Source organism: Burkholderia sp. LFS061 (genome assembly GCF_047978125.1).
Taxonomy (GTDB): domain Bacteria; phylum Pseudomonadota; class Gammaproteobacteria; order Burkholderiales; family Burkholderiaceae; genus Burkholderia; species Burkholderia pyrrocinia_C.
Genome location: NZ_JBFPFS010000021.1, coordinates 1 through 112,114 on the forward strand (window position 1 = coordinate 1; position 112,114 = coordinate 112,114).

The 112,114-nt window shown below is 66.5% G+C and carries 107 protein-coding genes, 1 tRNA gene, 3 pseudogenes and 1 riboswitch; of the genes and pseudogenes, 47 read left to right on the forward strand and 64 right to left on the reverse strand.

The annotated features are described in order from the left end of the window. Positions 1-245 precede the first annotated feature (245 nt). Entirely contained in the window at positions 246-1,043 is a 798-nt protein-coding gene (locus tag ACNQQL_RS19290) for a TniQ family protein (RefSeq protein WP_416392652.1), read from the forward strand. A gap of 306 nt (positions 1,044-1,349) precedes the next feature. Here ACNQQL_RS19290 and ACNQQL_RS19295 read toward each other — a convergent pair whose 3' ends face one another. The 6 genes from ACNQQL_RS19295 to ACNQQL_RS19320 form a co-directional block, all read right to left on the reverse strand. Next, on the reverse strand, positions 1,350-1,949 hold the full coding sequence (locus ACNQQL_RS19295; protein WP_347065182.1) for an HAD family hydrolase: 600 nt from the start codon (positions 1,947-1,949) through the stop codon (positions 1,350-1,352). A 24-nt stretch (positions 1,950-1,973) separates the two neighbouring features. Continuing rightward, positions 1,974-4,736, reverse strand: coding sequence for an ATP-dependent DNA helicase (locus tag ACNQQL_RS19300; RefSeq protein ID WP_347065123.1), 2,763 nt, complete (start codon positions 4,734-4,736; stop codon positions 1,974-1,976). 1,100 nt (positions 4,737-5,836) lie between these two features. Further along, a complete protein-coding gene (locus tag ACNQQL_RS19305) occupies positions 5,837-6,838 on the reverse strand; it encodes a hypothetical protein (protein WP_347065124.1) in 1,002 nt (333 codons plus the stop codon). Positions 6,839-6,967: 129 nt separating this feature from the next. Further along, entirely contained in the window at positions 6,968-8,317 is a 1,350-nt protein-coding gene (locus ACNQQL_RS19310; RefSeq protein WP_347065125.1) for a hypothetical protein, read from the reverse strand. After that, positions 8,308-8,808 carry a hypothetical protein gene (locus ACNQQL_RS19315; protein ID WP_347065126.1) on the reverse strand — a complete coding sequence of 167 codons (501 nt, stop codon included), beginning with the start codon at positions 8,806-8,808 and terminating at the stop codon, positions 8,308-8,310. Before ACNQQL_RS19315 ends, ACNQQL_RS19310 begins: the two co-directional genes overlap by 10 nt. Before the next feature lie 444 nt (positions 8,809-9,252). Then, entirely contained in the window at positions 9,253-9,804 is a 552-nt protein-coding gene (locus ACNQQL_RS19320; RefSeq protein ID WP_347065127.1) for a hypothetical protein, read from the reverse strand. A 193-nt stretch (positions 9,805-9,997) separates the two neighbouring features. Here ACNQQL_RS19320 and ACNQQL_RS19325 point away from each other — a divergent pair, with 193 nt between their 5' ends. After that, positions 9,998-10,849 (forward strand): helix-turn-helix transcriptional regulator, encoded by an 852-nt coding sequence (locus tag ACNQQL_RS19325; RefSeq protein WP_347065128.1) that lies wholly within the window; start codon positions 9,998-10,000, stop codon positions 10,847-10,849. A 469-nt stretch (positions 10,850-11,318) separates the two neighbouring features. On the opposite strand, the gene ACNQQL_RS19330 is transcribed toward ACNQQL_RS19325, so the two are convergent. The 9 genes and pseudogenes from ACNQQL_RS19330 to ACNQQL_RS19370 form a co-directional block, all read right to left on the reverse strand. Further along, positions 11,319-11,834 (reverse strand): SRPBCC family protein, encoded by a 516-nt coding sequence (locus ACNQQL_RS19330; RefSeq protein ID WP_034182873.1) that lies wholly within the window; start codon positions 11,832-11,834, stop codon positions 11,319-11,321. A gap of 44 nt (positions 11,835-11,878) precedes the next feature. Beyond that, positions 11,879-12,511, reverse strand: coding sequence for a DUF1571 domain-containing protein (locus ACNQQL_RS19335; RefSeq protein ID WP_347065129.1), 633 nt, complete (start codon positions 12,509-12,511; stop codon positions 11,879-11,881). Further along, on the reverse strand, positions 12,508-12,939 hold the full coding sequence (locus tag ACNQQL_RS19340; protein WP_310138499.1) for a quinol oxidase: 432 nt from the start codon (positions 12,937-12,939) through the stop codon (positions 12,508-12,510). The genes ACNQQL_RS19335 and ACNQQL_RS19340 overlap by 4 nt, the downstream gene beginning before the upstream one ends. A 34-nt stretch (positions 12,940-12,973) precedes the next feature. Beyond that, a complete protein-coding gene (locus ACNQQL_RS19345; protein ID WP_072436196.1) occupies positions 12,974-13,756 on the reverse strand; it encodes an anti-sigma factor family protein in 783 nt (260 codons plus the stop codon). After that, entirely contained in the window at positions 13,753-14,268 is a 516-nt protein-coding gene (locus tag ACNQQL_RS19350) for a sigma-70 family RNA polymerase sigma factor (RefSeq protein WP_072436428.1), read from the reverse strand. The genes ACNQQL_RS19345 and ACNQQL_RS19350 overlap by 4 nt, the downstream gene beginning before the upstream one ends. 25 nt (positions 14,269-14,293) lie before the next feature. Beyond that, positions 14,294-14,653: a hypothetical protein gene (locus ACNQQL_RS19355; RefSeq protein ID WP_347065130.1), complete on the reverse strand. Its 360-nt coding sequence runs from the start codon at positions 14,651-14,653 to the stop codon at positions 14,294-14,296. Between the two features lie 312 nt (positions 14,654-14,965). Then, positions 14,966-17,209 (reverse strand): hypothetical protein, encoded by a 2,244-nt coding sequence (locus ACNQQL_RS19360; RefSeq protein WP_347065131.1) that lies wholly within the window; start codon positions 17,207-17,209, stop codon positions 14,966-14,968. Positions 17,210-17,738: 529 nt separating this feature from the next. Next, a pseudogene (locus ACNQQL_RS19365) lies at positions 17,739-18,972 on the reverse strand (NAD(P)/FAD-dependent oxidoreductase). Between the two features lie 67 nt (positions 18,973-19,039). Then, a complete protein-coding gene (locus ACNQQL_RS19370) occupies positions 19,040-19,819 on the reverse strand; it encodes an ABC transporter substrate-binding protein (protein WP_204425898.1) in 780 nt (259 codons plus the stop codon). A gap of 382 nt (positions 19,820-20,201) precedes the next feature. Here ACNQQL_RS19370 and ACNQQL_RS19375 point away from each other — a divergent pair, with 382 nt between their 5' ends. The 5 genes from ACNQQL_RS19375 to ACNQQL_RS19395 all read left to right on the forward strand — a co-directional run bounded on the left by ACNQQL_RS19375 (position 20,202) and on the right by ACNQQL_RS19395 (position 25,583). Continuing rightward, a complete protein-coding gene (locus ACNQQL_RS19375) occupies positions 20,202-21,176 on the forward strand; it encodes an ornithine cyclodeaminase family protein (RefSeq protein WP_347065132.1) in 975 nt (324 codons plus the stop codon). Beyond that, entirely contained in the window at positions 21,173-21,967 is a 795-nt protein-coding gene (locus ACNQQL_RS19380; RefSeq protein WP_347065133.1) for a helix-turn-helix transcriptional regulator, read from the forward strand. The genes ACNQQL_RS19375 and ACNQQL_RS19380 overlap by 4 nt, the downstream gene beginning before the upstream one ends. A 214-nt stretch (positions 21,968-22,181) precedes the next feature. Continuing rightward, the gene (locus ACNQQL_RS19385) at positions 22,182-22,913 is read left to right on the forward strand and encodes a DsbA family oxidoreductase (protein WP_347065134.1); all 732 of its coding nucleotides are present in this window, start codon (positions 22,182-22,184) and stop codon (positions 22,911-22,913) included. A 136-nt stretch (positions 22,914-23,049) separates the two neighbouring features. Then, a complete protein-coding gene (locus tag ACNQQL_RS19390; protein WP_347065135.1) occupies positions 23,050-24,489 on the forward strand; it encodes a DHA2 family efflux MFS transporter permease subunit in 1,440 nt (479 codons plus the stop codon). 305 nt (positions 24,490-24,794) lie between these two features. Further along, positions 24,795-25,583 carry a sulfite exporter TauE/SafE family protein gene (locus tag ACNQQL_RS19395; protein ID WP_034183419.1) on the forward strand — a complete coding sequence of 263 codons (789 nt, stop codon included), beginning with the start codon at positions 24,795-24,797 and terminating at the stop codon, positions 25,581-25,583. Positions 25,584-25,703: 120 nt separating this feature from the next. Here ACNQQL_RS19395 and ACNQQL_RS19400 read toward each other — a convergent pair whose 3' ends face one another. The 5 genes from ACNQQL_RS19400 to ACNQQL_RS19420 all read right to left on the reverse strand — a co-directional run bounded on the left by ACNQQL_RS19400 (position 25,704) and on the right by ACNQQL_RS19420 (position 32,033). Then, positions 25,704-26,141 (reverse strand): hypothetical protein, encoded by a 438-nt coding sequence (locus tag ACNQQL_RS19400; protein WP_347065136.1) that lies wholly within the window; start codon positions 26,139-26,141, stop codon positions 25,704-25,706. Further along, entirely contained in the window at positions 26,141-26,698 is a 558-nt protein-coding gene (locus ACNQQL_RS19405; protein ID WP_072436430.1) for a nucleotidyltransferase domain-containing protein, read from the reverse strand. Before ACNQQL_RS19405 ends, ACNQQL_RS19400 begins: the two co-directional genes overlap by 1 nt. Before the next feature lie 287 nt (positions 26,699-26,985). Then, complete coding sequence (locus tag ACNQQL_RS19410; protein WP_347065137.1) at positions 26,986-28,824, reverse strand: S10 family peptidase; 1,839 nt, start codon at positions 28,822-28,824, stop codon at positions 26,986-26,988. A 614-nt stretch (positions 28,825-29,438) separates the two neighbouring features. Beyond that, entirely contained in the window at positions 29,439-31,529 is a 2,091-nt protein-coding gene (locus ACNQQL_RS19415) for a D-(-)-3-hydroxybutyrate oligomer hydrolase (protein WP_347065138.1), read from the reverse strand. 138 nt (positions 31,530-31,667) lie between these two features. Next, the gene (locus ACNQQL_RS19420; RefSeq protein ID WP_072436208.1) at positions 31,668-32,033 is read right to left on the reverse strand and encodes a BON domain-containing protein; all 366 of its coding nucleotides are present in this window, start codon (positions 32,031-32,033) and stop codon (positions 31,668-31,670) included. Between the two features lie 430 nt (positions 32,034-32,463). On the opposite strand from ACNQQL_RS19420, the gene ACNQQL_RS19425 reads away from it, so the two are divergent. From ACNQQL_RS19425 to ACNQQL_RS19435, 3 genes are all read left to right on the forward strand, one after another. Beyond that, complete coding sequence (locus tag ACNQQL_RS19425; RefSeq protein WP_347065139.1) at positions 32,464-33,909, forward strand: TAXI family TRAP transporter solute-binding subunit; 1,446 nt, start codon at positions 32,464-32,466, stop codon at positions 33,907-33,909. An 84-nt stretch (positions 33,910-33,993) separates the two neighbouring features. Further along, positions 33,994-34,632: a DsbA family protein gene (locus ACNQQL_RS19430; RefSeq protein WP_072436210.1), complete on the forward strand. Its 639-nt coding sequence runs from the start codon at positions 33,994-33,996 to the stop codon at positions 34,630-34,632. A 68-nt stretch (positions 34,633-34,700) separates the two neighbouring features. Next, positions 34,701-35,648, forward strand: a complete 948-nt coding sequence (locus tag ACNQQL_RS19435; protein WP_034182857.1) for a LysR family transcriptional regulator — start codon at positions 34,701-34,703, stop codon at positions 35,646-35,648. 16 nt (positions 35,649-35,664) lie between these two features. Here ACNQQL_RS19435 and ACNQQL_RS19440 read toward each other — a convergent pair whose 3' ends face one another. From ACNQQL_RS19440 to xdhA, 4 genes are all read right to left on the reverse strand, one after another. Continuing rightward, on the reverse strand, positions 35,665-36,066 hold the full coding sequence (locus ACNQQL_RS19440) for a nuclear transport factor 2 family protein (RefSeq protein WP_111017722.1): 402 nt from the start codon (positions 36,064-36,066) through the stop codon (positions 35,665-35,667). Between the two features lie 88 nt (positions 36,067-36,154). Further along, complete coding sequence (gene xdhC, locus ACNQQL_RS19445; RefSeq protein WP_347065140.1) at positions 36,155-36,772, reverse strand: xanthine dehydrogenase accessory protein XdhC; 618 nt, start codon at positions 36,770-36,772, stop codon at positions 36,155-36,157. Position 36,773: 1 nt separating this feature from the next. Continuing rightward, the gene (gene xdhB, locus ACNQQL_RS19450) at positions 36,774-39,128 is read right to left on the reverse strand and encodes a xanthine dehydrogenase molybdopterin binding subunit (RefSeq protein ID WP_347065141.1); all 2,355 of its coding nucleotides are present in this window, start codon (positions 39,126-39,128) and stop codon (positions 36,774-36,776) included. Positions 39,129-39,146: 18 nt separating this feature from the next. After that, the gene (gene xdhA / locus ACNQQL_RS19455; RefSeq protein WP_347065142.1) at positions 39,147-40,706 is read right to left on the reverse strand and encodes a xanthine dehydrogenase small subunit; all 1,560 of its coding nucleotides are present in this window, start codon (positions 40,704-40,706) and stop codon (positions 39,147-39,149) included. A gap of 337 nt (positions 40,707-41,043) precedes the next feature. On the opposite strand from xdhA, the gene ACNQQL_RS19460 reads away from it, so the two are divergent. Beyond that, positions 41,044-42,258 (forward strand): MFS transporter, encoded by a 1,215-nt coding sequence (locus tag ACNQQL_RS19460; protein WP_217588206.1) that lies wholly within the window; start codon positions 41,044-41,046, stop codon positions 42,256-42,258. Positions 42,259-42,370: 112 nt separating this feature from the next. Here ACNQQL_RS19460 and ACNQQL_RS19465 read toward each other — a convergent pair whose 3' ends face one another. Continuing rightward, positions 42,371-43,261, reverse strand: a complete 891-nt coding sequence (locus tag ACNQQL_RS19465; protein ID WP_347065143.1) for a DMT family transporter — start codon at positions 43,259-43,261, stop codon at positions 42,371-42,373. A 136-nt stretch (positions 43,262-43,397) separates the two neighbouring features. On the opposite strand from ACNQQL_RS19465, the gene ACNQQL_RS19470 reads away from it, so the two are divergent. Beyond that, complete coding sequence (locus ACNQQL_RS19470) at positions 43,398-44,333, forward strand: AraC family transcriptional regulator (protein ID WP_243565229.1); 936 nt, start codon at positions 43,398-43,400, stop codon at positions 44,331-44,333. 61 nt (positions 44,334-44,394) lie between these two features. Here ACNQQL_RS19470 and ACNQQL_RS19475 read toward each other — a convergent pair whose 3' ends face one another. The 3 genes from ACNQQL_RS19475 to ACNQQL_RS19485 form a co-directional block, all read right to left on the reverse strand. Beyond that, positions 44,395-45,606: a pyridoxal-phosphate-dependent aminotransferase family protein gene (locus ACNQQL_RS19475; RefSeq protein ID WP_152861871.1), complete on the reverse strand. Its 1,212-nt coding sequence runs from the start codon at positions 45,604-45,606 to the stop codon at positions 44,395-44,397. Beyond that, positions 45,528-45,983, reverse strand: coding sequence for a hypothetical protein (locus ACNQQL_RS19480; protein ID WP_347065144.1), 456 nt, complete (start codon positions 45,981-45,983; stop codon positions 45,528-45,530). Before ACNQQL_RS19480 ends, ACNQQL_RS19475 begins: the two co-directional genes overlap by 79 nt. 160 nt (positions 45,984-46,143) lie before the next feature. Beyond that, positions 46,144-46,353, reverse strand: a complete 210-nt coding sequence (locus ACNQQL_RS19485) for a hypothetical protein (RefSeq protein ID WP_347065145.1) — start codon at positions 46,351-46,353, stop codon at positions 46,144-46,146. Between ACNQQL_RS19485 and ACNQQL_RS19490 the strand changes: the two genes are divergently transcribed. The 5 genes from ACNQQL_RS19490 to ACNQQL_RS19510 all read left to right on the forward strand — a co-directional run bounded on the left by ACNQQL_RS19490 (position 46,352) and on the right by ACNQQL_RS19510 (position 52,002). After that, positions 46,352-47,335 carry a LysR family transcriptional regulator gene (locus ACNQQL_RS19490; protein ID WP_347065146.1) on the forward strand — a complete coding sequence of 328 codons (984 nt, stop codon included), beginning with the start codon at positions 46,352-46,354 and terminating at the stop codon, positions 47,333-47,335. The genes ACNQQL_RS19485 and ACNQQL_RS19490 overlap by 2 nt on opposite strands. Positions 47,336-47,365: 30 nt before the next feature. Continuing rightward, a complete protein-coding gene (locus ACNQQL_RS19495) occupies positions 47,366-48,364 on the forward strand; it encodes a 2-hydroxyacid dehydrogenase (RefSeq protein ID WP_072436220.1) in 999 nt (332 codons plus the stop codon). 181 nt (positions 48,365-48,545) lie between these two features. After that, complete coding sequence (gene bluB / locus ACNQQL_RS19500) at positions 48,546-49,337, forward strand: 5,6-dimethylbenzimidazole synthase (protein ID WP_347065147.1); 792 nt, start codon at positions 48,546-48,548, stop codon at positions 49,335-49,337. Between the two features lie 243 nt (positions 49,338-49,580). Then, complete coding sequence (locus ACNQQL_RS19505; protein WP_072436222.1) at positions 49,581-50,750, forward strand: MFS transporter; 1,170 nt, start codon at positions 49,581-49,583, stop codon at positions 50,748-50,750. 91 nt (positions 50,751-50,841) lie between these two features. Next, positions 50,842-52,002, forward strand: coding sequence for an MFS transporter (locus ACNQQL_RS19510; RefSeq protein WP_347065148.1), 1,161 nt, complete (start codon positions 50,842-50,844; stop codon positions 52,000-52,002). A 91-nt stretch (positions 52,003-52,093) separates the two neighbouring features. Here the strand turns inward: ACNQQL_RS19510 and fahA are convergent, their stop codons facing one another. From fahA to ACNQQL_RS19535, 5 genes are read right to left on the reverse strand one after another with little or no spacing between them, the layout of a single operon-like run. Beyond that, positions 52,094-53,398 carry a fumarylacetoacetase gene (gene fahA / locus ACNQQL_RS19515; RefSeq protein WP_347065149.1) on the reverse strand — a complete coding sequence of 435 codons (1,305 nt, stop codon included), beginning with the start codon at positions 53,396-53,398 and terminating at the stop codon, positions 52,094-52,096. Further along, positions 53,395-54,729, reverse strand: coding sequence for a homogentisate 1,2-dioxygenase (gene hmgA / locus ACNQQL_RS19520; protein ID WP_072436225.1), 1,335 nt, complete (start codon positions 54,727-54,729; stop codon positions 53,395-53,397). The genes fahA and hmgA overlap by 4 nt, the downstream gene beginning before the upstream one ends. A gap of 15 nt (positions 54,730-54,744) precedes the next feature. Beyond that, positions 54,745-56,106, reverse strand: a complete 1,362-nt coding sequence (locus ACNQQL_RS19525; protein ID WP_347065150.1) for an MFS transporter — start codon at positions 56,104-56,106, stop codon at positions 54,745-54,747. Further along, the gene (locus ACNQQL_RS19530; protein WP_072436227.1) at positions 56,103-56,333 is read right to left on the reverse strand and encodes a DUF2783 domain-containing protein; all 231 of its coding nucleotides are present in this window, start codon (positions 56,331-56,333) and stop codon (positions 56,103-56,105) included. The genes ACNQQL_RS19525 and ACNQQL_RS19530 overlap by 4 nt, the downstream gene beginning before the upstream one ends. Positions 56,334-56,373: 40 nt before the next feature. Next, entirely contained in the window at positions 56,374-58,035 is a 1,662-nt protein-coding gene (locus ACNQQL_RS19535) for an FAD-dependent oxidoreductase (protein WP_347065151.1), read from the reverse strand. 352 nt (positions 58,036-58,387) lie between these two features. On the opposite strand from ACNQQL_RS19535, the gene ACNQQL_RS19540 reads away from it, so the two are divergent. Further along, complete coding sequence (locus tag ACNQQL_RS19540; RefSeq protein ID WP_072436229.1) at positions 58,388-59,191, forward strand: EAL domain-containing protein; 804 nt, start codon at positions 58,388-58,390, stop codon at positions 59,189-59,191. Between the two features lie 141 nt (positions 59,192-59,332). Here the strand turns inward: ACNQQL_RS19540 and ACNQQL_RS19545 are convergent, their stop codons facing one another. Continuing rightward, positions 59,333-59,743 carry a GFA family protein gene (locus ACNQQL_RS19545; RefSeq protein ID WP_347065152.1) on the reverse strand — a complete coding sequence of 137 codons (411 nt, stop codon included), beginning with the start codon at positions 59,741-59,743 and terminating at the stop codon, positions 59,333-59,335. Between the two features lie 149 nt (positions 59,744-59,892). Beyond that, positions 59,893-60,684 (reverse strand): IclR family transcriptional regulator, encoded by a 792-nt coding sequence (locus tag ACNQQL_RS19550; RefSeq protein ID WP_072436231.1) that lies wholly within the window; start codon positions 60,682-60,684, stop codon positions 59,893-59,895. Positions 60,685-60,845: 161 nt separating this feature from the next. Here ACNQQL_RS19550 and ACNQQL_RS19555 point away from each other — a divergent pair, with 161 nt between their 5' ends. Continuing rightward, on the forward strand, positions 60,846-62,033 hold the full coding sequence (locus ACNQQL_RS19555) for an acyl-CoA dehydrogenase (protein ID WP_347065153.1): 1,188 nt from the start codon (positions 60,846-60,848) through the stop codon (positions 62,031-62,033). Positions 62,034-62,183: 150 nt separating this feature from the next. On the opposite strand, the gene ACNQQL_RS19560 is transcribed toward ACNQQL_RS19555, so the two are convergent. After that, entirely contained in the window at positions 62,184-62,822 is a 639-nt protein-coding gene (locus tag ACNQQL_RS19560; protein ID WP_034182833.1) for a peroxiredoxin, read from the reverse strand. A gap of 317 nt (positions 62,823-63,139) precedes the next feature. On the opposite strand from ACNQQL_RS19560, the gene ACNQQL_RS19565 reads away from it, so the two are divergent. The 3 genes from ACNQQL_RS19565 to ACNQQL_RS19575 all read left to right on the forward strand — a co-directional run bounded on the left by ACNQQL_RS19565 (position 63,140) and on the right by ACNQQL_RS19575 (position 64,442). Beyond that, complete coding sequence (locus tag ACNQQL_RS19565) at positions 63,140-63,442, forward strand: DUF883 family protein (RefSeq protein WP_026044969.1); 303 nt, start codon at positions 63,140-63,142, stop codon at positions 63,440-63,442. Positions 63,443-63,565: 123 nt separating this feature from the next. Continuing rightward, positions 63,566-63,955: a phage holin family protein gene (locus ACNQQL_RS19570; RefSeq protein WP_034182832.1), complete on the forward strand. Its 390-nt coding sequence runs from the start codon at positions 63,566-63,568 to the stop codon at positions 63,953-63,955. Positions 63,956-63,998: 43 nt separating this feature from the next. Continuing rightward, positions 63,999-64,442 carry a DUF3318 domain-containing protein gene (locus tag ACNQQL_RS19575; RefSeq protein WP_072436234.1) on the forward strand — a complete coding sequence of 148 codons (444 nt, stop codon included), beginning with the start codon at positions 63,999-64,001 and terminating at the stop codon, positions 64,440-64,442. Positions 64,443-64,496: 54 nt separating this feature from the next. On the opposite strand, the gene ACNQQL_RS19580 is transcribed toward ACNQQL_RS19575, so the two are convergent. From ACNQQL_RS19580 to glyA, 7 genes are all read right to left on the reverse strand, one after another. Next, on the reverse strand, positions 64,497-64,943 hold the full coding sequence (locus tag ACNQQL_RS19580) for a type IV pilin protein (RefSeq protein ID WP_072436235.1): 447 nt from the start codon (positions 64,941-64,943) through the stop codon (positions 64,497-64,499). Continuing rightward, complete coding sequence (locus tag ACNQQL_RS19585) at positions 64,940-65,413, reverse strand: hypothetical protein (protein WP_416392658.1); 474 nt, start codon at positions 65,411-65,413, stop codon at positions 64,940-64,942. Before ACNQQL_RS19585 ends, ACNQQL_RS19580 begins: the two co-directional genes overlap by 4 nt. A gap of 191 nt (positions 65,414-65,604) precedes the next feature. Next, a complete protein-coding gene (locus ACNQQL_RS19590; RefSeq protein ID WP_347065154.1) occupies positions 65,605-66,438 on the reverse strand; it encodes a PilW family protein in 834 nt (277 codons plus the stop codon). Then, complete coding sequence (locus ACNQQL_RS19595; protein WP_416392660.1) at positions 66,428-66,829, reverse strand: type IV pilus modification PilV family protein; 402 nt, start codon at positions 66,827-66,829, stop codon at positions 66,428-66,430. Before ACNQQL_RS19595 ends, ACNQQL_RS19590 begins: the two co-directional genes overlap by 11 nt. A gap of 5 nt (positions 66,830-66,834) precedes the next feature. Beyond that, positions 66,835-67,398, reverse strand: coding sequence for a GspH/FimT family pseudopilin (locus tag ACNQQL_RS19600; protein ID WP_347065156.1), 564 nt, complete (start codon positions 67,396-67,398; stop codon positions 66,835-66,837). A gap of 153 nt (positions 67,399-67,551) precedes the next feature. Continuing rightward, entirely contained in the window at positions 67,552-68,031 is a 480-nt protein-coding gene (gene nrdR / locus ACNQQL_RS19605) for a transcriptional regulator NrdR (RefSeq protein ID WP_006476792.1), read from the reverse strand. Between the two features lie 6 nt (positions 68,032-68,037). Further along, a complete protein-coding gene (gene glyA / locus ACNQQL_RS19610; protein ID WP_347065157.1) occupies positions 68,038-69,285 on the reverse strand; it encodes a serine hydroxymethyltransferase in 1,248 nt (415 codons plus the stop codon). Positions 69,286-69,422: 137 nt separating this feature from the next. After that, a riboswitch (ZMP/ZTP riboswitch) is annotated at positions 69,423-69,523 on the reverse strand. A 180-nt stretch (positions 69,524-69,703) separates the two neighbouring features. Between glyA and ACNQQL_RS19615 the strand changes: the two genes are divergently transcribed. The 9 genes from ACNQQL_RS19615 to ACNQQL_RS19655 all read left to right on the forward strand — a co-directional run bounded on the left by ACNQQL_RS19615 (position 69,704) and on the right by ACNQQL_RS19655 (position 76,265). Continuing rightward, on the forward strand, positions 69,704-70,450 hold the full coding sequence (locus ACNQQL_RS19615; RefSeq protein WP_347065158.1) for an SDR family NAD(P)-dependent oxidoreductase: 747 nt from the start codon (positions 69,704-69,706) through the stop codon (positions 70,448-70,450). 107 nt (positions 70,451-70,557) lie between these two features. Next, positions 70,558-71,043: a tol-pal system-associated acyl-CoA thioesterase gene (ybgC, locus tag ACNQQL_RS19620; protein WP_072436240.1), complete on the forward strand. Its 486-nt coding sequence runs from the start codon at positions 70,558-70,560 to the stop codon at positions 71,041-71,043. A 130-nt stretch (positions 71,044-71,173) separates the two neighbouring features. Next, positions 71,174-71,851, forward strand: coding sequence for a protein TolQ (tolQ, locus tag ACNQQL_RS19625; RefSeq protein ID WP_034182824.1), 678 nt, complete (start codon positions 71,174-71,176; stop codon positions 71,849-71,851). Positions 71,852-71,861: 10 nt separating this feature from the next. Next, positions 71,862-72,311, forward strand: coding sequence for a protein TolR (tolR, locus tag ACNQQL_RS19630; RefSeq protein ID WP_072436241.1), 450 nt, complete (start codon positions 71,862-71,864; stop codon positions 72,309-72,311). Next, positions 72,308-73,357 (forward strand): cell envelope integrity protein TolA, encoded by a 1,050-nt coding sequence (gene tolA, locus ACNQQL_RS19635; protein WP_347065159.1) that lies wholly within the window; start codon positions 72,308-72,310, stop codon positions 73,355-73,357. The genes tolR and tolA overlap by 4 nt, the downstream gene beginning before the upstream one ends. Before the next feature lie 111 nt (positions 73,358-73,468). After that, a complete protein-coding gene (tolB, locus tag ACNQQL_RS19640; RefSeq protein ID WP_034182821.1) occupies positions 73,469-74,764 on the forward strand; it encodes a Tol-Pal system beta propeller repeat protein TolB in 1,296 nt (431 codons plus the stop codon). A gap of 17 nt (positions 74,765-74,781) precedes the next feature. Next, positions 74,782-75,291, forward strand: coding sequence for a peptidoglycan-associated lipoprotein Pal (pal, locus tag ACNQQL_RS19645; RefSeq protein WP_034182820.1), 510 nt, complete (start codon positions 74,782-74,784; stop codon positions 75,289-75,291). A gap of 19 nt (positions 75,292-75,310) precedes the next feature. Beyond that, on the forward strand, positions 75,311-76,060 hold the full coding sequence (ybgF, locus tag ACNQQL_RS19650) for a tol-pal system protein YbgF (protein WP_175962490.1): 750 nt from the start codon (positions 75,311-75,313) through the stop codon (positions 76,058-76,060). Between the two features lie 128 nt (positions 76,061-76,188). Further along, positions 76,189-76,265: transfer RNA gene (locus ACNQQL_RS19655), tRNA-Lys, on the forward strand. A gap of 174 nt (positions 76,266-76,439) precedes the next feature. On the opposite strand, the gene ACNQQL_RS19660 is transcribed toward ACNQQL_RS19655, so the two are convergent. The 8 genes from ACNQQL_RS19660 to ACNQQL_RS19695 form a co-directional block, all read right to left on the reverse strand. Continuing rightward, a complete protein-coding gene (locus ACNQQL_RS19660; protein WP_347065160.1) occupies positions 76,440-77,387 on the reverse strand; it encodes a fatty acid desaturase family protein in 948 nt (315 codons plus the stop codon). Beyond that, on the reverse strand, positions 77,384-78,007 hold the full coding sequence (locus ACNQQL_RS19665; protein ID WP_347065161.1) for a phosphatase PAP2 family protein: 624 nt from the start codon (positions 78,005-78,007) through the stop codon (positions 77,384-77,386). Before ACNQQL_RS19665 ends, ACNQQL_RS19660 begins: the two co-directional genes overlap by 4 nt. After that, complete coding sequence (locus ACNQQL_RS19670) at positions 78,004-79,161, reverse strand: hypothetical protein (RefSeq protein WP_347065162.1); 1,158 nt, start codon at positions 79,159-79,161, stop codon at positions 78,004-78,006. Before ACNQQL_RS19670 ends, ACNQQL_RS19665 begins: the two co-directional genes overlap by 4 nt. After that, positions 79,158-79,907, reverse strand: coding sequence for a hypothetical protein (locus ACNQQL_RS19675; protein ID WP_347065163.1), 750 nt, complete (start codon positions 79,905-79,907; stop codon positions 79,158-79,160). The genes ACNQQL_RS19670 and ACNQQL_RS19675 overlap by 4 nt, the downstream gene beginning before the upstream one ends. Next, positions 79,904-80,854, reverse strand: a complete 951-nt coding sequence (locus tag ACNQQL_RS19680) for a hypothetical protein (protein WP_347065164.1) — start codon at positions 80,852-80,854, stop codon at positions 79,904-79,906. The genes ACNQQL_RS19675 and ACNQQL_RS19680 overlap by 4 nt, the downstream gene beginning before the upstream one ends. 127 nt (positions 80,855-80,981) lie before the next feature. Next, complete coding sequence (locus ACNQQL_RS19685; RefSeq protein WP_347065165.1) at positions 80,982-82,043, reverse strand: glycosyltransferase family 2 protein; 1,062 nt, start codon at positions 82,041-82,043, stop codon at positions 80,982-80,984. A 139-nt stretch (positions 82,044-82,182) separates the two neighbouring features. Then, positions 82,183-82,620 (reverse strand): inner membrane protein YiaA, encoded by a 438-nt coding sequence (gene yiaA, locus ACNQQL_RS19690; RefSeq protein ID WP_347065166.1) that lies wholly within the window; start codon positions 82,618-82,620, stop codon positions 82,183-82,185. A gap of 103 nt (positions 82,621-82,723) precedes the next feature. Beyond that, positions 82,724-83,671: an AraC family transcriptional regulator gene (locus ACNQQL_RS19695; RefSeq protein WP_347065167.1), complete on the reverse strand. Its 948-nt coding sequence runs from the start codon at positions 83,669-83,671 to the stop codon at positions 82,724-82,726. Positions 83,672-83,800: 129 nt separating this feature from the next. Between ACNQQL_RS19695 and ACNQQL_RS19700 the strand changes: the two genes are divergently transcribed. From ACNQQL_RS19700 to ACNQQL_RS19710, 3 genes are all read left to right on the forward strand, one after another. Then, positions 83,801-84,130: a carboxymuconolactone decarboxylase family protein gene (locus ACNQQL_RS19700; RefSeq protein WP_072436251.1), complete on the forward strand. Its 330-nt coding sequence runs from the start codon at positions 83,801-83,803 to the stop codon at positions 84,128-84,130. A 234-nt stretch (positions 84,131-84,364) separates the two neighbouring features. Further along, positions 84,365-85,198 (forward strand): class II glutamine amidotransferase, encoded by an 834-nt coding sequence (locus ACNQQL_RS19705; RefSeq protein ID WP_347065168.1) that lies wholly within the window; start codon positions 84,365-84,367, stop codon positions 85,196-85,198. A gap of 213 nt (positions 85,199-85,411) precedes the next feature. Next, the gene (locus ACNQQL_RS19710) at positions 85,412-86,224 is read left to right on the forward strand and encodes a mechanosensitive ion channel family protein (protein WP_204425864.1); all 813 of its coding nucleotides are present in this window, start codon (positions 85,412-85,414) and stop codon (positions 86,222-86,224) included. Between the two features lie 78 nt (positions 86,225-86,302). Here the strand turns inward: ACNQQL_RS19710 and ACNQQL_RS19715 are convergent, their stop codons facing one another. Next, positions 86,303-86,986, reverse strand: coding sequence for a DedA family protein (locus ACNQQL_RS19715; protein WP_347065169.1), 684 nt, complete (start codon positions 86,984-86,986; stop codon positions 86,303-86,305). A gap of 181 nt (positions 86,987-87,167) precedes the next feature. Between ACNQQL_RS19715 and mutL the strand changes: the two genes are divergently transcribed. Next, positions 87,168-89,150 (forward strand): DNA mismatch repair endonuclease MutL, encoded by a 1,983-nt coding sequence (mutL, locus tag ACNQQL_RS19720; RefSeq protein ID WP_347065170.1) that lies wholly within the window; start codon positions 87,168-87,170, stop codon positions 89,148-89,150. Next, on the forward strand, positions 89,147-90,121 hold the full coding sequence (gene miaA / locus ACNQQL_RS19725) for a tRNA (adenosine(37)-N6)-dimethylallyltransferase MiaA (RefSeq protein WP_347065171.1): 975 nt from the start codon (positions 89,147-89,149) through the stop codon (positions 90,119-90,121). Before mutL ends, miaA begins: the two co-directional genes overlap by 4 nt. Before the next feature lie 21 nt (positions 90,122-90,142). Here the strand turns inward: miaA and tetR are convergent, their stop codons facing one another. Beyond that, positions 90,143-90,775: a tetracycline resistance transcriptional repressor TetR gene (gene tetR, locus ACNQQL_RS19730; protein ID WP_347065172.1), complete on the reverse strand. Its 633-nt coding sequence runs from the start codon at positions 90,773-90,775 to the stop codon at positions 90,143-90,145. 62 nt (positions 90,776-90,837) lie between these two features. Between tetR and tet(64) the strand changes: the two genes are divergently transcribed. Next, the gene (tet(64), locus tag ACNQQL_RS19735) at positions 90,838-92,031 is read left to right on the forward strand and encodes a tetracycline efflux MFS transporter Tet(64) (protein WP_347065173.1); all 1,194 of its coding nucleotides are present in this window, start codon (positions 90,838-90,840) and stop codon (positions 92,029-92,031) included. A 33-nt stretch (positions 92,032-92,064) separates the two neighbouring features. Here the strand turns inward: tet(64) and ACNQQL_RS19740 are convergent, their stop codons facing one another. Next, entirely contained in the window at positions 92,065-92,460 is a 396-nt protein-coding gene (locus tag ACNQQL_RS19740; protein WP_034183413.1) for a YybH family protein, read from the reverse strand. Between the two features lie 102 nt (positions 92,461-92,562). After that, the gene (purM, locus tag ACNQQL_RS19745) at positions 92,563-93,618 is read right to left on the reverse strand and encodes a phosphoribosylformylglycinamidine cyclo-ligase (RefSeq protein WP_347065174.1); all 1,056 of its coding nucleotides are present in this window, start codon (positions 93,616-93,618) and stop codon (positions 92,563-92,565) included. A 241-nt stretch (positions 93,619-93,859) separates the two neighbouring features. Here purM and hda point away from each other — a divergent pair, with 241 nt between their 5' ends. Genes hda through panB form a run of 6 tightly spaced genes read left to right on the forward strand, consistent with a single transcriptional unit; the run spans position 93,860 to position 98,953 of the window. Continuing rightward, positions 93,860-94,600, forward strand: coding sequence for a DnaA regulatory inactivator Hda (gene hda, locus ACNQQL_RS19750; protein ID WP_279388899.1), 741 nt, complete (start codon positions 93,860-93,862; stop codon positions 94,598-94,600). Between the two features lie 11 nt (positions 94,601-94,611). Continuing rightward, complete coding sequence (locus ACNQQL_RS19755; RefSeq protein ID WP_347065175.1) at positions 94,612-95,289, forward strand: HAD family hydrolase; 678 nt, start codon at positions 94,612-94,614, stop codon at positions 95,287-95,289. Between the two features lie 5 nt (positions 95,290-95,294). Continuing rightward, on the forward strand, positions 95,295-96,833 hold the full coding sequence (pcnB, locus tag ACNQQL_RS19760) for a polynucleotide adenylyltransferase PcnB (protein ID WP_347065176.1): 1,539 nt from the start codon (positions 95,295-95,297) through the stop codon (positions 96,831-96,833). 35 nt (positions 96,834-96,868) lie between these two features. Next, positions 96,869-97,411 carry a 2-amino-4-hydroxy-6-hydroxymethyldihydropteridine diphosphokinase gene (folK, locus tag ACNQQL_RS19765; protein ID WP_204425859.1) on the forward strand — a complete coding sequence of 181 codons (543 nt, stop codon included), beginning with the start codon at positions 96,869-96,871 and terminating at the stop codon, positions 97,409-97,411. Continuing rightward, positions 97,408-98,094, forward strand: a complete 687-nt coding sequence (locus ACNQQL_RS19770; RefSeq protein ID WP_072436264.1) for a deoxynucleoside kinase — start codon at positions 97,408-97,410, stop codon at positions 98,092-98,094. Before folK ends, ACNQQL_RS19770 begins: the two co-directional genes overlap by 4 nt. A gap of 43 nt (positions 98,095-98,137) precedes the next feature. Further along, entirely contained in the window at positions 98,138-98,953 is an 816-nt protein-coding gene (gene panB / locus ACNQQL_RS19775) for a 3-methyl-2-oxobutanoate hydroxymethyltransferase (protein WP_072436265.1), read from the forward strand. Positions 98,954-99,106: 153 nt separating this feature from the next. On the opposite strand, the gene ACNQQL_RS19780 is transcribed toward panB, so the two are convergent. After that, on the reverse strand, positions 99,107-101,011 hold the full coding sequence (locus ACNQQL_RS19780; protein ID WP_347065177.1) for a bifunctional anthranilate synthase component I family protein/class IV aminotransferase: 1,905 nt from the start codon (positions 101,009-101,011) through the stop codon (positions 99,107-99,109). A gap of 4 nt (positions 101,012-101,015) precedes the next feature. Beyond that, a pseudogene (locus tag ACNQQL_RS19785) lies at positions 101,016-101,771 on the reverse strand (molecular chaperone DnaJ); the annotation flags it as partial. Here ACNQQL_RS19785 and ACNQQL_RS19790 point away from each other — a divergent pair. Beyond that, positions 101,770-102,378, forward strand: coding sequence for an acyl-homoserine-lactone synthase (locus tag ACNQQL_RS19790; RefSeq protein WP_131949441.1), 609 nt, complete (start codon positions 101,770-101,772; stop codon positions 102,376-102,378). The pseudogene ACNQQL_RS19785 and the gene ACNQQL_RS19790 sit on opposite strands and share 2 nt — an antisense overlap. Here ACNQQL_RS19790 and ACNQQL_RS19795 read toward each other — a convergent pair. From ACNQQL_RS19795 to grpE, 4 genes and pseudogenes are all read right to left on the reverse strand, one after another. Further along, positions 102,366-102,761, reverse strand: a pseudogene (locus ACNQQL_RS19795) (DnaJ domain-containing protein); the annotation flags it as partial. The gene ACNQQL_RS19790 and the pseudogene ACNQQL_RS19795 overlap by 13 nt on opposite strands. A gap of 266 nt (positions 102,762-103,027) precedes the next feature. Then, positions 103,028-104,980, reverse strand: a complete 1,953-nt coding sequence (gene dnaK / locus ACNQQL_RS19800) for a molecular chaperone DnaK (protein ID WP_072436268.1) — start codon at positions 104,978-104,980, stop codon at positions 103,028-103,030. Positions 104,981-105,126: 146 nt separating this feature from the next. Next, a complete protein-coding gene (locus ACNQQL_RS19805) occupies positions 105,127-105,567 on the reverse strand; it encodes a thioredoxin family protein (protein WP_347065178.1) in 441 nt (146 codons plus the stop codon). Positions 105,568-105,577: 10 nt separating this feature from the next. Next, positions 105,578-106,123: a nucleotide exchange factor GrpE gene (gene grpE / locus ACNQQL_RS19810; protein WP_034182793.1), complete on the reverse strand. Its 546-nt coding sequence runs from the start codon at positions 106,121-106,123 to the stop codon at positions 105,578-105,580. A 354-nt stretch (positions 106,124-106,477) separates the two neighbouring features. Here grpE and ACNQQL_RS19815 point away from each other — a divergent pair, with 354 nt between their 5' ends. Continuing rightward, a complete protein-coding gene (locus ACNQQL_RS19815; RefSeq protein ID WP_175962470.1) occupies positions 106,478-106,639 on the forward strand; it encodes a hypothetical protein in 162 nt (53 codons plus the stop codon). Here the strand turns inward: ACNQQL_RS19815 and ACNQQL_RS19820 are convergent. The 3 genes from ACNQQL_RS19820 to hrcA form a co-directional block, all read right to left on the reverse strand. Beyond that, positions 106,611-107,018, reverse strand: coding sequence for an RNA-binding S4 domain-containing protein (locus ACNQQL_RS19820; RefSeq protein ID WP_072436270.1), 408 nt, complete (start codon positions 107,016-107,018; stop codon positions 106,611-106,613). The two genes, ACNQQL_RS19815 and ACNQQL_RS19820, sit on opposite strands and share 29 nt — an antisense overlap. Positions 107,019-107,185: 167 nt before the next feature. Continuing rightward, on the reverse strand, positions 107,186-108,250 hold the full coding sequence (hemH, locus tag ACNQQL_RS19825) for a ferrochelatase (RefSeq protein ID WP_347065179.1): 1,065 nt from the start codon (positions 108,248-108,250) through the stop codon (positions 107,186-107,188). A gap of 135 nt (positions 108,251-108,385) precedes the next feature. Beyond that, positions 108,386-109,408, reverse strand: coding sequence for a heat-inducible transcriptional repressor HrcA (gene hrcA / locus ACNQQL_RS19830; RefSeq protein ID WP_011544637.1), 1,023 nt, complete (start codon positions 109,406-109,408; stop codon positions 108,386-108,388). Between the two features lie 131 nt (positions 109,409-109,539). Between hrcA and ACNQQL_RS19835 the strand changes: the two genes are divergently transcribed. Together ACNQQL_RS19835 and recN are read left to right on the forward strand one after the other, a co-directional pair. After that, positions 109,540-110,445: an NAD kinase gene (locus ACNQQL_RS19835; protein WP_347065180.1), complete on the forward strand. Its 906-nt coding sequence runs from the start codon at positions 109,540-109,542 to the stop codon at positions 110,443-110,445. A 19-nt stretch (positions 110,446-110,464) separates the two neighbouring features. Beyond that, positions 110,465-112,114 (forward strand): DNA repair protein RecN, encoded by a 1,650-nt coding sequence (recN, locus tag ACNQQL_RS19840; protein ID WP_034182789.1) that lies wholly within the window; start codon positions 110,465-110,467, stop codon positions 112,112-112,114.

Genomic DNA, 112,114 nt, shown 5'->3' on the forward strand with positions numbered 1-112,114 from the left:
AGGACGTCCTCACACGCTTGCCGACCCACAAGGCCAGCGACATCGACGCGCTGCTGCCGCATCACTGGCAGCCTCTCTTGAGCACCGCCTAAACTCGCTCGTCAAGACGGGATGGCTGGCCGCTTACCGTTAGCAGAACGCAGACTGATTTCGTCGATTGTCGAGAAGATATCGTCACGGTCCACGAGCACTCGCAAGCCTCATCGCGAGGCACCCGTACAACTGTCTCTATTCGAGAAGTAAGTATGCCGAAGACCTCCAACTCTTTATTGCTCGCGCCAGATCCCATCTCAGGAGAGTCGCCTTCGTCATGGCTTCAGCGATTGAGCCTGATGCATGCCGTCGGCACTCGGACGCTCCTGCGCTCCATGGGGATTCGGCATGTAGGAGATCCCGATGTCGACCTTACTCCAAGTGTGTATTCCACCCTGGTACAGGGAACAAATGTCTCTGAAGCCCGCGTTGACCATCTTGCAGGGATTTATCAGCACGTAAGCGAGAAGCGGTACCGCGGCATCCTGTTACGCGACGATCAGGGTCAGCCTGCGTACAGGTTTTGCCCACAATGTCTCGCCGGGGACGAAGTTCCTTTCCTGCGAGTTAGCTGGAGGTTTTCCGACTGGAAGATCTGCCCGGAACATCACATTCGAATGTGCTATCGATGCGCCACATGCCGGTCGCCATTGCCGGCCCTCCGTCCACCACGGCGCTTTTACGTGTCCGACCTGAGAGGCTGCTCGAATTGTGCTGCCGACCTTACTTTGCATCCAGCAGACCGCATAGAAAATGAGGAAACCGCAGCCTTAACGAAAACACAACGGGCTCTTGCAAGCGCCTTCCTGCTTGGCCGCTGCTTCATCAAGGGGAACCCCGACGAACTCCCTCTACATTACTTGGTGACGCTGATGGGCTTAGGTCATGTTGAAGCACACGGAAGGGTTAAATCGCGAAGCGCACCGCAATTTCGATTTTTCGCCAAAAAGCGTGACCGGAGGAATCTAGTATTTTCCTGCGATCCGAGCATGGGCCTGCCGGTTCGGTGAACGGCCGCTTCTCGTAGCGCAATAGGTTACGCAAAATACATCGCCCGAGGTGCTCGGAACAATCTTTGAACGTAGCGACGACATCGCCAGGCGCGAAACTTGGCGCTAGCTACCATGACTGCAGGGCGCATCTTAATCCCTGTAGCAACATCTGCGTCGAATCCACCACCGGTGACGGTGACGTGCGCGCGTGAATTGATGATATGCCAAGCGGGCAAGCCAATTGCGTAACTAGTCCGGTCGTCGATCCTCTTCGAGAGTCGCACAAGAGCTGCGACACCGTCGCGTCGCACCACTTGTCGCTGACTATATAGCTAGCATGCTCGTCAATTGTCGCAAAGTTCTAATGGTCGGCACCGCACGCCTCGATACTCCGGCCCTATCAAGATGAATTGCTCGCATGCCAAAATTCGTTGCACCAACGTAGTCGGTGGAAAACGTATCGCCCACCATCATGGCGTCAGCGGGAGAGACGCCCATCTTGTCGCAGATCCACGCGAAAATGTGCGGATCGGGCTTGAGATATCCGAGCTCACACGACCATGCACAATGCACGCGGAACGGAAGCGCGCACAACAGTGCTTCCGCGTAAGGTTGTGCCAAGTTCGACACGATACCGATCTTTATGCCTGCGGCATTCAGCTTCATCAAGCACTCCTGTGCGTCCGAAAAAAACCGAATACTCTCAAGTTCGACTGCCAACTCCGCATCCAGAGAGTTAAGATCAACCAACCCAGACGCGAATTCCGCAGCCGCGGCACCTAGCCCCATCGGTCGAGTCATCACAGCGTGAAGGACATCTCGAGGTCTCCTACTCGCACGTGCAAGCTTGACGAACGGCTGCTTCTTCGCCTGAAGTTCACAGATAGTTCCAAATGCGTCAAAGATGACCGCGCCAATAGACATTTGCGACACCGCCCCTTCTCGTGACTAGCTCTTATTGACGGCCGCAGAACAAAGGTTGCAATAGTCACAAGCTCCGCAAACCTTCTTGCCGGGCTTTGGCGGCAACTGATTTCTCCGCAGCGCGGTGGCAGCCCCGAGCACGTCCCGTTTCACGTCGTCGATGAAATCTCCATCGACTGACCGACGTTTTTGTCGCTGATTGTCGAGCTCGTAAATCTCCACATAGTCGGCAGGTCGCCCGGTAAGCTCCTTATAACCTAGTGCATAAATGTGGAGCTGCGTCTCTGTAACCGCTTCCGCCTGAGCTCGATCGTTCGACTTCAGATCCACGATAGTAACTTCATCAGTATCCATCCTCCGAACCAGATCGATTCTTCCAGCCACTGAAACACCATCGCCAAGAGCAATCTCTATCGCCTTCTCAGAAAACTCCAAATTATTGAACTCGGCCGAATTCTTTCGAATATATGCGGCCACCACTTTCACATCAGCACTCTTCAACTTGTCCTTCAAATCCGGATAGGCGTATGGTGCCCGCAAGTGGCGCTCGATCAATTCTTCGGCTTCGCTGGAGTCTATGGTCTCTCCACGCAGCGCTCGTGCGTGAACTTCGGCCAAGGCGTCGTGCAGGGATTTACCATACCCCAAGGCCTCGTCGAGCGGCGCGTTGAATCCGTAGAGGATTCGCAGCTTGAATTGATAGGGGCACTCAAAAAAATACTTCACGTCCGAGAACGACAACGTGACGTTCGCTACCGATGCCTTAGGCGCTGGCGTCAGTCGCTGACGAGTAGAGTAATTCTGAACTCGCCGTTTCACATATTTCGATGCCAAGACCTCATTGTAGAAATCCGACGATACTTGCGCTGTGCGGTTACCCTCATGTGGTGCCCACGTCATGTGCAAATACTTCTGCGCGCGTGTCACCGCAACGTAGAAGAGTCGTCGCTCGTCGTCGGCGCCTCCCCGATAGCGAGCGGCGTTGGAAAATGCTTCAGAGGGCAGAAGATGCCAAGCGTTTCGCCCGCCACCACCCTTTGCCGGAAAGCGATTCTTTACCAACTGAGGGATAAATACTACCGGCCACTGAAGCCCTTTTGCCTGGTGCACGGTCATGATGCGGACAGCATCGGGACTAACAAAACCATTATCTTGCCATCCCTCGGGGTAAGCATTCTCAGCATGGAAGCGCAAAAATCCCGCAAAGCTTTTGTATTTCTCTACAGGATTTGAGTGAAAGTGAATGCTCTCGAAATCTGAAATAGCCTGGCTAAACTTTCCGAGGTTGTAGAAGACAATCTCACCGCGGCCATCTGGCACGTCTTCCTCTCGAAGTGCAGATTTTTCTATAAACGCTATGAATTGCCGCTGCAGGTTGTAGACCTTGAACTGCCCGATTTCTGCATCCTGCATGTCTACACGAGCCTGAGCTGCCGCAGCAATGGCGCTTTCGAGAGCATCCGCGGTAATTCCAACATCCGCGCGCTGCCAAGCAGCACGCAACTCGTCAACCTCTATCTCGCCCGCCAAAAAATAAAATAGCTGACGCGCTGCCTCCACCTCTTCCTTCTGAAACAGGTTGTCCATACCGGTGATGACGTATGGCACCCCCGCCGCACCCAACGCGGCTGTCACTGCAGGTGCATCACGTCTTACGGAGCGAAGCAACACTGCCATGTCAGACCATGAAATACCGCGTTCACTACTATTCTCACGAACGGCAACTCCCCGGAGTGCCCTGCAGGTCTGTGCGATGTATTCCGCCTCTTCCTCGGGTGAGTCGAACCCAAGCGCTACGATGTCACCATCTTCGTAAGACTGTGCGTGAGTAGCCTTCATTTCTTTCGGCAAGCGATGGTTGAGCTGACCGATGAATTCACGAGCTAGCGCTACCACACCTTCACTCGAGCGAAAATTCTCTTCAAGGCGCACTTGCGCCACATCGTTGTATCGACGATCAAATGTGAGAATGTTTTGTACTTCACTACCTCGCCATTGGTAGATCGTCTGATCGTCATCGCCCACCACACAAATGTCAGCGCCAAGTTGATGTAGTTTCGATACTATCGCCTCCTGAACTGGATTGACGTCCTGATACTCGTCGACGATCACATGCTTGACGCGGATTGCCAATCGCTCGCGTAACGCTCCGTTGTTCGTTAGTTCTGCCACGGCACGATTGAGGATCCCCGAGTAATCAAGATACCCTTTCTTGTCAGTCAGATCCTCGTACATCTGGAGATGCGACGCGACAGTATTTTCCTTGAGCAGGGTCGGGTTGCGTGGATGATCCTCGCGCAGGATCGCCAAAGCGGATACGTAGTTCCGAGTGTCGGTATAACGCTTGAGCGCTTTCCCGTCCAACGTCGTGCTTTGCGTGAGACCAGATGCCTTCGAGTGACGATCGACAAACAGTGCCTGCTGGACATCATTGAGAACCTCGTACTTCATGTACTGAGGCACCTCAGACTTAAGCAGTTCCAAACAATAGCCGTGGATGGTGCCGACGTACATATCAGCTAGGCCTGTAACGTCGCCAATTTGCTCGTGACAACGCGTATGTATGCGCTCCTTTAGTTCCGCTGCGGCCTTATCCGTAAACGTAAAAGCGATAATGTTCTCGGGATGGCAACCAGCGCCTCCCAGGGAAACCGGCTGCAGCAACTTTACAACTCGTTGAGCAACAACCTCCGTCTTACCTGAACCAGCGCAAGCAATTAGCTGCAAATTTCCACTCACGTGATCAATCGCAGCGATTTGGCTTTTCGTAAATTTTGAGCGATCCATTTATCCCCCGTAGGCCTAACTTGTACCTCTTATTATGCTACCCGGCATGTCACCAAAGAGCTAGCGTTTGCGAGCTAATCGCACGTTCAGTCGGCGCGCAGTCGCAGTGAACTAAGAATAGTCGAAACATCACTCATCGACCAATTGTCAGGTTCCCAGCGTAACAAACGCCCGTCGCATTAGCATTATGCGCGCCGAATCGATTACTGGCGCAGGCAAAGGCCGCGCATGAAATCATGACACGCCGGGCAGGTAAACAAATGGCGTCGAATACAACGATTTTTATAGAAATCGTCACAATTTCTTATGCAAACGAGCCACGAACGCTGAGAAATATCATCGAGTGGCAAAACAGCCTGCCGTCCAACGTGCCAGCCACCAAACCATGAGGGACAACCGCCAGCCGTCTAGGGGCACTCGACGGCGGGGCGTCCATCATCGACAATCTGTACTGATTTCGCTATCGATAGCCGACGACGAGATATAGCCAATAGTCGGCCAGGGGTGTGAGACACACTTGGTGGGCGGCAGATCCTTCGGCCTATACCAGCATCAAACAGGGGGTAGACCATGCTCGAATATCGTAAGACGATAACGCAAACCGTTTCGGCATGCACTTGTGATCGCTGCGGCCGACGTATGACCCCTGACTCCGCAGACTCCGAGTGGCAGGAACGAATGTCGGTTGCGTATCGTGGCGGCTTCGGCTCCATTTTTGGGGACGGATGCAAAATCAGTATCGATCTCTGCCAACACTGTGTCCGGGACACCTTGGGTGCATGGTTGCGGATTGAGTCTCCAAATTTCTAGCCACGAGCAGGTCAGTGTTTACCGCGCATCAGCCCAAGAGCAACCCGTTCACTGCCGAGGCCGGCGGAAATGCGCGGGAAGCAGGGGTTCAGTGACACGGCACTTTACATCTAGCGCGCGAAGTTTACCGCCATCAACGAAGGTGAGTCGGATGCAGGCGGAAAATTAAATTTGAAAAACCGCCTGCAAATTCTAGGCTGAGCTCCTGCGCTTATCCTACGGCAGACAGCGGAATCGCAACAGGCTCCGTTGATTATGTATACAACCAGCACAATTCCCAATAAGAGACATTACTCAAACACCATCCCTTCTTGCGGACCCAACGGACATAGCTCAACTACGTTATTAACCAACTTGATCACGAATCTGTGCACATCAGAAGGAGGCACCTGCTTCGAGAAGAACCGATAAATTTCACTCGGCTGCTCCATCTCCATGTGCATTGTTATGGTGTTTATTTTATACTTTTCTACCAAGCTCAGAAGACTATTCTTAAGCTCAGCCTCCTCATTTTTCTTATTTACCTTCTGAGATTCCGCACCAAAATATTTAATCAGACACTTCTCAATTATCTTACCCTCATCATCAACCTCGACCTGGTCAATCATCGAATTCGCCACCGCAAAATTCAAGCAAGACTGAGAATTTTTACCAACTGAAATTACTTTGAACAAGTTATAAAAGACAAAGAAATCGTTATCGTCGTTTGACACACGATAAAGCATGTCAGCAAACCCGCGATGAACGAGATTTAAGGGTCGATCCGAAGGATTTGCCGTGTACCCGACGTAGTGAACCTCCGTATTCACGCCGAGCTCAATACCGGAATTCAACAAGAAATCGTAGATAGGAATCGATATCTTATGAATTCGACTATACTCAATAGTAATAATCCTGTCCGTAACGCTGACCGACGGCTTGATTGCGCGCCCCGATTCGGCATCGATTATTGTTGTGGATAGTCGACGTAATTTCTTATCTCGCCCCATTTCCACGTAAAAAATCAATTTATCTCCGAACAGCGCATAACGCGGCTTCTTCTCAGTAGAGAATCGAACCTTCTTCCTGGACGCCAAGAAATATACAAATCTCTTGTCAAGCTGATTCTTGACAGTCTCTCGAAGGGCTTCGAGATATCCAGAAATAAATTTCTTTGAGTCAAAGCCTTCAGGAGGATTGACTATCATGTCATACCAGAATTGATCGCTTCGCAAAAGCTCGACAATCCAGTCTTTCTCTGACTGCTGGTAAGCAGGCTCATTCTTTATAAACTCAAACATCCCTCGTGACATTCCTTCTCCCGTATCGTTGGTGCCCGCAAAAATAAACCGCCCCGCAACTCTTTTTCAATACTCGCGCGTACAGACCTGCACACCGACCGTCACACGGAGCTACCGATTGGTCGACGAGGCAAAAATCGCTCATTGGTCAGCGTTGACTTCGAAATGGATGTTTGGCTTACCGGCATGGAGCGCTCCCCTAGCATCGACGCTCACCATTGGGGCGATTCGGCGCTTGCTCAATGAGGAAAGTTTGCCCACTTCGCTCGATGGGCACGTGCAACCAGAAGTTATTGCGATAACTCGAGCGATCGCCACAGCAGCAGCCAAGGCGCTGACATATGGCGCAGCTATGCTTGCCCCGGCAATTTCTGCCGCACCACAACGACCGATCTCGTGTAAGAGATCCTGATAAGCCTGGCCCTCCGGTATTTCGTCGGCAATCTTTGCGTCGCCTTGACCGGCGAAGTGTGCTCTTATCGATCGAGCACTATCGAAGATACTGATGCGGTAGCGGTCAAAGTCTGTCGCTGTCCGGCCAAGACCGGCGTCAACGATGCAATCGAACCCGACGCTTTCCAATTGTTTGCGCGGCTCGACTTTATCTACCCCGCAAAGTGCAACGCGCGGATCAGCGTAATCGAGTCGGTCTTCGGCAACCATCATGCGATCAATCCGCCTAACGTCGAAGCCTTTTGCCAACGCCCAATTCTCTGCGACCCTCGTCTTAAGAACACCATAGCTATCGTCATCGACGAGGACGGATGTGGCCCAGTTTTCTTCGCTGATTTTGTCGCGATCTTGTAGAACAAGAGAAACCGCATTTGGGTTTTCATACGGCAGCGCAGCCAGCGCCCAAAGGAATGCCTGGCCAAGGTTCCCTAGGCCAATTAGCCACAGAGCGCCCGGAAGAAAAACTTCGGGAAACCGTGGGGCGCCCTCATGCCCGTCGATCGTCGGCCAAAGATCAATTTCCGATCCGAGCTCAGCGCATCCCCGCTCGGCCTCAAAAGCCCAGCCAACACCGAGCGCACCGGCCGCAATCCCCACAAGCGGGTTATCGTTATGTTCACAGCCACGAGCCCCTGCCTCACTCGTACCAGCCCGCCATTTATCCCACCAAACGCTCACTGGCCGGCAATCTAGCGGCGCCTCCGCCGTCCCAACGATGATCGTGCGTGACGCAGCACCGTCAAAGTCGACGGCCCCGAGTTTTTCCGCAGCCTCGCCAAGACTGGATGCTCCCAATGGTAGTGCGCAATTGATCGGTTGCTCCATGTCACCGACCACCCGCACACCTCCGACAAAAGTGCGACGGCCCACCGACACTGCTGTCAAAACGGCTGCATGAGCCGCGGGCGACGCAGCATCCGGCCCAACGACCACTTCGAGCGTCAGGGCCTTTAGTCTTCTCTGCGCCTCGTCGAAAGTGATTTTTTCGCTGTCGACGAGGATCCTCGCAAGACGCGAAATATAGCGATCTAGCGCCATCTGGGCCACCATCCGACGTGAAATGGAGAAGGGCGCTCGAAGCTGCGATCACGCCAGCGACGTGATCCCAGGTATTGGTGAACGCCGATTGCGCCAGGGTGGATCGCGCTGGCCGCATAGTCGGGAAGAATAATTGCGATGTGGCCGATTTCCGCCACAATGGGATTGGCCTGATCGGATGGGCTTTGCTGAAATCCGCCAGGATGGACATGGACATCTGCGATGACGCTCCTTCCCGTTTTTCTGCAATGGGTCCAGAGATCGCCGAGTCGACGCCCGTCGATTTCGACAATACCTGTACGCAGCGCATTCGGGTCGATGTCATCGTAGAAGACAAACTCTTCGACGGTTCGCGCGCCACCGCTCGTGCCCAATAGAAATGCACCGCTCTCGCGCCGCCCACCTGCGCGCTGCTTCAATTCCGCGACGCCGGCATTCCAAACTCCGGAATCACAGAATATTTCAGGCCGCGGCCCGAGCGCGAATCGCACGAGCGTTGCTATTAAGGATGCCATATAGATCCTCGAAGACAAACGTCAGACGTCGATCGGGACGCCATGCAAGATGGGGGTATGCACTAGCGTTATTATTATGGGGGCCGGTCAATCGCTCCCAAGGCCGATAGACAGTGTCGGAGCTCCACTGTTGAAAACTGATTTGTACGCGGCGGCTCCCCTTCGGCCGCTGAGCTCCTGCCAGCGGCTGATTAGTTTTATGGTCCCAAATCTGGACCATCGGCGGCTGGCCGGGATAATTAGATAGCTCAGCCCGAAAGCCGTACTCGCTCGGCGTACCGTCGGGCTCAGTCGCAGAGATAACAAAATCGAGAGTTGGAAACTTGTATGTGAGGATCCGCCACCGGCCAGACTCGCATCCGGTGACAATTCCCCCGTCCTGAAGATCGGCCTCGACGCGGCCTGCGCTAGGATCTGTAATCACCGGAGGGCTCCGTTGGCGATATCACCACGAACAAGATCCAAAGCAAGGTGGTCCTGATGACCGGCAAGGTGCCCGATATGCTCGGCAGTCGGGAGCTCCTCTTTTTCGCCTTGGAGCACCAGCTCAAACTCGACCGCCATACTCGGGTCGATGCTGAAAGCCCTGATCGCCCAAGCAAGGACATCCTCGACAGTTGCGTGCCGCTTGAATTCGTGGCGATGCTCATGAGCTTGATAAAACACCGTCACCTCGACGACGCCGGAATGGTGAACGTGATGACGGCGCCGATGCGGATACTGCGCATCCACCAGCACAGCCTCGACCAGTACCCCGTCCTCGCCTTCGCGAACGAGCACCAAGTCTTCGGTCGCGCAACCGCGCTCCCTGGAAAAGACTTGGAGGATCGTCGTTATGCTTTCCCCCTTTCGAAGCTCCATGAGGCGCTCATCTGAGCGGCCGGCCTTCACCGGTACATGGTAGCTGTCAGGACCGAGCGCTTCTTCAGCCGAGCGATCGACGCCGGCTCCTTCGGTTTCTCTGGTACTCATCTTCAAACCTTTCGAATTTGTTTCGATGTTGCGTACCAGCCAAGACCCAGCCGATTCGCTCTCCGAACAGGCATAACCTGATCGATGTGATGAATGTATCGGATCATTTTGATGATGTCAACAGATCATAGAGATCCGTGTTGCGCATCATTGTGGAATGCGCCATGCTTCGTCTGATATCTAGGAGGCTTCTATGTCCAGTGCCCAAGACGAGCGACTCAGATTCATTGACTTCCGCCTGATGTTCCTTGGTGACGTCAGCCGGCAAGACCTAACCGACCGCTTTGGCATCTCCGAACCCGCGGCAACAAGGGACCTCACGCAATACCGGGAGCGATGCGTCGACAACATGGAGTACAGCCACACGCACCGAGCCTATCTGGCAAGCGGCAACTTCACGCCGCTATATCAACATGAGAGCGCCGAAGCATTGGTAATGATTGCGCACGGCCATCTCGCACTTCCCCGACAGGAAAGGAAATCCCTGCTTCGATGTGATCTCCCGATTCAGTTAGACCAGCCGGACCCACACGTGGTATCGACAATCACTCGGGCGATAAATCAGCAACGTGTCATTTCAATCGATTATCGATCGCACAGTAGCGGCGAGACACGCCGCCAGATCATTCCGTTCGCCTTGATTGACAACGGTCTCAGGTGGCACATACGAGCCTATGACCGGCGAAGAGAACGATTCTCGGACTTCGTCATCTCTCGGATCAGTAAGCCAACGGTTGATGAATCCGTCGTCCTTACGCACGAGCGCTGGGAACATGACATTCAGTGGAACCGGGTCGTTGAACTGGAACTCGTGCCACACCCCAAACGATCACACCCCGAAACAACTTTTTTTGAGTACGGTATGGTGGACGGCTTTACTCGGCTACGCGTCAGAGCGGCCGTAGCTGGATATTTCCTGCGCAGATGGAACGTTGACTGCTCTCCCGATCATCGGCTTGAGGGGAGCGAGTACCAACTGTGGCTAAGAAACAGGGAAACGCTATATGGCGTAGAAACACTAGAAATAGCGCCTGGCTACCTATGACTACCTGTGCCGCGTGGGATCCGAAGCGACGATTTCCGACTCGGCACAGTTGACCTAGCCGTCATCGACGCGGAATGTTCAAAGTTAAGTGAACCGGACGCCAGATAGTTCAAAGTTAAAGGAACCGGTAGTTCAACGCTCGCTGAGCAGCCCGCTTGGAAGGCCAAGCGGTGCCGTGGACATCGGTTCACCGTTGAATGAATCTCGACATGAACGGCGCGGGAGCGGGAAAATCACGCGAAAACAACAAAAAACCCTTTAGAAACAAAACCATGACGAACGCTGACCGGCCCGGCCGGCGGGCCCGAGGGGCCCGCGCATCCCATCCAGCCCCGTTTGGACACCGGGTAAGCACGGAGTTCCCGAAGCCGGCGACAGCGCATCAAAAAACCTGCACCGGCGCCGGTCCGGCATGCTGCAGCGCCGCCTTCGCGTACGCCGGACGGCCCTCAAGCGCCGTCGCACGCCGTCACGTATCGGCGCAGCCCGCGCCCGACAGCGGCCGGAACGTCCGGCCCTCCGTCTCGACCGCCGCGCCCAGCAGCCGCGCGAGGCCCTTCGCGCCTTCGCGCATCACGACGTCGTGATTCCATTTGAATAACGGGCGCGCGATCGGCTCCAGCCAGTTCATCCACTTCAGTTGCGTGCGGATGTGCCAGTCGTAGCGCACGACGGTGCACGCACCGTCGCCGGCAAACGACCAGCATCCGTCGCCTTCGATCGCGCCGCTCGCGCGGCCTTCGAGCGCATGCCCCGGCTCGACGCGCCTCACGCGCATGTCGAAGGTCAGCCGGTACGGCAGCGCGCCCTTCCACGTATACCGGTGCAGCGCACCGACGCCGCGCGCGTCGCCCGGCTCGATCTCGACCGTGCGCACGGCGCCCTTCCACCAGTCGGGCCAGCGGTCGACCTGGTAGATCGCGTCCCAGACCGCTGCGAGCGGGGCGTCCACGCGCCAGGTCGTCGAGAACCGGTATTCCGCCATGCAGCCTCCGGCATGCGCGTCAGGGGCATGAATCAGCGCACCGATCAGGGCGCGAAGAAGCGCTCGGGAAACGCGACGTCGATCTCGATATCGTCGAGCGTCACGGTTTCGAGCGGCACGTCGTCATCGTCCGCAAAGCTGACGACCTTCAGCGGAAAGCCGTCCTCGGCGTCCAGCCACAGCCGGTAGCGATGCACGCCGCCGACCGTATGCGCGGGCGCGCCCGTGACCGACACGCGCAGCGCGGTCCGGCCGCCGACGGCCTCCTCGCCTTCGGTCACCGTCGCGCCGCCCTGCTGCAGCGCATGAACGTTGCGCAGCAGTTCGCCGACGTCCGACCGGTCGACCCGGTGGCCGCTGCGGTCGCGCACGAGCGGATTGGACGGCGACAGCGTCAACGCGGGCGGCGCGTGCGCGCCGAACGGGCGCAGCCGCACCTTGCCGTCGCCGGGATCGTATGCAAGCACCGCGCCGTGATGAGGCGACACGAAATCCATCCGGACGAAGCCCGGTTTCAGGTACGCGTAGCGGATTTCGGCGTGTTCGCCCCCCCGCGCCGACGAGCGGATCGTCGCGCGGTACGAGCGGACGTGGTCGAAATGCGCCTGCGCGACGGTCACGGGATCGGCTGTCATGCTCGCTCCTATCAGGCTCGCGGCCAGCAACGCGGCGATCACGGCGCCGCCTCGACGTCGAGCACGCCCTCCATCCCGCGCTCGCGATGGCTCCTGAAAAACAGCAGCCGATGCGTGCAATAGTAGGCGAACCGGCCCGGCTGCGCCGGTGTGAAGCGAAAGGTCTTCGGCGTCGTGCCGAGTTCGGTGTGCACCGCGATGCCGGCCTGCGGCGCGTCGATCTCGAAACTGTGCGGCACCACGCCGGGCTCGGCCGACACGGTCAGCTCGACCGGCACATGCGCGCGCACGATCACGTGGTTCGGACGGAAGAAATAGCTGCCGCCTACGATCGTCACCCGCTGCACGCCGTCGGCGTCGACCGGCACGCGCACCGGCGCATCGCCGTCGGCACGCGCGAGCGTGGCGCCCGCGGCGAGTGCCGCGAGCACGGGCATCAGCACGAGTGCCTTCGTCATCGTCCTCTTCATCTTCATCGCTTGCTCCCTGCCGGCGCCGCGCACGTCATCCCTTCCACGCGTCGGTCGAGCCGCCTAGCGCGCCGCACGCTTCGATCGCGAGCTCGCGCAGGTGCCGTTCGTCTCCGCGGCCGGACAGCGCATAGCCCATGCCGCGATCCGACCAGAAATACGTATAGCGGCCGTCGGCCGACATCGCCCGCGGCGCGAGGTGCCGCGCGTCGTACGCGGTCATGTACAGCGTCACGCGCTTGCCGTCCGCCCGCTGGTACATGAACTGCGCGGCCGGCCCCGCGTCGCCGGGCAGCAAGCGGCCGCCCAGCAACACGTAGCCGTATTCGTCGAGCGACGGCGCGCGCACGGGCCGGCCGACGCGCGCCGACAGCCACGCGGCAAGGTGCGCGGGATCGCCCGCGCCGACCTCGACCGGATGCTCGCGATCGGCTGCGTACACCGCATACGCGACATCCGCGCGCGCGGCGAACGCCGGTTCGCTGCCGAACGCGGCCCAGCCCGCATGCAGCGCGACGCCGATCAGCAGCCCGGCCGCCAGCCCCGCGAACGCATACGCGATAGCGCGCCGGCGCGGCGCGCGGCGCTGCACGAACAGCGCGGGCGCGGCGCCCGGCAACGGAAACAGCGCCTGCAGCGCATCGCGCTGGGCGCGGTAATGCGCGAATCGTTCGGCTTCCTTCGGATCGGACTGCAGGCGCTCGAGCATCTCGCGCTGCTCGTGCCCGGACAGCTCGCCGTCCAGCAATGCGGACAGCAGTTGCGCCGACGCATCGTCGTCCCGCTCGTTCGAAGGCTTGCGCGATTCATCCATCATGTCTTCCCGATTACCCGTAACGCGGCCGTGCCGTGCGCCGACGGCTCGTCCGACAGCAGTGCGCGCATCTGCCCGCGCGCCCGCGCGAGCCGCGACATCACCGTTCCCACCGGCACGCCGAGCACCTGCGCGGCGTCGCGATAGCTCAACTCCTCGAGCGCGACCAGCAGCAGCACCTCGCGCTGTTCGACGGGCAGCCGGTACAGCGCGCGCTGCACGTCGCGCAGCACCAGCCCGCCGATCTCGCCGGACGGCGCGGCCATCGTCTGCCACGGCGCCGTCGCATCGTCGACCGCGATCTCGTGCCGCGCACGCAACTGGTCGATGAAGCGGTGCCGCAGCAGCGTCAGCAGCCACGCGCGCAGGTTGCCGCCGTCGCGCGGCGGCCGGTTCAGCGCGCGCTCGAGCGTGTCCTGCACGAGATCGTCCGCCCAGGCCCGGTCGCCCGTCAGCGCACGCGCATAACGCGTGAGATGGGGCAGCCACACCAGCAGGTCCGATTCGTAGCTCATCGATGCGTCGCGCGTCGCCGCGCCGTTACGGACGTGCAACGTGCCACATGCCGCCGATCCCGTCGCCGCCCGCGTCGCCGGCCTTGTGATCCATCTTCCAGCGATACAGCGGGTGTCCGTGGTACGCCCATTGCTTCTTGCCGTCGCTGCGCGTGACGAGGCTCCACGCGCCCGACGCCTTGTCGTACGCGTCGGCGATCGCGGGCGGCCAGTTGGCCGCGCACGCGCTGTCGCACGCGCTCTTACCGGGTGCGTCGCGATCGAACACGTATAGCGTCATGTGATCTTCGTCGACCAGTTTCCCGTTGCCGACCTGTGGCGGTTCCGCGGCCGCCGGCCGCACGATCGCCGCCATCAGCGCGGCGGCGAAAAGCATCCGTTTCATTCCCGTTCTCCTTTTGACATGGCATCGCGACACGGCGGCGCCGGACGGGACGATCGGCTTCGTCGAGACCATTATCCCGCCGGCCGGTCGTGCCGGGACTCGGTATGTAAACGGACGAAAGCGGCCGGTTATTCCATGCCGCCCTGCGACGATCGGCGGCGGCCCGGCATCGGCCATTCATACGACGAAAGAAAGCGGGAAACCCAAAAGACAACGCGGCATGACATCCTTGTCATGCCGCGTTGCGCAACCCATGTTGCACGGCCGTTTCGCACGGCGGCCGATACGGCGCCGCCGTGCGTTTCCGGCGCGTTATCTCGGCAGTGCGCCGGTCAGCGATTGCAGCAGCGTCGTCACCGGTGCGAGCGGGTTGTTCGGCGAGCCGTTGCCCGAATGCGGCGTCACCGACAGGCCCGGCGCGGAACCGAGCGCCGTGCCGACCGACGTGCCGGCCGCATTGACGACCGTCGCCGTCGAGTTGGCACCCGTCGTCAACAGCGAACCGACCGCGCCCGCCGTACCGCCGGCCGCGTTCGAGCCCGAACCGAGCAGGCTGCCGCCTGCCGCTGCCGTCGAACCGGCCGCGCCCGACAGCGCGCCGGCCGCCTGGCCGAGCGCCGCCGGACCGTTCGCGAGTGCGCCCGTCACCGAGCCGAGCGCACCGGTCATTGCGCCGGCCGGGTTGCTGCCGCCAGTCAGGCCGTTCACGAGGTTCGTGATCGGTGCGATCGGGCTGTTGCCCGCCGCGCTCGTCAGCGTGCCGACGACCTGGTTCACGACGCCTTGCACCGGCGCCAGTGGATTCGACCCGCCGAGGTTGCCGAGGGCACCCGTCACCGAGTTCAGCGCGCCCGTCAGCGCACCGGCCGGATTGCCGCTGCCGAGCGTACCGACGACCTGGTTGACGACACCCTGCACCGGCGCGAGCGGGCTCGTGCCGCCCAGCGCGCCGAGCGCGCCCGCGACGGAGCCGACTGCATTGCCGAGTGCGCCCGTGGCCGTGCCGACCGCATTGCTCAGCGTCGCAGCCGGATTGTTGCCGCCGAGCGTGCCGACGACCTGGTTCACGACGCCTTGCACCGGCGCCAGTGGATTCGACCCGCCGAGGTTGCCGAGTGCACCCGTCACCGAGCCGAGTGCACCGGTCAGTGCGCCGGCAGCGTTGCCGCCGGTCGGCAGCGCGTTCTGCAGGCCGTTGACGAGGTTCGTGATCGGCGTGATCGGGCTGCCGCCGCCTGCGCCGGACAGCGTGCCGACGACCTGGTTCACAACGCCCTGCACCGGCGCGAGCGGGTTCGAGCCGCCGAGGTTGCCGAGCGCACCCGTCACCGAGTTCAGCGCGTTCGTCAGTGCACCGGCCGGATTGTCGTTGCCGAGCGTACCGGCGAGCTGCGTGACGACGCCTTGCACCGGCGCGAGCGGGCTCCCCGCGCCGCCGACATTGCCGAGCGTGCCCGTGATCGTGTTGACCGCGTTGCTCAGCGCGCCGGCCGGGTTACCGCTGCCGAGCGTGCCCGTCACCTGGTCGACGACGCTCTGGATCGGTGCCAGCGGGTTCGAGCCGCCGCCGATACCGCCCAAGGCGCCCGTTGCGGTGCCGAGGGCGCCGGTCAATGCGCCTGCCGGATTGCCGCCACCGAGTGCGCCCGTCACCTGATTCACTACGCCTTGAACCGGCGCCAGCGGGTTCGCACCGCCGCCGACGTTGCCCAGTGCGCCCGTTACCGTACCGAGGGCGCCGGTCAGTGCGCCAGCCGGATTGCCGCCGCCGAGTGCGCCCGTCACCTGATTCACTACGCCTTGAACCGGCGCCAGTGGATTCGCACCGCCTCCGACGCCACCCAGCGCCCCCGTCACCGTGCCGAGAGCACCCGTCAGTGCGCCGGCCGGATTGCCGCCACTGAGTGCACCCGTCACCTGATTCACGACACCTTGAACCGGCGCCAGTGGATTCGCCCCTCCGCCGACGCCACCCAGCGCACCCGTCACCGTGCCGAGAGCACCCGTCAGTGCGCCGGCCGGATTGCCGCCACCGAGTGCACCCGTCACCTGATTCACGACACCTTGAACCGGCGCAAGCGGATTCGCACCGCCGCCGACGCTACCCAATGCGCCCGTTACCGTACCAACCGCATTGCTCAGCGTCCCTGTCGCCGTATTCAGCGCACCGGTCAACGCGCCCGCCGGGTTGCCGCCACTCAGCGCACCCGTCACCTGGTTCAGCACCCCTTGCACCGGCGCAAGCGGCTGCACCGTGCCGCCGCCACCGCCGAGTGCGCCCGTCACCGCCCCCACGGCGCCCGACAGCACCTGGCCGGGATCGCCGAACGACGTCTGGATCGCACCCGAGCCGCCCGCCGTCACGATGACCGAGCCCAGCGGCGACGTGCCCGTCGCAACCAGCCCGACCGACACGCTGTTCGTCGGCGGATTGACGATCACTTGCGGGATCGGCAACGAATCGAGGGCCCCCGCCATCGCGGAACCCGAAGCCAGTACCCCGAACACCGTCGCGACCGACAGCGCCACACCCGTCAGTTTAAAATTTTGTCCCATCCTTATTCACCCCATCTCGGTTGGCACTACGTTGATAAAGCATGGGGACGGATCGCACGAAGCGTGCCAATTCAAAAAAGCGGATTGATTCATCTGCCAATTACCTGGCAATAACGATTTTTTATGGATTTCAGGCGAAATACACGGGTCGCGGAGCCCGAATCGTCTGACGAAAAAGGCCCGCGGAGCGCGGATGTAACGTAACGTTTGCGAGCCGCGAAGTAACGTGTTCCGGTACATTCCGAGTAACGCCGGAACACCCGATCGAGCCGGTGCCCTGAATCGTCAGGGGCGGCTGCCCATTGCGCATTTCAGCAATATGAAAATGCATTGATAAATCGCGAATTTACTGATTTTATTTATTGCGCGATTTCTTTCTTGGCGATTACGCAGATCATTTCCGAATACCCGGTTTTCGATAATTCGGATAGCCGAATGAAAAATTGTTGCGGCCGCATCGCAGCCGGAGAACGCGATGCAGCGCGCGGGGCGGCGGCCCGGGCCGTCGCCGCATCGCCGCGATGCCGGCTCAGCCGAAGCGCGCCGGCCGGTACGGATGGGGATCGATATAGGTCGGCGCGCCCGTCATCATTTCGGCGAGCAGGCGCCCGGTCGCGGGGCCGAGCGTGAGCCCGTGGTGGCAATGGCCGAACGCGAACCACAGATGGCGATGGCGCGGCGCGGGCCCGATCACCGGACGCATGTCCGGCGTGCACGGCCGCATCCCGAGCCACGGCTCGGGATCGAGCCGCTCGCCGATGCCGAACGCGTCGCGCGCCAGCGGCTCGGCACGCGCGAGCTGCACGCCGGTCGGCGGCGCACCGCGCAGCGCGATCTCGACGCCGGTCGTGAGCCGCAGGCGGCCGCCTTCCATCGGCGCGACAACGAAGCCCGCCTCGGTATCGCATACCGGCACGTTCAGCGGCGTGCGCGTCGGCAGGTAGTGCATGTGGTAGCCGCGCTTCGCGCGCAACGGAATCCGGTAGCCGAGCGGCGCGAACACCTGATCGGACCATGGCCCGAGCGCGACCACGGCCGAGCGTGCGGAGATCGGCCCATGTTCGGTACTGACGCGCCAGCCGCCATCCACCTGCGCGAGCGTCTTCGCGTCGCCGAGCACGAACGTGCCGCCGTCGCGTTCGAACAGTCGCGCATAGGCCTTCGTCAGCCCGCCCGGGCTCGACACGGTCTTCGGGTCCTGCCAGTGGAAGGCACCGCAAAATGCGTCGCCGACACCGGGCTCGCGTTCGCGCAGCGCACGCGCGTCGAGCACGGTCATCCGCAGCCCGTGCGCGTCGGCCACGCGCTGCTGCGCGCGCGTTTCCGCGTCGAACAGCGCGGGCGAACGGAATGCCTCGATCCACCCGCCGTCGTGCACGAGCGGCTGCGCGTCGGTACGCGCGAGCAGCGCGTCGTGCTCGATAACGCTCGCCGCGACGAGCGGCAGCATGTCGCGCGCGGCGGCCGCGAGCCGCTGCGGCGACGATTCGCGCCAGAAGCGCGCGAGCCAGCCCGCATACGCGGGCAGCGCGCGGTAGTCCCAATAGAGATCGACCGAGCGGTTGCGCGCATAGCGCAGCAGCGTGCCGAGCCGGCGCGGAAACGCATACGGCACGACCGACGCGCGCTCGATCAGCCCGGCATTGCCGTGGCTCGTTTCCTCGCCGGGCGCGCGCCGGTCGACGAGCGCGACGCGCAGCCCGCGATCCTGCAGATGCAGCGCCGACGATGCCGGCCCCCAGAACGATGACGTCGAAATCCATGCTTCCCCGCCCAGCGTCGAGATTCGATGCGACGCGCGCCGGCACCGCGGCCGGCGCGCGGCCGTGCTTACTTCGCGACGATGTCGCGCTTGAAGTACTTCTGCGACAGCGCGCCCAGCGTGCCGTCCTTCTTCAGCGCGTCGAGCGCGCCGGCGATCTTCGCCTGCAGCGCCTTGTCGCCCTTGCGCAGCCCGAAGCCCGTGCCCTCGCCGAGCGTCGCCGGATCATTCAGCGGCTCGCCGACGATCTGGTAGTCGCGGCCGGCCGGCTTGTCGAGGAAACCGTCCTGCGCGGTCTGCGCTTCCTGCACGGCCGCGTCGAGACGTCCGGCGACGAGATCCGCATAGATCTGGTCCTGGTCCTGATACGACACGACAGCCACGCCCGCATTGGCCCAGTGCGCCTTCAGGAAATCCTCTTGCGACGAGCCCTGCAGCACGCCGACGTGCTTGCCGTGCAGGCTCGCGACGTCGGGCCGCAGCGGCGAGCCGCGTTTGGCGACCATCACGATCGGCACCACGTAGATCGCCGGCGTGAAGTCGATGCTCTGCTTGCGCTTCGCGGTGATGTTCATCGCCGAGTTGATCGCGTCGAACTTGCGCGCCTGCAGCGCCGGGATCAGGCCGTCGAACGAATTCTCGACCCACACGCATTTCATGTTCAGCTTCGCGCACACGGCGTTGCCGATGTCGACGTCGAAACCCTGCAGCTGGCCGGCCGGCGTCTTGCTCTCGAACGGCGGATAGGCGGCTTCGATCCCGAAGCGCAACGTGGCCTGTTCCGCGTGGGCCGTGACGGCCGTGCACGCAAGCGCCGCGGCGGCGCAGAGGGAAAGCTTCCAGTTCATGAGACGGTCCTTCTGTTCTCGATTGAGGCAATGAAGATCGGTCGCGTGGCGCCCGCGACGGGGCGCCGGATCGGCATTCGACACAGGCGGCCGCCACACGGCGACACATCGTGTCCTGCATGCGAAATATAGACTTAAAGTCCACTATGGACTATAGGGGATACGAGGATCGTGCGTCGTCGCGTCACGTCGAAATTGCATCGAGCACGCAAAACACCGTTGATTTTCCGGTGTTTTCTACAAAACCAACGACGACACAAAGTCTCGAAAAGAAAAATTCTCCAGATTTCGTGTGTCTATATTAGACTTTTCGTCCATCACGAACACCGCCGGACACCGTCTTTCGAGACATTCCTGTCCGGCCCCGACCGGAGATGTCCCCATGACGCAAACCGTCCCGCCCCTGCCGCTGACCGTCGACGAAGCCGCGGTGCGCGCGGCCCTGCCGTCGCTCGACGTACTCGGCACGCTGCGCCGCATGTTCGCGTCGCTCGCGTCGGCGCGCGCGGTGCAGCCGCCGCAGACCCTCACGCTGTTTCCCGGCAAGGCCGGCGACTTCATCACGTATCTCGGCGCGCTCGCCGACGAGCAGGTGTTCGGCGCGAAGCTGTCGCCGTACGTCGCGACGGGCGGCAAACCCGACGGGAGACCCATCGTCACCGCCTGGACCGCGCTGATGTCGATGCGCACCGGCCAGCCGCTGATGTGGTGCGACGCGGGGCGGCTGACCGTCGAACGCACGGCCGGCACGACGGCGCTCGCGGTCGACTGCCTCGCGCCCCGTGATGCGCGCCATCTGGCGATCGTCGGCGCGGGCGCGGTCGGCCTCGCGCACCTGCGGCACACGGCGGCATTGCGCGACTGGGAGACGATCCGCGTGTACTCGCCCGCGCTCGCCGGCGACTCGGCGCTGCAGGCGACGCTCGCCGGGCTCGACCCGCGCGCACGCGCGGCTGCGAGCGTCGAAGCCTGCGTGCGCGATGCGGACGTCGTGATGCTGTGCACGTCGTCGGGCACGCCCGTGCTCGGCGACGGGATGCTCACGCGCCCCGCGCTCGTCACGTCGATCAGCACGAACGTCGCACGTGCGCACGAGATCCCGCCCGCGTGGCTGCCCGACATGGACGTGTACTGCGACTACCGGCACACGACGCCCGCGAGCGCAGGCGAGATGCAGATCGCGGCGGCCGATCACGGCTGGGACGCCGAACGGATCGTCGGCGACCTGCCCGCGCTCGTCGCCGGCACCTGCGCGGCGCCGTCGCGCACGCGTCACGCGTTCTTCCGCTCGATCGGCCTCGGGCTCGAGGACATCGCGATCGCGTACGCGCTGTACACGCACCTGACGCGCGCATGAGCATCACGCGAGCGCGGGGCCGATACAATGGCGCAACCGCCGCGGCGGCCGCGCGCGGGCGCACGGGCATGCCGGCCACCGGCGCGCCGCCACGCCGGCCCGATGTGCCGCCCGGCCCCCGCCCACCCGAGATGGCGACACCGATGCGCAAGAAGAAATCCCCCGTCAAAGACCTGCTGCTCACCCGCTATGCGCCGATCGCCGACGGTATCGCCGCGCTGTTCTTCCCGTACGCGGAAGTCGTGATCCACGACCTGCACGACCAGACCGTGCTGTATCTCGCGAACAACCTGTCCAAGCGCGAGGTCGGCGACGATTCCGCGCTCGAGGAAATCGATCATTCGGCGCGCGAGCGCGTGATCGGCCCGTACGAGAAGCTGAACTGGGACGGCCGGCGGATGCGCTGCGTCAGCAACGTGCTGTTCGACGACGAAGGCCGTCCGGCCGGAATGATGTGCATCAACTTCAACATCGCGGTGTTCGACGAGGTGCGCGCGACGCTCGACCTGTTCATCAAGGGCGCGGGCGTCGTCGCGCAGCCGGACGAGCTGTTCCGCGACGACTGGCAGGAGCGCATCAACACGTTCCTGCACGGCTGGCTGCGCGAGCGACAGGTCGGGCTGAACGGGCTCACGCGCGAGCATCGGCGCGAGCTCGTCGAGGCGCTTTACGCGGAAGGCGCGTTCCGCGGCAAGAGCGCGGCCAACTATGTCGCGAACGTGCTCGGGATGGGGCGCGCGACGGTCTACAAACACCTCAAGCACCTGAAGGAAACGCAGGGCGACGCGTAAGCGGCAAACGGCATGCCCCGCAGGCCGGTTCGCAGGGCCCCGCCGCCACATCTGGCATCTGGCATCGGCAATCGCTATCGGTCCGTGCCTTCCGTGCCTATGCTTCGTGATACGTCGGGCGCGGGCCCGTTTCGCACAGGCCCGGCCAGGACCAAGCGTCGAAACATAAAGTGATATAGTCCCGGTTACATTTTTTTGCCGCCCCAGACCACCCATGACGACCGCTCCCGCCCCGACTGCCCGCCCGACCCTCACCGTCGAAATCTGGTCCGACCTGATCTGCCCGTGGTGCTGGATCGGCAAGCGCCGCTTCGACGAGGCGCTCGCCGCGTTCGCGCACGCCGACCGCGTCGACGTCGCACTGCGCGCGTACCGGCTGATGCCCGGCCAGCCCGTCGAGCCGGTCGAGGCGATGCTTGCGGACAAGTACCGGATGTCGCCCGCGCAGGTCGACCAGATGCTGCGCCAGGTGACCGACGCGGCCGCGAGCGTCGGGCTGCGCTACGACCTGCCCGGCACGCTCGTCGGCGACACGCTCGACGGCCACCGGCTCGTGAAGCTTGCGGAAGCCACAGGCCGCGCGCACGCGCTGACCGAGCGGCTGTACCGCGCGTATTTCTGCGAGCACGGCTCGCTGTTCGATCATGGGCAACTGACCGAATTCGCGGTCGAAGCGGGGCTCGAGCGCTCGGCCGTCGACGACGTGCTGCGCAGCGACGCGTACCGTGCCGAAGTCGAAGCCGACATCGCGCGCGCCGCGCAGATCGGCGGGCGCGGCGTGCCGCTGTTCGTGTTCGGCGGCCGCTACGCGGTGTCGGGCGCGCAGCCGGCCGACGCGTTCGCGCAGGCGCTCGACCAGGCGTGGCGCGACGGTATCGTCGAACTCGCCGGCAGCGACGCGGCCGCGTGCGGCCCCGACGGCTGCGAACTGCCAGCGCGGTCGTAACACGCACAACGCCCATCCCGTGCGTCCCGCCCGGACGTGCCACTACGCGTCGCTGCTGCCACAAACCGGCAGGAAGCCCGCGCCGAGGACGTCTACAATGCATCCTTTCAAATAACTATCAGAAGGCTGCAGGCCCATGACACACGGGATTCACGGCGAGAAGCGCTGGTACGCGCTGATCGTGCTCTGCCTCGGCGTGCTGATGATCGTGCTCGACAGCACGATCGTGAACGTGGCGCTGCCGTCGATCAGCACCGACCTCCATTTCACCGAAACGGCCCTCGTGTGGGTCGTCAACGCGTACCTGCTGACGTTCGGCGGCTGCCTGCTGCTCGGCGGCCGGCTCGGCGACCTGTACGGCCAGCGCCGCATGTTCCTCGCGGGCCTCGTCGTGTTCACGCTCGCGTCGCTCGCGTGCGGCCTCGCGCAATCGCAGGCGATGCTGATCGCCGCGCGCGCGGTGCAGGGGCTCGGCGGCGCGGTCGTGTCGGCCGTCTCGCTGTCGCTGATCATGAACCTGTTCACCGAGCCCGGCGAACGCGCGCGCGCGATGGGCGTCTACGGCTTCGTCTGCGCGGGCGGCGGCAGCATCGGCGTGCTGCTCGGCGGGCTGCTGACGAGCTCGCTGTCGTGGCACTGGATCTTCCTCGTCAACCTGCCGATCGGCATCGCGGTCTATGCGATGTGCGTCGCGCTGCTGCCGCGCATGCGCGCGCCGGCCGGCACCGCGCGGCTCGACATCGCGGGCGCGGTCACGGTGACCGCGTCGCTGATGCTGGCCGTCTACGGGATCGTCGGCGGCAACGAGGCCGGCTGGCTGTCGACGCAGACCGTCGTGCTGATCGGCGCGGCCGTCGCGCTGCTCGTGCTGTTCATCGCGATCGAGGCGCGCGCCGCGCATCCGCTGATGCCGCTCACGCTGTTCGCCGCGCGCAACGTCGCGCTCGCGAACGTGATCGGCGTGCTGTGGGCGGCCGCGATGTTCGCGTGGTTCTTCCTGTCCGCGCTGTACATGCAGCGCGTGCTCGGCTACGCGCCGCTGCAGGTCGGCCTCGCGTTCCTGCCGGCGAACCTGATCATGGCCGCGTTCTCGCTCGGGCTGTCGGCGCGCATCGTGATGCGCTTCGGGATCCGCGGCCCGATCGCGGCCGGCCTGCTGATCGCGGCCTGCGGCCTTGCGCTGTTCTCGCGCGCGCCGGTCGACGGCGGTTTCGTCTGGCACGTGCTGCCCGGCATGACGCTGCTCGGCATCGGTGCGGGCATCGCGTTCAACCCGGTGCTGCTCGCCGCGATGAGCGACGTCGATCCGGCCGATTCCGGGCTCGCGTCGGGGATCGTCAACACCGCGTTCATGATGGGCGGCGCGCTCGGCCTCGCGGTGCTTGCGAGCCTCGCGGCGGCCCGCACCGACGCGCTCGCGGCCGCGCAGGCCGCGCCGCTCGACGCGCTGAACGGCGGCTACCACGCGGCATTCGCGTTCGGCGCGGCGTTCGCCGCCGCGGCCGCGCTGATCGGCCTCGCGCTGCGCATCCGGCCGCAGAACGGTGTCGAAAGCGTCGGCCCCGCGATGCACTGACCGCCGGCCGACCAAGCCGGTCACCGGCATCGAACCAGGGCGCGCCGTGTCGCGCCCTTTTTTGCGGGTGCCGAGCCGCGGCAGGCATTCCCGGTTCGTCATACCTTTCGGGCCGTCACCGTTATCGGCCCCGCCTCGCTCGAACACGCGTTTCACACTCGTCCGGCCGCCCGCCGCACAGGCCTTTGCGGCCGATTTTTAACGCAGTCGTACATCCACCCGCCACATTTGCGACAATGGCGGACTTTGACGCGCGCGCAGCGGCCGCGCGCCGCCGCCGAACGCCGCATAACCGCCTGCTTCCGATGTCGCTTCCCCATATCGATCTGCTGTACTCCCTGTCCGGCCTGTTCGTCGGCATCCTCGTCGGCCTGACCGGCGTCGGTGGCGGTTCGCTGATGACGCCGATCCTCGTGCTGCTGTTCGGCGTCCACCCCGCGACGGCGGTCGGCACCGACCTGCTGTACGCAGCCGCGACCAAGGCCACCGGCACGCTGGTCCACGGCCTGAAGGGTTCGATCGACTGGCGCATCACGGGCCGGCTCGCGGCGGGCAGCGTCCCGGCCGCGGCGCTCACGCTGTGGTGGCTGCACACGCACGGGATGAACACGCCGGGCACCGCGCGGATGATCCAGCTCGTGCTCGGCATCGCGCTGCTGCTCACGTCGCTCGCGCTGATCTTCCGGCCGCAGCTCACCGCGTTCGCCGCGCGCAACCCGCTCGCGCCGAGCCCCGCGCGCACGCTGTGGTCGACCGTGCTCACGGGCGCCATGCTCGGCGTGCTCGTGTCGATGACGTCGGTCGGCGCCGGTGCGATCGGCGTGACCGTGCTCCTGCTGCTGTATCCGATGCTCGCGACGACCCGCATCGTCGGCTCCGACATCGCGCACGCGGTGCCGCTCACGCTCGTCGCGGGCATGGGCCACTGGCTGCTCGGCTCGGTCGACTGGTCGATGCTGCTGTCGCTGCTGCTCGGCTCGCTGCCCGGCATCGTGCTCGGCAGCCTGCTGTCGGCGCGCGCGCCCGAGCGGCTGCTGCGCAACCTGCTCGCCGCGACGCTCGTCGCGGTCGGCGTGCGGCTCGTGCTCGCGTAAGCGGCACTTCGCGACGCACCGCAGCGTCGCATCGATACCCTCTCTCCCCTAACGAAAAAACACCATCCCGGCTCGCAACCCAACCGTTACTTCCTGTCTTGACGGACTTCCGAGCGGATCTCACGGCGTACCGGTCAGCGTATTCGCAACGGGTAAGTATTTGGCCAGGATGCTCAGCATGGTGGCGGCCTCTGCCTTCGACACCGGGGGAAACGGTGAGACGTACGACGTGCCGTTGCGACGCTCGTGGGCCTTCGTGATGAAGGCAAATTCCTGGGTATTCACGCCCAGCGAGGTCGACACACGCTGGATGGCCAGGTTACGGCCCGCATCTTTGGTTCGCACCTCGTAGAACTCCAGGATGGCCTGGACCACCTGAAAATAGCCTTCGTAGGCCAAGGTAAATACTTGCAGATGTCGGGCGGGATCCAACTCATCGGCGGTGGCCTTATAGTCCGCGGCATTGCGCAGGAAGCCCGCGATTGCCCCGGGCGTCGGAGCAACAGCATCGAAGGCTTTCGTCTTGATGAGGTTTTCGTATTCAGTCGGGCGCGGCATCACAGTATCCTCAGCATTGGGCCTTGGGCGATCTGGGTCATGACAGGGTCGGCGTCCAACAGCGCAGCCCACTCAGCAGGCTCGTACAAAGAGAAGTTGACGGGGCGCAGCAGACTTTGCTCGGCCACGTGCAGGGCTTCAGATAGCTCGAGGAGAGGGACGTTCCCGATGACGATCAGGTCGATGTCGCTATGGCCACTGTCGGTACCCTTGGCCACCGAGCCAAACACGAACGCCGTGGAGATGTGCGCGGCAAAAGGCAACAAGGCTTCCTTCAACGGCTCCACAACGGCAAATGACTTGCGCGCGATGCTGACCAGTTCCGGATAGAGGATGAATTCCGTGTTCGCGCGGATGCTCCGTTGTCGGCCTCGTCGGGCGTCTTCCTTGAGTACGCCGACCTCGACCAGCCGGTCCACCTGCTTTTGGGCGCTGCCGCGCCCACTGTTTGCCAGACGCAGCAGTTCCTGGAGCGTAAAACTACGATCAGGCTGCAGCAGTGTGGCGCCAAGCACCCGTTGCATGCCCGGTGTGAAGAGAAAGTCTGCGAGACTCATGAAAATCCTCAATAGAGGGATAAACATCCTCATTATGGGGATTTTTCGACGAATCCTCAATAGAGGGCCATTCATCCCCTCTTTGAGGATTCTCGCCGCCATCACCGATGGTCTCAGGGGCCGACGAGTCGGTCCTCGGACAAGACGATGCCCCCGAGGTCCATGACTCCCGGGGGCACCTTGGAGAATTGCAGCACCGCCATCGGCACACGCCGCGCGAAGAGCCGAGGCGCGTGATCGGGCCGCGCTTTTACGTCACTTCAGGCGGCGCAAGCCGCCCGCGGCGCTTACTGCCCCTGCTGCTTCAGTTGCTGCTGCTTGAGCTGCTGCGTGCGCGCCTGCAGCTTCAGCACGCGCTGCAGCGCGGTGCGGTTCGCGAGGATGCCGTCGTAGAAGCTGGCGAGATCACCCTTCAGCGCGGTCCGCGACGCGTCGTTCAGGTAGATCATATGGCCCGACGGGTAGTTCTTGATCGTCAGGTTCTGCGCCTTGATCGCCGGATCGAGCGGCATCTGCGCGAGCGTCAGCTCCGTCTGGTGGAACGGCGTGACCGCATCGAAATAGCCGTTCGCCGACAGCACCTTCAGGTCCGGGTTCACGCTCATCGTCGACGCGAGGTCGCCGGCCGTGTACAGCGTATTGCCGCCGCCCCGGTTCGCGCCGGTCGGGTCCGTGTGGCTGAAGTCCCAGTTGTTGAAGACCTGGTCGTTCAGGTCCACGAACGACGACGTCGACGTGTACTTGAGGTCGGTGTTGATGTAGCTGTTCCACAGCACCGTGTACGCGCCGCCGACGTTCGTGATCGACGGATCGTTGCTGCCCGAGTTCGGCAGGATGTACGGCGCGATGCCCTTGCCCGTGAAGTTCGCGCGACCGTCGTACTGGCCGATCTGCGTGCCCGGCACGAGCGTCAGGAAGAACGTGTACGGCGGGTTGTCGTTCGACGACGGCACGTTGCCGAGCGCGGCCGGGTTGCCGAAGGTCTGGATCAGCGACGTCGGATCCGTACCGATGTACGAACCCATCTGCTGCGCCGTCTGCAGGTTCAGGTTCAGCCGCACGTTCACGAAACCGCCGTCCTGCGGGTTCGGCTTCTGCGCAAGCGGCGCGAGCGTGTTGTCCGCGTAGTTGCGGGCCTGGACCATGTACGCGTCGAGATCGGTCGGCGTCGGGTTGACCGTCGTCTTCTTCCAGTAGAACGCATCGGCCGCGAGCGTCGGGAACGTACCCGGCGCGGACAGCGCGTTCGCGTAGTCGAGGATCGACGACTGCAGCGTGATCCCGTTCAGGTCGATGCCGTCCTCGTGCAGCACCCACGACACGACCGCGCTGCGCGCGGTGCCGTACGATTCGCCGTACAGGAACTTCGGCGAATTCCAGCGCGAGTACTTGGTCAGGTAGCGCTGGATGAAGCGGTCGATCGAGCGCGCGTCCTGGTCGGTGCCCCAGAAGTCCTTGTTCTTCGCCGGGGCGATCGCCGCCGAATAACCGGTGCCGACCGGGTTGATGAACACGAGGTCGGTACGGTCGAGCAGGCTGTCCGGGTTGTCGAGCAGCTTGTACGGCGCGGGCGGCGTGAAGTTCGGGAACGACGACTGCAGGCGCTTCGGCCCGTACGAGCCGAGCAGCAGGTAGACCGACGACGAGCCGGGGCCGCCGTTGTAGAAGAACGTGACCGGGCGCGGCTTCGACGGATCGGGATTGTCCTGCGTGTACGCGACGTAGAACATCTTCGCGTTCGGCGCCGACGTGATCGGATCGATCGTCGTCAGGTGGCCCGTGGTAGCCGTGTACTTGACGGTCTTGCCGCCGATCGTGACCTGGCGGTGCACGACCGCGGCGCCTTCCGTCGAATCCGTGACCGCGTCGTTCGGCCCGGTGCCGTACACGTCGTTGTCGACGTACGGCTGGTCGGCCGCGGCGGCGGCCGTTGCGTCGGTGCTGGCCGACGTGCTGCCGCCGGACGTCGTCGCGGCCGCGGTTGCGGCCGAAGCGGACGGACTCGGCCCGTCGTCGCCGCCGCACCCCGTGACGAGCAGCGCCGCGGCCGCGGCTGCGGCGAGCGGCATGCTCAGTGTCGTTCCGAATAGCGCGAAACCGTCTTTCAAGGACTTCCGTGTCGTCATTATTGCCTCTCGAACAGAACGATAAATACCGCCGGCCGCAAAGGATCGTTTGCGCCGGCGCTCCGCACCGGGAATGCATTCGTTATGCGACGCACTCCGAGTTTTTTACCGGATCGGCGAATACCGATCGGCACGATTTACCCCACCCATATTTTTGCGACCGCACAATGAAATCAATTCCATTGCGAACGACAATTCGATAATCCGCAGCAATACGAATTCATTCCGCGCATTCGCATGCACACAAAATCGACGGCCAAAGCACACCCCGCAAAGCCCGGCCCAACAAGGCCGCCTCGCTTCGAGCAGACGAACAATCCCCCGCCGGCAAGATGCCGATTAATCGCAGAACGGCGACCAATCGCAACTCGAGCCGACTTAACAAAATCGAAAGGATCGATTAATTAAAAGGAAAGGAATATCTCGTATCTGGAATTTATTAAATTAAGTGAAAATACCGGCGCATAATAGGTTCCGGATTTACCGCCGTAAAGTAATAATTTGTTACGGCACTCGCCATTCGGATAAAAGGCGGCACGGGACCGATTCCACGCGATAAAAAAGAAAAAGCCGGACGGCTGTCCGGCTTCGTGATGGCGGCGCGGCGGGCGCCGTCAGAGCGGCACGTCGATCGCGCCGGCGCCGGTCGTGATCGCGTTCGCGCCCGGCGCGGCCGAGATCGGCGGCAGGTTCGCGCTGGTCAGCGCGGGCGCGGCGCCCGGCGTGCCGCCGCGCGGCACCGTGCGGATCACCTGCGACGGCGGCAGCGGCGCACCGTTCTTCAGGTGCCGCCACATCAGGTTCAGCGCCTGCAGGTTGTAGTAGTGGACCGGCACGAAGCGCGTGTCGAAACCCGCGACGGGCAGGAACGCGTCGAAGTGCTGGCCGTTCGTCACCTCGTAGAACACGAGCTTGCTGCGCCCGCCCTCGCTGATGCCGTTTTGCGCGACGTACGCGCGCGACGCGTGATTCACCGGCACGAGCGCGTCGCTGCGGCCCTGCACGATGATCGCCGGCTTGCCCTGCAGGTTCGCGTTCACGCGCACCGCGTCGACGTTCGCGGGCATCCCGAGCATCCCGTTGGTCCAGAGCTGGCGCAGGCACAGCGCGCCCGCGAAGCTCGCATCGGGCGTCGCTAGCCGGTGGTCGACGCCCGCGCCCGTGTTGAACACGAGGTTGATGCCGGCCGTCGGCGGCACGCCGTTGCCGACGCCGAACACGGCCGTCATCGGCGACGCGGCCGGCGAAGCGACCGCACCCGTCGCCGCGTTCGTCGTCGCGAAGCTGAAATTGCACAGGTTGTCGATGACGCGCGAGCGCGTGTACGTGTTCGCATAGGTGACCGCGATCGCCGGAATCGCCTGCGAATCCCACATCGGCGCCTGCAGCAGGTCGGAATCGGCCAGATAGCCGGCCGCGTGAAGCTGCGCGAGCGCGTCGGCCGCCTGGCTCTGCGGGTCGGCGCCCGACACGAGCCCGGCCGCGGCGAGCGTCGCGCAGCGCTGCGTGCGGATCGACTGCGTGGTCGCGGCCGGCAGCGCGCTCAGGTACGGCGCACCGGCGAGCGACGCCGACGCGGCCGCGCACGGCTGCAGCAGGTTCGCGAGCGTCGCGTAGTCGGCCAGCGGCCGGCCGAACGACGGCACGGGCTGGCCGCCCGTGCGCACGATCGCGTTCGGCGACATCCGCACGTTGATCTGCGGTTCGCCGACCACGACCGCGGTAATCCAGCCGCGGTTGTCCTGCTCGGCCGCCGCGAGCGACGCGCCGCCGCCGTTGCTGACCGACGCGGCGATCGTCGTGATGTCGCCCGCTCGATAGCGCACGCCGTGATGCGAGCCGTCGATCAGCGGTCCGAACTGCTCGTTGAGCGCCCAGTACGCGAACTCGACCGACTGCAGCGTCACGCGCCCCCAGTCCTGTTCGGGATTCTGCTGCGAATGCGCGTGCTTGAACGCATAGCGGTTCGGGAAGCGGCTGTTGAACGCGGCGAGATCGCCGCTCGTCACGTTCGCGGTGAACAGGCTCGCAGTGCCGGCGAGCACCGCGTTGGCGAGCGTGCCGTCGATCAGCGTGACCGTATCGGTGCCGAGCTCGTGCGCGCCGTTGCCGCCGCCCTTGTCGTTGTACGCGACCGCGCAGCCGCGCTTGAGCGCCCATTCGCCGGCCGCGGAGATCGCGCCGTACACGCCGCGCGAGCCCGACGACGTCGCGGTGACGATGCACGGTTGCGCCGGGTCGAAGCTGGCGGGCACCTGCACCAGCAGCGTCACGTTCTTGCTGCCGCTGCCGTCGTCGGAATACGCGAGATATTCGGTGCCGGGAATCTTGCCTTCGCCGAGCGTGTCGTTGCCGTCGAGGTCGACGTTCGGCCCCCAGAAGCGGCCGTAGCCGCCGTTCGCGCTCATGTCGACGAGCGCGCGGTAGTTCGACCAGATCGCGAGACGGCGCAGCTCGGCGCTCGTCGGCCGGGACGGATTCGCAAAGCCGGGCGCGGTCGCCGCCGCGAGCCCCGTCTTGCCGAGGCCGGCCGTCAACAAATCGTCACTGGCGCCGTCGTAGGCCGTCGTGCGCACGCTGCCGGACACGAAGCCGGGCAGCCGGTTGCGCTCGGCCGATTCGTCGCCGTTGCAGGCGCCGAGCATCGCGACAGCGGCCAGCGCCGCGCCGAAAACCATCCGCCTGCCCCACCCGAGCCTCGCCATCGCCGCCCTCTCGATATCGTTATCGGTCCGCCGCCGCGTCGTACGCGGCTTGCGGACTTTGAAGCGCAAACGGGCTCCGGCATGCCGGAGCCCGCCCGAAAGCGGGCATGCGCGGCGCTCGCGCGCCGCCGCCCGGCATTACTGCTGCTGGACCGTCAGCTTGTTCGTGACCGACGTCACGCCCTTCACGTCCTTGGCTGCGGCTTCGGCCTTGTCGATCTGTGCCTGTTCGGGCATCGTGCCCTCCAGCGTGATCGCCCCGCCCTTCGAACGCACGACGAGGTTCGACACATTCACGCCGGGTTCCTTCGAAATCGCCTTGCGCACCGCGTAGCCGAGCTTGCGGCTCGCCTTCTTCGCGGATTTCGCGGCGGCCTTCGGCGCGCTCGTCGCGGCCGCCGGCGCTTCGGTGGCCGCCGCATCGCTCGACTGCGCATACACGCTGCCCGACAAACAGGCCGCCACGGCGGCGACGCCCAACGCTCTCAACACGATCGACTTCATGCTATCTCCTTGTAACTCCGGAACGGCCGTGCACAGTACGGCCGGATACCCCCAAAGACAGCCGGCCCGCGCGCGAACGGGCGGGACAGCCGGTGATTTCCACGGCGATGCGAGAGAGGCGAGGCGGGCCGACAGCCGGCGCGCGCGATAGCGGGCCGGCCGGGCCGGACAGCCGCCGGCCGGACGCGCCCGGTCTAATTGCGTGCCGGGTCGCGCGCGAATCGGGCGCGGCTGCGTCGCACAATGTAATCCAGCGCCCGCGGAAGCGCAAAGCTTTTGACGAAGCGCCGCCCGCCGCTGTCGTCGCGGCGCCGCGCCACGGCACCCGACTCGCGCATGCGCGGCGAAACCGGGTACCATCGCCGCGAGAATCCGCATCGTCCATGACGGCCGTCATCGATGCGTCACGCCAGCGTCATCCGCCAACCCCATGAAGCCTGCCCTCCCTCGTCCGCCTCGCCGCATCCTCGCCCGCTTCGTCGCGGTGTCGTGGCGCGACCTCGCGCTGTCGATCGGCCCGACCGTGCTGCTCGCGGGCGCGGCCGTCTGGCTCGCGGTCAGGCTGATTCAGCCGGCGCCGCCGTCCACGCTCGTGATCTCGGCCGGGCCGCCCGGCAGCACGTACTGGAACGCCGCGCAGAAATACAAGGCCATCCTCGCGAAGAACGGCGTCACGCTCGACGTCGAATCGTCCGAAGGATCCGCGCAGAACCTCGCGCGGCTGTCGAACCCGAGCGCGCCGGTCGACGTCGGCTTCGTGCAGAGCGGCATCGGCCCGAAGGAGCGCGACGAACAACTCGTCTCGCTCGGCAGCATCGGCTACGTGCCGCTCGCGATCATGTACCGCGGCCCGATCGTCGCGCGCCTGTCCGACTTCAAGGGCAAGCGGCTCGCGCTCGGCGCGGAAGGCAGCGGCGCACGCGAGCTGAGCCTCGCGTTGCTGAAGATGAACGGCATCGTGCCGGGCGGCCCGACCGAGCTGCTGCCGACGGCCGGCGAAGACGCCGCGACCGCGTTGCTCGACGGCAAGATCGACGCAGCGTTCCTGTCCGGCGACTCGACGCAGATCCCCGTGATGGCGAAACTGTTCCGCGCGCCCGGCGTGCACGTGTATTCGTTCACGCAGGCCGAAGCGTACGCGCGGCGCTTTCCGTACCTGACCGCGATCACGCTGCCGATGGGCGTCTACGATCTCGGCCGGAACCTGCCGCCCGCCGACATCCATACCGTCGCGCCGACGATCGAGCTGGTCGCGCGCGACTCGCTGCACCCCGCGCTGTCCGATCTGCTGATCGAGGCCGCGCGCGAGGTGCACGGCCACGCGACGATCCTGCAGCACGCGGGCGAATTCCCGTCGTCCGTCACGCGCGGCTTTCCGCTGTCCGACGATGCCGCGCGCTACTACAAGTCGGGCAAGACCTTCCTGTACCGGAGATTGCCGTTCTGGGTCGCGAGCCTCGTCGACCGGCTGCTCGTCGTGATCGTGCCGCTGATCGTCGTGCTGATCCCCGGGCTGCGGCTCGTGCCGTCGCTGTACGGCTGGCGCGTGCGTTCGCGCATCTATCGCTGGTATGGCGCGCTGATCGCGCTCGAGCGTCGCGCGCTCGGCGAGCACACGGCCGAGGAACGCGTCCGGTTGCTCGACGAGCTCGACGACATCGAGGAAGCGGTGAACCGGATGAAGATGCCGCTCGCCTACGCGGGGCAGTTCTACGTGCTGCGCGAGCACATCGGCTTCGTGCGCGAACGGCTCACCGCGCACGACCAGGACACGCCGGCGGCGTCGCCCGGCGCCGGCGGAAAGCCGCAGGCACGCGCCGACGCCGGGTCGCCGCCGGCCGGCGAGCCCCCCCGGGCGACTCCCGGTTCCGCGTAAGCGGACGATCCGCGATCATTGCTGCATGCGCGCCCGCCCGCGTACCATGGAGGCCGCCGTACGCCCCACCCTCTGGAGATCGTCATGACAACCGGCCTCGACACCGCCCAGCCCGCCTGGTTCTTCGACTTCGTGTCGCCGTTCTCCTATCTGCTGCTCGAACAGCATGACAAATGGCCGGACGTGCCGTTCGAACCGGTCGCCGTGTCGCTCATCGACCTGCAGCGCCACTGGGGACAACGCCCCAGCGCCGACGTGCCGGCCAAGCGCGTGTTCACGTACCGTCACGCGCTGTTTCGCGCGGAACAGCTCGGCATCCGCTTCAAGATGCCGCCCGCGCACCCGTTCGATTCCGACAAGGTGTTGCGCCTCGCGATCGCGCTGCGCGCCGATATCGCGACGGTACTGGAGATGTACCGCTTCATCTGGCGCGACGGCAACGATCCGTCGACGCCCGAAGGCTTCGCTGCGCTGTGCGAACGCGTCGGCGTCGGCCACGGCGACGAGCTGATCGAATTCGAGGAGACGAGTGCGCAGCTGGCCCGCAACAACGCCGACGCGATCGCGCTCGGCGTGTTCGGCGTGCCGACGTTCTGGATGAACAAGCAATTGTTCTGGGGTGAAGACGCGCTGCCGATGGTGCTGTACTGCGCGCGCACGCCGAACTGGCTCGAATCGAGCGAGGTCAAGCGGATCAGCACGCTGCCGAAGGGCCGGGCGTGATGGCCGGTATCACGCACGGCAACGTGCAGCTGCGGTAAGGTTACGCTTCGCCCGAATCACCCGCACCGATGGAAGACGACGACCGTACCGCCTCGCTCGACATCTGGCTCGTGCGCGTATTGCGCACGCTGCTGCTCGAGCGCAGCGTCACGCAGGCCGCGCTGCGGCTGAACCAGACCCAGCCCGCGATCAGCACCGCGCTGCGCAAGCTGCGCGAGACGCTGAACGACCCGATCCTCGTGCGCGGCAAATCCGGGATGGTGCCGACCGAATACGGCGCTTCGCTGCTCGAAGCCGCGCAGCGCGCGCTGCGCGAGGTCGACTTCATCGCGACGCCGCACGGCGACTTCGACCCGTCGTCCGCGCGGCGCACGTTCCGCGTCGCCGCGCCCGATTACCTGAACGATTTCTTCATGCCGACGCTGATCGAACGCTTTCGCGACGCGGCGCCGCATGCGCACCTGGAAATCGATTCGCTGAATCCCGCGCTCGACCACGCGGGCGCGCTCGAATCGGGCGCGCTCGATCTCGTGATCGGCAACTGGCCGAAGCCCGACCCGCAGTTCGCGCGCCAGGACCTGTTCTCCGACACGATCGTGTGCCTGATGCGCGAAGCGCACCCGCTCGCGCACGTGCCGCTCACGCGCGAAGCGTATGCGTCGGCCGCGCATGTCGCGCCCACGCCGTACACCGGCGACAAGCGCAACGCGATCGAGATCGGCCTCGCACGCGCGCGCCTCGCGCGGCGCATCGTGACGACGCTGCCTTACTTCGGGATCGTGCCGCAGGTGCTGCTGCAGTCGGACCTGATCTTCACGACGACGCGCCGCTTCGCGACGCACTACGCGCAGTTGCTGCCGCTCGTCGTCGTCACGCCGCCCGTGCCGTTCCCGCGCATCAAGAGCTACCTGCTCACGCATCCGCAGCCCGACCGCCCGACCGACATCGCGTGGCTGTGCGCGCTGATGCAGAGCGTGTCCGACGAGCTGACGGTCGCCCGCACTCGCAAGCGCTGATGCAAGGCGCGGCCGCTCAGGCCGTGCAGAAGGTTTCCTGCAGATGGGTCCAGCGCACGACGCCCGCCGCGTCGCGTTCGAACACGGCGGTCGCGCGCCGTGCGGGCAGCTCGCCCGATGCCGCGTGCTGCGCTTCGAGATAGGTGATCACCGCATGCGACGCGTCGGCCGCGAGCACGCGGATTTCCGACAACGTGATGCGCAGCCCCGGCTTCGCGCCGGCGAGCTTCGCGAACAGCGCGCGCGTGCCGTCGCGGTCGACTACGCGGCCGTCGGTCAGGATCATCGTGAAACCGGTGGAGAACGGCGCGAGCAGCGCGTCGAGCGCCGCGGGCGCGGTGTCGACGCCGGACAGCCAGCGCTCGATGGCGACGAGGCTCGCATCGAGCGCGTCGAGATAGATCGGGTGATCGGACATGGCGCCTGCACGGAAAGGCGCGGCCCGGTGCCGCGCGTTGCCGTGCAGTGTATGCAAAAACGCGCGGCCGTGCGCCAGCCGTGCGACGTCACCGTGCGCAGGACACGTCGTCGCGCGCGCGCCCTGCCGCAGCCGCCTTCGCGTCGGCCACCGGCATGCCCGAGCGCGCCTGCAGCAGTTCCGCGCACACGGCCACCGCGATCGCGCCCGGCGCCTTGTCGACGATGCCCGCGACGCCGATCGGGCACACCATCTCCGCGAGCCGCGCCGGATCGACGCCGCGCGCGGCGAGCCGGCGCTCGAACTTCACGCGCTTGGTGCGCGAGCCGATCATCCCGAAGTACGCGTAGTCGCGCCGCCGCATGATCTGCGCGGCGAGCGCGAAGTCGAGCGCGTGGTTGTGCGTCATCACGAGGAAGTACGCGCCGGGCGGCGCCGCGTCGACGACGGCCTCCGGCGTGTCGGTCGGCTCCGGCTGCACGTTCGGCGGACATTCGTCCGGGAACAGCTCGTCGCGCGTGTCGACCCACTGCACGACGCACGGCAGCGCGCCGAACAGCGTGACGAGCGCGTGACCGACGTGCCCGGCGCCGAACAGCACGATGTGCATCGGCGCCGGCGCGCCGGTCGCGCGGTTGCGCCGGCCGGTGCCCTGCGCGAACGTCGGGGTCGACGCGGTGCGAAGCGAGCGTGCGGGCCCGTTCATGTCAGCCTGCCCGAGCCGCACGCACCGCATTCACCGCGCGCAGGATCGACTCGCCGGTGGCCGGCGCGTCGAGCGGCGGGTTCACCTTGTAATCGCCGACCGCCGCGACCGCGTCGCGCACCGCGAAGAACACCGAGAACGGCAGCAGCAGCGGCGGCTCGCCGACGGCCTTCGACCGGTGGATGCTGTCCTCGACGTTGCGGTTCTCGAACAGCCGCACGTTGAATTCGGGCGGCGTGTCGTTCACGGTCGGGATCTTGTACGTGGACGGCGCATGCGTCATCAGCTTGCCGCCCTGGTTCCACCACAGCTCCTCGGTCGTCAGCCAGCCCATCCCCTGGATGAACGCGCCTTCGACCTGGCCGATGTCGAGCGCGGGGTTCAGCGACGCGCCCACGTCGTGCAGCGCATCGACGCGCAGCGTGCGCATCTCGCCCGTGAGTGTGTCGATCACGACTTCCGACACGGCTGCGCCGTACGAGTAGTAGTAGAACGGCCGGCCCTGCAGCTTCGACTGATCCCAGTACAGCTTCGGCGTCGCGTAGAAACCGTCGGACCACAACTGCACACGTGCAAGGTACGCCTTCGCGATCACTTCGCCGAACGGCACACCCTGGCCGCCGACCCATACGACGTCGTTGCCGAACTTCACGTCGGCCGCATCGACGTTGCCGTCGCCGTACTGCTTCGCCGCGAACACCGCGAGCCGCTCGCGCAACTGGCGCGCCGCATCCTGCGCGGCCTTGCCGTTCAGGTCCGAGCCCGTCGACGCGGCCGTCGCGGACGTGTTCGCGACCTTGCTCGTGTCGGTCGCCGTCACGCGGATCCGGCCGAAGCGGATGCCGAGCTCGTGCGCGACGACCTGCGCGACCTTCGTGTTGAGCCCCTGCCCCATCTCCGTGCCGCCGTGGTTCACGAGCACCGAGCCGTCGGTGTAGATATGCACCAGCGCGCCGGCCTGGTTGAAGTGCGTGACGTTGAACGCGATCCCGAACTTCACCGGCGTGAGCGCGATGCCCTTCTTCAGCACCGTATTGCGCGCGTTGAATGCGCGCACGCCCGCGCGCCGTGCGCGGTAGTCGCTCGTCGTCTCGAGTTCGCCGAGCAACTCCTGCAGCACGTTGTCCTCGACCGTCTGCCCGTACGGCGTCACGTTGCGCTCGGTCTTGCCGTACAGGTTCGCGTAGCGGACGTCGAGCGGATCGCGGTCGAGCGAGCGCGCGACGTCGTCGAGGATGTATTCGATCGCGAACGCGCCCTGCGGGCCGCCGAAGCCGCGGAACGCGGTGTTCGACTGCGTGTTGGTCTTGCCGCAGTAGCCGGCGATGTCGACGTCGCCCAGCCAGTACGCGTTGTCGAAGTGGCACACCGCGCGCGTCATCACCGGGCCCGACAGGTCGGCCGAGAAACCGCAGCGCGACGTCATCTCGAGCGCCACGCCGTCGAGGCGGCCGTCGTCGTCGTAGCCGACGTCGAAGCGGTAATGGAAGTCGTGCCGCTTGCCGGTGATCATCATGTCGTCGTCGCGGTCCGGACGCAGCTTCACCGGGCACAGCAGCTTCCACGCGGCGAGCGCCGCGCAGCACGCGAACAGGCCCGACTGCGATTCCTTGCCGCCGAACCCGCCGCCCATCCGGCGGCATTCGACCAGCACGTTGTGCGACGCGACGCCGAGCACGTGCGCGACGAGGTGCTGCATCTCGCTCGGGTGCTGCGTCGAGCAATACACGTGCATCCCGTCGTCGTCCTTCGGCACCGCGTACGCGATCTGCCCTTCCAGGTAGAACTGCTCCTGGCCACCGAGCAGCATTTCGCCCGACTCGCGGTGCGGCGCGGCGGCGAGGCGCGCGGCCGCGTCTCCGCGCGCGAGCTTCAGCGGCGGGATCACGTAGGTTTCGGCCAGGCGTGCTTCCTGCGCGGTCAGGATCGCGGGCAGCTCCTCGTAGTCGACCTGCGCGCGGCGCGCGGCAAGCCGTGCGGTTTCATGCGACGTCGCGACGACGATGAACATCGGTTGACCGACGAACTGCACGATGCCCTTGGCCAGCACCGGGTCGTCGTGGATGATCGGGCCGCAATCGTTGACGCCCGGGATATCGTCGGCCGTGAACACCGCGACCACGCCCGGCGTCGCGCGCACCGCGTCGAAGTTCATCGACACGATCTTCGCGTGCGGTTTCGCCGACAATCCGAGCGCCGCGTGCAGCGTGCCCGCGACGACCGGAATGTCGTCGGTGTAGGTGGCACGCCCGCTCACGTGCAGGTGCGCGGATTCGTGCGCGCGCGATACGTGCACCTGCGCGGCGTCGGCCTGCGGGTCGAGGGTGCTCAGGAACGGTTCTGCTTGCTGGTTCATCTTCGGTGTTCTCCGTCTTCAGACGCGCGCCGCGTCGGCGCCGGCTTCGGCGGCCACTTCACGCACATTCAGGGCTTGCGGCGGCAGCGGGTCGTGCGGGCGCGTCTCCAGCCAGAAGCGATACATCAGGTTCTTCGCGGTATCGAGGCGATACGTGCTCGTCGCGCGCATGTCGGACAGCGGCTGGTAGTCGCGCTCGAGCGCCTGCATCGCGGCCTGCGCGGTGGCTTCGTGCCACAGCGCGCCGTCGAGCACGGCTTCGGTGTGCGTTGCGCGCTTCGGCGTCGCGGCCATCCCGCCGAACGCGATGCGCGGCTCGCGGATCGTGTCGCCGTCCGCGATGAACGCGAACGCCGCGCAGACGGCCGAGATGTCGGAGTCGAACCGCTTCGACAGCTTGTACGTGCGGAACTGCAGCTTCTCGCGCGCGCCGGTGCGGGTCGGCACCTTCACGCCGACGACGAATTCGTGCGGCGCCATGTCCTTCTGCTGGTAGCCCGTGTAGAGCGCCTCGAGCGGCAGCTCGCGCACCGTATCGCCGCCGCGCAGCACGACGCGCGCGCCGAGCGCGATCAGGCCGGGCATCGTATCGCCGATCGGCGAGCCGTTCGCGACGTTGCCGCCGAGCGTGCCCGCGTTGCGGATCGGCAGCGACGCGAAGCGCTTCCACATCTCGGTCAGCTCCGGATAGGTGCCGGCCAGTGCCGCATACGCGTTCTCGACCGTCACGCCCGCGCCGATCTCGATCCAGTCGCCCCGCTCCGCGACGCGCTGCAGTTCGGCGATCTGGCCGACGTAGATCAGGTCGTCGAGCCGCCGCATCTGCTTCGTGACCCACAGGCCGATGTCGGTGCTGCCCGCGAGGATCCGCGCGTCGGGCCGTTCGACCTTCAGCGCGGCCAGCGCGTCGAGCGCGCGCGGCGCCGCGAAGCGCGCGCCGTCGATCGTCGCGTAGTCGAACGTGTCGTCGCGCCTGAGCGACGCGAGCGTGCGGGCGAGCGCGGCCGTGTCGACCGGTGCCGACGGCGCCGGCGCACCTTCGCCGGCCGCGTCGAACATCTGCACGGCCGCATCGACGATCGGGCGATAACCGGTGCAGCGGCACAGGTTGCCCGTCAGCGCGTCGGCGATCTCGGTGCGCGTCGGCACGTCCTTCGCCTTCGCGCACGCGCTGCCGCAGCCTTCGTGGCCGTGCTTCTCGTACAGCGCCCACATCGACATCACGAAGCCGGGCGTGCAGAACCCGCATTGCGAACCATGGCAGTCGACCATCGCCTGCTGCACCGGATGCAGCGAGCCGTCCGGCTGGCGCAGATCCTCGACCGTCAGCAACGCCTTGCCGTCGAGCGTCGGCAGGAACTGGATGCATGCGTTGACGGCCTTGAACTCGACCGCGCCGGCGTCGGTCAGCTCGCCGACGACGACCGTGCACGCGCCGCAGTCGCCTTCCGCGCAGCCTTCCTTGGTGCCGGTGCAATGCGCGTCCTCGCGCAGGTACTGCAGCACGGTGCGCGTGACGTCCGCGCCGCTGACCTCGCGGATCGCGTGACGATGGTAGAAGCGGATCGGCTCACTCATGTCTCGATGATTCTTCAAATGGGGGGTAAAGCGGCCTGCGCGGAGCGCCCGACCGACGTTTCTCTGACAGTTTGCACGCTATCACCATCAAATTTCGCAACCCATAGCCCATCACGCATGAGGCCCATATAACTGCCGCGATATGAGCGCCGGGGCGCCCGTCGCCCTTTCCGCACGGCCTTCCCGGCGTGCCGGCGCCGATCCGTTGCGCGCGAAAACGGGTCGCGATTAACTAAATGGTACCTGCGTGAAAACCGGTTCCATGGGAAAATCCCGATTCCGTTTTGCGCCGTATTCCGTTCCGTCACCCTCCGTTTCGCTCATTCGTTCCGACCCCATGTCATCCGATTCCGCCACACCAGCACGCAGCGGGTTCGCGGTCACGCTGCAAATCGTGTCCGTCGTCTGCTTCACGTTCATCTGCTACCTGACCATCGGCCTGCCGCTCGCGGTGCTGCCGGGCTTCGTCCATGACGACCTCGGCTTTTCCGCGATCGTCGCGGGCGGTGCGATCAGCGTCCAGTATTTCGCGACGCTCGCGTCGCGGCCGCTCGCCGGGCGCTTCGCCGATACGCTCGGCCCGAAGCAGACGGTGCTGCGCGGGCTGGTCGGCTGCGGCGTGTCGGGCGTGCTGCTGCTGGTCGCGCTGCTGCTCGCACACTGGCCGGTCGCGAGCCTCGTGCTGCTGGTCGCGAGCCGGCTCGTGCTCGGCGTCGGCGAGAGCCTGTGCGGCACCGGCGCGATCCTGTGGGGCATCGGCCGGGTCGGCGTCGCGCACAACGCGAAGGTGATTTCGTGGAACGGCATCGCGACCTACGGCGCGCTCGCGCTCGGCGCGCCGGTCGGCGTCGCGATCGCGCATACGCTGAATCCGGCGCTGATCGGCGTGATCGTGATCGCGCTCGCCGCGCTCGGCTTCTACCTCGCGCGCCTGATCGATTCCGTGCCGCTCGTGCACGGCGAACGGATGTCGTATGCGAGCGTGTTCACGCGCGTGCTGCCGCACGGCCTCGGCCTCGCGCTCGGCTCGGCCGGCTTCGGCTCGATCGCGACCTTCGTCACGCTGTACTACGCGGCGCGCCACTGGCCGAACGCCGCGCTGTCGCTGACCGTGTTCGGCACGCTGTTCATCGGCGCGCGCCTGCTGTTCGCGAACACGATCAAGACCTACGGCGGCTTCCGCGTCGCGATCGTGTCGTTCGCGTTCGAATGCTCGGGCCTCGTGCTGCTGTGGCTCGCGCCGGTGCCACACGTCGCGCTCGTCGGTGCCGCGCTGACGGGCTTCGGCTTCGCGCTGATCTTCCCGGCGCTCGGCGTCGAGGCCGTCGCGCTCGTGCCGCCCGCGAGCCGCGGCGCGGCGCTGTCCGCGTACTCGGTGTTTCTTGATCTGTCGCTCGGCATCACAGGCCCGCTCGCCGGTTATGTCGCGGGTGCGTTCGGCTATCCGCAGGTGTTCCTGTTCGCGGCGGTGGCCGCCGCCGCGGGCGTCGCGCTGTCGATGGTGCTGTACCAGCGGCAGGCGCGTGTGGCGGGGAGCGGCGCGGCCGCCTGATCACGCCGCACGGCGGCCGGTCGCGGAAGTCGCAGCGCCGTCGCCTCAAAAAAAAACGCCTGCATCGCGCAGGCGTTTTTTTATATGGAGGCCGTTGCGACGGCCGGCGCGCTCAGGCCGTCCGGAGAAACAGCCGGCGCGTCAGGTCGAACGCGACGAGATTGCCGGCCACCACCAGAAGCAGCCCGATCACCGCGAGCGGCGACCACTGGTAGCCCTCGAACACCGTCGACACGGCCAGCGCGACGATCGGGAACAGCACCGTGCAGTACGCGGCGCGCTCCGGCCCGATCCGGCCGACGAGGGTCAGGTACGCGGTGAAACCGATCACCGAGCCCGGCACGGCGAGGTAGACGAGCGCGCCGAGATAACGCGGGCTCATGTCGAGCGTGAACGACATCCCGGCCACCGCGCTGCCGACGGTCAGGATCGCCGCGCCGATCAGCATCGCCCAGCCATTGGTCGCGAGCGGGTGCAGCCCCATCGACTGCATCCGGCTCGACAGCAGGTTGCCGGCCGAGAAGCACATCGTGCCCGCGAACGCGATCGCGAGCCCGATCCAGGTCGCGTGATCGTCGAGATGGCCGGCCATCTGCTGCCAGAACAGGCACGCGATGCCGATCAGGCCGAGCAGCGCGCCGGCAATCGCCGATGGCCGCAGCGGGCGGCCCATGAACAGCCGGCCGTTGATCGAGTTCAGCAGCGGCGCGGTCGAGAAGATCACCGCGACGAGCCCGCTCGGCACGACCTGCTCCGCGTAGTAGAAGCACAGGAAATTCAGGCAGAACAGCGCGAAGCCCTGCGCGACGAGGTAGCGCCAGGCTTCGCGCGGCGGCTGAATCGGCCGGCGCATCACGCGCAGCAGCGCGAACAGCACGGCGGCCGCGAGCCAGAAGCGCCACGCGATCGACACGGGCGGCGGCACGGAGCCGAGTTGCCACTTGATCGCGATCCAGGTGGTGCCCCAGATCAGCACGGTGACGAAATAAAGCGACAGGTTCATGGCGGCGATGGTCCGGGAATCGGATGAAACGGGATCCCGACTATGCCGCCGCGCGGCGCGCACCGATTGTCCGGAATTGCGGTCTTTTTCCGGCCGCCGCACCCGGCGCCGCACGCCCGCTTATACTCGTCGCACCATGAGCTTCTCCCTCTCCGCCCCGCCCGTCGACCGCGCCGCCACCCTGGCCGGCGGCGATTTGCCGTTCGGCCTGCAGTCGGTCTGCCGCACGCTCGCCGACGCGAACGCGACGCTCGAGCGCTTCGCGTGGCTCGGCGACCATCTCGCGATCGCCGAATGGACGCGAATCACCGACGAAAGCGAGACGATCTACGAGCAACCCGGCCACCACACGCTGTCGTGCTACCTCGACGGCGGCTACCGGACCGAGCGCGAACGCGTGCCGCGCTACGGCGCGCCGAGCCTGCTGTGCGCGCTGCCGGGCGACCACGAATCGCGCTGGTGGGTGCGCGGCGAGATGCACTTCATCCATCTCTATTTCCTGCCCGAGCACTTCACGCAGCGCGCGATCCGCGAACTCGACCGCGAGCCGCGCGAGCTGAAGCTCGCCGACCGCACCTATTTCGAGGATGCGCGCGTCGCCGCGCTGCTGCGCTCGCTCGCGCTGGACGGCTGGGACGATGCCGACGAGCGGCTGCGTGTGAACGAGACCGCGCACGAGGTGCTGAGCCTGCTGCTGCGCGGGCAAAGCACGACGCGTACCGACGCGTCGTTCCGCGGCGGGCTTGCGCCGGCCGTGCGCCGCCGCGTGCGCGACTACATCGACACGTACCTGACGCAGCCGCTGACGCTCGGCGAACTGGCCGACGTCGCCGCGCTGTCCGAATACCACTTCTCGCGAATGTTCCGGCTGTCGTTCGGCCGCGCGCCGCACGCGTGGGTCGCCGAGCAGCGGCTCGCGCGGGCGCGCGAACTGCTGCGCACGACGTCGCTGCCGCTCGCGCAGGTCGCGGCCGACTGCGGCTACGCGAACGCGGGCCACTTCAGCCATCGCTTTCGCGACGCGCACGGCACGACGCCGAATACGTACCGGCGCGCGATGCAGGGCCGCTGAGCGCGATCGACCGATCGCGGCCAGCCGGCCGGGCCACCAGGGCCGGTTGCCGCCTGCGGCGTTACGCGCCGCGTTGCGACAGTTCCTGTTCGAGCGCCGCGACGCCGGCCGGCAGGTCGACCGGTACCTTCAGGTCGACCATCGTGCGGCCGAACGCATGCAGCGTGCGGAACAGGTTGTGTTCGCGGCACTGCTCGCCCATCTGCCCGATCCGCACGATCGGCAACCCGAACGAGCCCGAGATCTCGACCTGGTACTGCTTCGAGATATGGCCGCAAACCATCCCGGGCGTGAGCCCTTCCGGCGTCTCGATCCCGACCACCGAATTGAGCCGGCAGTCCTTCGGCGCATAGAGCTTGAGCCCCATCGACTCGACACCCGCCTGCAGCGCGAGCGAGCAGCGCAGGTGGCGCGCGAAGCGGCTTTCGAGCGTCTCCGCGCAAACCAGCCGCAGCGCCTCGTGCAGCGCGAGCACGCCCGACACCGGCGCCGTGTAGTGGTAGCCGGCGTTGTGCCAGAAGTTCTCCGCGAGCGCCATGTCGAGGCACCAGTGCGTATTCGGCTCGGGACGATGCTTCATGCGCTCCCACGCGGCGTCGGAAAACGCGATCAGCGACACGCCCGGGATCGACGACAGCCCCTTCTGGCCGCCGGTGATCACCGCGTCGATGCCCCACGCGTCCATGTCGAGCGGCATCGTCGACAGCGTGCACACCGCGTCGACGACGACCAGCGCGCCGGCCGCCTTCGCGAGCGCAGCGATGTCGCGCAGATCGCGGTTCCACACGGTGTTCGACGTCTCGCCCTGCACGATCGTGACGATCTCGGGCCGCTCGCGCGCGATCGCGTCCGCGATCTCGTCGAGGCTCGCGACCGCGCGGTCGGCCACTTCGAGCGTCGCGACGTCGGCGCCGACGCGCGTGGCCATCTCGGCCATCCGCGCGCTGAAGAAGCCGTTGCGGATCGACAGCACGCGCGTGCCGCGCCAGGCGAGGTTCGAGATCGCCATTTCCATCGCGGCCGAGCCGGGGCCCGCGACGCCGAGCACCCACTTCGTGCGGGTCTGGAACACGTAGCGCGCCATCTCCTTCACCTGCTCGATGATCTTCGCCATCGTCGCGCCGAGGTGGTTGATCACGATCGTGTTCGCCTTCGCGACGGCGGCCGGGATCGGAACCGGGCCGGCCCCCATCATCAGCAGCGGTTCTTCGGGCAGGATCGCGTCGAGCGGCACGACGACGGGACAGGGAATCGGCGAGTAATCGATGGACATGGCTGGCAAAAGGTGAGGATGGGAAATACACGGACGCCCGCCAAACCCAACTGCATGGCGAACTGATCGATCATTCCGCGTTCCGCGGCCTCGCGCAAGAGGCACGCTCGGCCGGACAGCGCGACGGTGGCCCGGTCGCCGGACCGGGCCAGCTGGCCGCCCAGGCATCGCGCGCCGGCGTTCCGGATTGGAATGGCATTGCCGGCCGGTTGTGAAACGGTTCCATGCGCGCGATTTTCTCCGCCAATATCGCCTCGTTTCATCGATGCCGACGGTTCAGCGCGACTTGCGTATTGAACGGAATAGACCGGATGTTCGATAAAAATCGCCGAACGGAATGCAATACGCAAAATCCGCGCATGGGTAAAAACATCCATTACTGCAGCATGTATTAGGGATCGATTCCCCAAATCACCGGAGCAAACCTGATCGAATCACGAACAACCAATTGATTAACATACGAATTATTCGTCGACACGATGCATATTCCAATACTCTGCCGCCTTTGAACGGCAGGCACACGAGACAGCCCGACTTTTAAGCGGTACTCGCGATTTCGATTTTCCGCAACCCGCCCGTTTTCTCAGGTTGACGGATATCGCAACTATATTTAACAATCGTCTGCGGAATCGAAAACAGATTTTTCGATACGAAGGAGAACTGGGTGCCGCGCGATGCATTTTCCAGGTTGCGCGGCGAAAAATCACAACCATAATCAATCAACCGGGCCAGAAATACACAAGCCATGAACCAGATTCAGACCATGCGTGTATTCGTCTGCGTCGCCGAGCAGCAGAGCTTCCGGCGCGCAGCGCACCATCTCGGCGTGTCCAATGCGCTCGTCACGCGTTCGATCGCGATGCTCGAGGGTCACCTGAACACACGGCTGATCCACCGCACCACGCGCAACCTGTCGCTCACCGAGGCCGGCGCGCGCTACCTCGACGGTTGCCGCGCGCTGCTAGAGGAATTCGACCACCTCGAGTCGTCCGTCGCGCATGCCGTGCGCGAACCGGCCGGCACGCTGCGCGTCGTCGCGTCGGGCCTGCTGTCGCCGCTCGCGCTGACGCCGCTCGTCAGCAGCTTCCGGCACCGCTACCCCGAGCTGCGCGTGCAGCTGACCGTCGCCGAGGGGCCGCTCGACGTGCTCGAATCGGGCTACGACGTCGGCATCGTCACGGGCAACCGGCTCGACGGCAACCCGACGCTGATCGGCCATGCGCTCGCGCCGAACCCGTTCGTCGCCTGCGCGGCGCCTGCCTATCTCGACCGGCGCGGCGAGCCGCGCGCGCCCGACGACCTGCCGGGCCACGACTGGGTCACGCTCGCGCCGCACCAGCATGCGCCCGCGTGGCAGCTGGTCGGCCACGACGGCGTCGCGCATTCGGTCACGGTGCGCCCGGCCTGCACGCTCAACCAGCTCGCACTCGTGCAGGCGGCCGCCATTGCCGGTGCCGGCATCGCGGTGCTGCCCGAGCCGTGCGTCGCCGATGCGCTCAGCGGCGGCACGCTCGTGCGGCTGCTGCCCGGCTACCGGATCGACGACCCGGATGCGCAACTGTCGCTCGTCTATCCGAACCGCCAGTACGTGCCGGCCCGCACGCGCAGCTTCGTCGAGCACGCGCTCGACCACTTCAGCGCGCAGACGGCCCGCGAGCGGAAGGATTACGGCTTCCTGCGTCCGTCGCGCGGCCCCGACCGCTCCGACATCGTCACGGGCCTGCAGTAAACTGCGCGCGTCAGCCATCGGAGGTGCAGCGTGCGCGTGATCCTGTTCAGCAGCCGGCAGTACGACGACGATTCGTTTACCGCCGCCAACCGGCAGTTCGGCTATCGGCTGCACTTCCAGCCGTCGCACCTCGACGCGGAAACCGCGATCCTCGCGCACGGCTATGACGTCGTCTGCCCGTTCGTCAACGACACCGTCGACGCAGCCGTGCTCGAACGGCTGGCGGACGGCGGCACGCGCCTGATCGCGCTGCGCTCGGCGGGCTTCAACCACGTCGACCTGGCGGCCGCCGAGCGGCTCGGCATCGCGGTCGTGCGCGTACCCGCGTATTCGCCGCACGCGGTCGCCGAGCATGCGGTCGCGTTGATCCTCGCGCTCAACCGCCGCCTGCCGCGCGCCGTCGCGCGCACCCGCGAAGGCGACTTCTCGCTGAACGGCCTGCTCGGCTTCGACCTGCACGGCAAGACGGTCGGCGTGATCGGCACCGGCATCATCGGCAGCGTGTTCGCGAAGATCATGATGGGCTTCGGGATGCACGTGCTCGCGCACTCGGTGCCGCCGTACAACGACGAGCTGATCGCGTTCGGTGCGCGCTATGTCGAGCTCGACGCGTTGCTGCACCAGGCCGACATCGTCAGCCTGCACTGTCCGCTTCTGCCGTCGACGCACCATCTGATCAACGAACAGACGCTCGCGCGGATGAAGCACGGCGCGATGCTGATCAACACCGGCCGCGGCGGCCTCGTCGATGCGCAGGCGCTGATCGACGCGCTCAAGAGCGGCCAGCTCGGCCATCTCGGGCTCGACGTGTACGAGGAGGAAAGCGGGCTCTTCTTCGAGGATCACTCCGACCTGCCGCTGCAGGACGACGTGCTCGCGCGCCTGCTGACGTTCCCGAACGTGATCGTCACGTCGCACCAGGCATTCTTCACGCGCGAGGCGTTGGCGGAGATCGCGCACACCACATTGCTGAACATCGAGGCGTGGCATGCCGGCACGCCGCAGAACCTCGTGACGGCAAATCGCTGAGAAATCGACGAAACCGGCTCATTTCATGGTTGCCGGCGACACCGCAATCGTTTGCTTTTGATCAACGCTGAAAACACGATCTTTTACATCAACAATCCCGCATTTTGTTTCGACTGATGTAACGCGGCCCGCGCGCGGTCTGCTATCGTTGCGCCGACGTCATCCCCTGCTTTTGCCGCTCATGCGTTTCGACGACTCCGACATCGCCGCCGTCTACCGCGCCATTTTCGAACGGCGCGACATGCGCCATTTCACGCCGGCGCCCATCGATCCACCGGTGCTCGCGCGCTTGCTGCGCGCGGCGCACCACGCGCCGAGCGTCGGCTTCATGCAGCCGTGGCGCTTCATCCGCATCACCGATCCCGCGCTGCGCACCGCGATCCACGCGCTGGTCGAGGCCGAGCGCCGCGCGACCGCCGACGCGCTCGGCGAGCGCCAGGACGAATTCATGCGGCTGAAGGTCGAAGGCGTGCGCGAATGCGGCGAGCTGCTGGTCGTCGCGCTCGCCGACGGCCGCGAACACCACGTGTTCGGCCGCCGCACGCTGCCGGAGATGGATCTCGCGTCCGCCGCGTGCGCGATCCAGAACATGTGGCTCGCCGCGCGCGCGGAAGGGCTCGGGATGGGCTGGGTGTCGCTGTTCGACGTCGATGCGCTGCGCACGCTGCTGCGGATGCCCGCCGGCGCGAAGCCGATCGCCGTGCTGTGCGTCGGGCACGTCGACGCGTTCTATGCAAAGCCGATGCTCGAGCAGGAGCGCTGGGCCGCGCGAATGCCGATCGAAGCATGCCTGTTCGAGAACGGCTGGGACGATCCGGCCTCGATCGACGCCGCCGGATCGCCTGCATCGCGTGCATCGCCTGCGGACACGAACGCCGAACCGGACGCAAGCGTGCCACGCACACCGGACACCATCGCCGAACCGGCTCGATCCGCCGCACCCTCCGACGGGTCGCCCGAACGCATCGCCTGAAGCGCGGCCCGGTAGCCGCCACCGCTCCGACCCCGGCACGGTCACATGCCGCAGACAAACCACCGCAAAATCCCACATTGTGAGCTTCCCGCCCGCTACCCCGTCGCACGCCGGCAACATCCGTTTTGGCCCCAAGCATAAGGGTTTTCACTGAAGTAGAATCGCGCTGTCGTTCGCCTTCCCGCCGCCCGCCCCGCGCATCCTGCGCCCACCCGAGCAGCGGCTTTTCCCGAGCCTACCGCGATGCCCTTGCCTCTTTTCGCCCTCGCCGTCGCCGCATTTGGAATCGGTACCACCGAATTCGTGATCATGGGGCTGCTGCCCAACGTCGCGCGCGACCTCGGCGTGTCGATTCCGGCCGCCGGGATGCTCGTGTCGGGCTATGCGCTCGGCGTGACGATCGGCGCGCCGATCCTCGCGATCGTCACCGCGAAGATGCCGCGCAAGCGCGCGCTGATGGGTCTGATCGGGCTGTTCATCGCCGGTAACCTGTTCTGCGCGATCGCACCGGGCTATGCGGTGCTGATGGCCGCGCGCGTCGTCACCGCGTTCTGCCACGGCGCGTTCTTCGGGATCGGCTCGGTGGTCGCGAGCAACCTCGTCGCGCCGAACCGCCGCGCGCAGGCGATCGCGCTGATGTTCACGGGCCTCACGCTCGCGAACGTGCTCGGCGTGCCGCTCGGCACCGCGCTCGGCCAGGCGTTCGGCTGGCGCGCGACGTTCTGGGCCGTCACCGGCATCGGCATCGCCGCGGCCGCCGCGCTCGCGGTCTGCCTGCCGAAGAACCTCGCGATGCCCGATACCAGCATCACCCGCGAATTCAGCGTGCTGAAGCACCCGCAGGTGCTGATGGTGCTCGGCATCAGCGTGCTCGCGTCCGCGAGCCTGTTCAGCGTGTTCACGTACATCACGCCGATCCTCGAGGACGTGACCGGCTTCTCGCCGCGTCAGGTCACCTATGTGCTGCTGCTGTTCGGCCTCGGGCTGACGGTCGGCGGCACGCTCGGCGGCAGGCTCGCCGACTGGCGCCGGATGCCGTCGCTGATCGCGACGCTCGCGCTGATCGGCCTCGTCCTCGCGCTGTTCGCGGGCACGATGCATTTGCCGTTCGCCGCGCTCGCGACGATCTTCGTGTGGGGCATCCTCGCGTTCGCGATCGTGCCGCCGCTGCAGATCCTGATCGTCGATCGCGCGAGCGACGCGCCGAACCTCGCATCGACGCTGAACCAGGGCGCGTTCAACCTCGGCAATGCGACGGGCGCGTGGCTCGGCGGAATGGCGATCGGCTCCGGCGTGTCGCTCGTGAACCTGCCGTGGGTCGGCGTCGCGATGGCCGTCGCGGCGCTGGCGCTCACGCTGTGGTCGGCGTCGCTCGAACGCCGCCCGCTGGCCGCGCCGACCGAATACGTGTAACGCGCCGACGCGCATTCGTTGCGCGCGCAACGCATTCGATCCTGACGGCCTTCATGGACCTTTCAAGGTCCGCGGTGTAGCATCCCGGCCGATGAAAGCCATTCTCAATCGTGATTTCCTCGCGCTCATTTTGAGCGTCGCGGTCGTCGGCCTCGGGACCGGCGCCACGCTGCCGCTCACCGCGCTCGCACTGACCGAAGCCGGACACGGCACCAACGTCGTCGGCATGCTGACGGCCGCGCAGGCGCTCGGCGGCCTCGCGATCGTTCCGTTCGTCACCGCGCTCGCGCGGCACATCGGCTCGCGCCGCGCGATCGTCGTGTCGGTCGTGCTGCTCGCGGCAGCCACCGCGCTGATGCAGTTCACGTCGAACCTGATCCTGTGGGGCGTGCTGCGCGTGCTGTGCGGCGCCGCGCTGATGCTGCTGTTCACGATCGGCGAGGCGTGGGTCAACCAGCTCGCCGACGATTCGACGCGCGGCCGCGTCGTCGCGATCTACGCGACCAATTTCACGCTGTTCCAGATGGCGGGCCCCGTGCTCGTCAGCCAGATCGCGGGCGCGACGAGCATCCGCTTCGCACTGTGCGGCGCGCTGTTCCTGCTCGCGCTGCCGACGCTCGCGACGATCCGGCGCGCGCCGCTCGCGGGCGACGACGCGCATCACGAAGCGCACGGTCGCTGGCTCGACGTGCTGCCGCGCATGCCCGCGCTGATCATCGGCACCGGGTTCTTCGCGCTGTTCGATACGCTCGCGCTGTCGCTGCTGCCGCTCTATGCGATGGATCACGGCGTCGCGAGCGCGACCGCCGTGCTGCTCGCGTCGATCATGCTGTTCGGCGATACCGCGATGCAGTTCCCGATCGGCTGGCTCGCGGACAAGCTCGGCCGCGAACGCGTGCACCTCGGCGCGGGCTGGATCGTGCTGGCCGGCCTGCCGCTGCTGCCGCTCGTGATCGCGAACCCGTGGCTGTGCTGGCCGCTGCTGTTCGTGCTCGGCGCGGCGGCCGGCAGCATCTACACGCTGTCGCTCGTCGCATGCGGCGAACGCTTCCGCGGCGCGGCGCTCGTCACCGCGAGCTCGCTCGTGTCGGCGTCGTGGAGCGCCGCGAGCTTCGGCGGCCCGCTCGTCGCGGGCGCACTGATGGAACAACTGGGCAGCAACGCGCTGGTCGGCGTGCTGGTCGTCTGCGTCGCGGCGTTCGTCGGGGCCGCGCTATGGGAGCGCCGCGCCGCGTTGCAACGCGCGGTCTGACACGCACGCGCCGCCACACAATGACGACGGCCCGCATGATGCGGGCCGCCCGGTACTGCCGTACTACGTGCCGCGTCTTGCGCGTAACGCGTTACGCGCTCCGCGCCGGCATGATCTTGCCCGCGCAGGTGCCGAAGCCGACGCGATAGCCGTCGCCCTGGCACCATCCGGCGAGCGTCAGCTCGTCGCCGTCCTCGATGAATGCGCGGCTGCCGCCGCCGTCCAGCGCAACCGGCTCCTTGCCGTTCCACGTCAGTTCGAGCAGGCTGCCGAACGAATCCTTCGTCGGCCCGCTGATCGTGCCCGAGCCCATCAGGTCGCCGACCCGCGTGTTGCAGCCCGCGACCGTGTGATGTGCGAGCTGCTGCGCCATCGTCCAGTACATGTGCTTGAAGTTCGTGCGGCAGATCGACGTCGCTTCCGCTGCTCCCTCGGCACGCAGCGTCACTTCCAGCGCGATGTCGAACGCATGCTTGCCCGCGTGCCGCAGATACGCGAGCGGCTGCGGCGACTGCTCCGGCTGCGCGGTGCGGAACGGTTCGAGCGCGTCGAGCGTGACGATCCACGGCGAGATCGTCGTCGCGAACGTCTTCGCGTTGAACGGGCCAAGCGGCACGTATTCCCACTGCTGGATGTCGCGCGCGCTCCAGTCGTTCAGCAGCACCATCCCGAAGATATGCGCTTCCGCATCCTCGCACGCGATCGGCTCGCCGAGCGCGTTGCCCTTGCCGACGATGAAGCCCGTCTCCAGCTCGATGTCGAGCTTGCGGCACGCGCCGAACACCGGGCGCTCCTGGTCGGGCAGCTTCAGTTGCCCGTTCGGGCGCCGCACCGGCGTGCCGCTCACGACCACCGACGACGCGCGGCCGTTGTAGCCGATCGGCATCTCCGACCAGTTCGGCAGCAGCGCATTCTTCGGATCGCGGAACATCGAGCCGACGTTGGTCGCGTGCTCCTTCGACGAATAGAAATCGGTGTAGCCGGGGATCTCGACCGGCAGATGCAGCGTCGCGTCGCGCTGCGCGACGAGCACCTGCGCGCGCAGCGCCGCATCGTCACGCAGCCGCGCGTTGTCGCGCGAGAACAGGTCCGACAGTTGCACGCGCACGCTGCGCCATGCATCGCGGCCGAGCGCGATGAACGCATTGAGCGTCGGCGCGGCGAACGCGTCGGCGCCGACCGGCAGCGTCACGAGGCCCGCGCGCGCAAGCGCCGCGAGATCGACGATCTGGTCGCCGAGCGCGACGCCCGCACGGCGCGCCGCCTGCTTCGCATCGCTGAAAATCCCGAACGGCAGGTTCTGGATCGGGAAATCGCAGGCGGGATCGTTCGCCGTATCGACCCAGCTCTTGCGGGCCGGGTCGAGCGTCGCGCGCCAGTCTTGGGTGTCGCTCATCTTTGCTCCGGGTTGAAGTGTTTCCTGATGCCTTGCCAGCATTCGAAGTAGTCGGCCTGCAACTGCGCGGTGTCGAGCGCATAGCGCGTCGGCCGGATCAGCGTGCGGGTCTCGAACATGAACGCCATCGTCGCGTCGACCTTGTGCGGCTTCGTCGTGTCGCTCGCGGACGCCTTCTCGAACGTGTCCGCGTCGGGCCCGTGGCCCGACATGCAGTTGTGCAGGCTCGCGCCGCCCGGCACGAAGCCTTCCGCCTTCGCGTCGTACGCGCCGTGCACGAGCCCCATGAACTCGCTCGCGACGTTGCGGTGGAACCAAGGCGGGCGGAACGTATCCTCGGCCGCGAGCCAGCGCGGCGGGAAGATCACGAAGTCGATCGTGTCGACGCCCGGCGTATCGCTCTGCGACTGCAGCACGAGGAAGATCGACGGATCGGGATGGTCGTAGCTGATCGAGCCGATCGTGTTGAACAGGCGCAGGTCGTATTTGTACGGCGCGTAGTTGCCGTGCCACGCGACGACGTCGAGCGGCGAATGGCCGATGTCCGCGCGCCATAGTCGGCCGTTCAGCTTCGCGATCAGCTCGAACGCGCCTTCGCGATCCTCGTACGCGGCCTGCGGCGTCAGGAAGTCGCGCGGGTTCGCGAGACCGTTCGAGCCGATCGGGCCGAGATCCGGCAGGCGCAGCTGCGCACCGAAGTTTTCGCAGATGTAGCCGCGCGCGTCGCCGTCCGGCAGCGCGACGGAAAAACGCACGCCGCGCGGGATCACCGCGATCTCGAACGGCTCGACGTCAAGCCGGCCGAATTCGGTCGCGATGAACAACCGCCCCTGCTGCGGCACGATCAGCAGTTCGCCGTCCGCGCTGTAGAAGAAGCGGTCCTGCATCGAGCGGTTCGCCGCGTACAGGTGGATCGCGCAGCCGTTCATCGCGGCCGCCGAGCCGTTGCCGGCCATCGTCACCAACCCGTCGACGAAATCGGTCGGCTCGACCGGCATCGGCAGCGGATCCCAGCGCAGCTGGTTCGGCGGCGTCGGCGGCACGTCGGCCGAGTCGCCGAATTCCGACACGAGCCGCTGCGGGCCCGCGTATGGCTCGAACGGCCGGTGCACGGCGGCCGGGCGGATGCGGTACAGCCACGAGCGGCGGTTGTGGCCGCGCGGCGCGGTAAACGCGGTGCCCGACAGCTGCTCCGCATACAGCCCGTACGGCGCGCGCTGCGGCGAGTTGCGGCCGTGCGGCAGCGCGCCGGGCAGCGCCTCGGTCGCGAATTCGTTCGCGAAACCGCTCAGGTAGCCGGCGGTCGCCGGTTTCGACAGGTCAAGCGTCATCGTTTCCTTTCTCCATCAATTCATCGCGACATTCGGCGCCTGCGCGCCGTTTCGCCGCGTTACGCCCGCCAGGCCAAGAACGAACAGCGCCGAACACAGCACGGGCACCGCGGCCGCGTGGAACAGCGCGCCGTTCGACCAGTTCAGCGCAATCAGTTGTCCGCCGACGAGCGGCCCGAGCACCGAGCCGATCCGGCCGATGCCGAGGCTCCAGCCGATGCCCGTGGAGCGCAGCGACGTCGGGTAATACTGGCCCGCGAGCGCGTTCACGGCCGGCTGCCCGCCGACCACGCAGAACCCGCCCGCGAACACGACGACCAGCAGCCACGGCAGCGCATGCGCGACCGAGCCGATCAGCCCCACCGACACGGCCGCGCACGCGAAGCAGGCGAACAGCACGCGCACGAAGCCGTAGCGTTCGATGAACCAGCCGAGCGACAGCGTGCCGATCACGCCGCCCGTCTGCAGCACCGTGCCGACGATCACCGCCGTGCCCGGCGAATAACCCGCGTCGCGCATCACGGTCGGCAGCCAGTTCGACAGGAAGTACAGATCGATCAGGTTCATGAAGCTGATCGCCCACAGCAGCAGCGTGACCGGCAGGCGGCCGTGGCTGAACAGCTCGGCCACCGGCGCGCCGGTCGCGGCCCGCTCGCGTACGACGAGGCGCGTGTCCGCATCGATGCCGGCCTGCGGCGCGAAGCGCGCGAGCCAGTCGCGCGCCTGCCCGACGCGCCCTTTCAGCACCAGGAACTGCAGCGACTCGGGCAGCCGCGCGACCATCGCGATCGTAAGCACGAGCGGCACCGCGCCGCCGACGAAGAACACCGAACGCCAGCCGAGCGCCGGAATCAGCGCGGCGCTGATGAAGCCGCCGATCGCAGCGCCAAGCGTGAAGCCGCACGACACCATCATCATCCGCTTCACGCGATGCGCGGCCGGACTGAACTCGCCGACCAGCGCCATCGCGTTCGGCATGATGCAGCCGAGGCCGAGGCCCGTGACGAAGCGCAGCGCCATCAGCACGGGAATCGAGCTTGCGAACGGCGTCGCGAGCATCGTCACCGCGAAGAACAGCGTCGAGCCGATCAGCACCGGGCGCCGCCCGATCCGGTCGGCCAGCACCGACAGCCCGAGCGCACCGAGCAGCATCCCGAACAGGCTCGCGCTGAACACCGGGCCGAGCGCCTGCTTCGGCACGCCCCATTCGGCGATCACGCTCGGCGCGACGTAGCCCATCGCCTGCGCATCGAAACCGTCGATCACGAGGCACAACCCGCACAACACGAGCAGCATCCAGTGAAAGCCCGGGCGATGGGTCTCGTCGATCACGCGCTCGACTTCGAGCACGCGCGCGTCGGCCGGCGCCGCGCTCATTGCGCCACCTCGGCGGCCGGATGCACGGGCGGCGTCACGCCCTGGCGCGCGAGCGCCATCGCTTCGCGCAGCACGTCGATGTCGCCGATCTGGTTCGCGAGCAGCAGGATCAGCTTCGCGTTGACGAGCTGGCTGTCGGCGTCGGACAGGTCGCGATGCATGTCGATCAGCGCTTCGTAAAACGCGTCCGGATCGGCCAGGCGCGGGCGGGTGTCGAGTGAGGGCATGACGGGGTCTCCGGTGTCTTTATCGTGTCCAATGCGGTATTCAGCGTGCGCAGGTCGCGCGCGCCAGTGCGTCGGCAAGCGCCTGACGGTCGAGCGTGCGCATGCGTGCGCAGACATGCTGGTCGGGACGCAGCAGGTAGAACGTGCCGGGCTTCGCGTCATAGCGTTGCGCGGCGAAACCGTCGACGTCCTCCACGACGTCGATGCCGGCCACCGGCTGCGCGTGCCCGGCGGGCACGACGAGCACCGGCCGCACCGGCAGCGCGAGGCCGTCGACGGCCTGCGCGAGCGCGGCCGCGTCGCCCGGCAACCCGAACAGCACGCCGGTGAAGCCGCCGCGCAAGTGCTGCAGCAGCCAGCCCGCCGCACCCTGCACACGCACCGGCGCATCGGCCGCCGCCGCGCCCGGTCGCATCGCGCATGCGAATGCGTCGCCGCCGCGGTCCGGCGTGTTCAGCGGCGAATCGGCCAGCACGGCCGGCACCGACAGGCGGCCGCTGTTCACGAGCTTGCGCGCGAATTCGCAATCGCGCGCAAGCTTCAGCGTCGCGTCGCGGAACACGCGCGACACCGGGCTTTTCGGCGTGATGAAATCGGTCGAGCGCGTCGAGTTGCGAATGTTCTCGTCGGCCGCGAACTCGCGTTCGCTCGCGTACGTATCGAGCAGGCGGTCGGCCGAGCGGCCGTCGAGCACGAGCTTCAGCTTCCACGCGAGGTTGTCCGCATCCTGCACGCCGCTGTTCGCGCCGCGCGCGCCGAACGGCGACACGCCGTGCGCGGAATCACCCGCGAACAGCACGCGGCCGTGACGAAACGACTCCATCCGCTGGCAGCGGAACGTGTAGACGCTCACCCATTCGAGCTCGAACTCGGCGTCCGGCCCGAGCAGCGCGCGCACGCGCGGGATCACGCGCTCCGACTGCTTCTCGGCGACGGGATCGGCGTCCCAGCCGAGCTGGAAGTCGATGCGCCATACGTTGTCGGGCTGGCGGTGCAGCAGCACCGACTGGTTCGGGTGGAACGGCGGATCGAACCAGAACCAGCGCTCGGTCGGAAACTCCGCCTTCATCTTCACGTCGGCGATCAGGAAGCGGTCCTTGAACGTACGGCCGTGGCTTTCGAGGCCCATCATCGTGCGCATCGGGCTGCGCGAGCCGTCGGCCGCGATCACGTATTGCGCACGCAGCGTCGCGGCGCCGTCCGGCGTCTCGATCGTCAGCACCGCATGCTCGGCCGACTGCTCGACGCCCGTCACCTTGTGCTTCCAGCGGATGTCGATGTTCGGCAGCTCGAACGCGCGATCGGCCAGATAGCCTTCGACGTAGTACTGCTGCAGGTTGATGAACGCGGGGCGTGCATGCCCTTCCTCGGGCAGCAGGTCGAATGCGTAAAGCTGTTCGTCCTGCAGGAACACCTTGCCGACGTGCCAGCTCACGCCCTTGTCGACGAAGCGCTCGCCGCAGCCGAGCCGGTCGAAGATCTCGAGCGTGCGCTTCGCGAAGCAGATCGCGCGCGAGCCGGTGGACAGCGTGTCGTCGTCGTCGAGCAGCACGACAGGCACACCCTGCTGCGCGAGGTCGATCGCGGCCGACAGGCCCACCGGGCCCGCGCCGACGACGATCACCGGGTGAACGGCCGCGTCATGCGCGCGCGGACGGTACTCGAACTTCAGCGTCTGGTAATCGATGCTCATGGTCGCCATCCGCGCCTCAACCCTGCCGTGCGCGCGCCGGCGCGCCCGTCATTCCGCCCGTCACCTGCCGGCGCTCCCGCCCGCCTTTCCTGTCAACCGCCACGTCTCGCTCCTTGCTTCCCGTTGATTCGCGAACGGCGCCGTCGAGCGGCGCCCGAATGCCGCATTTCTTGATCGGCGACAAATCCTGGATTTACGAATAGTAAAACCAATTACGAATAGTGAAATAAACGTAAACCCTAGCCGCCGGTTCGAGGACGGGATAACCATATGAGCGAAACGCCGAGCCGAGCGTGGCGCGCGCTGCTAATATCGAGATACGAGGCGGCCCGTTCGGCCGCCGTTTTTCCTTCTTACGCCGATGATTCCGCCCACCATTCCCGAGCTGGTCGCCCGTGCCGGGCAACTGCCGTATCTGCGGGATCACCTCGCGCTTGCCGAAGGCGGCACCGCGAGCGCGAATCTGCCCGAGCGCACGCTCGGCAGCGCCTACGAACCGATCTACGACGTGACGATGCCCGGCGCGCCGCAATCGACGTCGTTCACCGACGCGATCGAGCGCTACGGCGACGAACTCGGCTTCCAGGCTGTCACGGTCGTCACGGGCGCCGCGCACGATCCGGTCGACTCGGCCGTCGACGACCAGACACTCGTCGCGATCGACCGCCTGTCGCGCGCGCTGCACGCGATCAACTTCTTCGGCGCGCAGCGCCACGGGCTGCTGTTCCTGCGCGTGCACGAACGGCTGCTCAAGAGCGTGAAGTACGACCACGGCAAGCATTTCTCGTCGGTGCTGCAGCGCTTCGGGCTGCCGACCGAGCGGATCGTGATCGAGCTGCCAGCGGTCGCGGTCGCGCACAAGACCTTCCTCGGCTACCTGACGCGCAGCTACCAGCATCACGGCTTCAAGGTCGCGGACAAGCTGCCCGATCCGGGCCGCATCCTCGCGGTCGAATCGGAGATGGCGCGGCCCGACTACATCAAGATGGATGCGGGCATCGCGTTGCGCGACGGGATGGTCAAGGCGCTCGTCGCGTATGCGCAGCGCGTGCGGATTCCGCTGATCTTCGACGGCGTCGTCGACGAGACGCAGTGCGAGCTGCTGCGCCAGCACGACGTGCGGTTCATGCAGGGGCCCGCGTTCGCGAAGGTCGTGACGGCCTGAACGGATGGGGCGGCAGGCGCGCGCGGAGAGCCGCGCGCCGCATGCCGGATGCGGGTGTCGTGCTGCTGCGGGATGGGACGATCGGGTCGCCTGGCGCGACCCGCTGCCCGACGCCTGCCCGTCGGTGCCGATGGTTACCGCTTACGCTCGTCCGCCATCGTCGTACTTGGGCAGATCGTCGTCGATCTCGATGCCCGGGAAACGATCCCCATACCAGACGTGCCACGCCGGACGCAGCCGCGACGGCTCGTCGAGCGTCGCATAATTGATTTCGACCGTTTTCGGCGCGTCGCCAAGCCGGTATTCGAGCTGCGCGCCGCAACGGCCGCAGAAGCGCCGCTCGCCCCACGCGCTCGACGCGTAGACGGTCGGCTCGCCCTGCAGGTATTCGAACGCGTCGATCGGCACCGATGCCGATGCGACGACCGCCGCGCCGGTCGTGCGCTGACAGAGCCGGCAGTGGCAGAAGCCGGCGTCGGTCGGAACGTGGGCGATACGGTAGCGGATCGCGCCGCACGCGCATCCGCCTTCCATCGTTTCTGGGTGGAACATCGCGAACCTCGTCGTCGGGAAGCCGGCGAACGATGATGAGCGCGGTTCGACCGCAGCACAAGAGACGGCGGCAGCGCCGTCATCGGCTCTCACCGACACCGGAGACGAAACCGCTGCGGCGCGACGGCGATAGCCGCGCGCCGCGTTGCTCACGCCGTCTGCCCGAGCCGCTGCGCGAGCGCCTTCAGCTTCGGCCCGACCTGCGTACGGAACACGTCCTCGTCCATCGACGATGCGGGGCCGCTGCAGCTCAGGATCAGCCAGCGTCCCTCGCGCGGCTCGCGAAACGGCACGGCCGCCGCGTTCACGTCCATATGCCATGCACGGAACGAATAGCAGCAACCGCCCGCCGAGAACTCGGCCACCGCATGCTGTGCGGCGGCGACGAGCGCATCGGCGTCGGCCGCGCCGCCGGCCGCGCGATGCAGTTCCGCATAAAGCGCGCGGCGCACGTCCTCCGGCTGCACGGCCAGGTACGCGCGCCCCATCGAACTCGTCAGCATCGACAGCCGCGAACCGGGCGCGAGCCCGAGCGTCAGCGCGGTCTCGCTGCGGATCGTCTCCAGATAGATCATGTCGAGCCCGTCGCGGCAGCCGAGCGATACGGCCGCGCCGATCTCGCGCGCGAGCGCCTGCATGTGCGGCCGCGCGAGGTCGATCGTCCCCGAGCCCGACAGCAGCGCGTAGCCGAGCGACAGCACGCCGGCGTCGAGCGCATACTTTCCGAGCGTCTCGTCGTAGCGCAGATAGCCGAGCACGGTCAGCGTATAGGCGAGCCGGTTCACGGTCGCCTTCGGCAGCCCCGTGCGCTCCGCGAAGTCGCGGTTGCCGAGCATCGTCTCGCCGGGCCGGAATGCGCGCAGCAGGTCGAGCCCGCGCGCGAGCGCGACGACGAACTTGCGTTCGTCGATCGTGGTTTCGTCGATGGTTGAAAGTGTCATCTGGTGCTACACTGGGTTCGATTTGCAAAACATTGTTCCGCACAGCGGAACTTCAGTCAAGCGATCATTTGGCATGAGCCCGATCAAACCGGGGACGACCGCAAAGCATGGGGTCTGCGCAAGCGCTGAAGCGCTAACGCGGACCGACAGGAGATGAGACGATGAGTGCTGCAACTTTTCATTGGGACGATCCGCTGCTGCTCGACCAGCAACTGACCGAGGAAGAGCGGATGGTGCGCGACGCCGCGCAGGCTTACGCGCAGGACAAGCTCGCGCCGCGCGTCACCGAAGCGTTCCGCCACGAACGCACCGACGCAGCCATCTTCCGCGAGATGGGCGAAGTCGGCCTGCTCGGGCCGACGATTCCGGAGGAATACGGCGGCCCCGGCCTCAATTACGTGAGCTACGGGCTGATCGCGCGCGAAGTCGAGCGCGTCGATTCGGGCTACCGGTCGATGATGTCCGTGCAGTCGTCGCTCGTGATGGTGCCGATTCACGAATTCGGCTCGGACGCTCAGAAGCAGAAATACCTGCCGAAGCTCGCGACCGGCGAATGGATCGGCTGCTTCGGGCTGACCGAGCCGAACCACGGCTCCGATCCGGGCAGCATGGTCACGCGCGCGAAGAAGGTGCCCGGCGGCTACTCGCTGTCCGGCGCGAAGATGTGGATCACGAATTCGCCGATCGCCGACGTGTTCGTCGTGTGGGCGAAGCTCGAAGAGAACGGCAAGGACGCGATCCGCGGCTTCATCCTCGAGAAGGGCTGGAAAGGCCTGTCCGCGCCCGCGATCCACGGCAAGGTCGGGCTGCGCGCGTCGATCACCGGCGAGATCGTCCTCGACGAGGTGTTCGTACCAGAAGAGAACCTGATGCCGAACGTGAGCGGCCTGCGCGGCCCGTTCACATGCCTGAACTCGGCGCGCTTCGGGATCGCATGGGGCGCGCTCGGCGCCGCCGAATCGTGCTGGCACACCGCGCGCCAGTACGTGCTCGACCGCCAGCAGTTCGGCCGGCCGCTCGCCGCGAACCAGTTGATCCAGAAGAAACTCGCCGACATGCAGACCGAAATCACGCTCGGCCTGCAAGGCGTGCTGCGCCTCGGCCGGATGAAGGACGAAGGCACGGCGGCCGTCGAGATCACGTCGATCATGAAGCGCAATTCGTGCGGCAAGTCGCTCGACATCGCGCGGCTCGCGCGCGACATGCTCGGCGGCAACGGCATCTCCGACGAATTCGGCGTCGCGCGCCACCTCGTGAACCTCGAAGTGGTCAACACGTACGAAGGCACGCACGACATCCATGCGCTGATCCTCGGCCGCGCGCAGACAGGCATCCAGGCATTCTTCTGATCGTCCGGATGCGGCGCGCCCGGCAGCGATGCAGCGTACGCGCAAAAAGATACGGCCCGCCCGGCATGACTGCCGGGCGGGCCGTTTTTCATCCGATATCGGATCCGCGGACCGGGCCGCCGGCCCGGTACCGCGTTCACGCGCCGATGCTTACTTGTTCGGCTGCGGCGTGAGGCGCAGATACGGACGCACCGCGTTGAAGCCCTTCGGGAACCGCTTCTTCAGCTCTTCCGGATCCTGCAGCGACGGCACGATCACGACGTCGTCACCATCCTTCCAGTTGCCGGGCGTCGCGACCTTGTAGTTGTCGGTCAGTTGCAGCGAGTCGATCACGCGCAGCACTTCGTCGAAGTTGCGGCCCGTGCTGGCCGGATAGGTGATGGTGAGCCGCACCTTCTTGTTCGGGTCGATCACGAACAGCGAGCGCACCGTCAGCGTTTCGTTCGCGTTCGGATGGATCATGTCGTACAACTGCGAAACCTTGCGGTCCGCATCGGCGATGATCGGAAAGCCGACGACCGTCGACTGCGTTTCATTGATGTCGTTGATCCAGCCCTTGTGCGATTCGACGCCGTCGACCGACAGCGCGATCACCTTCACGTTGCGTTTCTCGAATTCGCCCTTCAGTTTCGAGGTCAGTCCGAGTTCCGTCGTGCACACCGGCGTGTAGTCGGCCGGGTGGGAGAACAGGACGCCCCAGCTGTCGCCGAGCCACTCGTGAAACTTGATGGGCCCCAGGCTCGATTCCTGCTCGAAATCCGGTGCGATGTCGCCAAGACGCAGACTCATGATGTTCCCTCCTCGAACGATGCTGGTTGAAACCGCGCGCCGTATGGCGCGGGACAGTCCATCAGCTTACGGGAAGCAATGGGCCGTGCGAACGATTATTCCGTTTGATATTCATACTTTTTTGTCATTTTTACGCGGTGTTGCGGCAAGACGGCCGGCCACGTGGGAAACTTTTCAGCGGTTTGCCGCCCTGCTGATAATTACAAATCGTTTACCATGCGGTCTTGCACTGCCGCCGTACGTCTTCCCGGCTCGCCAGCAGGCAGGCGTTTCGCTACGATGTGAACCTGCAGCATGACAGCACGAAGGGAGTTGCAATGTCGGAAATCAACAAGGAGAAACTGATGTCGGATATCAAAACCGTTCTCGCGGACGCCGAAGACCTGCTCAAGCAAGCCGCCAGCAGCACGGGCGACCGTGCGGCCGAGTTGCGCGAGAAAGCCATGTCGCGCCTGAAGCAGGCCAAGGACAAGGCCGCCGACGTCCAGGTCGTGGTCGTCGAGAAAGGCAAGAAGGCCGCTCGCGCGACCGACGATTACGTGCACGAGCATCCGTGGACGTCGATCGGCGTTGCAGCCGGCGTCGGCGTACTGATCGGTCTGCTGATCAACCGCAAGTAACGCGCGCTGCGCCGTTCCGCCCCGTGGGCCGCGTCGCGCGGCCCGCGGGCGTCGAAGCCGACCGGCGGTTGCCGCCGGCCGGCTTTGTCCTAGCTGCTCACTGCACGCGCAAGCACCTCACCCATGACGACAGACACCACCTCGCAGCCATCCGGCCAAGGACCGCTGCGCCGCCTCGTCGGCTCCGCGATCGGGCTTCTGCAAACGCGCCTCGAACTGGTGGGCATCGAGCTTGCCGAAGAGAAGGAACGCCTGATGGGCGTGCTGTTCCTCGGGCTCGCCGCAATGATGCTCGCGACGATGGCGCTCATGAGCCTGACCGTGCTCGTCGCGATCGCGTTCTGGGATACCTATCGCTGGCAATCGCTCGCAGCGATCACCGCGCTGTATGCCGCAGGCGGCATCGTGTGCGCGCTGAAAGCGCGCTCGGGCCTGCGCGATGCGCCGACCGTGTTCGAGGCGACGCTCGCCGAACTCGATAAAGACCGCGAACTGTTCCGCGGCAAGCCGTGAACGCAGTCGTGTTCCCCCTTCCCACCTACTTCGCCGACGCGCCATGAGCCAGAACGTCACGGGCAATGCACACCGCCCCCATTCGTCGCGATCGAACTGGAGCGCGTCGCAGCATCGCGCGCTCCGCAAGGAATTGCTGATCCTGCGATCCGAAGTCGAGCGGCTCGAACTCGCGGCGGCCGCCGGCGAAATGCGCCAGGCCGTCACGCGCTTCAGCTGGCTCAAGGTATTCATCCCCGGCCTTTCCGGCAGCAAGTTCAGCCAGTCCGCAAAAAACCTGAACGCGAGCCTCGGCCACCTCGTCAACCAGTATCCGATGCTGAGTTCGCTCGCATCGCTCGTGCTGGCGAAACCCGTTCGCTCGCTGCTGCGCGCGAGCGCGGGCCCCGCGCTGAAGTGGGGCACGCTCGGCTTCGCCGCATGGGAGGTCTACCGGATCTGGAAGCAGTCGCGCGACGAGCGCGAGCTCGACGCACACGACGACTGATACTCGGCGACCTGCGCGCACGGCCATGCGCCGTTGCGCGCCCTTCGTGCGAATTCAACGCACGCCCCAGCAAGCAGCGCCCTGTTCGTCGGCACCATCCCGTCGCGCATTGCCCTTCGTCCCGTCCGAACGCAGCGTGAAGGCGCCGCACGCATCGTCGTGCATCGGGCCCGTGTCGAGCGGGCTTGCTTCCAGCTCGTAGGTTACCGGCGAGTCGTCGCCGTCCGGCCGCCTGAGCGCCAATCGATAAACGGCCCGCCCGTCCGGCGGTGCCTGCGCGAGCGCGTCCGGCAATGCCGGCGGCGGTGCGCCGTCCAGCGTTTCGAGATATTGGGCTGCCCGATACAGCGCGGACACCGCCGACGCGCGGTGAACGCGCACGACATGCTCGCGATACGACGGGATGCCCCATCCGGCCAGCACCGCGACGATCGCGAGCACGATCATCAGCTCGAGCAGCGTGAATCCCGCCGATCGGTACACGGACGCGCGACCGTTCATCGAAGCCCCACCGCGACGCGCCGCCAGCGCAGCGCGACGATGCGTCCGTCACGTATTGCGACCTGGTGTTGCAGCCAGACGGCACTCGACACGTGCGCGCCGACGCCACGCGCGGTAACGACGTAAGCGCGGCCACCGGCCGGCCCTGCTCCGCGCCACGCCTCGATCAGGCATCGCGGCGGCTGTGCGGCCATCGGCCATCCGGCGAACGGCGCGAACGCTTCGGCGGCCGCCATCGCCGGCATGCGCCGCCACGCGTCGGGCTCCGTGTGCGATTCGCCGTCGTTCACGTAGGGCGCCGCGCCGCGAAGCAATCGCGCGGTACACGCCGCAAGCGCGGCATCGGCCGCACGGAATGCGATCAACCGATCCGACAACGCACGCGTGCGGCGCGATTCCGTCAGCGCGGCTTCGAACCATGTGCCTGTCAGTGCTGCAACGGCGGCACCAACCGCGATCACTGCGGGCAATGCAAGGCCCGCGTCGCGACGCCAATCGCGACCGGCTGACCGGAAACGTATGCGCGGCTCGCGCCGGTTCGTTGCCACGGCTCTCGTGCGCACGCCCTGCCGCAGTTCGTCACCGTTCGCCACAATGTGCCCGGGCAGGTTGCCTGCCGCAACACATCGCGATATCTCCCGCGCGTACCTTCCTGCTTCGCTCATCGCAACACCTCGCGTGCGTGCGTTGCGTCGCGCAACGTATCGTCGAATGCGATCGCTGCATTCCTCAACGCGACGACACGATGCAGCGTCAAACGTGCACGGCCGTCCTGTGCAACCGCAGCTCGACCGTCGCAGTCGACGTGGCGGGCCGGCTCGCGCATCGGTTCGCCGCGCGCCCGCACGCAGACATGCACGGCCACGACATTGCGCCAGTCGTCGACACGCATCGCATCGGCATCGACGAACTGCATGCCGCCGCGACGAAGATAGCGCGCACGCAACTGATCGATGCCCGACACGACCGGCTGTGGCGTGCCTGGACGGCCGTTTCCTTCGCAGTACAGTTCGGGCTCGCCGGTCGACGGACTGACGTGCGCATCGAAGCGGTTCTCCACCGGTGCCCGTTCGCCGGACACGCCGACACCCTGCCCGAGACAATCCGACACCTGGCCGCTCGCCGTCGGCCACGTCGACACGGCATCGCCGACATATCGGATCAGCAGTGCGTCCGACGAAGCGCTCGCAGGCTCGCACCGTACCTGCGCACCGTCGCCGCGCACGCGCGCCATCGAACAGCCGAATACCGGCGGCAACGATGACGCGCGTTCTGCATCGAGCGGCCGGAATCCTGCCATCTGGAGCTGCTCGCCGATCAGCATCAGCGCGGTGCCGGCTGCATCGCGCATCCGGAACCCGTCTTCCGCGCGCCGCTGCGCAACGCGCTGCGCGTGGTACAGCGCACCGGCCGCCGCGAGCACGAGGAGGCCGATGGTCATCGCGATCAGCACTTCGAGCAGCGTATGCGCACGCATGCGGCGATCAGCGTTCATCTGCACCAGCCTCCCGAAACGGAATCCGGACGCAAGACGGCGGCTGCGCCGACGCACCTGCAACTTCGCATCGCGGCGAAACCGCGGCATTGCCGCCTCTCCAGCCGACAATCGCGTACCGGACGCCGGCCGGCCCGTCGTCGAGCGTCATCGCACCGCCGGGCAACGATGCAGCCACCAGCGCCGCGAGACCGTCGTCGGCTCCTGCGCCGGCGCGCGGGCGCTCGATACGCGCATCGGCCAGCCACAGCGCGCGTTCACGCCAGATCGTCGCCCGCTGCGTGCGCGCCATCGCGAGCTGGCTGCCGGCCACCGCCAGCATCACGGTCGCGAGCAGCGCGACGGCCAGCATCGCCTCGATCAGCGACGTGCCGTGCATTGCGTTGCGCATGGTCATCACCCCGCGTCGCAACGGCCGGCGACAACGCGCGCGCGGCCGCCCGCCGCAATCCGCACGCAACGCGAAGCGCGTGCGTCGTCGGCTCCGGACGGGTCGCGGCGCGGACGCAATTCGAAACGCCGGATTCCGCCGATCGCCTGGCCTACCGGCGGCGCGAAAGCCAGATCATGCGCGGCGCCCGCGACGGCCACTTCGGCATCGCGCGGATAGCGCCGCAGCACGCGCGACTGCCCGTCGAATTGCCCGCTGACGAGCCAGTCGCACGACCATTCGGCCGGATCGCACCGCTCGCCGGCACGCAGGCAAACACCGTCGCTCCCGGCCCGGCACAGCGTGACGCGCACGCCGAGACGCGTCGCCTCGGTACGCGCAAACGACAGCGCCCCGAGCAACGCAAGCGAGCGCGCATCCACGCGTTCGCGCATGCGCCACTGCTCGAACGCGGGTGCCGCATAGAGTGCAAGCCCGGCCGCCAGCGCGATAACGACCATCAGTTCGACGAGCGTGAACCCGCCCGAGCGTCGCACCACGCTTTTCAAGGATGGATAACGCAGTCCCATCGCAGTCGTCCTCCGCCAAGATGATGCGACGACTGTAGCGACACGTGCGGACGCACGCCATTTGCCGAACGGCTGACTGGCGACATGCGATCGCGACCGACACAATCGGCGCGAACTGAACCAACGGAGAGGATGATGAACGGACGCAGCGCGTCAGCGCTTACGCGGGGTCTTGGCGGGAGAGGCGCGACGGAACTCTTCGATCACGTCGGCAAATTCAGAAACGTCCTCGAACCGGCGATACACCGATGCGAAGCGGACATAGGCAATCGTATCGAGGCCGCGCAACTCGTTCATCACGAGTTCGCCGAGCTTCTCGCTACGCACTTCACGCTCGCCTGTCGCGAGCAGTTGATATTCGATGCGGGCGACCGCCGCATCGATCGCGTCGGCGGCAACCGGCCGCTTGCGCAGCGCGAGTTGCATGCTGGCGACGATCTTGCGGCGGTCGAATTCCGTGCGGCTGCCGTCCTTCTTCACGACGAACGGCAGGGACAGCTCGACCCGCTCGTACGTCGTGAAGCGCTTGTCGCAAGCCGAGCAGCGACGGCGCCGCCGAATCGCGGCGCCATCTTCGGACACGCGCGAATCAACGACCTGCGTGTCGTCATGCCGGCAGAACGGGCAGCGCATCGTCGATCAGCGATAGACCGGGAAACGCTTGGTCAGCTCGGCGACCTGCGCACGCACGCGCTCGATCGTCGCTGCATCTTCCGGGTTCTCCAGCACGTCGGCGATCAGGTTGCCCACCTGCTCCGCTTCCGCCGGCCCGAAGCCGCGCGTCGTCATCGCCGGCGAACCCAGGCGCACGCCACTCGTCACGAACGGCTTTTCCGGGTCGTTCGGGATCGCGTTCTTGTTCACCGTGATGTGCGCCGCGCCGAGCGCCGCTTCCGCTGCCTTGCCCGTGATGTTCTTCGCACGCAGGTCGACCAGCATCACGTGGCTTTCCGTACGGCCCGACACGATCCGCAGCCCGCGCTTCACCAGCGTTTCAGCCAGCACGCGCGCGTTCTCGACCACCTTTTCCTGGTACGCCTTGAACTCCGGCGACAGCGCTTCCTTGAACGCCACCGCCTTCGCCGCGATCACGTGCATCAGCGGGCCGCCCTGGATGCCCGGGAAGATCGCCGAGTTGATCGGCTTCTCGTACTCGGACTTCATCAGGATCACGCCGCCGCGCGGGCCGCGCAGGCTCTTGTGCGTCGTCGTCGTCACGAAATCGGCGTGCGGCACCGGGTTCGGGTACACGCCGGCCGCGATCAGGCCCGCGTAGTGCGCCATGTCGACCATCAGGTACGCGCCCACCGACTTCGCGATCTTCGCCAGGCGTTCGAAATCGATCTTCAGCGAGAACGCCGACGCGCCCGCGATGATCAGCTTCGGCTTGTGTTCCTGCGCGAGCTTCTCGGCCGCTTCGTAGTCGATGTCTTCGTTCTCGTTCAGGCCGTAGCTCACCACGTTGAACCACTTGCCCGACATGTTCACCGGCGAGCCGTGCGTCAGGTGGCCGCCGTGCGCGAGGCTCATGCCCATGATCGTGTCGCCCGGCTTGAGCATCGCGAAGAACACGCCCTGGTTCGCCTGCGAACCCGAGTTCGGCTGCACGTTCGCCGCTTCCGCGCCGAACAGCTGCTTCACGCGGTCGATCGCCAGCTGCTCGACCACGTCGACGTACTCGCAGCCGCCGTAGTAGCGCTTGCCCGGATAACCTTCCGCGTACTTGTTCGTGAGCTGCGAGCCCTGCGCGGCCATCACGGCCGGGCTCGTGTAGTTTTCCGACGCGATCAGCTCGATGTGATCTTCCTGGCGGCGGTTTTCCTGCTCGATCGCTGCAAAGACTTCGGGATCGACGTTCGCGATGGTGCTTTGGGCTCTGTCAAACATACGGTTTCCGTTAAGTGTGTACAGGTTGACCGGGGTGGCCGAGTACGGTGCGCTGCTGGCGGGACCAGCTCGACGTGGCGGAAGAATCCGGATGACGCGAGGCAGGACAGCCACCGGCGATGCACGCGACGGCGCACAACGGCTGCCCAGGCGAACGGCAAAAACGGCGCCCCGCGCTTCACGGTGGGATGCTCCACCTTGAACCCGAAGGGTTCTATCGCCAGTCACGCAGGGGTGATGAGCGCGTTAGTGTATTGGATGCGTCATGAATAGGCAACCGCACGGCAGCGCGCCGGGAGCAATTGGGGCCAGACTCTACGCGCCCGTGCCGAAACGCTTTGCCGCCTTGCCGCGGTGCGGCAATCTCAGTAGGCTTGCGGGATATCACCCGCTACTTTGTTATCGACCAGGAGCAGCAATGATCGTGTTCGTCACAGGCGCGTCCGCCGGCTTCGGCGCCGCCATCGCCCGTGCCTTCGTCAAAGGAGGCCATCGCGTCGTCGCGACCGCGCGTCGCAAGGATCGTCTCGACGCGCTCGCCGCCGAGCTCGGCGATGCCCTTCTGCCGCTCGAACTCGACGTGCGCGACCGCGCGGCCGTCGAAGCCGCGCCGGGCGCCCTTCCCGCCGAATTCGCGGCGCTCGACGTGCTCGTCAACAACGCCGGCCTCGCGCTTGGCGTCGAGCCGGCCCACAAGGCCAGCCTCGACGAATGGCAGACCATGATCGACACGAACTGCTCGGGCCTGGTGACCGTCACGCACGCGCTGCTGCCCGGCATGATCGAGCGCGGCCGCGGCCATATCTTCAATCTCGGTTCGGTTGCCGGAACCTATCCGTATCCGGGCGGGAACGTATACGGCGCAACCAAGGCTTTTGTCCGACAATTCAGCCTGAACCTGCGCGCCGACCTGATCGGCACGCCGTTGCGCGTGACCGACATCGAGCCGGGCCTGTGCGGCGGCACGGAATTCTCGAACGTCCGCTTCCGCGGCGACGACGCGAAGGCGGCGAACGTGTACCAGAACGTCCAGCCGCTCACGTCCGAGGACATCGCCGACACGATCTACTGGATCGCGACGCGCCCGGCACACGTGAACATCAACACGATCGAGATGATGCCGGTCGCCCAGGCACCGGCCGGCCTCACGATCCATCGCGGCTGACCCATCGCGCGCAGCCGCGGCCGGCCTCCGGCCGGCCCGCGGTGTGCCGCGTCGTACTACATTCCGTTACGAAACGGTTACGAATCCGGTTCCTGCGTTCCGGTAGAATGCGCGCCATGACTCAGCCTACCCGCTCCCCGGAAGGGCGTTCCGGCTTTACCTGGCCGGTGCGCGTGTACTACGAGGATACCGATGCAGGCGGCATCGTCTTCTATGCCAACTACCTGAAGTTCTTCGAGCGCGCCCGCACCGAGTGGCTTCGCGCATGCGGCATCGACCAGCGTCGGCTCGCCGACGATACCGGCGCGATCTTCATCGTCCGCAGCACGTCGCTCGACTACCGCGCACCGGCGCGACTCGACGACACGCTGGCGATCACGAGCCGGCCCGGACGCATCGGCCGCGCATCGGTGGAATTCACGCAGGAAGCCTGGTGTGGCGACACGCTGCTCGTGGCCGGACATATCCGCCTCGGCTGCGTCGACCGTAACGGTATCCGGCCCGCGGCCATCCCGCCGGCCGTGCTCGACGCGCTGCAACGCGGGCCCGTCATCGACGCCGGGCAGACTGTATTGTCAACGAAGCTCGCATGAGCGCCGTTTAGACAAAGCCTATGAACTTGCCTTCCTGATTCGATACTAAGCAAGGTTCGGCGCCAGGCTTGGCCGGCGCGCCGCGCCGCACGCATACCGGGCGCCCCGAAGGGACGTTACTCAAACCTCTATGAACACTTCTCAAGACCTGTCGATCATTTCCCTCGTCCTCAACGCGAGCGTGCTGGCCCAGGCCGTGATGGGGCTGCTGCTGCTGCTGTCGCTGATGTCGTGGACCTTCATCTTCCGCAAGTGGTTTGCGATCCGCCGCGCACGCGCGCAGACCGAACGCTTCGAGAGGGATTTCTGGTCGGGCGGCGACCTGCAGGCGCTGTACCAGAGTGCGGCCAACAACCGCCACACGATCGGCGCGCTCGAGCGGATCTTCGAATCGGGTATGCGCGAATTCCTGAAGGCGAAGGAAAAGCGCCTCAGCGATCCGGGCCTCGTGCTCGACGGTGCACGCCGCGCGATGCGCGCGTCGTTCCAGCGTGAAATGGACGTGCTCGAAGCGAACCTCGCGTTCCTCGCATCGGTCGGTTCGGTCAGCCCGTACATCGGCCTGTTCGGCACGGTCTGGGGGATCATGAACTCCTTCCGCGGCCTCGCGAACGTGCAGCAGGCCACGCTCGCGAACGTCGCGCCGGGCATCGCCGAGGCGCTCGTCGCCACCGCGATCGGCCTGTTCGCCGCGATTCCGGCGGTGGTCGCGTACAACCGCTACGCGCACGACATCGACCGCCTCGCGATCCGCTTCGAGACCTTCATCGAAGAGTTCTCGAACATCCTGCAGCGTCAGGCCCAGTAAGGAGCTCGCCATGGCAGGAAGTCCCATCCGATCCAGCATGCGCGGCGGCCGCTCGCGCCGCGCAATGGCCGACATCAACGTCGTGCCGTACATCGACGTGATGCTGGTGCTGCTCGTGATCTTCATGGTCACCGCACCGCTCGTCGCCCCGTCGATCATCAACCTGCCGACCGTCGGCAATGCCGCGCCGCAGGAGCAGACGCCGCCCGTCGTCGTCAACATCAAGGCCGACCGCACGATGAGCGTCAAGTACAAGGGCGACTCGGGCGCGACCCGGGAAGACACGATGACGAAGGCCGAGCTCGACAGCTTCATCTCGGCCCGTCAGGCCGATCATCCCGACCAGCCGGTCGTGATCGCGGCCGACAAGACCGTGCAGTACGATGCGGTCATGACCGTGATGTCGGATCTGAAGGCGCGCGGCGTCAAGCGCGTCGGCCTCCTCGTCAAATCGCAATGAACCGGCAGCAATCACTGCGCAGCACCGGCTATCCGCCTCGGCCACCTCGCGAGCGCGGCACCTGGCGTGCATTCGCGCTCGCCGCGCTGATGCACGTGCTGCTCGCGCTGTTTCTCTATCACGGCGTGCAGTGGCAGAACAGCACGCCGGCCGGCGCCGAAGCCGAGCTGTGGACCGAAGTGCCCGACGTCGCCGCGCCGCGGCCTGTCGTGACGCCGCCCGCGAAGGTCGCGCCGCCCCCTCCCCCGGTGCGTGACGAACAGGCCGACATCGCGCTGCAGCAGAAGAAGCGGCAGCAGGAAGCAGCCACGCGCGAAGCGCTGCTCGAGCAGCAGCGCCGCGCGCAGCAACTGAAGGCCCAGCAGGAAGAGGACGCCCGGCGCGCGCAACTTGCGGCGCAGCAGGCTGCCGCGCTCGCCGCGCAGAAGGCCGCGGAACGCGACAGGCAGAAGCAGGCCGACAAGCTCAAGCAACAGCAGCTCGCCGAGCAGCAGAAGCTCGAACAGCAGAAACTCCAGCAGCAAAAGCAGGCGCAGCTCGAAGCGCAGCAAGCGGCGAAGGCGAAGTCCGACGCGGCCGCGAAGGCGAAGGCGGAAGCCCAGGCCAAGGCGAAGGCCGAAGCCACGGCGCGCGCAAAGGCCGATGCGGCGGCGAAGGCGAAGCTCGACCGCGAACGCAGCGCGCGTCTTGCGCAGATGCAGGGCCTGTCCGGTGCCGGCGAAGGCGGCGGCGAAGGCCTCGCGAAGAGCGGCACGGGCACGGGCTCCGGCGGCAATGCCGCATCGCCCGGCTATGCCGACAAGGTGCGCCGCCGCGTCAAGCCGAACATCGTTTGGGGCGGCGAGCGAGCAGGCCTGACCACCGTCGTCAAGATTCGGTGCACGCCGTCCGGTGACGTATTGAGCGCATCGGTCTCCCGCTCCAGCGGGAATTCGGGGTGGGATCAAGCCGTGGTCAATGCGATCCAGGCATCGGTCCCGTTGCCGCCCGATTCTAACGGTCGTACCCCGTCGGACATTACGATTACCTTCAAGGCGGCGGAGTGAAAGGAAATACGCTTACACTCCGGGCGTCGCTGTCGGACGGGAACGAATCGGGTATTTTTACTGTCTCTCTGCGGTTGCGCAGCGATCCAAGTCATACGGGAAGCAAGAAGCATGAGTTTGATGACAAAACTAGGTTTCAGGGCACTCGTGGCCTCGTGTCTGATTGCGGCGGGCAGCGCCGCTAACGCCCAGGTCAACGTGCTGATCACCGGTGTCGGTTCGACCCAGTTCCCCATTGCCACAGCGAATTTCGCGAATGAGGCAGGCCTGCCGCAGCAGGTCACGTCGATCGTCCGCGCCGACCTCGCCCGCAGCGGCAAATTCACCAACATCGACGCGGGCAGCACGCCCGTGCCCGAGACCGCCTCGGTCGATCTCGGCGCATGGAAGGCCAAGGGCGCGAATGCGTTCGTCGCCGGCAGCGTGAACCGCGACGCGAACGGCCAGTACAAGGTCAACTTCATCCTGTACGACACCGTGAAGCAGCAAAGCCTCGGCGGCCTGTCGCTGACGGCCACCGACACCACGCTGCGCACGGCCGGCCACAAGATTGCCGACTACATCTACCAGAAGCTGCTCGGCGTGCGCGGCGTGTTCGCCACGCGCCTGTCGTACGTGATCAAGACCGGTAATCGCTACCAGCTGCAGATCTCGGATTCGGACGGCCAGAACGCGCGCATCGCACTGTCGAGCACCGAGCCGATCATCTCGCCGGCCTGGTCGCCGAGCGGCACGAAGGTCGCGTACGTGTCGTTCGAGCGCAAGAAGCCGATCGTCTACATCCATGACCTGCCGACCGGCCGCCGCTACATGGTCTCGGACCAGAAGGGCAACAACAGCGCACCGGCATGGTCGCCGGACAGCAACACGCTCGCCGTCGCGCTGTCGCTGACCGGCAACACGCAAATCTATACGGTCAATGCGAACGGCGGCGGCCTGCGCCGTCTCACGCAGAGCAGCTCGATCGACACCGAGCCGTACTACTCGCCGGACGGCCGCTGGATCTACTTCACGAGCGATCGCGGCGGCGCGCCGCAGATCTACCGGATGCCGGCACAGGGCGAAAGTGCCGGTGCCGCGCAGCGCGTGACCTTTACCGGCAGCTACAACACGAGCCCGCGTGTGAGCCCGGACGGCAAGCTGCTCGCCTACATCTCCCGCACCGGTGGGGGCTTCAAGCTGTATGTTCAGGATCTGCAATCCGGAGCGGCGAACGCCATCACGAATACGAATCACGACGAATCGCCGAGCTTCGCGGCAAACGGCCAGTACCTTCTGTACGCTACCCAGTCGGGTGGTCGCAACGTTCTGGCTGCAGTGCCCTCCGACGGCAGCGCGCCGCCACAGATCCTGTCCGTCCAGGGCGGCTCCGTTCGTGAGCCGTCCTGGGGGCCCTTCATGCAATGACCACAAGGAGAGTAACCATGATGTCGAATAAAGCTCGTCTGGCTCTGGCCGTGATGATGATCAGCGCGCTCGCAGCGTGCAAATCGGGCGTGAAGCTCGACGACAAGGCAAACGCGGGTGCAGTCAGCACGCAACCGAGCGCCGACAACGTCGCGCAAGTGAACGTCGATCCGCTGAACGACCCGAACAGCCCGCTCGCGAAGCGCAGCATCTACTTCGACTTCGACAGCTATTCGGTGAAGGACGAGTACCAGCCGCTGATGCAGCAGCACGCTCAGTACCTGAAGAGCCATCCGCAGCGCCACGTGCTGATCCAGGGCAACACCGACGAACGCGGCACGAGCGAGTACAACCTCGCACTGGGCCAGAAGCGTGCGGAAGCCGTCCGCCGCGCGATGGCGCTGCTCGGCGTGAACGATTCGCAGATGGAAGCCGTGAGCCTCGGCAAGGAAAAGCCGCAGGCAACGGGTCACGACGAAGCGTCGTGGGCGCAGAACCGTCGCGCCGACCTCGTCTACCAACAGTAAGTAACGGAAGAGTCGCCGTATGACGCATCGTGTATCCTGGCTGCGCGTTGCCGCAGCATTCTGCGTCGCCGGCGCGGCGTGGTCGGCCGCGCCGGCGCACGCCGGCGTGTTCGACGACAACGAAGCACGCCGCGCCGTGCTCGACCTGCGCAGCAAGACCGACAACCTGGCGAGCCAGTTGTCCGCCGCCCAGCGTACGATCCTCGATCAATCCGGCCGTCTCGACCAGTTGAACCAGCAGGTTGCGACGCTGCGCGGCGAGAACGAGGACCTGACGAACCGGCTGACGACGCTCGAGCGGCAGCAGAAGGAGTACTACCAGGATCTCGACGCGCGGCTCAAGAAATTCGAGCCGCAGCAGGCGACGATCGACGGTGTCGAAGGCACCGTGCAGCCGGGTGAAACGGATGCGCTCAACGCGGCGCAGCAGCAGTTCCGCAACGGCAACTTCAAGGCGGCGGCGGCGTCGTTCCGCAGCTTCATCGCGAAGTATCCGCAGAGCCCCCACCAGCCGACCGCGCAGTACTGGCTCGGCAACGCGCAATACGCGCTGCGCGACTACCGCGGTTCGACGGCGACGTGGCAAGGGATCGTCAGCAAGTACCCGCAACACCCGCGCGCGGCCGACGCTCTCGTGGCGATCGGTACGAACCAGCTCGAACAAGGCCAGAAGGCGGCCGCGAAGAAGACGTTCGAGCAGGTGGTGTCGCAGTACGCCGGGTCGAACGCGGCGCAGACGGCGCAGGGCAAGCTCGAAACGATCAAATAATTATCGCGGCGGATTGTTGACTCACCGAAAATCCGTCGCTATAATCTTTTGCTCTTTGGGTCGCAAGCAAGCCGCATCAGCTACAGCCTGAAGCCGTTTTCTCGTTCTCGAGCAGTTTTTGAGGACGTGGGGTGGTAACTCAGTTGGTTAGAGTATCTGACTTTTAATCAGAGAGTCGAGGGTTCGAGTCCCTCCCACCCTACCATCTATCTTTTCGATAGTTGCAATTAAAGCCTCCCGCGCGGAGGCTTTTTTGCGTCTGCCTCTTGCCGTGTCGGGCTCGAATTCTCTACTTCGTATCCGATTGTGTACGCAAGCATCCGGCATCCTCGCCCACCGTCGCCCCGGCGTATACAACCGCATAATCCCCGCTCGCAAGTCAGCGCACGCTCACGTCGCGCAGCACCGCACCGTATCCCGCGTACAGATTGCCTTCACGCAACAACTGCCGCTGCGCGAGTTGTCGATGCACGACCGGCAGGTTATGGAACGGCATCCGCGTGTACAGGTGATGTTCGATATGGAAATGGATCGCGTGCGGACCGAACAGGAACGTCTGCCACGAACGCCGGACGATCGTGCGCGCGTTGCGGCTCTGGTCCTCGCAAGCCGGCAGCCCCGCGTGCTCGAAGATCGCGCGCACCTGCCCGGCGAGCGGCAACAGCGTGACGGACGGCACGATCCACAACCCGATGTACAGCAGCGGATGTCCGGCCAGCACGAGCGCGCCGAACAGCAAGCCGTTGCCGGCCAGCATCGACGCGACTTCCCATGCCGCATACGCACGCGATTTCCCGACCTTCGGCAACGCGTGCGCAAACTCCCCGCGCGCGAGCTTCACGACGCTCGTCACGTAGCCGATCCCGCATGCATACGCGAGCAGGCGGCCGATCAGCCGGCCGCGCGTCACCGGATAGTCGTGCACGCCGAACAGCAGCGCGACGGGATCGTCCGACTGCATCGGCGCGCGATGGTGCTTCAGATGGCCCGCACGATACGTGCGCAGCGACAGCCACAGCGGACCGGCTGCGAACAACTGACCCAGTACGTCGTTGACGAGCCGGTTCCGTGCCAGCAACCCGTGCGCGCCTTCGTGCATCATGACCGCGAGCGCAAGCTGGCTGCGCGCGATCACGATCGCCGCGAATGCGTATGCGAGCGGATGCGGAAACGCGATCGCCGTCGCGAACGCCCCGGCAATCATCAGCCAGTCGCCTGCCAGCGCCGCGCCGACACGCGGCGCGTTCACGCGAAACAGCTCGGGATCGGGCACAAACGACGCAAGCTCGGCGTTCGGCTCGGCGTGATGAACCTGGGCATCCGTCACGCGAGCCTCCTGCGCAGCGCACGCCGTTCGACCCACAGCGTGCCGACCATCGCGAGCGCGACACCGCCCAATACGTCGGCAACCGTATGCTGCTTGAGCGTGAGCGTCGACGCACAGATCAGCAGACCGATCGCTGTCGCAGCGAGCCGGCTCCGGCTCCGGTCCGTCAGCATCCGGCACGCGAGACACGTCACCGCGACATGCAGGCTCGGAAAACCGTTGGCCGCGAGATCGAGCTGCCACATGCGCGCGAGACGGTCGCGCACGAACGTATTGCCGATCTCCGCGACGTCGGGCCGCGGCACGGCTTCCGGAAACAGCAGGAAACAGACGACACCGAGCACGAACGCGATCAGCACGGCCTCCTTGAACGCGGCGAACGCACGCGGCCGCGCATATGCGGCAAGCGCAATCACGAACGGAAAGAAGCCGACATAGACGAACCACGACCATGCGATGAACGGAATCCGCGCGTCGATCGGCGTGGCGAACACGTAGCGCGGCGTGACGCTGCGCTCCAGCAGAAAGAAGATCGCGAGGCCCACGGCCATGCCGAACGTCGCGGCCAGCATCTGCCGGATATCGGGTCGGCGATCGTCACGCAGCAGCATCGTGTTCATCGCGGCGCCGGCGCTTCGCATCGGGGATTCGCATCGGCCGTCCGTGCATGCGGCCGCAGCGCGAGGAGGTGCGACGTCCACGCATCCACGCGCGCATGCGCATGCTCGCGGCCGGCGATCGTTCCCGCTCGCGTACCCGGATTGCGCATCAGGTCCGCTGCGGCCTGCCCGACCTCCTGCCGAAACGCGGCCGCATCGCCGCGCCACGTGACGATGCGATGCACGAGTTGCAGCCGTGCCGCGCGCGCGGCATTGCTCGCCTGCTCGGGCTGATCGGTCAGCACGAGCAGGATCGGGCGGCGATATACGCGCGCAATCGAAAGCGCGGCCGTTCCGGGTGCGGACACGATCAGCGGCGCGTGCGCGGCACGCATCGCCCAGTCGGTATCGACACCGGTCCAGCCGTCGCGCCCGGCGTAACCCTCACCCACGCGGTGCGCGGCGAGCCCCGCGTCGCGCATGCCGGCCGACAGCGCATCGGCGAGCGCGACATCGCGAAAATGCGGATTCAGATAAACGGCGGCGGCGGCCGGCTCCGAAGCCGGCAGTTCAGCGACGACCGGCACCGGCGTCGGCAACCGGCAATGCCCGCGCGATCGCTGCGCAGCGTCGGCCGCCTCGTATGCAAAGTCGTGTTCGATGCAGCACAGTGCCGAATCGATCTGCCAGTCGACGATCCGCGCAAATGCGCGCGCCAGCGCGCGCGGCAGCCGCGCGTCGAAATTCGCCGTCAGCGCACGGCGCAGACTGCCGCCGAACACGTGAACGATGCGGCGCCGCCAGCCCGGCATCGCGCCCATGAACAGCAGCGCCGGATGAAACGAGTCGTTGATCACTAGGTCGGCATCGCGAACGATCGCACGCAGCCGCGCGATGTCGCGCAGCATGCGCGTCGGCCTGAACATGTAATGCGCGACGTTGCGATCGGTCGCGTCGCGCAGCATGTTCTGCCGCGCGTCGAACTGAACCGCGTAGTGGCGGGACAGCACGGGAGCGTCGATGCCGAACGCGGACAGGAATGCCCGCCCCGCATCGGACGTCGTCAGCACGTCGACCTGCGCGCCGGCCGTGCGCAACGCATGGACGAGCAGTTGTGCGCGCATCAGGTGGCCGCGCGCGTCGGCCGTCGCGAGATAGACGATCCGCGGCATCATGCGCGCGGGCGAAGCGACTGGATCCAGCCGGCCGCGTACATCGCCAGCGCCCCCGTCACGCCGAAACCGGCGTCGATCGCGCGGATCTCGTCCAGCAGCGCGGCGAGATGCACCGCCTCGGACGGCGCGACGAGACGGCGCAGCGTGTCCGAACAGAGCCGGACGTGCCGCGTCTCGTCGGCGAGCACGCGCGCGAGCAGCGGATACAGCGGATGCGCGTCGCCGATCGTCGCGCAGTGGCGCGCCAGCACGCGCATCGCCATCTGTTCCGCGCACAGGCCCGTCGCATAGGCCGGCACAAGCACGCCTTGCGCGAAATGTGGTGCGTAGCGCTGCGCGAGCCGGCGCCATCGCATGATCTTGCGCCGGCTCAGCCAGTCGGGTTCGTGCGGTTTCGTCGATGGCGCCACGCCGCGCATGCGCAGCGCATCGGCAAACGCGGCCGCGTGGCGGCGCTCGTCCGCGAGATGCTGCTCGATCCGCGGCGCGAGCCAGTCCGGCGGCTGTCCGGCCCTGTCCTCGTGCAACGCGCACTCGGTCGCTTCTTCGCCGATCAGGTACATGCGCAGCATCCAGCGCTCGCCATGCGTGCTGCGATGAAGCTGCCGGATCGCCGCCCGCTTGATGCGATCGACGAGATACGCACGTACCCGCGCCGCGCCGTGCGGCACGGGCGCATCGAGACAGTCGAAGCGCTCGCCGTGCGTCGCCTGCGGCGATGCGGGCAGTTCGCCTGCCGCGGTCATGCCGGCACGCCCCGTGCCGACGCGGATTTCGTCGCGGATGCCGCAGCGGCAGCCGGATCGCGACGCCAGCCGAGAATCAGGCCGACGAAGCTTTCCTGCATGAACGCATGCGCGGACGCGGCCGCGCCCGCGAACGCCTCCTCGCGGCCGTTCACGCGCAGATAACCGTTGCCGTCGCGCGCACCGAATTCGATCCGGTCGTTCTTCCTGAAGCCGCGCTCGCGCACCTCCTTCAACAGCGCGCTGCCGTCGAGACCGAACAGGAACAGCTCGCGCTGCGCGACCCACACCGGAATGTGATTGCTCAGTGCATCGAAACGGATCGACCACGTGCCGGATGCAAGTGCGCGGTCGACGTCCGCATCGTGCGGTGCGTTCGACGTGAAGCTTGCTCGTGCGACCGGCTTCGTCAGGCCGCCGACGCCGAGCGCGATCGTGATGTCGTCGGCTGACGGCTGCTTCGGATCGGTCGCGCTCACCTTCACGAGATGCCGCGCGAGCCGCGATGCCAGCGACGGATGCGCGAACAGCGCGAGCGTTTCGTCCGGCGTGAGCACGTCGCGCTCGCCGCCGCCCTCCTTCACGCGCACGCGATACGGATCGATCCGGACATCGCTGAACTTGCCGTGCACCGGCGCATGGACGTACACGTCGCGATCCCATTTCGCACCGTCGCGACGCAGCAGCACGTGCACGCTCAACGGCACGCGCCGGCCGTCGCCGTCGACGCCCGTGCCCTGCAGCAGCACGTCGCCGAGCACGTCCTTCGTGCGGCGATTCGCGTCGCTCGAAAAGACGATCGCGTGCGCGTCGGTATCGATGCTCGCGTGAACGTCGGGCGCATCGAGCGCGACGCGATTGCAGTCCGTCGCGGCCGCGCTCGCGAACGGGCAGCCGCTTTGCGACGCGAAGTGGACGATCCGGCGCCCCGCGTGATCGTCCGGCAAGGCATGGGCGCCGGCGCTGGCGGCAAACAGGGCGAGGCAGGCAACACGGGCGGCGAATGAAGGCATAGTCGTCGTCGGGATGAATGCAGGGAGTCGGAGTGGCGGGGCCGCGGTGCGCGGCGCCGTTTCAATGACGGTGATAGGACAGCGCGTCGAGATCGCGCCGGGCCGATGCCCGTCCCGCGAGCCCGAAACCGCGTGCGAGCGCGCCGAGCGTATCGACGGCGGACGCGGCGATCGTGACGCCGACGGCTGCGAGATAGCGGACGGCGCCAAGCCGCGGCAGTTGCTGGCGATCGAGCGCGCGCAGGCTGTAGCCGAGCCGCATCGCCATCACGCAGAATGGGCCGAGCGGGCCGCTGCGGCCGAGCCACTGCCACTGGCGCGGCAGGTACGCGTTCACGAGATACGGCGTCAGCCCGACGCTGTCCTCGCCGCGCATCCAGCGCAGCTTCAGCGATTCGCGATGCGTGTCCGGCAGCCGATGCTCGGTATGCGCGGCCGGCGCGAACTCGACGGCCACGCCGGCCGCCTGCATCCGCAGCCCCATCACCTGGCAATGCGCGCGATAGACGCCGTCGAGCGGCTCGTAGCGGAATTGCGCGAACACGTCGCGCCGGAACGCGACGTTGTTCGCGTAAAAGTTGCGTGTCGCGCCGTCGCGCAGCGGGCTCGGGAAATACATGAAATCGATCGACGTCAGCGCGATGCCGAGCACGTTCGGCGCATAGCTGGTCCGCCCCGCCACCGCAGCGGGCACATCGCGCGCGAACGGTGCAAGCAGGTGCTCGAGCCAGTCGTCGGCTGGCCGGCAATCGGCATCGCCGAACACGACGATGTCGCAGCGAGCCGCGTCGACACGATCGAAGCCGTCGTTCTTCGCATCGTAGTAGCCGGTGCTCGCGCCGATCTCGACGAAGTCGATCTGGCGGCCGGCCAGCGCGACGATCTGCGCGCACGCATCGGCAGGCAGGCCGTCGTGCGTGATGATCCATTGCGCGAGTGCCGCGGGCGGCACGGTCTGCTTCGACAGCGCCGACACGAGGCGCTTCAGGCTGTCGACAGCCTGTGCGAGGCCGGCGCCGCCGCGCAGGTTGTTCGTCTCCAGCACGAGCGCGGCCTTCGCCGCAACGGCACGGGCGGCCAAGGCCGTGCTCGTGCACGATGCGGCTTCGGTGATGTCTGGCATCCTGAATATCTCCATCGTCATGCGCGACGGCATGGATGAAACGAAACGACGGGGAACCTGCGGCGCGCCGGCGAATGCGGGGCGCCGCAGGCGTCGTCGCGAAACGGGCAGCCTCGGCGGGCGCCCGTTCCGTGCACCGTCACTCCTGGGTGGACGGCTCGGCGTCGGTATAACGCGGCTTCGCGCTCTGTAGGTCGCGCGTGTTCTTCTGCACGGCCACCGCGCCGAACAGCGCGAGCACGAACGACATCGCGTAGAAGCCCTTCTCGCTCAGCTGCAGCGTTGCGTTGAAGAGGCCGACGACCAGCAGCGCGATCGACAGCAGCAGCGCGATCCAGCTGATGCCGTAGTAGATGCCGGTGACGGGGATGCCTTCCGCGCGATCGCGGACGCTTTTCTGCAGCGAGATCGCCGCATAGAGGCCGAACACCAGCACGGTGAAGTAGTAGCCCTTCTCGTTGAGCTGCATGCCGGCGTTCCAGAGCCCGATCAGGAATGCCGCGAAACCTGCGATCAGTGCGGCCCACGACGCGGCCACGAATGCGAACGACGGCTGCTGGGTGGTGGTCTGGTTCATTGCTTTGCCCTCTCTTTCTTCTTGTTCGAAATCGTTTTCGTTGAACTGCGTTTCGCGCATGGTAGCAGCTTTGGCGCGCGCCAAGACGGCCGCGCTTGCAGTCTTACATGCCGCGCTGCGCGCGCCGCCAGCGCCCGGGCGTCGTGCCGAGCACCGCTCGAAACGCCTTGCCGAAGGCCGCCTCGGATTGATAACCGACCGCCTGGCCGATCTCCGCCTGCCCACGCTGCGTATCCAGCAGCAGCGCGCACGCGTGCATCATCCGGATCTGCGCGACGAACGCGCCGACACTCATCCCGGCTTTCTCGCGGAAATGCCGTGCATAGGTCGCGCGCGACATCGCCGCTGCGTCGCCGAGCGACTCGACCGTCCACGGCTGCTCCGGCGCCTGCAGCACGGCCTGGACCGACGGGCCGAGCCGCGCATCGGCCGCGAGCGCGAGCCAGCCGGACGGCACGCGCGCGTCGCGGCCGTACGCGCTCAACGCATACGCGAGCAGCGCCTGGCCGAGCGCATTCACGATCGCGCCGGCGCCCGGCTGCACATTCGACGCCTCGGTGCGCAGCACGCTCGTCAGCAATTGCAGCGGCGCAAACCCCGACGCCTCGCGCAACCCGACGTGCAGCACCTGCGGCAGCGTGCGCATCAGCAGTTCGCCCGCGCCGCGCGCATAGACGAAACGTCCGCACAGCAGGTCCACGCTCGCACTGCCCGGTTCGGCCGGATCGAGATTCGACTTGACCGGGACCACCGCGCCGCCGGCGGCGTCCGGTTCGCGCAGCGGCGCGACCGGCCGCGACCGGCCGGCCCCCGCGTCGAGCAGGTCGTGCGCGCCGCCCGCGGGCAGCAGCACGAAATCGCCGTCGGCGAGCTGCAGCGTGCGCCCGTCGGCGGTACGCAGCCGGCACGTGCCGGCCAGCAGCAGGTGGAACGCCGCCTCGCCGGGTGGCAACGGGTCGTGCGGCATCGCGAACGGCCCGTCGAGCAGGCAGCGCACGTCGAGTTCGACATGGCTGCGGCCCAGCGACAACAGTTGACTCAATGCATCCATGAGACGATTGCGCTAAAAATTGACACTCTAGCGTATCGAAACCCTCAGCGCGAACGATCAGAATAGCCCTGCATCGCCCGAGATCGCGGCCCCCGCCGCCCTCCTCACCTCTACTCGAAAGGACGCATCATGCTGAACTGGAACGAATACCGGAAGGAACTCTCGACGCGCATCGGCGATATCGCCAAGCTGTCGCCCGATACGCTGGCCGGCTACCAGGCGCTGGCAGGGGCCGGCGCCAAGACGGGCCATCTCGACGCGAAAACGCGCGAGCTGATCGCGCTCGCGGTGGCCGTCACGACGCGCTGCGACGGCTGTATCGCCGTTCACACGGCCGAAGCGACAAAGCATGGCGCGACCAGGGAGGAAGTGGCGGAAGCGCTCGGCGTCGCGATTGCGCTGAATGCGGGCGCGGCGCTCGTCTATTCGGCGCGCGTGATGGACGCGCTCGGCAACTGAGCGTGACGGATACGGCGGCGCCGTCGCGGGCCGCCTCGCTGCGTGACGCCCGGCCGCCTGGCCGGGCGGTTGCGCATCGCGGATGCGGGTGCGGATGCGGATGCGGATGCGGATGCGTTACGTATGAGTATCGGCAGCGCGCTTGCACGGACAACCGTGCCGGCAGGCCGCAGACGCGGCCGCGCGGCGAAGTCGGCTACCATGCGCGAACGATTCATCGTGAGGGAGCGCTCCATGTGCCGCTGGCTCGCCTATACGGGCAATCCGATCCATCTCGAGACCGTGCTGTTCCGCGCGAAGCATTCGCTGATCGACCAGAGCCTGCATTCGGAGCTCGGCGCCACGACCACCAATGGCGACGGTTTCGGCATCGGCTGGTACGGGCACCCCGACGAACTGCCGTTCCGCTATCGCTCCGTGCATCCCGCGTGGAACGACCGCAACCTGCGCGAAGCCGCGCGCGCGATCCGCTCGCGGATGTTCATCGCGCATATCCGCGCGGCGACCGAAACGCCCGTGCAGGAAACCAACTGTCACCCGTTCCGCCACGGCCGCTGGCTGTTCGCGCACAACGGGCTGATCCGCGGCTTCCACAAGCTGCGCCGCGACCTGACGATGAAGGTCGATCCAGCACTGTTCCCGACGCTCGAAGGCTCGACCGATTCCGAGCTGATGTTCCGCCTCGCGCTGACGTACGGCCTTGAGCAGACGCCGCTGCAGGCGCTCGAACAGATGGCCGGCGTGGTCGAGGAAACCGCCGCGCGGCATCGCGTGGCCGACCCGCTCAACATGACGGTCTGCGCGACCGACGGCGAACGGATCATCGCGGTGCGCTACTCGAGCGAACGGCAATCGCGTTCGCTGTTCCACAGCACGTCGTTCAAGCACCTGCACGAGCTGTATCCGCATGACCCGCGCATCGCCGAAGTCGGCGACGACGCGTTCATGGTCGTGTCCGAGCCGCTCGTCGACCTGCGCGGCGCGTGGGAGGAAGTGCCGGAGGGCATGGCAATCGTCGCGCACGGGGCGGACGTGCAGCAGCGGCCGTTCGGGCCGCGGCAAAAGTAGCGGCCGCAGGCGTGCGCGTCGTCAGGCGCGGTACGCGAACCGCAAAGAGAGATAAAGAGAATCGTTGCGGATCGACGCGTCAGGCAAGCGTTGACCAACGCGCCAACCACCAGGCCCGTTGCCTCATGGCGCCGCGTCGGCTATAAAGGGCCCATCGATCGAGCCCCCTTACGTTCGATCTTCACCCTTTCCCTTCCCACTCCCGGAGACTTCATGCCCGATCTCGCCACCGCCCAGCAATTCCTGATGACCCGCGGCCTCGACTTCGGCCTCAACCTCCTCGCCGCGCTCGTATTGTGGTTCATCGGCCGCTGGGCGATCCGCATCGGCACGCGCCTGCTCGGCAAGGTCGTACGCCGCAGCGGCAAGGTCGACCCGACGCTCACCGACTACCTGACCTCCGTCGTCGGCGTGCTGCTGACGATCCTGCTGATCCTCGCGATCCTGCAGATCTTCGGCGTGCAGACGACCTCGTTCGCCGCGCTGCTCGCCGGCCTCGGCCTCGCGATCGGCACGGCCTGGGGCGGCCTGCTCGCGCACTTCGCCGCCGGCGTGTTCATGCAGGTGCTGCGCCCGTTCAAGATCGGCGACGTGATCAGCGCAGGCGGCGTCACGGGCACGGTGAAGGAGCTCGGCCTGTTCGGCACGACGATCGTCACCGCCGACAACATCGTGACGATCGTCGGCAACAACAAGATCTTCTCGGACAACATCGCGAACTACAGCGCGACGTCGCACCGCCGCGTCGACCTGACCGCGAAGATCGCGAACGGCGTCGACGCAGTCGACGCGATCAACCGCCTGAAGACGTCGATCCAGCAGATCCCGAACGTGCTGACCAATCCGGCACCGGACGTCGGCGTGCTGCAGTTCACGCCGGAAGGCCCGCTGCTGTTCGTGCGCCCGTCCACGGCGCCCGAGAACTACTGGCAGGTGTACTGCGATACCAACCGCGTGATCATCGAGACGTTCCGCGACGCGCAATACCCGACGCCCGAAACGCCGCTCTCGCATCGCAACGCGTAACGGCGGCGCCGGACGAAAAAAAGCGTGGCAACCGCCACGCTTTTTTATTGCTCGGAACAGGAGCTGAAGCGCGCCAGCTCAGCGCCCGCCCGTCCCCCGCGCTTTGTCCGACTGCCGCCCGCGCACGAGCTTCCATACCGCGCCGAGCGCGACCGGCACGATCGCCGCGCCGATGCCCACCAGCACGATCACGTTCAGGTACTGGCGGACGAACGGGATGTTGCCGAAGAAATAGCCGAGCAGCACGAGCAGCAGCACCCAGACCAGCGCGCCGACCACGTTGAAGAGCTGGAAGCGCGTGGCGCTCATCGACGACGCACCCGCGACGAACGGCGCGAACGTACGCACGACCGGGATGAAGCGCGCGAGCACGATCGTCTTGCCGCCGTGCTTGTCGTAGAACGAGTGGGTCTTCTGCAGCGCGGCGCGATCGAGGAAGCGCTCGAGCACCGGGATATGGGTATTGAATACCTTCGGGCCGACCCAGCGGCCGATCAGGTAGTTCACGGTGTTGCCGGAGATCGCCGCGACGAGCAGCAGCACGATCAGCGCGCCGACGTTCATTTCGCCTGTCGCCGCGAACGCGCCGCCGATGAACAGCAGCGAATCGCCGGGCAGGAACGGGAACACGACGAGCCCCGTCTCGCAGAACACGATCAGGAACAGAACGAGGTAGACCCATGCGCCGTACTGCCGGATGAAATCGCCGAGGAATGCGTCGATATGCAGGACAAGGTTGACGAAATGAAGCAGCGTATCCAAATGCGATTCCTCGAAGGCGAAAGGGCGAAAGGACCGGAATGGTCGGAAAAGGCGGAAGCACCCGCCGGCCAAGGCGGCGCGCGCGACGGAGCCATCATACCGAAACTACCTTAAGGCTCCGTGAAAAAACGTAACTGCCGGCCGCCCCGGCACGCATCCGCCGCCTCGCTATAATTCGGCCATGTCCGATATCACCGAAACGGCCGCGGGCGCCGCGCCCGCCCCCGCTCCGCGCCCGCTGCGCGCGATCCAGCCCCTGCCCGACCAGCTGATCAGCCAGATCGCGGCGGGCGAGGTCGTCGAACGCCCGGCGTCGGTCGTCAAGGAGCTGCTCGAGAACGCGATGGATGCCGGCGCGACGACGCTGCGCATCGTGCTGGAAGAAGGCGGCGTCAAGCGCATCTCGATCACCGACGACGGTTGCGGGATTCCGCCCGACGAGCTGGCGCTCGCGTTGATGCGCCATGCCACCAGCAAGATCCGCTCGCTCGAGGAGCTCGAGGCGGTCGCGACGCTCGGGTTCCGCGGCGAAGCGCTCGCGTCGATCGCGTCGGTCGCCGAGATGTCGATCACGAGCCGGACGACCGATGCCGCGCATGCGATGAAAATCGATGCGCAGACCGGCGTGCTGTCGCCCGCCGCCGGCTCGACCGGCACGACGATCGAGGTGCGCGAGCTGTACTTCAACACGCCCGCGCGGCGCAAGTTCCTGAAAAGCGAGCAGACCGAGTTCGGCCACTGCCTGGAAATGATCCGCCGCGCGGCGCTCGCGCGGCCGGACGTCGCAATCTCGGTGCTGCACAACGGCAAGGCCGTCGAGCACTGGAATGCGACCGAGCCCGCGCAGCGCGTCGCGAAGATCCTCGGCGACAGCTTCGCGACCGCGCACCTGCCGCTCGACGAACAGGCCGGCCCGCTCGCCGTCTACGGCTGCGCAGGCCTGCCGACCGCGAGCCGCGGGCGCGCCGACCAGCAGTATTTCTTCGTCAACGGCCGCTTCGTGCGCGACAAGCTGCTGACGCACGCGGTGCGCGCGGCCTACGAGGACGTGCTGCACGGCGACCGCTACCCGTCGTACGTGCTGTTCCTCGACCTGCCGCCCGAAGCCGTCGACGTGAACGTGCATCCGTCGAAGATCGAGGTGCGCTTCCGCGATTCGCGCTCGATCCACCAGTACGTGTTCCATGCGGTCCAGCGCGCGCTCGCGCGCCACGCGGGCGCGTCGCCGGAAACCACCGCGGGCGGTCACGCCGCGCACATCGAACCCGCGCCGCGCGGGCCCGCCTCGTTCCTGGACACACCGCTCGGCCAGGGCCACGGCCCGGCCACCGGCGGCAGCGGCTTCTCGTCGCCGTCGCCGTCGGCGGCGGGCAACACCTGGATGCGCCAGGCGCGGATGACGCAGGGCACGCTGCCCGTCGCGCAGCCGCTCGCGCTCTACGATGCGCTGTTCGGCCGCAAGGACAGCGGCGCGGGCACGCCGGACGGCACGACCACCGTCGCCCGCGATTCGGCCGACGCGCCGGGTGCGCCTCTGCCGGGCTTCACCGCATCGCCGATCGCCGCCACCGCGCACGACGAGCAGCCGCTCGGCTTCGCGCTCGGCCAGATCCACGGCATCTACGTGCTCGCGCAGAACGCGCACGGGCTCGTGATCGTCGACATGCACGCGGCCCACGAGCGGATCCTGTACGAACAGTTCAAGAACGCGCTCGCCGATCGCTCGGTCGCCGTGCAGCCGCTGCTGCTGCCGGTGTCGATGACGGCCACGCCGGTCGAGATCGGCACGGTCGAGGAAGAACGCGACACGCTGGAATCGCTCGGCTTCGATCTCGCGGTGCTGTCGCCGACGACGCTCGCGATCCGCGCGGTGCCGGCGCTGCTGAAGGATGCCGACCTGCAGTCGCTCGCGCGCGCGGTGCTCGCCGACCTGCACGCGTTCGGCGGCTCGCGCGTGCTCACCGAGCGTCAGCACGAACTGCTCGGCACGCTCGCGTGCCACCACGCGGTGCGCGCGAACCGGCGCCTGACGCTCGACGAGATGAACGCGCTGCTGCGCCAGATGGAGGCGACCGAGCGCGCGGACCAGTGCAATCACGGCCGGCCGACCTGGTATCAGCTCACGCTGAACGATCTCGACCGTCTCTTCATGCGCGGGCAATGAGCGCTCCTTCGCAGTCCACCCCGACGACGATCGCCTGCCTGCTCGGCCCCACCGCTTCGGGCAAGACGGCCGCGGCGCTGGCGCTCGCCGCGCGCCGCCCGATCGAGATCGTCAGCGTCGATTCGGCGCTCGTCTACCGCGACATGGATATCGGCACCGCGAAGCCGACTCGCGAAGAACGCGCGAGCGTGCCGCATCACCTGATCGACATCATCGATCCGGCCGACGCGTATTCGGCCGCGGAATTCCGCGCGGATGCGCTCCGCCTGATCGGCGAGATCGCCGCGCGCGGCCGCACGCCGCTGCTCGCGGGCGGCACGATGCTGTACTACAAGGCGCTGACGCAGGGGCTCAACGACCTGCCGGGCGCCGATCCGGACGTGCGCGCGCAGCTCGACGCCGACGCCGCGCGCGACGGCTGGCCCGCGCTGCATGCGCGGCTCGCGCAGGTCGATCCCGACACGGCCGCGCGGCTCGCGCCGAACGATTCGCAGCGGATCCAGCGTGCGCTCGAAATCTTCATGCTGAGCGGGCAGCCGATGTCGGCGCTGCTTGCCGCGCCGCGGCGCGCGGACGATGCGGCCGCCGCGTACCGCTTCGTGCCGGTCGCGCTCGAACCGTCGAATCGCGCGGTACTGCACGCACGCATCGCGCAGCGCTTCGACGCGATGCTCGACGCGGGCTTCATCGACGAAGTCGAACGGCTGCGCCGTCGCGACGATCTCCATCCCGACCTGCCGTCGATGCGCTGCGTCGGCTATCGGCAGGCGTGGGAATTCCTCGACGGCGACACCGACTACCGGACGATGCGCGACAAGGGCATCTTCGCGACGCGCCAGCTGTGCAAGCGCCAACTCACCTGGCTGCGCGCGATGCCGGAACGGATCGTCGTCGACTGCATCGCGCCGGACTCGACGGCCCGCGCGCTCGACGCGCTCGAACGCGTACTCGACGGCCGCGCGCCGGGCTGACCGCGCCGCCGGCAGCCCGCGTCAGCCGCGCCAGCGCGCTGCCAGATGCGCGCGGGCGCCATCGACGATCAGCGCGACGCCGCGCTCGAACGCTTCGTCGCCGCCGCGCTCGCGCAGCGCGGCCCAGCCCTTCGCGAGCAGCGGATACCCGGCCGCGTCCGGCAGCGGCGCATCGGCTTCGCCGTCCGGCTTCGCCTGTTCTTCCAGCACCCATCCGACCACGAAGCGGCCGAGCGCATACATCACGTCGACCGCTTCATCCGGCGCGAAGCCCGCATCGCAGAGCAGCGCGACCTTGCGTTCGATCGAACCGAAATGCAGCGCGCGCGGCCGCGTACCGGCATGCAGGCGCGCACCGTCGCGATAAGCGAGCAGCGCGTGGCGGAAACTGCGCGCGTTGCCGGCAAGCCATGCATCCCACGCTTCGCCCGGCCGCGGCAGCGACGCGCCGTGGCGCTCGAGCATGATCGCTTCGGCCATCGCGTCGAGCAGCTCGGCCTTGTTCCTGAAATGCCAGTAAAGCGTCGGCGACTGCACGCCGAGCCGCTCGGCGAGCCGCCGCGTGGACAGCCCGTCGATACCGACTTCATCAAGCAGTTCGAGCGCCGCGCGCAATACCGTATCGCGCGTCAATCGCGCCCCTGTGTCCTTCATCTCTATCACCGATAGGGAAACCATGGAATAATCAGCACTCTATCACCGATAGAGTCACCCTCTTGAATCCGTCCCTGATTGCCATCCTGGCCACGGTCCTGCTCGACGCGATCGGCGTCGGGATCGTGATGCCGATCCTGCCCGGCCTGCTGCGCTCGCTCGCCGGCGCGGGCAGCACCGACACGCACTACGGCGTATTGCTCGCGCTGTACGCGTTCGCGCAGTTCCTGTGCGCGCCGCTGCTCGGCGCGCTGAGCGACCGCTTCGGCCGCCGGCCCGTACTGCTCGCGTCGCTCGCGGGTGCCGCGCTCGACTACCTGCTGATGGCGCTCGCACCGACGCTTGCGTGGCTTTACGCGGGGCGGCTGATCGCGGGCATCACGGGCGCAAACGTGGCGGTCGCGACCGCGTACGTCACCGACGTCACGGCCGAACCCGACCGCGCACGGCGCTTCGGCCAGCTCGGCGCGATGATGGGCATCGGCTTCATCGCGGGCCCGCTGATCGGCGGGCTGCTCGGCGCGCTGCACCTGCGCGCGCCGTTCGTCGCGGCCGCGCTGCTCAATGCGCTGAATCTCCTGCTCGTGTGGCGAGCGCTGCCGGAATCGCGGCCGCGCCCGGCCCGCGCAGGCCGCACGGTCGCCGCGCTCAACCCGTTCGCGAGCCTGCGCCGGCTGAGCGGCGCACCCGCGCTCGTGCCGCTGATCGGCATCTACGTGATCGTCGCGCTGGTGTCGCAGGCGCCCGCGACGCTGTGGATCCTGTACGGCCAGGAACATTTCGGCTGGTCGACGCCGATCGCGGGGCTGTCGCTCGCGGGCTACGGCGCGTGCCATGCGCTCGCGCAGGCGTTCGCGATCGGGCCGCTGATCGCGCGGCTCGGCGAGCGTCGCGCGCTCGCGCTGGGGCTCGCTGGCGACGCGCTCGGGCTCGCGGCGATCGCGTTCGCGACCGCCGCATGGGTGCCGTTCGCGCTGCTGCCGCTGTTCGCGGCGGGCGGCATGACGCTGCCGGCGCTGCAGGCGATGCTCGCGCGGCAGGTCGACGATGCGCGCCAGGGCGAACTGCAGGGCACGCTCGCGAGCGTGGCCAGCCTGATCGGCGTGGCGGGCCCACTGGTCGTCACCGCGACCTATGCGGCGACGCGCGCGACGTTGCCGGGGCTCGTGTGGGCCGCGGCCGCGCTGCTCTATCTGCTCGTGCCGCCGTTGCTGGCCGGCACGCGGCCGGCGGGCGCACCGCGGCCGTCCGCCTGAGCGGCCCAGGCGCCGCCATACGCATCGCCGCGTTCAGTGCGCGAGCGTCACGAGATTCGCATCGCGCACAAGCTGCCAGCGGCCGCCGGCCTTGCGGAAGATCGTCAGCGTATGGCCCGAGCGGCGGATCGTTTCGCCGCCCGGCGGCGTCGCGTCGATCTCGAGAAAATTGCGCATGTATGCCCAGTCGCCGATCACGCGCAGCTCGTCGATCCGGTAACGGCCGTCGACCTTCGGTGCATGCTCCGCACCCGCGTTCGCTTCACGCGACGCGGCCGCGAACGCCGCCTTGTCGAACGGCGGCTTGCCGGCCACCATGAAGATCGCGTCGTCGGCGATCAGGTCGAGCACGGTCGCCAGATCGCCGCGCCGGCTCGACACGAACCAGTTTTCCACGAGCTCGCGGATCGCATGTTCGTCTTCGGTCATCGTCGTCCCTCCTTCATCGGCGCCGCGCGCGGCGCCCGAAAAAAAAGCCGCCCGGATCGACTCCGGGCGGCTTTCCCTGCTGCATCTGCTGCTGGCGGTGCGTCAGACCACGACCGTCTGCGCCTCGCCTTCGCGGGTCGCACGCACGGTGCCGATCTTCCACACCTGTTCGCCGGCGGCGCTCAGGTCGGCGATCGCCGCGTCGGCATCGGCCGCCGCGACGATCACGGCCATGCCGATCCCGCAGTTGAACACGCGGTGCATTTCCGCGTCGGCGACGCCGCCGTGCTCCTGCAGCCACTTGAACAGCGGCGGCAGCGGCCACGCGTTCTGGTCGAGCTCGGCGGTGAGGCCTTCGCGCAGCACGCGCGGAATGTTCTCGACGAGGCCGCCGCCCGTGATGTGCGCCATGCCCTTCACCGGCAGCTTCTGCATCAGCGCGAGCAGCGGCTTCACGTAGATGCGGGTCGGCGCCATCAGCGCGTCGGCGAGCGGGCGGCCATGGAAATCGGCCGACAGGTCGGGGTTCGCGCGCTCGATGATCTTGCGCACGAGCGAGAAGCCGTTCGAGTGGATGCCGCTCGATGCGAGGCCCAGCACCACGTCGCCTTCGGCGATCGTGCTGCCGTCGATGATCTTGCTCTTCTCGACCGCACCGACCGCGAAGCCGGCCAGGTCGTATTCGCCGTCCGGGTACATGCCCGGCATTTCGGCCGTTTCGCCGCCGATCAGCGCGCAGCCCGACAGTTCGCAGCCCTGCGCGATGCCCTTGACGACCGTTGCGGCCGTGTCGACGTCGAGCTTGCCGCACGCGAAGTAGTCGAGGAAGAACAGCGGCTCGGCGCCCTGCACGAGGATGTCGTTCACGCTCATCGCGACCAGATCCTGGCCGACGGTGTCGTGTTTGTTCAGATGAAACGCCAGCTTGAGCTTGGTGCCCACGCCGTCGGTGCCGGACACGAGCACGGGCTCGCGATACTTCTTCGGCACTTCGAACAGCGCGCCGAACCCGCCGATGCCGCCGAGCACGCCGTCGCGCAGGGTTTTCTTCGCAAAAGGCTTGATCTTGTCGATGAGCGCGTCGCCAGCGTCGATGTCGACGCCTGCGTCGCGATAGGACAGACCCTGAGCGTCGGGAGCGGATTTCGGAGGATTCATGGGGGAATGCGAGAAGGTCGGTAAAATGCGATTTTACCCGAAGCCGGCCCGTTGGCCGGAATTCCCAGCACCGAATCGTCAGGGATTGCATCTTGGTCGACACGTCCCCGTTTTCATCGCCCAGCGAGCCGCGCCGAAACCGGCGCGCCGCCGTGCGTGCGGTCGCGCGTGCAGCCTACGGAGCCGCGGTCCCCGGCGCGTGCCCGGCGTACGGCGCGCGTATTTTCAACCGACCCGCATTGTGACTGTGTCCCGTCAACTGACGCTCGATCTCGGCACGCCGCCGCCCGCCACGTTCGACAACTTCATCATGAGCGAGGAGAACGACGAGCTCGTCACGCGGCTGCAGAAGCTCGACCTCGCGCTCGCGGCGGGCCCCGTGCCGGACCGGTCGTTCTACATCTGGGGCGAGCCCGGCAGCGGCCGCAGCCACCTGCTGCAGGCGCTCGTGAGCGACGCGTCGTACGGCTATGCGCGCTACCTGACGCCGCAGAGCCCGCTCGGCGCGTTCACGTTCGACCCGCGCATCGGCATCTACGCGATCGACGACTGCGACCGGATGACCGACACGCAGCAGGTCGCGCTGTTCAACCTGTTCAACGAAGTCCGCGCGCATCCGTCGAGCGCGTTCGTCGCGGCGGGCCCCGCGGCGCCGCTCGCGCTCGACGTGCGCGAGGATCTGCGCACGCGCCTCGGCTGGGGGCTCGTGTTCCACCTGTCGCCGCCGTCCGACGCCGGCAAGATCGCCGTGCTCAAGCTCGCGGCGAAGGAGCGCGGGATCGCGCTCACCGACGACATCGCCGCCTACCTGCTGACCCATTTCCGCCGCGACATGCCGAGCCTGATGGCGCTGCTCGACGCGCTCGACCGCTTCTCGCTCGAGCAGAAACGCGCCGTCACGCTGCCGCTGCTGCGCCGCATGCTTGCGCGTCCCGGCGACGACATCACACCACCGGGCACGGGCCCGAACCGCTTCGAGTAAAATGCGCTTCCATGACTAATCTGGCACTCTTTGACCTCGATCACACGCTGATCCCGACCGATAGCGACCACGAATGGGGTCGCTTCATGGTGAAGCTCGGCATCGTCGACGCGGAAAGCTTCTCGCGTCAGAACGATCAGTTCTTCGCCGACTACAAGACCGGCAAGCTCGACATCCATGCGTACCTCACGGCGATGCTCACGCCGCTCGCGAAATATTCGCGCGCGCAGCTCGCCGAATGGCACGAGCAGTACATGCACGAGGTGATCCGGCCCGCGATGACGCCCGCCGCGCTCGAACTCGTGCGCAAGCATCTCGATGCGGGCGACCTGTGCTGCGTCGTGACGGCGACCAACGAATTCATCACGCGCCCGATCGCGACCGCGTTCGGCGTCGATACGCTGATCGCGTGCGAAGTCGAAACGACCGACGGGCATCCCGATTCGCCGTACACGGGCCGGCCGACCGGCACGCCGAGCTATCGCGAAGGCAAGATCGTGCGTACCGAAGCATGGCTCGCGTCGCTCGGCAAGCACTGGGACGACTTCGCGCACAGCTACTTCTACAGCGACTCGCACAACGACATCCCGCTGCTCGAGAAAGTCACCGACCCGATCGCGACCAACCCTGACGACACGCTGCGTGCGCATGCAAGCACCCGCGGCTGGCGTATCCTCGATTTATTCTGAACGTCGTGATCAAAAAATTCATCCGCAAGCTGCTCGGCCAGGACGAAGCCCAGCAAACGCCCCCCGAAGCGGCTCCGGCCGACGAAGCGGCCCCTGCTGCCCCGCGCCCCACGAAAAGCGCACGCGGCGGCGCGAAGAAACCGCGCAGCAACCATGAGCCGACCGTCGTGCCGGCCAGCGTCCACCAGATCGATCCGTCGCTGATCTCGAGGAATGCCGTGCGCGTGACCGATACGCTGCAGCAGGCAGGCTTTCGCGCGTTCATCGTCGGCGGCGCGGTTCGCGACCTGCTGCTCGGCATCGCGCCGAAGGACTTCGACGTCGCGACCGACGCGACGCCGACCGAGGTGCAGCGCCTGTTCCGCCGCGCGCGCCTGATCGGCCGCCGCTTCCAGATCGTCCACGTGCAGTTCGGCCAGGAACTGATCGAGGTATCGACGTTCCGCGCGCTGGTCGACGCGCCGCCCGAGGCTGCCCCGTCGGCCGAACCGCCGAGGCGCCTGAAGCGCGACGAACTCGATCGCCGCACGCACGCGGTCGACGCGAGCGGCCGCGTGCTGCGCGACAACGTGTGGGGCGAGCAGCACGAAGATGCCGCGCGCCGCGACTTCACGATCAACGCGATGTACTACGACCCGTCGACGCAGACGGTGCTCGACTACCACGACGGGATGGCCGACATGCGCGCCCGCCTGCTGCGGATGATCGGCGATCCGGCCACGCGTTTCCGCGAGGATCCGGTGCGGATGCTGCGCGTCGTGCGCTTCGCGGCGAAGCTCGGCTTCGAAATCGAGCCGCATACGCGCGAGCCGATCAACGCGCTGGCCGACCTGATCAACAACGTGCCGGCCGCGCGCCTGTTCGACGAAATGCTGAAGCTGCTGCTGTCGGGCCATGCGCTCGCGTGCCTGAAGCAGTTGCGCAAGGAAGGCCTGCACCACGGGCTGCTGCCGCTCCTCGACGTCGTGCTCGAACAGCCTCAGGGCGAGAAGTTCATCACGCTCGCACTGAACAACACCGACGCGCGCGTGCGCGCCGGCAAGCCGGTATCGCCCGGCTTCCTGTTCGCGACGCTGCTGTGGCACGACATGCGCCAGCGCTTCGAGCAATACACGGCCGAAGGCGAGATCCCGGTGCCGGCGCTCCATCGCGCGATGGACGACGTGATCGACATGCAGACCGAGAAACTCGCGATCCACAAGCGCTATTCGGCCGACATGCGCGAGATCTGGGGCCTGCAGTTGCGCCTCGAGAAACGCTCGGGCCGCAGCGCGATGCGGCTGCTGGAACACCAAAGGTTTAGAGCGGGGTATGATTTCCTCCTGTTACGCTGCGAATCCGGCGAGCTCGATGCGGATGTCGGACAGTGGTGGACGGATTTCATCGAAGGCGACGCGGCTGCCCGCGAGGCATTGCTCACGCAGGGCGGCTCGAAGGAAAAGTCGCCCCGCAAGCGGCGCCGCCGCGGCGGCGCGCGAAACCGCAAGCCGGGTGAAGGTGCCGCCGAGCAGGCACCGGACACCGCGGGCGGTTCCGACGACTGACGCACGCGCCGGCGAACGACGTAGGAAGTGATGCCATGACGGTTGCATATATCGGACTGGGGGCGAATCTCGGCGATGCGCGCCAGACCCTGAAGGACGCGGTGGTGTGCCTCGCACAGCAGCGCACCATCTCGATCCTCGGCAAATCGAGCCTGTATCGCACGGCGCCGTTCGAAGCGGGCGGCGACGACTACTACAACTGCGCCGTCAAGCTCGACACGACGCTGTCTGCCCGCGAGTTGCTCGCGCTCTGCCAGAAGATCGAACATCACTTCGGGCGCGAGCGCCCGTATCGCAACGCGCCGCGCACGCTCGACCTCGACATCCTGCTGTTCGGCGCCGACTCGATCGACGAACCCGACCTGATCGTCCCGCACCCGCGCCTCACCGACCGCGCATTCGCGCTCGTGCCGCTCGTCGAGATCGAGCCGGCACTCGACATCCCCGCGCGCGGCCGCGCCGATGCGTTCCTCGCCGCCGTCGCGGACCAGCGCGTCGAAAAGGTGCAGACCTGCCAGTGCCTGATGCAGAAGGCGCTCGCGGCCAGCGACGACACCGACAAGAACCGCTGCCGATGAACCCCACTCCGCTGACCGTCACCGCCCCCGACCTGCGCGCCCCGCACCGCTATCTCGTGATCGAAGGCCCGATCGGCGTCGGCAAGACGACGCTCGCGCGCCTGCTCGCCGAGCGCTGGTCGATGCAGACGCTGCTCGAACGCCCGCAGGACAATCCGTTCCTCGAACGCTTCTATCGCGACACCGCGCGCTACGCGCTGCCCGTGCAGCTGTCGTTCGCGCTGCAGCGCGCGCAGCAGGCGCGCGAACTGGTCGGCGCGCTGGAAACGGGCCGCCCCGTCGTCGCCGATTTCATGCCGCAGAAGAACGACATCTTCGCGCGGTTGAACCTGCCGGAAGACGAATGGCAGCTCTATCGGTCGATCGCGACGCACGTGGACGTGCCGCAGGCGCCGTCGCCCGACCTCGTCGTCTATCTGCAGGCGAGCCCCGAAGTGCTGTTCTCGCGCATCCAGAAGCGCGGGCTGCCGATGGAACTGCAGATCAGCGACACGTACCTGCGCTCGCTCGTCGACGCGTACAACGAATTTTTCTACCACTACGACCGCACGCCGGTGCTGACGGTCGCCGCGGAACACCTGAACCCGCTGGATTCCCCCGAAGATCTTGCGCTGCTGATCGAGCGCATCGAGACGATGCGCGGCCGCAAGGAATTCTTCGTCAAGGGCGAGACGACGCGCTGACGCGTCCCGCCTGTCGTTCTTCACCCATCGAACCGGATTTCCCATGACCTATCTCCAGGAATCGAGCCGGCCTGCCGTGACGGTACCCAAGCTGCAGGCAATGCGCGACGCCGGCGAGAAGATCGCGATGCTCACGTGCTACGACGCGAGCTTTGCCGCGCTGCTCGATCGCGCGGGCGCCGACGTGCTGCTGATCGGCGATTCGCTCGGCAACGTGCTGCAGGGCCATACGACCACGCTGCCCGTCACGCTCGACGACATCGCGTATCACACCGCCTGTGTCGCACGCGCACAGCCGCGCGCGCTGATCATGGCCGACCTGCCGTTCGGCACGTACGGCACGCCGTCCGAGGCGTTCGCGAGCGCCGTCAAGCTGATGCGCGCGGGCGCGCAAATGATCAAGCTCGAAGGCGGCGAATGGCTCGCCGATACGATCCGCTTCCTCGTCGAGCGCGCGGTGCCCGTGTGCGCGCACGTGGGCCTCACGCCGCAATCGGTGCACGCGTTCGGCGGCTTCAAGGTGCAGGGCAAGACCGAGGCTGGCGCTGCGCAACTGCTGCGCGACGCACGCGCGGTCGAAGCGGCCGGCGCGCAGGTCGTCCTGCTCGAGGCCGTGCCGACCCTCGTCGGGGCCGAGGTCACGCACATGCTGCGCGTTCCGACGATCGGCATCGGCGCGGGCGCGGACTGCTCGGGGCAGGTGCTCGTGCTGCACGACATGCTCGGGATCTTCCCCGGCAAGCGGCCGCGCTTCGTGAAGGATTTCATGCAGGGTCAGCCGAACATCCAGGCGGCCGTCGAAGCGTACGTGCGCGCGGTGAAGGACGGTTCGTTCCCCGGTCCGGAACATTCGTTCTGACGTGTACGGCCGGCGGCGCGTTCGCCGGCACCCGGATATGAAAAAGCGCGGCGCCCTTTGCGGGGCGCCGCGCTTTTTGTTTTGTTGGTACCGCTGAATCGGTGAAAAGCTTCGCGGCACCAGCGCGAGCGCCGTGCGCGATCCATCGCTTCGTTACTTCAATACCGCGTCGATCGCACCGCGCAGCGCGTTGGTCAGCAGCAGCGCCTGCGCGCGCGCAAGATCGTCGCAGGTCACGACACGCTCCGCCGCACCGAACGCACGGTCATCGAGCAGCACGCCGCGCATCACGCCCGGCAGCACGCCGGACGCCAGCGGCGGCGTCACCCACTGGCCGTCGAGCTTCACGAACAGGTTCGAGCGCCCGCCTTCCGTCACCTCACCGCGCTCGTTGACGAACAGCATGTCGAAACCGCCGAGCGCCTCCGCCGCCTGCCACGCGCGGTCGTATTCGGCACGGCGCGTCGTCTTGTGCAACAGCAGCGCATCGCTCGCGCGGGTCGGCGCGAAACCGTGCGCGGACGCCAGCAGCACGCCGACCGGCCCCGCCGGCAGCGGCTTGAGCGGTGCCGCGACGATCTCGACCGTGCCGTCCTTCGCGAGCGAAAGCTTCATCCGGTAAGGGCCGTCGCCGTCGAGCGCCGCGCAGCGCGCGTCGATCTCGCGGCGCAACGCATCGGCATCGAAGCGGAAGCCGAGCGCATTCGCGCTGCGCTGCAGCCGCGCGAGATGACGATCGAGATGCCGGATGCCGTCCGCACGCGTGGCGGCGGTCGTTTCGAACAACTGGAAGCCGGGATCGGCGTCCGTCAGGAATCGCGCTTTCAATTCGCACTCCGCATATTCGTCGGCCGCGACGCTGTCGAGCACGATGCCCGCGCCGACACCCATCGTGCCGCGGCGCCAGCCGGCGGTTGCCGTTGCCTGATCACGTGCTTCGGTATCGGTGACGGGCACATCCAGCGTCAGCGTTCGAATCGCGACCGACAGACAGAAATCGCCGCAACCGGTCGCGCGACTGCCGGGCGCATCGGAATCGGCGCCTTCCTTCGGCGCGTCGAGCCAGCCGATCGCACCCGTATAGAGCCCGCGCGGCGTCGACTCGATCGCGTCGATCAACTGCATCGTCATGTGCTTCGGCGCACCCGTGATCGATCCGCACGGAAACAATGCGCGCAGCATCTGCGCGAACGTCGTGCCGTCGCGCCAGCCGGCCTCGACCGTCGACGTCATCTGCCACACCGACGCATACGGCTCGACGGAGAACAGCGCCGACACGCGAACGGTACCGGTGCGCGCGATCCGCGACACGTCGTTGCGCAGCAGGTCGACGATCATCACGTTTTCCGCGCGGTTCTTCGGATCGCTCGCGAGGAACGCGGCAGCTGCCGCATCTTCGCGGGGATCGGCCGAACGCGGCGCGGTGCCCTTCATCGGCCGTGCGCGCAGCACGTCGCCGTGCTTCTCGACGAACAGTTCCGGCGAGCACGACACGACCCACGCGCCGTGAGGCAGCGCGATCAGCGCGCCATAACGCACGGGCTGACGCGCGCGCAGCCGCCGGTACAGCGCGAGCGGCGTGCCGAATACGTCGAAATTCAGCCGGTACGTGTAGTTGATCTGATACGAATCGCCCGCGCGCAGCGCGTCGTGCACCGCGGCGATCGCCGCGTCGAACGCGTCGCGCGACACGCTCTTCGTCACATGCGCGACGCCCGCGATCGACGGCGAGCCGCCGCCGTCCTGCTGCGCGAGCCACGCGTCGACTTCGTCGCACGACAGGTGCTCGCAGCGCGCATATAGCAAAAAGCGCAGCGGGGCATCGCCCGGCTGCGCTCGTTGCAGGTTGCGTCCGAATTCGTAGTCGCCGACGACCACCGCATGCAGCCCGTCGCGCAGGTCCTGCGCAACCGCCGCGTCGATTTCGTCGAGCCGCGCCGGATCCGTGCACACGCGTTCGTGCACGAATCCCGAATACAAACGACTCGACCGCGCGGACGCGGTCGAGTCGCAATCGTCCAAGAGCGCGAACGACGCGCTCTCGTTGCCTTCAGTCATGCCATTACTCGAAGAAGCTCTTCACACGGTCGAACCAGCTCTTGCTCTGCGGGCTGTGACGCGCGCCGCCCTCGGCCAGCGACTTCTCGAACTGCTTGAGCAGATCGCGCTGGTGGTCGGTCAGCTTCACGGGCGTCTCGACCTGCACGTGCACGTACAGATCACCCGCGATGCTCGAACGCAGCCCCTTGATGCCCTTGCCGCGCAGGCGGAACGTCTTGCCCGACTGCGTGCCTTCCGGTACCGGGAACGACGCACGGCCGGCCAGCGTCGGCACCTCGATCTCGCCGCCAAGCGCGGCGGTCGTGAACGGGATCGGCATCTGGCAGTGGAGATCGTCGCCGTCGCGCTCGAACACCGCGTGCGGCTTGATGTGGATCTCGACGTACAGATCTCCCGGCGGCCCGCCGTTGATGCCCGGCTCGCCGTTGCCGGCCGAGCGGATCCGCATCCCGTCGTCGATCCCGGCCGGGATCTTCACTTCGAGCGTCTTGGTTTCCTTCACCTTGCCCGACCCGTGGCAGTGCACGCACGGCTCGGGGATATAAGTGCCGGTGCCATGGCACTTCGGGCAGGTCTGCTGGATGCTGAAGAAGCCCTGCGACATGCGCACCGTGCCCTGGCCGTGACAGGTCGGGCAGGTTTCCGGCTTCGTGCCGGGCTTCGCGCCCGACCCGTGGCAGACCTCGCACGACACCCAGCTCGGCACGCGGATCTGCGTGTCGTAGCCGTGCGCAGCCTGCTCGAGCGTGATTTCCATGCGGACCTTCGTTCACGAAGAAGGGCGGTTACCACACGAACTTGCAGCGGATCTCGGGCGCTACCGGCGCCGCGTGTTCGTCGAACAACTCGGTTGGGAGCTCCCGTCGGCGAACGAAAGCTTCGAGCGCGACCAGTTCGATCGCGACGATACCGTGTACGTGTTCGCGCGAAATGCCGGCGGCGACGTGTGCGGATGTGCGCGCCTGCTGCCCACGACGCGCCCGTATCTGCTGCAGTCGCTGTTCGCCGACCTGATCGCCGCAGACATGCCGCTGCCGCAATCGGCGGCCGTCTGGGAGCTGTCCAGGTTCGCGGCGACCGACGACGAAGGCGGGTCGGGCAATGCCGAGTGGGCCGTGCGGCCGATGCTCGCGGCCGTGGTCGAATGCGCGGCGCAGCTCGGCGCGCGGCAGCTGATCGGCGTGACGTTCGCGAGCATGGAGCGGCTGTTCCGCCGGATCGGCATACACGCGCACCGCGCAGGCCCGCCGAAGCAGGTGGACGGACGTCTGGTGGTCGCATGCTGGATCGATATTGATCCGCAAACGTTTGCGGCATTAGGAATCAAGCCGGGGCAGGCAGCCCGGCAAGCCATCGCCGCCTGAATGCTGTAGCGCAGGTCGGCGCCGCGGTACACCTGCGGGCCGCCGCGGCCGCCGCGCGCGGCGCCGCCCGCGGCCTGGCCGAAGATATCGCCGAAGATGTCGCCGAATGCATCCGCAAAGCCGCCGAAGCCCTGTGCGCCCGCACCGCCCATGTTCGGATCGACGCCCGCGTGGCCGTACTGGTCGTACGCGGCCCGCTTCTGGCTGTCCGACAGCATTTCATAGGCTTCCTTCGCCTCCTTGAAATGCTCTTCCGCATCCTTGTTGTCCGGATTGCGGTCAGGGTGATGCTTCATCGCAAGCTTGCGATACGCCTTCTTGATTTCGTCGTCGCTCGCATTCTTCGCGACGCCCAGAACCTCGTAGTAATCCCGTTTCGCCATATCGATTCACTGTGCCGCCACGCATCGCGCACGCGGCGGCTCCTTTCGCCCGCAGTAAAGTCTCTCGACTCGTCTGGCGCTGCGCCCGTCCGCGGACGGCTCGCGCAGCACCCGCCAAAAAACAAATGTGCCCGGAGGGCCGCGAAGCCCGCCAGGCGTGGAGTCGATCCGGCCATCCGGAAGGAAAGACAGACCGCTTTTCAGCCGCTTGTCAGCCGCGCCGCGCGCGTTCGAGCGCGCGGCGTGCGGTGCCGTTGCAACCCGGCTTAGTCCTTCTTCACTTCCTTGAACTCGGCGTCGACGACGTCGTCGGCAGCCTGCTGCGCGCCACCCGCGTGGGCCGCGCCTTCCGCTGCACCCGCCGCGCCGGCGGCACCCGCCTGCTGGGCCTGCATGTCGGCGTACATCTTCTCGCCGAGCTTCTGCGAAACCTTGCCGAGCTCCTCGACCTTCGCGTCGATCGCCGCCTTGTCGGCCGACGTGTCCTTCAGCACTTCCTCGAGCGACTTCAGCGACGCTTCGATCGCTTCCTTCTCGCCCGCGTCCAGCTTGTCGCCGTACTCGGCGAGCGCCTTCTTCGTGCTGTGGACCAGCGCGTCGCCCTGGTTGCGCGAATCGGCCAGCTCGCGCAGCTTGTGGTCTTCCGCTGCGTTCGCTTCCGCGTCCTTGATCATCTGGTCGATTTCAGCCTCGGACAGACCCGAGTTGGCCTTGATCGTGATCTTGTTTTCCTTGCCGGTCGCCTTGTCCTTCGCGCCGACGTGCAGGATGCCGTTCGCGTCGATGTCGAAGGTCACTTCGATCTGCGGCACGCCGCGCGGTGCCGGCGGGATGCCTTCGAGGTTGAACTCGCCGAGCAGCTTGTTGCCCGCCGCCATTTCGCGTTCGCCCTGGAACACCTTGATCGTCACGGCGCCCTGGTTGTCGTCCGCCGTCGAATACACTTGCGCGTGCTTCGTCGGGATCGTCGTGTTCTTGCTGATCATCTTCGTCATCACGCCGCCGAGCGTCTCGATGCCGAGCGACAGCGGGGTCACGTCGAGCAGCAGCACGTCCTTGCGGTCGCCCGACAGGACCTGGCCCTGGATCGCCGCGCCAACCGCGACGGCTTCGTCCGGGTTCACGTCACGGCGCGGATCCTTGCCGAAGAACTCCTTCACCTTCTCCAGGACCTTCGGCATGCGGGTCTGGCCGCCGACCAGGATCACGTCGTCGATGTCCGACACCTTGACGCCCGCGTCCTTGATCGCGATGCGGCACGGCTCGATCGTGCGCTCGACCAGATCCTCGACCAGCGCTTCCAGCTTCGCGCGGGTGATCTTCAGGTTCAAGTGCTTCGGGCCCGACGCGTCCGCCGTGATGTACGGCAGGTTGATTTCGGTCTGCTGGCTCGACGACAGCTCGATCTTCGCCTTTTCGGCGGCTTCCTTCAGGCGTTGCAGCGCGAGCACGTCCTTCGACAGGTCGACGCCCTGCTCCTTCTTGAACTCGCCGATGATGTAATCGATGATGCGCTGGTCGAAGTCCTCGCCGCCGAGGAACGTGTCGCCGTTGGTCGACAGCACTTCGAACTGCATTTCGCCGTCGACGTCCGCGATCTCGATGATCGACACGTCGAACGTGCCGCCGCCGAGGTCATACACGGCGATCTTGCGGTCGCCCTTCTCGGCCTTGTCGAGACCGAACGCGAGCGCGGCTGCCGTCGGCTCGTTGATGATCCGCTTGACTTCGAGGCCCGCGATGCGACCGGCATCCTTGGTCGCCTGGCGCTGGCTGTCGTTGAAGTAAGCCGGTACCGTGATCACGGCTTCCGTGACCGGCTCGCCGAGGTAGTCTTCGGCCGTCTTCTTCATCTTGCGCAGCACTTCCGCCGAAACCTGCGGCGGCGCGAGCTTTTCGCCATGTGCCTCGACCCATGCATCGCCGTTGTCGGCCTTGATGATGGTGTACGGCATCAGGCCGATGTCCTTCTGGACTTCCTTCTCTTCGAAGCGGCGGCCGATCAGGCGCTTCACCGCGAACAGCGTGTTCTTCGGGTTGGTCACCGACTGACGCTTGGCCGGCGCGCCGACGAGCACTTCGTTGTCGTCCATGTACGCGATGATCGACGGCGTGGTGCGCGTGCCTTCCGAGTTCTCGATGACCTTGACCTGGTTGCCTTCCATGATGGCGACGCACGAGTTCGTGGTGCCGAGGTCAATACCGATGATCTTTCCCATTTTCCTAATCTCCAGAAATGCCTGTTTGCTGCGCGAAACCCTGCCTTTTTTGGCAGTTTCGCGCGCCAGAATTCAACTCTGTTTCCGAAATGCGTCCGTCCGGTCCGTTTTCAAGACCCGACAGGCGATGCGGATATTAAATTTTTTCAATCGCCGCCGGCTACCGGATCGCCGGCCGCCGGATCGCCGGCCGCCGATTCGTGGCTCGCCGCCGCGATCTTCGCGCGCGCCGCCGAAACGGCCGCCTGGAACTGCGCGATGCCATGCCAGCCCGTCGCGCGGCCGAGACGCTTGCCGCGGTGGAAGAAGAACCACGTCGGCACGCCGTGCAGCCCGAAGCGGCGCCCGAGCTGATGGTGTTCGTAAACGTTGCAATGGAACCACTTCAGGTCCAGCGCACGAATTGCATCGGGCTGGGCGAGCATTGCCTTCTTCGCGATCTCGCAGTTGAAGCAGTCGACGCCCCAGAAGAACACCACCGCCAGCGCGTCGCCCGCGCCTTCGATCCCCGCGTCGAACGTGTCCGCGGCCAGCGCCTGCATGTCGAACGCGTCGAACGCGGCCGGATCGACGCCGGCGGGAACCATCGCTGCAGCCTTACTTCGGCTGCGCGACGGTGACGAGCGCCGGACGCAGCACGCGGTCGGCGATCGTATAGCCCTTTTGCAGCACCGTGACGACGGTGTTCGGCTCCTGCTCGGCCGGCACCATCGAAATCGCCTGGTGCTGGTGCGGATCGAACTTCTCGCCGACCGGGTTGATCGCGACGACGCGGCCCTTCTCGAGCGCGCTCGTCAGCTGGCGCAGCGTCAGTTCGACGCCTTCGCGCACCTTCGCGATGTCGCCGGACGTGTCGCTGACGGCCGCTTCCAGGCTGTCCAGCACCGGCAGCAGGTGTTCCGCGAAGCTCTCGATCGCGAACTTGTGCGCCTTCGAGACGTCGTCCTGCGCGCGGCGGCGCACGTTCTCGGTCTCGGCCTTCGCCCGCAGGAAGCTCTCCTGCAGCTCGGCGACCTTGGCTTGAGCCTCCGCGAGCGCCGCGTCGGCTGCTTCGGCGGCGGGAGCGGCGCCTTGCGCCGCCTGCTTCTCGCTGCCGATGTCTTCGGCCGATTGGGTAGACGGGTTCTCTTGCGTGTTTTCCATGTCGCTGAAAGTCGATTAGAGGTTGAAGCCAAATCGGCAACCGCCGGATCGTATACCCGGCGGCACCGCACATCGTTGGTGCAAATAAGGGCGAAAACTGCGATTTCAAGACGGTTATTCGCCGGCATTCTCCAATACCGCGAAACAACCGCTCGCTCCGCCGGTGCAGGCCTCGCATAGTCCGCCAGATCGGGCGAAACGGCCTGTAACAACGCTTACGTGGCAAGTACTAGCTTGGCACAGGCCCGCTGCACTACACTCCACTCAAGCGTCGGAAAAGCGTGTTTACCCTAGCTGACCGTCGCCTTACATCCACCTGGCGCCGTGTTTACCCTTCTTTCGAGGGGGAGTACCGTGAAACTGACCTTTGCGATATCGTTGGTCGCGCTGGTACTCATTGCCGGCACCACCACCATCTGCCTGTCGGGAGCCGTTACCGACCGCACGACCGAATACGGAAGCGCGCGGGCGACCTTCGACCAGATGTTCAGCTCCCACCAGAAAATCTGTCGATGATGCGCCGGTCGCGCTTCGTCGGCCGGCCGTGCAGTTGGGCCGCCGGCTCGCGATACGTGCGCCGCCGCTCCAGTTCGGCGAGCCGCGCGGCCCGCCCCGCTTCCGTTTCCTCGTAAAGCGTCTGTGCGACGCTCGCCGGTCCGCGCACGTCGCACACGCCCAGCACGGCAATGTGCCAGACGATGCCGTCGATCGCAATCTCGACCTCGTCGCCGACGCGCACCTCCTTCGCCGGCTTGACTGCCGCGCCGCCGATCTTCACGTGCCCCTTGTCGACTGCATCGGTCGCGAGCGAGCGCGTCTTGAAGAACCGGGCCGCCCACAGCCATTTGTCGATGCGCAGCTTCGCGCCCGGTTCCGTGGAAATCTTGTAGTTCATGTCAGCCTCCGCCAGGCCGCCCCAAGGAGGCTGGCCACCCCCTCGGGGGGCAGCGAACAAAGAGAGCGTGGGGGTCGTTTCATGTCGGCCTCCGCCGAGCCGCCCCAAGGAGGCCGACCGCCTCCCCGGGGCGCAGCGAATGAAGTGAGCGTGCGATTCGTTCCATGTCAGCTCACCGTTTCGGGCTGCGCGGCCCTGACGGGCCAGCCCTGCAGGTTCTCGGCGACGATCTCGCCGATCGCGCCGAGCCATGCGGGCGCGCCGTTCAGGCATGGAATGCGGTGGAACGCCTTGCCGCCGCCGGCGAGGAATTCGTCGCGCACTTCCATGCCGATCTCCTCGATCGTCTCCAGGCAATCGGCCGTGAAGCCGGGGCAGAACACGTCGGCCCGCCGCACGCCGGCCTCGCCGAACCCGCGCAGCGTCGGCGCCGTATAAGGCTGCAGCCATTCGGCCTTGCCGAAGCGCGACTGGAAGGTGACGCGGCATTCGGTCGTCGACAGCCCGAGCGCGGCCATCAGCAGCGCGCCCGTCTGCTGGCACTGGTCGTGATAGGGGTCGCCGAGGTCGAGCGTGCGCTTCGGCACGCCGTGAAAGCTCAGCACGAGCTTGTCGCCGGCCGCGAAGTCGGGCCGGCCGTGCTGCGCCCAGTACTGGCGCACCTGCTCGGCGAGCGCGTGGATATAGGCCGGGTGGTCGGCGTAGTGCCGCACCGTGCGCACCTCCGGCTGGTTGCGCATGCGCGCCAGCGCGTCGAATGCGGCATCGAATGCGGTGGCCGTGGTCGACGCCGAGTATTGCGGATACATCGGCATCAGCAGCACGCGCTCGACGCCCGAGCGCTTGAACTGCGCGAGCGCGTGCGCAATGTTCGGGCTGCCGTAGCGCATCGCGTAGTCGACCAGCACGTGATAGCCGTTCGACACGAGCAGATGCCGCACGCCGTCGGTCTGGCGCTCGGTGTGCACGCGCAGCGGCGAGCCCTCGGGCATCCATACGGCCGCGTATTTCTTCGCGGACGCGCGGCCGCGCAACGGCAGGATCAGCGTGCGCAGCAGCACCTGCCAGACGGCCTGCGGGATTTCGACGACCCGCGGATCCGACAGGAATTCGGCCAGATAGCGCCGCACCGCGCGCGGCGTGGGGGCGTCGGGCGTGCCGAGATTGATCAGCAGCACGCCGATACGATGGGCGGCCGCGATGCTCGAAGGCGGCTCAAGATCGAAACGCATGGGCAAGAACGTGCTCGGGGCACGGGACCGGACGGCTCTCAATTATAGCGGGCCGCCCCGTGCCGTTCGGCCGACTGTCGGCGCAGGCGGCGCCGCGGCACGATGACGGGGCGGGATCGGGCTGGCGATTGCCGGCTACTGCTGACTCAGCGTGAGCGACAGCAGGCGCGCGGTGATGTCGACGATCGGTATCACGCGGTTGTACGCCATGCGGGTCGGGCCGATCACGCCGAGCGTGCCGACGATCTGCCCATTCACCTCGTAAGGCGCGGTGACGACGCTCATTTCCTCGATCGGCACGAGCGTCGATTCGCCGCCGATGAAGATCTGCACGCCCTGGGCGTGGCTCGACACGTCGAGCAGTTGCAGGAGGCCCGTCTTTTGGTCGAACACGTCGAACAGCTTGCGCAGCCGCGCCATGTCGGAGGAAAGATCCGCCACCTCGAGCAGGTTGCGCTCGCCGGAAATCAGCACGGTGTCCTCGGTGTCGGGTACCTCGGTGCTGGCCGTCACGGCCGCGTGCATCAGCGTGGTCATGTCGCCGCGCAACTGGTCGATCTCGTCGCGCAGGCGGCGGCGCACCTCGTCGAACGACAGGCCGGCGAAATGCGCGTTGATGTAGTTGGACGCCTCGGTCAGCTGCGACGGCGAATAGTCGCGCGGCGTCGCGAGCATCCGGTTCTGCACGTCGCCCTCGGGCGTGACGATGATCAGCAGGATGCGCTTGTCCGACAGGCGCATGAACTCGATCTGCTTGAACACGTGGCTACGGCGCGGCGTCAGCACGACGCCCGCGAACTGCGACAGGTTCGACAGCACGCTCGCGGCGGCAGCCACCACCCGCTGCTGCGGCTCGCCGGCCTGCAGCGTGTTCTGCACCTGCCGCGCGACGGCCTCGGCATCGATCGGCGCCTCGACCGTCAGCATCGTGTCGACGAACAGCCGGTAGCCGCGCGGCGTCGGCACGCGGCCGGCCGACGTGTGCGGGCTCGACACGAGGCCGAGTTCCTCCAGGTCGGACATCACGTTGCGGATCGTCGCCGGGCTCAGCTCGAGCCCGGAATAACGGGACAACGTGCGCGATCCGACTGGCTGACCGTCGGCGATATACCGTTCGATCAGGGTTTTCAGGAGGGTTCGTGCGCGAGGATCTAGCATGGTGGAAAATTTTAGCGCAACCACGCGACCGCGGCGAGTGGCGTCGGCCACCGTTGCGCGGGCCAGCCCGATCCGGCCCCGTCCGCGCACATCCGGTTCTTTTCGTCAACGAGCTATGGTGTAATGCCGGCATGAAAACCGGTAATCAGTTCAACACCGTCGCGCTCGTCGGCCGGAGCAACACGCCCGGCATCGCCGAGCCGCTCGCCACCCTGGCTGCCAGCCTGGCGAAGCTGGGCTTCGAGGTCGTCTTCGAAGGCGATACCGCGCGCGAGTTCGGCATCGCCGGCTATCCGGCGCTCACCCCGGCCGAAATCGGGGCGCGTGCGGACGTGGCGGTCGTGCTGGGCGGCGACGGCACGATGCTCGGCATCGGCCGCCAGCTCGCGCCGTATCGGACACCGCTGATCGGGATCAACCACGGGCGGCTCGGCTTCATCACGGACATCGCGGCGGCCGACATGCACGCGCTCGTCCCCGTGATGCTGGCGGGCAAGTTCGAGCGCGAGGAGCGCTCGCTGCTCGAGGCCAGGATCGTGCGCAACGGCGAACCGATCTACCACGCGCTCGCGTTCAACGACGTCGTCGTGAACCGCAGCGGCTTCTCCGGGATGGTCGAGCTGCGCGCGTCGGTCGACGGCCGGTACATGTACAACCAGCGTTCGGACGGCCTGATCGTCGCCACGCCGACGGGCTCGACCGCGTACGCGCTGTCGTCGGCCGGCCCGATCCTCCATCCGCAGCTTCAGGGCATCGTGCTCGTGCCGATCGCGCCGCACGCGCTGTCGAACCGGCCGATCGTGCTGCCCGACGATTCGAAGATCGCGATCCAGATCGTCGGCGGGCGCGACGTCAACGTGAACTTCGACATGCAGTCGTTCACCTCGCTCGAACTGAACGACACGATCGAGGTGCGCCGCTCGAAGCACACGGTGCCGTTCCTGCACCCGATCGGCTACAGCTACTACGCGACGCTGCGCAAGAAGCTGCACTGGAACGAACACGCGTCGAACGAAGACGACGACACGGCGTCCTGACGCCCCACCGCCCGACACCATGCTCCGCCACCTCTCGATCCGCGACTTCGTCATCGTGGCCGCGCTCGATCTCGAATTCGACAGCGGCTTTTCCGTCTTTTCCGGCGAAACCGGCGCCGGGAAATCGATCCTGATCGACGCCCTCGCCCTCGCGCTCGGCGAACGTGCCGACGCGAGCGTCGTGCGCACCGGCTGCGGCCGCGCCGACATCACGGCCGAATTCACGCCGCACGATCGTGTCGCGCGCTGGCTCGACGAACACGCGTTCGACGCCGAGGACACCGTGATGCTGCGCCGCGTGATCGACGCGAACGGCCGGTCGCGCGCGTTCATCAACGGCACCAGCGCGACGCTCGCGCAACTGCGCGAACTCGGCGAGATGCTCGTCGACATCCACGGCCAGCACGCGCACCAACTGCTGATGCGGCCCGATGCGCAGCGCGAACTGTTCGACACGCACGCGGGGCTCGTCGCCGATGCCGCGAACGTCGCGCGCGCGTGGCGCGTCTGGCGCGACGCGACGCAGGCGATCGACGCCGCGAAGGCGCACGAGCGCGAGCTGCAGCTCGAACGCGAAAAGCTCGCGTGGCAGCTCGCGGAGCTCGACAAGCTCGCGCCGCAAGCCGGCGAATGGGACGAAGTCAGCAACGAGCACAAGCGCCTGTCGCATTCGGCGAACCTGATCGAAGGCGTGCGCGGCGCGCTCAACGCGCTGTCCGAGTCCGACGACGCGATGCTCGCGCAGCTCGGCGCGATCGTGTCGAAGCTGCGCAGCCTCGCCGACTACGACACCGCGCTCGGCGACGCACTCGCGTCGCTCGAACCGGCCGAAATCCAGCTGCAGGAAGCCGTCTATTCGCTGTCGCACTATGCGCAGCGCGTCGATCTCGATCCCGAGCGGCTCGCGCAGGTGGAAACGCGTCTCGATGCGCTGCACTCGACCGCCCGCAAGTTCCGGCTGCCGCCCGACACGCTGCACGAAGAACATGCGGCTCGCCGCGCGCAGCTCGCCGCGCTCGACGCGGCCGCCGATCTCGGCGCGCTCGAGGCGGTGCAGGCCAAGGCGCGGGAAGCCTATCTCGCCGACGCGAAACACCTGTCGAAGGCGCGCGCGCAGGCCGCCAAGGCACTTGGCACGGCCGTCACGGCCGGCATGCAGGAACTGTCGATGGCGGGCGGGAGTTTCGAAGTCGCGCTCGTGCCGCTCGCCGACGGCGGCCCGCACGGGCTCGAGCAGGTCGAGTTCCGGGTCGCCGGGCACGCCGGCGTGCCGCTGCGGCCGCTCGCGAAGGTCGCGTCGGGCGGCGAGCTCGCGCGGATCAGCCTCGCGCTCGCCGTGATCGCGAGCGCGGCGAGCCCGACGCCGACGCTGATCTTCGACGAAGTCGATACGGGGATCGGCGGCGGCGTCGCCGAAGTGGTCGGCCGCCTGCTGCATCAGCTCGGGCGCGACCGCCAGGTGCTGTGCGTGACGCACCTGCCGCAGGTCGCCGCGCGCGGCGACCACCACTTCCAGGTCGCGAAAGGCGCCGACGACCGCGGCGGTACCGTGTCGACGGTCGTCGCGCTCGATCGCGCCAACCGGATCGAGGAAGTCGCGCGGATGCTCGGCGGGCTCGAGATCACGGCGACGACGCGCAAGCACGCGAAGGAAATGCTGGCGGCCTGA

Excerpts from the sequence above, each read along its gene's own strand:
- miaA (WP_347065171.1), top strand. The coding sequence starts at position 89,147 with ATGAGCGCTCCTTCGCAGTCCACCCCGACGACGATCGCCTGCCTGCTC.
- ACNQQL_RS19595 (WP_416392660.1), bottom strand. The coding sequence starts at position 66,829 with ATGCGCAACGCAATGCACGGCACGTCGCTGATCGAGGCGATGCTGGCC.
- ACNQQL_RS19705 (WP_347065168.1), top strand. The coding sequence starts at position 84,365 with ATGTGCCGCTGGCTCGCCTATACGGGCAATCCGATCCATCTCGAGACC.
- hrcA (WP_011544637.1), bottom strand. The coding sequence starts at position 109,408 with ATGCTAGATCCTCGCGCACGAACCCTCCTGAAAACCCTGATCGAACGG.
- ACNQQL_RS19435 (WP_034182857.1), top strand. The coding sequence starts at position 34,701 with ATGGAAGACGACGACCGTACCGCCTCGCTCGACATCTGGCTCGTGCGC.
- ACNQQL_RS19685 (WP_347065165.1), bottom strand. The coding sequence starts at position 82,043 with ATGCCAGACATCACCGAAGCCGCATCGTGCACGAGCACGGCCTTGGCC.
- ACNQQL_RS19820 (WP_072436270.1), bottom strand. The coding sequence starts at position 107,018 with ATGAACTACAAGATTTCCACGGAACCGGGCGCGAAGCTGCGCATCGAC.
- recN (WP_034182789.1), top strand. The coding sequence starts at position 110,465 with ATGCTCCGCCACCTCTCGATCCGCGACTTCGTCATCGTGGCCGCGCTC.
- panB (WP_072436265.1), top strand. The coding sequence starts at position 98,138 with ATGACCTATCTCCAGGAATCGAGCCGGCCTGCCGTGACGGTACCCAAG.
- yiaA (WP_347065166.1), bottom strand. The coding sequence starts at position 82,620 with ATGAACCAGACCACCACCCAGCAGCCGTCGTTCGCATTCGTGGCCGCG.
- hemH (WP_347065179.1), bottom strand. The coding sequence starts at position 108,250 with ATGCGTTTCGATCTTGAGCCGCCTTCGAGCATCGCGGCCGCCCATCGT.
- pal (WP_034182820.1), top strand. The coding sequence starts at position 74,782 with ATGATGTCGAATAAAGCTCGTCTGGCTCTGGCCGTGATGATGATCAGC.
- ACNQQL_RS19580 (WP_072436235.1), bottom strand. The coding sequence starts at position 64,943 with ATGAACGGTCGCGCGTCCGTGTACCGATCGGCGGGATTCACGCTGCTC.
- ybgF (WP_175962490.1), top strand. The coding sequence starts at position 75,311 with ATGACGCATCGTGTATCCTGGCTGCGCGTTGCCGCAGCATTCTGCGTC.
- ACNQQL_RS19480 (WP_347065144.1), bottom strand. The coding sequence starts at position 45,983 with ATGGATGTTTTTACCCATGCGCGGATTTTGCGTATTGCATTCCGTTCG.
- ACNQQL_RS19485 (WP_347065145.1), bottom strand. The coding sequence starts at position 46,353 with ATGGCTTGTGTATTTCTGGCCCGGTTGATTGATTATGGTTGTGATTTT.
- ACNQQL_RS19340 (WP_310138499.1), bottom strand. The coding sequence starts at position 12,939 with ATGAAGAGGACGATGACGAAGGCACTCGTGCTGATGCCCGTGCTCGCG.
- ACNQQL_RS19355 (WP_347065130.1), bottom strand. The coding sequence starts at position 14,653 with ATGAAACGGATGCTTTTCGCCGCCGCGCTGATGGCGGCGATCGTGCGG.
- ACNQQL_RS19590 (WP_347065154.1), bottom strand. The coding sequence starts at position 66,438 with ATGAACGCTGATCGCCGCATGCGTGCGCATACGCTGCTCGAAGTGCTG.
- ACNQQL_RS19555 (WP_347065153.1), top strand. The coding sequence starts at position 60,846 with ATGAGTGCTGCAACTTTTCATTGGGACGATCCGCTGCTGCTCGACCAG.
- ACNQQL_RS19370 (WP_204425898.1), bottom strand. The coding sequence starts at position 19,819 with ATGAACTGGAAGCTTTCCCTCTGCGCCGCCGCGGCGCTTGCGTGCACG.
- ACNQQL_RS19670 (WP_347065162.1), bottom strand. The coding sequence starts at position 79,161 with ATGATGCCGCGGATCGTCTATCTCGCGACGGCCGACGCGCGCGGCCAC.
- ACNQQL_RS19350 (WP_072436428.1), bottom strand. The coding sequence starts at position 14,268 with ATGAGCTACGAATCGGACCTGCTGGTGTGGCTGCCCCATCTCACGCGT.
- ACNQQL_RS19615 (WP_347065158.1), top strand. The coding sequence starts at position 69,704 with ATGATCGTGTTCGTCACAGGCGCGTCCGCCGGCTTCGGCGCCGCCATC.
- ACNQQL_RS19320 (WP_347065127.1), bottom strand. The coding sequence starts at position 9,804 with ATGAGTACCAGAGAAACCGAAGGAGCCGGCGTCGATCGCTCGGCTGAA.
- ACNQQL_RS19525 (WP_347065150.1), bottom strand. The coding sequence starts at position 56,106 with ATGAGCGCGGCGCCGGCCGACGCGCGCGTGCTCGAAGTCGAGCGCGTG.
- ACNQQL_RS19490 (WP_347065146.1), top strand. The coding sequence starts at position 46,352 with ATGAACCAGATTCAGACCATGCGTGTATTCGTCTGCGTCGCCGAGCAG.
- ACNQQL_RS19695 (WP_347065167.1), bottom strand. The coding sequence starts at position 83,671 with ATGGATGCATTGAGTCAACTGTTGTCGCTGGGCCGCAGCCATGTCGAA.
- bluB (WP_347065147.1), top strand. The coding sequence starts at position 48,546 with ATGCGTTTCGACGACTCCGACATCGCCGCCGTCTACCGCGCCATTTTC.
- ACNQQL_RS19345 (WP_072436196.1), bottom strand. The coding sequence starts at position 13,756 with ATGATGGATGAATCGCGCAAGCCTTCGAACGAGCGGGACGACGATGCG.
- ACNQQL_RS19575 (WP_072436234.1), top strand. The coding sequence starts at position 63,999 with ATGAGCCAGAACGTCACGGGCAATGCACACCGCCCCCATTCGTCGCGA.
- xdhA (WP_347065142.1), bottom strand. The coding sequence starts at position 40,706 with ATGAGTGAGCCGATCCGCTTCTACCATCGTCACGCGATCCGCGAGGTC.
- ACNQQL_RS19505 (WP_072436222.1), top strand. The coding sequence starts at position 49,581 with ATGCCCTTGCCTCTTTTCGCCCTCGCCGTCGCCGCATTTGGAATCGGT.
- ACNQQL_RS19675 (WP_347065163.1), bottom strand. The coding sequence starts at position 79,907 with ATGACCGCGGCAGGCGAACTGCCCGCATCGCCGCAGGCGACGCACGGC.
- ACNQQL_RS19395 (WP_034183419.1), top strand. The coding sequence starts at position 24,795 with ATGTCGCTTCCCCATATCGATCTGCTGTACTCCCTGTCCGGCCTGTTC.
- fahA (WP_347065149.1), bottom strand. The coding sequence starts at position 53,398 with ATGAGCGACACCCAAGACTGGCGCGCGACGCTCGACCCGGCCCGCAAG.
- tolB (WP_034182821.1), top strand. The coding sequence starts at position 73,469 with ATGAGTTTGATGACAAAACTAGGTTTCAGGGCACTCGTGGCCTCGTGT.
- tetR (WP_347065172.1), bottom strand. The coding sequence starts at position 90,775 with ATGAAGGACACAGGGGCGCGATTGACGCGCGATACGGTATTGCGCGCG.
- tolA (WP_347065159.1), top strand. The coding sequence starts at position 72,308 with ATGAACCGGCAGCAATCACTGCGCAGCACCGGCTATCCGCCTCGGCCA.
- ACNQQL_RS19290 (WP_416392652.1), top strand. The coding sequence starts at position 246 with ATGCCGAAGACCTCCAACTCTTTATTGCTCGCGCCAGATCCCATCTCA.
- ACNQQL_RS19415 (WP_347065138.1), bottom strand. The coding sequence starts at position 31,529 with ATGGCGAGGCTCGGGTGGGGCAGGCGGATGGTTTTCGGCGCGGCGCTG.
- ACNQQL_RS19465 (WP_347065143.1), bottom strand. The coding sequence starts at position 43,261 with ATGAACCTGTCGCTTTATTTCGTCACCGTGCTGATCTGGGGCACCACC.
- ACNQQL_RS19535 (WP_347065151.1), bottom strand. The coding sequence starts at position 58,035 with ATGGCGACCATGAGCATCGATTACCAGACGCTGAAGTTCGAGTACCGT.
- ACNQQL_RS19390 (WP_347065135.1), top strand. The coding sequence starts at position 23,050 with ATGACACACGGGATTCACGGCGAGAAGCGCTGGTACGCGCTGATCGTG.
- ACNQQL_RS19710 (WP_204425864.1), top strand. The coding sequence starts at position 85,412 with ATGCCCGATCTCGCCACCGCCCAGCAATTCCTGATGACCCGCGGCCTC.
- ACNQQL_RS19405 (WP_072436430.1), bottom strand. The coding sequence starts at position 26,698 with ATGAGTCTCGCAGACTTTCTCTTCACACCGGGCATGCAACGGGTGCTT.
- ACNQQL_RS19300 (WP_347065123.1), bottom strand. The coding sequence starts at position 4,736 with ATGGATCGCTCAAAATTTACGAAAAGCCAAATCGCTGCGATTGATCAC.
- purM (WP_347065174.1), bottom strand. The coding sequence starts at position 93,618 with ATGAATCCTCCGAAATCCGCTCCCGACGCTCAGGGTCTGTCCTATCGC.
- ACNQQL_RS19565 (WP_026044969.1), top strand. The coding sequence starts at position 63,140 with ATGTCGGAAATCAACAAGGAGAAACTGATGTCGGATATCAAAACCGTT.
- ACNQQL_RS19835 (WP_347065180.1), top strand. The coding sequence starts at position 109,540 with ATGAAAACCGGTAATCAGTTCAACACCGTCGCGCTCGTCGGCCGGAGC.
- glyA (WP_347065157.1), bottom strand. The coding sequence starts at position 69,285 with ATGTTTGACAGAGCCCAAAGCACCATCGCGAACGTCGATCCCGAAGTC.
- xdhC (WP_347065140.1), bottom strand. The coding sequence starts at position 36,772 with ATGAACGGGCCCGCACGCTCGCTTCGCACCGCGTCGACCCCGACGTTC.
- folK (WP_204425859.1), top strand. The coding sequence starts at position 96,869 with ATGACGGTTGCATATATCGGACTGGGGGCGAATCTCGGCGATGCGCGC.
- ACNQQL_RS19740 (WP_034183413.1), bottom strand. The coding sequence starts at position 92,460 with ATGACCGAAGACGAACATGCGATCCGCGAGCTCGTGGAAAACTGGTTC.
- mutL (WP_347065170.1), top strand. The coding sequence starts at position 87,168 with ATGTCCGATATCACCGAAACGGCCGCGGGCGCCGCGCCCGCCCCCGCT.
- ybgC (WP_072436240.1), top strand. The coding sequence starts at position 70,558 with ATGCGCGCCATGACTCAGCCTACCCGCTCCCCGGAAGGGCGTTCCGGC.
- ACNQQL_RS19460 (WP_217588206.1), top strand. The coding sequence starts at position 41,044 with ATGTCATCCGATTCCGCCACACCAGCACGCAGCGGGTTCGCGGTCACG.
- ACNQQL_RS19510 (WP_347065148.1), top strand. The coding sequence starts at position 50,842 with ATGAAAGCCATTCTCAATCGTGATTTCCTCGCGCTCATTTTGAGCGTC.
- ACNQQL_RS19305 (WP_347065124.1), bottom strand. The coding sequence starts at position 6,838 with ATGTCACGAGGGATGTTTGAGTTTATAAAGAATGAGCCTGCTTACCAG.
- nrdR (WP_006476792.1), bottom strand. The coding sequence starts at position 68,031 with ATGCGCTGCCCGTTCTGCCGGCATGACGACACGCAGGTCGTTGATTCG.
- ACNQQL_RS19420 (WP_072436208.1), bottom strand. The coding sequence starts at position 32,033 with ATGAAGTCGATCGTGTTGAGAGCGTTGGGCGTCGCCGCCGTGGCGGCC.
- ACNQQL_RS19430 (WP_072436210.1), top strand. The coding sequence starts at position 33,994 with ATGACAACCGGCCTCGACACCGCCCAGCCCGCCTGGTTCTTCGACTTC.
- ACNQQL_RS19440 (WP_111017722.1), bottom strand. The coding sequence starts at position 36,066 with ATGTCCGATCACCCGATCTATCTCGACGCGCTCGATGCGAGCCTCGTC.
- ACNQQL_RS19665 (WP_347065161.1), bottom strand. The coding sequence starts at position 78,007 with ATGAACACGATGCTGCTGCGTGACGATCGCCGACCCGATATCCGGCAG.
- ACNQQL_RS19470 (WP_243565229.1), top strand. The coding sequence starts at position 43,398 with ATGAGCTTCTCCCTCTCCGCCCCGCCCGTCGACCGCGCCGCCACCCTG.
- grpE (WP_034182793.1), bottom strand. The coding sequence starts at position 106,123 with ATGGAAAACACGCAAGAGAACCCGTCTACCCAATCGGCCGAAGACATC.
- ACNQQL_RS19425 (WP_347065139.1), top strand. The coding sequence starts at position 32,464 with ATGAAGCCTGCCCTCCCTCGTCCGCCTCGCCGCATCCTCGCCCGCTTC.
- ACNQQL_RS19600 (WP_347065156.1), bottom strand. The coding sequence starts at position 67,398 with ATGGGACTGCGTTATCCATCCTTGAAAAGCGTGGTGCGACGCTCGGGC.
- ACNQQL_RS19295 (WP_347065182.1), bottom strand. The coding sequence starts at position 1,949 with ATGTCTATTGGCGCGGTCATCTTTGACGCATTTGGAACTATCTGTGAA.
- ACNQQL_RS19700 (WP_072436251.1), top strand. The coding sequence starts at position 83,801 with ATGCTGAACTGGAACGAATACCGGAAGGAACTCTCGACGCGCATCGGC.
- ACNQQL_RS19755 (WP_347065175.1), top strand. The coding sequence starts at position 94,612 with ATGACTAATCTGGCACTCTTTGACCTCGATCACACGCTGATCCCGACC.
- ACNQQL_RS19330 (WP_034182873.1), bottom strand. The coding sequence starts at position 11,834 with ATGGCGGAATACCGGTTCTCGACGACCTGGCGCGTGGACGCCCCGCTC.
- tolQ (WP_034182824.1), top strand. The coding sequence starts at position 71,174 with ATGAACACTTCTCAAGACCTGTCGATCATTTCCCTCGTCCTCAACGCG.
- ACNQQL_RS19550 (WP_072436231.1), bottom strand. The coding sequence starts at position 60,684 with ATGACACTTTCAACCATCGACGAAACCACGATCGACGAACGCAAGTTC.
- ACNQQL_RS19385 (WP_347065134.1), top strand. The coding sequence starts at position 22,182 with ATGACGACCGCTCCCGCCCCGACTGCCCGCCCGACCCTCACCGTCGAA.
- ACNQQL_RS19780 (WP_347065177.1), bottom strand. The coding sequence starts at position 101,011 with ATGACTGAAGGCAACGAGAGCGCGTCGTTCGCGCTCTTGGACGATTGC.
- ACNQQL_RS19530 (WP_072436227.1), bottom strand. The coding sequence starts at position 56,333 with ATGCCCTCACTCGACACCCGCCCGCGCCTGGCCGATCCGGACGCGTTT.
- hmgA (WP_072436225.1), bottom strand. The coding sequence starts at position 54,729 with ATGACGCTTGACCTGTCGAAACCGGCGACCGCCGGCTACCTGAGCGGT.
- ACNQQL_RS19570 (WP_034182832.1), top strand. The coding sequence starts at position 63,566 with ATGACGACAGACACCACCTCGCAGCCATCCGGCCAAGGACCGCTGCGC.
- ACNQQL_RS19560 (WP_034182833.1), bottom strand. The coding sequence starts at position 62,822 with ATGAGTCTGCGTCTTGGCGACATCGCACCGGATTTCGAGCAGGAATCG.
- ACNQQL_RS19805 (WP_347065178.1), bottom strand. The coding sequence starts at position 105,567 with ATGGTTCCCGCCGGCGTCGATCCGGCCGCGTTCGACGCGTTCGACATG.
- ACNQQL_RS19540 (WP_072436229.1), top strand. The coding sequence starts at position 58,388 with ATGATTCCGCCCACCATTCCCGAGCTGGTCGCCCGTGCCGGGCAACTG.
- ACNQQL_RS19400 (WP_347065136.1), bottom strand. The coding sequence starts at position 26,141 with ATGCCGCGCCCGACTGAATACGAAAACCTCATCAAGACGAAAGCCTTC.
- ACNQQL_RS19380 (WP_347065133.1), top strand. The coding sequence starts at position 21,173 with ATGAGCATCACGCGAGCGCGGGGCCGATACAATGGCGCAACCGCCGCG.
- ACNQQL_RS19325 (WP_347065128.1), top strand. The coding sequence starts at position 9,998 with ATGTCCAGTGCCCAAGACGAGCGACTCAGATTCATTGACTTCCGCCTG.
- ACNQQL_RS19410 (WP_347065137.1), bottom strand. The coding sequence starts at position 28,824 with ATGACGACACGGAAGTCCTTGAAAGACGGTTTCGCGCTATTCGGAACG.
- tolR (WP_072436241.1), top strand. The coding sequence starts at position 71,862 with ATGGCAGGAAGTCCCATCCGATCCAGCATGCGCGGCGGCCGCTCGCGC.
- dnaK (WP_072436268.1), bottom strand. The coding sequence starts at position 104,980 with ATGGGAAAGATCATCGGTATTGACCTCGGCACCACGAACTCGTGCGTC.
- ACNQQL_RS19770 (WP_072436264.1), top strand. The coding sequence starts at position 97,408 with ATGAACCCCACTCCGCTGACCGTCACCGCCCCCGACCTGCGCGCCCCG.
- ACNQQL_RS19375 (WP_347065132.1), top strand. The coding sequence starts at position 20,202 with ATGACGCAAACCGTCCCGCCCCTGCCGCTGACCGTCGACGAAGCCGCG.
- ACNQQL_RS19475 (WP_152861871.1), bottom strand. The coding sequence starts at position 45,606 with ATGTCCATCGATTACTCGCCGATTCCCTGTCCCGTCGTCGTGCCGCTC.
- ACNQQL_RS19360 (WP_347065131.1), bottom strand. The coding sequence starts at position 17,209 with ATGGGACAAAATTTTAAACTGACGGGTGTGGCGCTGTCGGTCGCGACG.
- ACNQQL_RS19310 (WP_347065125.1), bottom strand. The coding sequence starts at position 8,317 with ATGGCGCTAGATCGCTATATTTCGCGTCTTGCGAGGATCCTCGTCGAC.
- xdhB (WP_347065141.1), bottom strand. The coding sequence starts at position 39,128 with ATGAACCAGCAAGCAGAACCGTTCCTGAGCACCCTCGACCCGCAGGCC.
- ACNQQL_RS19545 (WP_347065152.1), bottom strand. The coding sequence starts at position 59,743 with ATGTTCCACCCAGAAACGATGGAAGGCGGATGCGCGTGCGGCGCGATC.
- ACNQQL_RS19790 (WP_131949441.1), top strand. The coding sequence starts at position 101,770 with ATGCGGACCTTCGTTCACGAAGAAGGGCGGTTACCACACGAACTTGCA.